Genomic DNA, 115,343 nt, shown 5'->3' with positions numbered 1-115,343 from the left:
TGGGCAGACCATCGCGGCGACGTCGAGCCGGCGGTGACCCGCACCCACGCGGCTCCAGTTCCCTACTGAGCCCGGATCGATCCCAATCGCGAGGCCGCGGCATCCTCGTAGGCAATGGCCCAACCCGAGCGCCGGTGCAGATCCGCTGTCATCGAGATGCCGTCGGCGCCGACGTTGCTCGACAGGTATTGATACGCGGCCGGGGCGCCGGCCAGTCCCAACCGCATCGCGATCATCAGCAGCAGTCGCGCCTCGGGGCCGTAGTACCCCTGGAACGGCCGATGATTCCCGTACTTGTCGGTAACCCGGAACATCTCTTCCATGGTGTTGAAGTACTTGATGCCGGAGCCGGTCTTGGTGCCCACCGCCAGCACGTAGGCGCCGGCGTACGTGCGCGGGAAGCCCTCGCCCTCACTGGTGAAGAGCCGGAGCTGCAGCTTGACGATGCGATCGCGCAGGACGCTGCCAGGACCAAACCCGTGCTGCTGCGCGTGGTCAACCGCCCACGCCACGTAGGCCTGCTCCCACAGCGCGATCCACGAGTAGGGCGCCCACTGTTCGTCTTCCGGCCGGCGTCCCGGAAACAGGGTCCCGAGCGGCGTCGACACGCTCCCGGCATATTCGTCGAGCCAGGTCAGGTTGTTGGTCACCTTCTGGCGGAAGTAGGCGCGCATCTCGTCATTGTCCGGCACGTACGCCGCGGCGTCGGCCAGGTTGCGAAGCGCCCAGCCGATGCCGCGCACCTCGTTCGACGCCAGCAGGCCGGCGCTGCCGCCGCGCTGCTTCGAATAGGAGTCCTGGAAGGTCCACAGCAACGTGAAGTTCGCCCAATACTTCATCTCGTCGAGAAAGTACCGATCGCCGGTGATCAGGTACGGGACAAACGCCAGGGACGGTTGATGCGCGTTGTCGCCGGGCTCCGCCACGCCGCGCAGGCCGCTCTTCGGCCGGCCATCCGGATCCGCGCGCTGATCGAGCCAATAGTTCGGGTGCTCGTCGATCGAGATCAGCCGCACCGCATCCGGTTCCTTGATGTGGATGCCGAAACTGCCGGCCAGTTCGCCATGGCGGAGCACGTAGGCCCGCTGGTCGGGCCGCTGCTCCACCAGGTACTGAGCGGTCCAATCCGGGTACGGCGCGATCTCGGGCCGGCCACCATGCGCGTTCATCGGCACCATGAGGTCGCCGGTCCTGAGGATCTCGAACTGCGGCCCGGCCACCGTCCGCGGCGGGCCCGTGATGCCGGCCAGATACGGCGGCAGCGCCCGGGCACCGACGAACGGCCGGAGGTCGGCGGTCACCGCCGCTTCCTCGACGCCGCTCGATGACACGTGCCGCCAGCGCGCGAGGTACTTGTGCTCGACGCCGGTCTTCCGGAACACCTGCTGGCCGTTCAGCGTGATCGCCACGTCGTAGACGGTGTTCGCCGCGAGCGCGGTGTCGATCGTGTTCTCCACGGTGACATCGAGGCGCGTCCCGCCGTCGGCATAGGCGCGAACGTCGAAGATCACGCGCAGGAACGGATGCTCGAGCCCGCGAAGCCGCGGCGTCACCGTGGCGCGCGCTTCGTTCACCAGGGGGCCCGCCAGCCACCGATCCGCGGTTGCGCCCGGCAGTGGCGCCTGCCATCGTCCGGGACCGATCGTGAGTTCGACCGACGCCGCCGGCCAAGTCACCGGCGCCCCGCCCGCCACCGGCGCCGCGGGCGTAATCGGGTACGCACCCGCGGCGGGGGTACGCGCGGTGACCACGGCAAACCGGATCGACCCATCCGGCCATCGCGTTTTCACGTCAGTCTGCGTGGGCAGCGTCCCCACGGCGACCGCGCCCCGGGCCTGTCCCTGTGGCAGGGCGAGGCCGAACGTCGCCCACCCTCGCCCGAGCCGGTACGTCGCCAGCGGCTCCGCCGTGAAGACCGCGGCCGGCGCCGTCAGGGCAACCACGAGGGCCAGCACAATACTTGTGACCAGGCGCCGCGTCATCGATTTGCTCCCATCACGTCACGCGATCGCCGACAGCCCGTTGCCGGGCGCCCACACCACCCGCTGCACCGCGGCCGTCAGCCACGCCCGCAGACGCTCCCGCGTCGGATGTCCATGGCACTGGTTGATCCGCCACAGCAGGTGGTGCAGCAGCAACCCGTGCACCGTGCCGTCGTCAAGCCGGCCGAAGGACGTCGTCGCGGCCAGGCAGCGCTCGACACATTCGGCGGCGCCGATCGGGCATTGGCCGTCCTGCGACAACTGGAATGACAACGCGAGGCCAAAGGCGTCGTGGAGCGGCACTTGCGTGAGGCCGAAGTCATCGAAGTCGATCACGGCGATCGAATCCGGCGACACCATGAGGTTATTCAATGAGAAGTCGCCGTGCTGCCATACCGCCGGCAGCGGCGCCAGGCTGCGCAGGCGGTCGCCGCACTTCTCGACCTGCAGGAGCAGGAGTGGCGCCAGCGCTCCGTGCCGGCGCGACACCCGCACCTGCTCGGCGAGGGCCTCGCGCACGTCCACCGTGCCCACCCATGCGGGCACCGCGATGATCGCCGCATCAAGGCGCTGCATCACGGCCACGGCCCGGTCGAGCAGCGACCGCCAGGCGTCGGCCGACGGCAGGCTGTCGGCAAGGCGGAACCAGGGCACGCCGGGCAGGCCCTCCTGGATGTGGACGGCGGTGCCCGCGACCCACGGCGCGCTGGCCAACGGCCGCGGGACGTCCCCGGGACACCGCCGATGCAACTCCAACAGGATCGCGTGAACGCGGCGCAGCCGCTCCGCGTCACCGAACTCGACCACGCACACCGGGCGCGTGGCGTCGGCGTCGAAGACCAGGTACTTCGCGCGCGTCGTGCGGATCCAAGCCACGCTTGGATGGCTCGACGTCAGCAACCCCGGCGCGAGCTGGTGGACCACTGGGACCACGTCGGCCAGCATCACTTTCGCCCCACCACGAGCACGGCACCAAGGGCTGGATCGCAGCCGAACCATCGCGTGGCGAGGCGGCGCAGCCGCAGCGCCCGCCCGCGCGGGCGCACACAGCGATCGGCATAGGCCGCGGCCGGCGTGTCGAGCTCATAGACGCAGGCCGGCTGCTCCAGGCTGGGATCGACGCCGTAGGCGGCGACGACCCGTCCGCCGCCGCGCACGATCGCGCGCCTGGCGCGCCCGCGCTGGAGGCGAAACGTGACCAGCGTCATCAACCGGGTGACGAGCGGCCCTTGCACGGCCACGGCGTAGGCGACGCATTCGCCGTCCACGGCGTCCTCCAGCGCGCACTCGAGCGGCCGCAGGCTGGCCCACAGCGGGTGCGCCTGCGCAATCACGGTGAGCGCGTGGCCACCGTCCGACGGCACGCGCAAGGGGCGCGAGACCGTGCCGCCGGCACCGCCGGCGCCGCCGATCATGACGCCGCTGATGGCGGTCATGCGCCTGCCCCGGCCATGGAAGGGCGGCTCGGCGCGGACGGCTGTTCGGCGACGAGACGGCGGTAGAGACGGACGTACTCGAGCGCGGTCCGATCGGCCCGGCACTCGCGCTCCGCATGCGCGCGCCCCGCGGCTCCGAGGCGTTGGCGCAGGCCCGGCGACTGCACCAGCCGATCGATCGCCAGCGCCAGGCCCGCCGCATCGCCAGCAGGCACGAGCAGGCCGGTCTCCTCGTGGACCACCAGTGACGGGATGCCGCCGGCGTCGCTGGCGACGACCGGGAGGCCAAGCGACATCGCCTCGATGATGCTGCGGGGCCTCGCCTCGCTGAATGACGGGAGGACAAAGATGTCGGCGTCGCTCAGGACGGCGCCGACATCCTGCCGGTGGTTCTCGAAGTGAACGCGCGACCCCAGCCCGGCGTCGAACGCCATCGCCTTGAGCCGCTCCGGATAGCCGGAGGCGCTCCAGTCCCCGCCAGCCAGCAGCAGTTCGCAGGACGACTGCGTGCGCCCGAGCGCCTCGATCAGCACGTGCAGCCCCTTGCGCTCGACCAGCTGTCCGAGAAACGTGATCCTGGCGACGCCTTCGCGCCTGGGCGGCAGGGGGCGTTCAGGTGTCAGGGTGGCTCGAACGCGCTCGGGCCTGAACAGATCGCCGGTGACCACGACCTTGTCGGCGAGGGGTGATCCCAGCAGCCCTTCCGCGTGCGCGCGGCAATTGGCGACGTACGCCGCACCCCATTGGTTCGAATGGTTGCCACGAAGATACGGCCCGCCGGCACGGAACACCACGGGGATGCCGCACCACCATGCCGCGCACGCGAGCGACGGCCCATAGCCGGAATAGTTGACGTGGACGACGTCGGGGCGCCACCGCAACAACCGGGCGGCCCACACCAGCACGTCGGCCCCATACAGCACCAGCCCGCGCCGGGAGAAGGTGCGGCTGCGCGCCAGCGAGGTCTCAATGCCCCGTCGCCCGGCCTCGGCGCGAAACTCCGGGGTCAGCGATCCACACAGCACGAAGCGCGCGCCGCACGGTCTCGCCAGCTCCGCGAGGTCGAGCGCGTCGTTCACCGCGCCGATGCGCAGGTCGGCGCTGTTCAACTCGATGAGGATGTTCAGGTGGCGCATGGCGATTGACCCGTCAGAGCATCAGCAGGCGGCCACGCTCGCGGGTCGCCCGGCCAGGCGGCGCGCGCGCGCCGCAATCGGCGCAATCAGGCGGCACGCGGCGGGCCCCAGCCGCCGCTTCCACTGAAGCCGCCGCCACGCATCCCAGGATTCGATGCCGGGCGACGTCGCCGACGCCAACGTCAGGAACGCTTCACAGCCGTTCGCATCGCCGCGGTCGAACACATGGCCCGCGTTCCAGACCGCCGCCTCCGCGATGGTGCGATTGACCACCGTCTGGAGCGTGGCGAGTTCCGGCGTGAGCGGCTCCTGGCGTCGGAAGTGAATCTCGAATGCCCGCCGCTGCTCTTCCAGCCGCTGAACCGGCGAATAGCCCAGGCTCATGTTGGCGGCGTGGAGGCGCCGGAACGCCTGGTCGGCGTCCACCTGGGCGACACTGGAATCGGCGGCCATCCGCAACCAGATCTCGGTATCGCCGCTGTGGGGCAACTCGGCCAGGTAGTCGCCAATCCGGTGGTGAACCGACGTGCGCACAACGGCCGTCGGCGATTGAATGCCGGTGTGGCCGAGACGGCAGGCGGACCGCAGGAATTCGAGATAGCCGATGATGCGCGGCGGCCCTGCCGTGGCGCGGGCCGCCGCCAACGGCGGCCGGCCGCGGAACGGAATGTCCGCGCCGTAGACGAGGCCGACCTCCGGATGGACCTCCATCAATTGCGTCGCCCGCCCGAGCGCCCCTGGTGTCAGGACGTCGTCGGCCGACAGCACCATGCAGTAGTCACCGGTCACGAGCGCCAGCGCTTCGTTGTAAGTGGCGATGTGCCCGCGATTGACCGGATGGCGCCGGTATTCCACACGCGGATCGACCGCCAGGTGACGGCCCACCGCCTCGGTGTCATCCGTGGAGGCGTCATCCATGATCAGGACGCGAACCGCGACGCCCACCTGGGACAGGACGCTGGCGACGCAGGTGCCCAGCAAGGAGCCGTAGTTGAAACACGGCACGATCACGTCAACAGTGGGCTTCATCGATGCTCCAACGAGGGCATGGGTCCGGCGGCACATGCTCTCAACGGGTGGCGCGCCGACCACACCGACAGCGCTCGGTCGGCGAGCACGCCCGGCTGACTCAGTCGCACGATCACGGCAGACAACACGGCGAGGCCCGGAAGACACAAGGCCAGTTCGATGGCGACCTTGGACCAGTAGGACAAGCCGAGTCCGGTCAGCACCGGATTCAGGGCCATGAACACCGGCATGTGCACGAGCACGATGATGAGGGAATTGCGCGCCAGGAAGCGCACCGGACGCGGCGCGGACACGCGCTGCCCGGCCTCGAACGTGAGCACGGCCGCCGACAGGTACAACAGTGACGCCGCCGCTGACACCGCCACGGCGCCGGTTACCGCCGGCCAGCGATCGAGCGTCATGAACGGAAACGTCGGGGTGAATCCAAGCGGCCGCATCGCGAGCGCCCATCCGGCCAGGCCTCCCACGAGGGCGGCCAGGTACCGAACGGCTGAGCCACGCGGCGGCGCAAGCGGCCGGGCGCCCCACGCCAGGCCGGCGAGAAACACCGCGAGCCAGTTCGTCAACAGCATGTAGGCGACGTAGGGTCCGGCCCACGACGTGAGCAGGGCGCGCGCGGGAATCTCGATCGCGATGGCCACCAGGATCATCGCTGGACCGACGCGGACTCGCTGCAGCCACACGGCCCACAGGACCACAGCGTGCAGATAGGTCCCGAGGTACCACGTCGTCGGATTCGCCGGGAAGTGGTCGAACACCACATTGGCGCCGCCGAGAAACGGCAGGTAATTGCTTGGCGCCAGTCCCGTGTGCCCCACCAGTCCGATCATGGTGATGGCGGCGGCTGTGGCCAGCCCGTACAGGTACACCGGCAACAGGCGCCTCACGAGCACGGCCACGGCGGGCCGCCGCTCGCGAGCCAAGGTGAATCCAGTTGCGAACAGGAACAACGAGACGCCGAGCTGCTTCACGTAGATCGGTGGGGTCCATGCCACTGTCGAGGCATGCGCCACGTGCCCGTACACCACCAGCGTGATGCCGATGGCCTTCAGCCAGTCGAGCGCGTCACATCGCGGCACTGGCGGCCCCCTCGTGGTCCAACGGACGAGGCGTGAGGTGCCTGACGAAGCGCGACGGATTGCCGGCCACGACGACGCCCTGCACGACCGGGCTGGACACGACCGCGCCCGCCGCCACCGTGGCGGATCGGCCGACATCGGCCAACACGAGCGCGCCCTCCCCGATCCAGGCGCCTTCGCCGATCTCGACCTGCCGGAGGCGCCTGCGGTCGGTTGGCGCCCGCTGACCGTTCGCGTCCAGCGCGTGCAGCGCCGACCCGCTGATGATGCCGGCACGGCTGCCGATCAGGCAGCCCCGGCGCAGCCTGGCCGACCCGACGATCGCATAGGGGCCGATGTAGACCGAGTCCTCGACGACGACCTCGCGGTGCGAGAAGATCGCGCCGAACCCGACGAAGAACGTGCCCGTGCACCGGTCGAGGGTCAACCGATAGAACGCGCGCCTCACGAACACGCCCGGCGATCCCGGCACCAACGCGACCAGCTGCGACCAGAACGCGAAGGCGGCTTCACCGTCGCCACGGGCCTCGATCGCACACATCCAGGCCGGTGGCGCCACCAGCGCGAGGCAACAGGCATCCAGGCCGCGCTTGATGGCCTGACGCAGGCGGGGGCGGGCGGCCGCCGCTATGGCCGCACTCCCTGTCGCATCTTCTTGAACCGCGTGGAGTACACCGGATCCGCCAGTTCCACCTTCACCGGGATCTTGTAGGCCGCCAGGCGATTGCGACAGAAGATGCGCATGCGCGTCTTGAACTCGGCCGCCGATTCCTCGCGCGCCAGGCGGACGGAGGCGACGACGGACTGCCCGGTCAGGGCGCTCGCCTCCCCGCGCACCGACACGTCGTCCACGTTGTCCATTTCCAGCAGGGTGTTCTCCACCTCCACCGGGAAGACCTTGCTGCCGGCCACGTTGATGAGGTCGCTCTTGCGGCCCAGGATGCGCAGCCACTCGCCGTCCACTTCCACCAGGTCGCCGGTGTCGAAGAAGCCATCGGCATCAAAGGGGCTCGGTGCGTTCAGGTAGCCCAGCATCGCCGACTTGGCGCGGATGAAGAGGCGGCCGTCAACGACCTTGGTCTCGTAGCCTTCCCCACCGACGCGCACCCACAGCGAGTCGGGCCCGCGCGACTGCGAGCGCAGGATGCCGACTTCACTCAGGCCGTAGGTCTGCAGCAGCCGCACGTCCGGAAATGCCGCGTGCACCCTGGCCAGCGTGGTGGCGGGCATCGGCTCGGTGCCGTAGGTGATCAGGCGCAGCGACGACAGGTCGTGCCGGAGGTGTTCCTCCGACAGCAGCAACAGGTTGAGGAAGGTCGGCGACGTCGGCAGCAGGTCAACGCGATGCCGGGCGATGGCCTCGCAGACATGCCTGGGCATGCGGCCCTCGGCGACGACCACCGTGCCGCCGTTCGACAGCGTGTACAAGAGGGTGTTGACGCCGCCGATGTGATCCAGCTGGAGGAAGACCAGCGTCCGGTAGCTGTGGCGCGGCACGGTGAACTTCTCGAGCAGCAAGCCCAGGTCGTGGACGGCGGCCTTGTGGGCGCCGGTCGACCCCGACGAAAACAGCACGAGGCCCGCGGACCCCGCGGTTTGCAGCCGGCGATAGTACTCGTGGCCGGCGACCACGCCGGTTGACCAGATCGCCGGCCCCTCCGCGTCCAGCGAGATGCGCCACTCGATCTGGGCCACCGCGACGAATTCCTCGAGGTGCGCCCGCGCCGCAGTGCAGATCGGCACGATGATGTTGCCGGCCTCCATCGCCGCGAGGAACAGCGCGATTGACTCCACGCCGTAGTCGCCCTCGACGCTGAGCACGCGGCCGGTGATGCCGCGCCGGCCGAGCGCGTCGCGCCACCAGCCGACACGGGCGAGCAGACCGTGATAGGTGGTCTCCTCGTTTCCGGCGGCCACCGCGATGCGCGCGCCCGCGCGTTCCATCTGCTCGCACAGCCAGTGACCCATCAGCAGGCTCCTCCCAGGTAGATGACCTGCCCCGTGACCATGCCGCTCTCGGGACGCAGGAAAAAGTCGATCACGTTGACCACGTCGTCCGGCACGGCCCATCGGCGCACGGCCTGCGCCTGGATCAACGCGTGCAGCTTCTGTTCCGGCACTCCGGCCAGCATTCCCGTCTTGATGGGCGAGGGCCCGATCGCATTGCAGGTGATGCCGAACGGGCCGAGCTCGCGGGCCGCGATCCGTGTGAAGGTTTCGAGGGCGCTCTTCGACGCCGCGTAGATCGCCTCGCCCTCCAGGTGCAGCGGCACGGCCACCGACGTGAAGTTGACGATGCGGCCGTGGCCCGACTCGCGCATCAGCCGCACGGCGGCGCGGGTGAAGCTGAAAGTCCCCAGCAGGTTGGTGTCGACAATGCGCCGCGCCGTCTCGAGCGGCATCAGGACCAGGGCGTTCATGGCGGCGACGCCGGCGTTGTTGATGAGCACGTCCACCATGCCGACGCGCGCCTGCAGTTGCGCGAAGAAGTGGTCGACTTCCTCAGCCGACGTCACGTCGACGCAGCAATGCGTGTAATTGGGGTGCTCGAGGACCGACGTCGTGCGCCCGCACCCGAACACCTCGTCGCCGAGGTCAAGGTAGTGCTGGGCCAGGGCCATGCCGAGCCCGCGAGTCGCACCGGTGATGATCACCCGCCGCATCTGAGTGCTCCCCTATTCCCGGGCAGCCCGGCCGATGTACTCGACGATCGACGCCACCGAGCGGAACGGGCTCCTGACCTGCGACATCGCGCGGTCGTCGCTGAGACACACCGTCACGCCCGCGCGCTGCAGGTCTTCCTCGATGTCGAGCAGCAGCGTCAGCAGGCCCAACGAATCGAGCGGGCTGTCGGGCCCGAACACGGCCGCGTCGGGCGACGCCGGCAGCTGGGAGGCGGGGTCGCGCGACAGGTTGGTCGTGCGCAGGACCTGCAGAACGACCTCCAGGATGGCCTGGTCCGTGAACACCCGGTTCACGCCGCGGTCTCCGGAGTCAGCGCTGAACGGCATGATGACTCGGCCTGGTGGTCCAGGGCGGCGGCCAATGCGGCGACCACGCGCGCCTGGTCGTCATCGGTCAGGCCGACGTAGAGCGGCAGGATCAAGCCATGCGCGGTCACCGCTTCGCTGTTCGCCAGCGCGGCGCAGGTCGCGGACTCCCCATCCACGGTCCCGCCCGGCCCCTGACATCGCCACGGCTCGATCCGGTACGCGGGCTCGCGGTGCGCGCACATCACCCCGCGCCGCGTGTGGATGCCGGCATCGAGCATCGACTGCATCACCTGCAGCTGATCGCGCCGTTCCGGGAGCCGCACGCAGTAGCTCTGCCAGTTGCTCCGGGCCCACTCCGGCTCGCGCGGCAGGCGCAGCCCCTCGATGCCGGCCAGTACCTCGTTGTACTGCCGCGCCAGGCGGCGGCGCTCGGCCACCATGGCCGGCAGCCGGCCCAACTGCTCCCGGCCCACCGCCGCCTGCATGTCCGTCAGCCGGTAGTTGAAGCCAAGTTCGGTGTACTGCTCGAACACCACCGACTGGGCCCGGTGGCGCGCGGTATCAGGCACGCTCATGGCGTGCTGGCGCCAGAGACGGAACCGCCGGTCCCATTCCGCGACCGCGGTGGTCAACATGCCGCCGTCGCCCGTGGTCATCACCTTGCGGGGATGGAACGAGAAACAGGCGATGTCCCCGTGCGGCCGCCCGATCGCCTCCCATCGGCCGCGCCACAGCAACTCACTGCCGGCGGCGCACGCCGCGTCTTCGATCACGGGTAACCCGTGGCGCAGCGCGATTTCGGAGATGCTTTCGAGGTCGCAGGGCATGCCGAGCTGGTGCACCGCCAGGATCGCCCGCGTCCGCGGGGTGATCACGGCCTCGAGCCGCGCCGGGGCCATGTTGTAGGTGTCGGGCTCGATGTCCACGAACACCGGCACCGCGCCGCAATAGCGAATCGCGTTGGCCGAGGCGATGAACGAATGGCTGACCGTGACCACTTCGTCACCCTTGCCGATGCCGAGCACGCGCAGCGCCAGGTGCAACGCCGTCGTGCAGTTCGACACCGCGCAGGCGTGAGGCGCGCCGGTGTGCGCCGCAAACTCGCGCTCGAACGCGGCCACCTCGGGTCCCTGCGTCAGCCAGCCGGACTGCAGCGGCCGCTGGATCGCCAGCATCTCACTCTCGCCGATCACCGGCCGGGCCACCGGCACCGGCGTGGCCTGGACAACCACGGACACCCTCATGCCAGCACCTTGCTTTCGCGTCGGACCTGCTGCCACCACGCCACCAGCGCCCGCATCCCGTCTTCGAATGACACGGCTGCTTCGAACCCGATCTCCTGCCTGGCCAGCCAGGTATCGGCCAGCCGCCGCGGCACCGGATTCACGGCGCGGGGCGGCGCGTATTCGATTGGCACCGAGGCGCCCATCGCGATTTGCAGCACCTCCGCCATTTCCTTGAGGCTGACTTCGGTCCCGGTGCCGACGTTGTAGACCCGATCGGTGACCGGCGCGGTGGCCGCCAGGATGTTGGCCCGCGCGACGTCGTCGACGTAGATGAAGTCCATGGTCTGCAGGCCGTCGCCAAAGATCGTCAGCGGCTGCCCCGTCGCAATCTTCTCCATCCAGCGGATCAGCACTTCGGTGTAGACACCGTGGATGTCCATCCTCGGACCATAGACGTTGAAGTAGCGGAGCGCCACGTAGTCGAGGCCGTTCTGGTCGTGACACGACCTCAGCAGCGCTTCGTTGAAGGCCTTGGCCGCGCCGTAGAGCGTGCGGTTGTTGTAGGGATGGTGCTGTTCGGTCGTGGGGAACCGGTCCGCCATCCCGTAGACCGACGCGGAAGACGCGGCCACGACTTTGCGCACCCGTGCATCGATGGCCGCCCGCACCACGGTGTCGGTGCCGTTGATCAGCACGTCGATCGCCAGGGCGGGGTCGGCGGCGCATTGCGTGATGCGCAGCGCGGCCTGGTGGAACACGACGTCGATGCCATCCATGACGCGCCTGACGAGGGCGCGGTCACGGATGTCGCCGTCGACGATGGTGACGCGCCCGCTCGCCGACGCCCGCGCCAGGTTGTCGCGTTGGCCGCGGACGAAGTTATCGAGCACCACCACCTCGGCGACCTGCTCCTGCACCAGCCGGTCCGCGATGTGCGAGCCGATGAGGCCCGCCCCGCCCGTGATCAGCACGCGCGCGTTCGCCAGCTTCACGATTGCCATCTCAGCACCCCAACCTCTTCGCTCAGCGTCGTCCCGCCGGCGCGCGCCGGGTCACGGCGGTCGCCGATCACCCGCGCCGGCACGCCGGCCACCACCGCAAACGGCGGCACGTCCTTCGTCACCACGGCGCCGGCGCCCACCAGGCTGCCGCGCCCCACGGTCACGCCCGGCAGCACAATCGCCCCGGTGCCGATGTCGGCCCAGGCTCCGATCGTGACCGGCTTGATCACCAGTTCGGTCTCCATGATCGGCACGTCGATCGGCAGACCGGTGTGGACCGACCCCAGGACCTTGGCGCCCGGGCCCCAGCCGACGCATTCCTCGATCACCAGGTGGCGGGCGTCGAAGTAGCTCTGCGGCCCGATCCAGACGCGGTCGCCAATTACGCAGGTCCCGTCGAAGCGGCCCTGCAGGTAACTCTGCGCGCCGATGAACACGCCGGCGCCAAACGTGAAGGTGTCGAGGTGCAGGAATCCGGCGCCGCTGCCGACCCGCAGTCCGGTGCCCGCCGTGCGGGCCGCGGCGGTCCAGATCGCCGAGCGCATCAGCGCGTTCAACCGGTCGTCCCCGTTGGTGTGACGGCTGTAGAGATCGACCAGGCCGTCGTAGCCGTACTCCGACCGCATCCACGCGGCCATGGCTTCGCCCGCCGGCGACGACTCGGCCGGCCGGCGCCCGTGCACGGCCCCGACCACACGGCCGGCGCGCTCAGGCCGCATACGACTCCTGCTTGACCGCGGCCGCGACCTGCTCGATCTGGGTGGCCGTCAATTCCGGGAACATCGGCAACGACAGCACCTCGGCTGCCGCGCGCTCCGACTCCGGAAAATCCCCGGCCCGATAGCCGAGATCGGCGTAGGCCGGCTGGAGGTGCACCGGCACGGGATAGTGAATGCCGCTCGACACCCCGTGCGCATGCAGCGTTCGCTCCAGCGACACGCGGTCGGTCGTGCGGACGGCGTAGACGTGGAAGACGTGCCGCGCATAATCCGCTTCTTTCGGCGACTCGACGCCGCTGCCGGCCAACAGGCGGTTGTAGGCCGCGCCATGGGCCCGGCGGGCGTCGGTCCATTCGCGCAGGCGGCGCAGCTTGACGCGGAGAATCGCGCCCTGCAGCCCCTCCATCCGGTAGTTGTAGCCCTTCAACACGTGGTGGTACTTGCGGTCCTGGCCCCAGTCGCGCAGCATCCGGATGTCACGCGTCCAGTCGGAACGGTTGGTCACGACGATGCCGCCTTCGCCGTAGGCGCCGAGGTTCTTGCCGGGATAGAAGCTGAAGCAGCCGGCGTCACCCAGCGCGCCGACCGGCCGTCCCTTGTAGAGCGCGCCGTGCGCCTGACAGGCGTCTTCGATGACCGTCAGCCCGTGACGGGCCGCGATGGCGATGATCGGGTCCATGTCGGCCGGATGGCCGTAGAGGTGGACCGGCAGGATCGCCTTGGTGCGGCTGGTGATGGCCGCTTCGATCAGCGTCACGTCCATCGTGAAGGTGGCCGGATCGATGTCCACAAATACCGGCCGGGCCCCGGTGTAGCCGATGGCCGCCGTGGTGGCGACAAACGTGAACGGCACGGTGATGACTTCGTCGCCGGGCCCGACGCCGGCGGCCAGCAGCGCCAGGTGCAGCGCGCTGGTCCCCGAATTCACGGCAATGCCGCTGTCGGCGGCACAGGCCGCCGCGAACTCCCGCTCGAAGGCCTCGACCTCCGGGCCCAGGACGAACTGGCCGGTCTCGAGCACATGCCCGACCGCGGCGTCGATGTCGGCTTTGAGGTCTTGATACTGGCGGCGCAAATCGACGAACGGAATCATGCGGACACCCCGCTGGTGGAAAGCTCGACAATGCGGCCGGACTCGCGCATCGACCGGGTCGCGGCCTCGAGCAACCGGACCACGCGCAGGCCGGCATGGCCGTCGGCAATCGGTTTCTGTTGTTTGGTGATGCACTCGACGAGGTGGCGGGTCTCGACGCCCAGCGCCTCGGCGCCATCGAGTTGCGGCGCCCAGACGTCCCCGGTCCGGTAGCCGACGAGCATGGCGTAGCGCTGACCGTTGCCGGCCGCGCCGTTGCCGTCGCCGTGGCCGTTCACGGTGATGCCCTTGTCGTAGACCTTGATCTTCTCGCTGGGCTCGAGGTCGTCGTAGACAATCATCTTGCGGCTGCCGCCGATCAGCGTGCGGCGCACCTTCACCGGGGCGAGCCAGTTGACGTGGACGTGCGCCATCACCGGCGCGTCGAAGTGGAACGTGACGTAGCCGATGTTCTCCGGCTCGCCGGGCACGTGGCCGAGTCCGCTGGCCGACACCGCCACCGGTTGCGCCGGCAGCAGGTAGTCCATGATCGACAGGTCGTGGACCGCGAGGTCCCACACCACGTTGACGTCGTGCTGGAACAGCCCGAGGTTGACGCGCACCGAGTCGTAGTAATAGATGTCACCCAGGTCCCCGCTCGACACCAACTGCTGCATCTTCCGCACCGCGCCGGTGTAGACAAAGGTATGGTCCACGGCCAGCATGAGCCCGCGGCGGTCCGCCTCGTCCACCAGCCGCATGGCCTGCTCGACGTCGCCGGTCATCGGCTTCTCGATCAACACGTGCTTGCCCATCCGCAGCGCCTGCATGGCGAGGTCGAAGTGAGTCGACACCGGCGTGGCGATGGCGACCAGGTCGATGCGGGGGTCGGTGAGCAGATCACGATGATCCGCGGCGGTGTCCACCGTCGGGTAGCGGGCGCGCACGCGCGCCAGCCGATCCGCGTGCAGGTCGCTGACCGAGACCACCCGGCACCCGGGCGTCTCGTAGAAGTTGCGGACCAGGTTTGGTCCCCAGTATCCGAAGCCGATGATGCCGACGCCAATCACGAGATCCGCCTGTCTGCGCGGGCACCCGCGCGGTTGGTCAGTTCCTGCCGAGTGCCGATGCCTACCGCCGGCACGCCCGCGACGACCGCATAGGGCGGCACGTCGTGCGTGACCACCGCGCCGGCGCCCACCAGGGCGCCCTCGCCAATCGTCACCCCCGCCAGAATGGTGGCGTTGCTGCCGATCGAGGCATGCCGCTTCACCCGCGTTTCGATCAGTTCCCAGTCCGCCTCGGTCTGCAACTCGCCGGAGTCGTTTACCGCGCTGGGATAGAGATCGTTGATGAACATCACCCCGTGCCCGACGAACACGCCGTCCTCGATGGCGACGCCGGCGCACACGAAGCTGTGGCTCGAGATCTTGCAGTTCTCTCCGATCACCGCGCCGCGTTGCACTTCCACGAACGCGCCGATCCGGGTATTGGCGCCAATCCGGCAGCCGTACAGGTTTACGAGGGTAGGCTGCGGTATCGACACATTCGATCCGAGCATTACGTCTGCAGCAATCACGGGAGCTCCTCCTGGGCAGTCACAAGGCGTCCGCGGGCCCGGCGCCGGGCCGCGACCGGGGCCTGGCGCACGGTGGGTGCGGGCGTCCGCCATTCATGTTCGAGATACACAAGTCCGTAGTCGCGCCGCTCGGAGAGCACCGAGAACGGGTAGGCGCGCAGTTTCAGGTCGTAGGTCTGCAGGGCGTTGTGGTCGAGGATGCCGGCTGAGATCGAGTAGGCGCCCGGCAGCAGCCACAGCTTCGGGATCACCAGGTCCACGTAGCCATCGCCCGCCAGCGTCCCGAGGTCCCGCTCGTCCATCCGCGTGTTGATGCCGGCGCAATAGACGCCGTCGGCGTTGTGAATGTCGATGGCGATCTGCGGTTGCGTCACCGGCACCGACGCGTGATACGCGACCCGCACCGTCAGCGGCCGCCCGGTCACGAACAAGGGCGAGGCGTCCCCGGCCGGGTGCATCAAGCGGACGTCGGTGATGCGAATCGGCCCGGCATCGGCAAGACCGTCGGCGGCCGCGGAAGGTTCCGGCCGATACCGCCGGAACTCCGCGACCGCCTCGGCCGGACGGCCGTCGTATCGCACGACCCCCCTGTCGATCAGCACCGCCCGCGTGCACAAGTCCACGACCGCCGTCAGGTTGTGCGACACGAACACCAGCGGCACGCCCTTGGTGAGCAGCGTCCGCATGCGGTCCACGCACTTGGCCTGAAAGGCGACGTCGCCCACGCTCAGGACCTCGTCGACGAGCAGCACGTCGGGGTCGAGATGCGCGGCAATGGCAAAGCCCAGGCGCGCGTTCATGCCGGACGAGTAGCGCTTGACCGGCGTCTCGATGAATTCCTCGACGCCGGCGAAATCGACGATGGCGTCGAACTTCCGCCCGATCTCCGCGCGCGGCATGCCGAGGATGGCGCCCTGCAGGTAGACGTTCTCCCGGCCGGTCAGGTCGGGGTGAAACCCGGCCGCCACCTCGATCAGCGCGCCGATCCGTCCCTCCACCGAGCGCTGGCCCTTGTTCGGCCGCAGGATGTTGGTCAGGATCTTCAGGAGCGTGGACTTGCCCGCGCCGTTGGGCCCGATCACGCCGACCGCCTCCCCCGGGCCAATCTGCAGCGACACGTCACGGAGCGCCCAGAACTCCTCACGCGCGAGCGGTTGCTCCTGGCGGCGGCGTCCCAGGCGCGCGAACATCGCCGGCACGAGATCCCGCAGGCTGTCGTGACGCTCACCGCGCCGAAACTTCTTCCACACCCCTGCGAGGGAGACGGTGGCCACTAGATGTTCTCCGCGAACTCGAACTCGGCGGCGTGGAACATCAGCCAGATGCCGATGAAGAGGACGACGCTGACCACGGCGGTCGCGGCGAAGGCGGGCGCCGGCGCGGTGCCGTCGATCAGCACCGCCCGGAAGGCGTCGATCATGTGGGTCATCGGGTTCAACGCCAGCAGCGCTCCGAGCCGGCCGCCGACGCGGCCCACCGGGTAGACCACCGAGCTGGCGAACATCCATACCGAGATCACGATCTCGAACAGGTACTTGACGTCGCGATAGAACAGATTCCCCATCGCCAGCAGCAGCGCGATGGCGGCCGTGAAGATCACCTGGACGGCGACCACCACCGGCAGCAGCAGGATCGACCAGCTCAGCGCGATGTCGTAGTAGATCATCAGCGCGGCCAGCACCAGCGAGGCCACGCCGTAGTCCACCAGCGACACCAGCACCGCGGAGAACGGAAAGATTTCGCGTGGGAAGAACAGCTTGGTGACCAGGCTTGGATTGGAGGTGAGCGACACCACGGAGAAGCGCAGCGCCGAGGCGAAGAAGTTCCAGGCGACCAGCCCGCAGAAGGCGTAGACGGGATAGGCCACGCCAACGTCGATCGACGCGACCCGGGTGAAGATCACCGAGAAGATCGCGGTGTTCACCAGGGGCATGAAGATCGCCCAGCCCAGACCCATCACGGTCTGCTTGTAGCGCAGCAGCAGATCGCGCATCGTCATGCGCAGCAGCAGTTCACGGTATTGCCACTGCTCCGCGAAGATTTCCCTGATCGCCGACATCGTTCCGGCACTTGAGCAAACGGCAGTCCAGCCCTGCCTTGCCGCGGCCGGGCCGCGTAAACCCATCACTTTCCGGGGATTTGGGCGGTTTCGGCGCGGCTGCGCGCGGCGTTGTCTGCCCCGGCGGCGACAGAATGCGGGCGCGGTGCCGCCTTTGAAGACCGCATGCCGGTTTTCGCACCGCGACACGACCGCACACCGAACCTCGTTGAATTCGGGCGGTTGGGAATGCGCGTCTGCCCCGGGGGCGAGAAAAGCCGTCGCCGGGCGGCGCGCGATCAGCGCCAGCTCGCGGCGCCGATCGCCTCGCCCCTGAGCCAATTCGCATTCAGCCACTGATATTGCAAACAAACCGTGCAATCCCGGCCGTTACCGGACCGTGCGCACGGCGTCCCCGGCGCTGGAACGGCGGTTGCTGAGCAGCCGTCGGGCGCACGTGTGCCCAGCGAGCCAAACATGCCCATGCCTGAACCGACCTTGCCGGCCGCCTCCGTTCGTCCGTCCGCTTCGGCGGCCTCGCCCGCGCGGCTCCTGCTCATGGCCTTGCTCGCCGGAGCCACGGCGCTCGCCATGCTGAGCGGCGCCGCCTCGCGCATGCAGGCGCAAGGCGGGTGCGCCGCCGCCGTCAACCCGGTGGTGTGCGAGAACCAGCTGCCCGGCGATCCCACCAGTGCCTGGGATGTCACCGGCAGCGGCGATTCCAGCATCCAGGGGTTTGCGACCGAGATCAGCGTGGTTCGAGGTCAGACGCAACGATTCAAGATCGATACGGACTCGAACAACTACACCATCGCCATTTATCGCATGGGCTATTACAGCGGCTTCGGTGCCCGCCGGGTCGCGACGATCAGCCCGTCGGCCCCGCTGCCCCAGTTGCAGCCCGGTTGCCTCACCGACCCAGCGACCGGTCTCGTTGACTGCGGCAACTGGAACGTGTCGGCCTCGTGGACGGTGCCCGCGGACGCGGTGTCCGGAGTCTACTTCGCGCGGCCCGAGCGCGTGGACAACGGCGGCGCCAGTCACATCTTCTTCATCGTCCGCGACGATACCGGACAGTCCGACGTGCTGTTCCAGACGGCCGACACGACGTGGCAGGCCTACAACTCGTACGGCGGCAACAGCTTCTACCAGGGCGGCCCCGGGGTCAGCCCGAATCGCGCCTACAAAGTGAGCTACAACCGGCCGCTCAACACGCGCGCCGCCAGCCCGGAAGACGCCGTCTTCAACGCCGAGTATCCGATGGTTCGCTGGCTCGAGAAGAACGGCTTCGACGTCAGCTACATCGCCGGCGCCGACACCGATCGCGCCGCCGCTGAACTGCTCGAACACAAGGTGTTCCTGTCAGTCGGTCACGACGAGTACTGGACCGGCACCCAGCGCGCCAACGTGGAAGCCGCCCGCGGCGCCGGCGTCCACCTGGGATTCTTCAGCGGCAACGCCATGTACTGGAAGGCCCGCTGGGAACCGAGCAGCGACGGCGCGGCGACGCCGTACCGCACGCTGGTGTCCTATAAGGAAACCCACGCGAACGGCGTGATCGACCCGGCCACTCCGACGTGGACCGGCACCTGGCGTGACCCGCGCTTCAGCCCGCCCGCCGACGGCGGCCGGCCCGAGAACGCGCTGATGGGCACTATCTTCCGCGTCAACGACGGCAACACGACATCGATCACCGTGCCGGCGGCCGACGGCAAGATGCGGTTCTGGCGCAACACCTCGGTGGCCACCCTCGCCGTCGGCGGGGTGGCGACCCTGCCCAACGGCACCCTCGGCTACGAGTGGGACGAAGCCCCCACCAACGCCTTCACGCCGCCGGGCCTGATGCGGTTGTCGACCACGACGCGCAACGTCACCTCGATGCTGCTCGACTACGGATCAACTTATGGCGCCGGGACCGCTACCCATAGCCTGACGGTCTACCGCGATCCGAGCGGCGCCCTGGTATTCGGGGCGGGCACAATCCAGTGGTCGTGGGGTCTCGACGCCAACCACGATCGCGGCAGCACCGCGGCCGATGCGCGGATGAAGCAGGCCACCGTCAACCTGTTCGCCGACATGGGCGTCCAGCCGGATACCTTGGAGGCCGGGTTGACGCCGGCCACCGAATCGACCGACGTAACCGCGCCCACGTCCGTGATCACCGCTCCCGCGGCCGGCGCTTCGGTCCCCGCCGGTACCAGCATCACCATCAGCGGCACGGCGTCCGACGCCGGCGGCGGCATGGTCGGCGGTGTACAGGTGTCAGTGAACGGCGGCGCCACCTGGTCACCGGCGATCGGCGGCACCAACTGGACGTTCTCGTGGACCGCGAGCGGGGTCGGGGCCGTCTCGATCCGCAGCCGCGCGTTTGATGACAGCGGCAATCTCGAGACGCCCTCCGCCGGCGTCGGCATCACGGTCACGGCCGGACAGACGTGTCCCTGCACCATTTGGACCCCAGCGTCGGTCCCACCCATCGCCGACGACGGCGACGCGGCGGCGGTCGAAGTCGGCACGCGGTTCCGCGCCGACACCAACGGGTTCATCACTGGCATCCGCTTCTACAAGGCCGCGGCGAACACCGGCACGCACACCGGCCGGCTGTGGACCAACACCGGCACCCTGCTGGCCACGGTGACCTTCTCGGGTGAAACCGCGTCCGGCTGGCAACAGGCGACCCTCGCTTCCGCCGTCCCGGTGACCGCGAACACCACCTACGTCGTCTCGTATCACGCACCGAACGGTCACTACACGGGCACCGACGGGTTCTTTGCCACGAGCGCTCTGGACAACCCGCCGTTGCACGGCCTGCTCGAGGGCGTGGACGGTTCGAATGGCGTGTATCGATACGGCGCCGGCGGTGTCTTCCCAACCGACACCTACTTGTCTGAGGGCTATTGGGCCGACGTGGTGTTCAACACCGTCCCGCCTCCTGATTCGATCACGCCCACCATCACCTCGGTGTTCCCGGTCACCGGCTCCGGCAACGTCGATCCCGCCACTATCGTGACGGCCGCCTTCAGCGAGGCGATGGACCCCGCCACCATTTCGTCGAGCACGACGGGGTTTGTCGGCGAAGGCGGCGCCTCACTTGGCACGTTCGAGCTGCGCGATCCGCTGAACAGCCTGGTCAACGCGACCGTCACCTACGACACGACCACGCGGGTGGCCACGCTCCGTCCGGACAACGCCCTGGCCCTGTCTACTACCTACACGGTGCTCGTGAAGGGCGGAGCCACCGACCCGCGCGTGAAAGATTTGGCCGGCAACGCGCTGGCCGCCAATTCGACCTGGACGTTCACCACCGCCGCCGCGCCGCCACCACCGCCGGCCTGCCCGTGCACCATCTGGACGCCGACCACGGTGCCCCAGAAGATTGACGATGGCGATCCGAATTCCGTGGAGCTCGGCACCCGGTTCCGGTCTGACGTGGCCGGCTACATTACCGGCGCGCGTTTCTACAAAGGCAGCCTCAATACCGGCACGCACATCGCGAAGCTGTGGACCAACGCGGGCGCGCTGCTCGGCAGCGCGACCTTCACGGGCGAAACCGCGTCCGGCTGGCAGGAGGTCGCGTTCACGACGCCGATTGCCATCGCCGCGAACACGACCTACATGATTTCGTATCACGCCCTGAACGGGCACTATTCCAGCCAACCCGGGTACTTTGCCACCACGGGCGTGGACAACGGTCCGCTGCACGCGCTGCGCGACGGCGTTGACGGCGCCAACGGCGTCTACCAGTACGGCGCGAGCGCCTTCCCCGCCCAGACCTGGCAGTCGGAAGGCTACTTCGTTGACGTCGTGTTCAACACCACCAACGGGCCCGACACGACCAAGCCGGTCGTCACTTCGGTCGCGCCGGTGGCCGGCCTCTCGGGCATCGGCACGACGACCAACGTGCTGGCGACGTTCAACGAAAGCATGAGCGCGGCGACCATCACGAGCGGCACCGTGCTGCTGCGCGATCCGCTGAACGCGCTGGTCACCGCCACGGTCACTTACAACACCTCGACCAGGACCGCCACGCTCGATCCGGCGGCGCCCCTCGCCTACCTGACCACCTACACCGCCACCGTCAAGGGCGGCGCGACCGACCCACGCGTCAAGGACGTGGCCGGTAATGCGCTGGCGGCCGACTACACCTGGTCGTTCACGACGGCGGCGCCGCCGCCCCCGCCGCCGACTCAGGGGCCGGGAGGTCCGGTGCTCGTCATCACCTCGGCGTCCAATCCGTTCTCGACCTACCTCGCCGAGATCCTCCGCAGCGAGGGCTTGAACGCGTTTGCGACGGCCGACCTGTCCACCGTGAACGCCGGGACGCTGACCTCGTACGACGTCGTGGTGCTCGGCGAGATGCCGCTCTCGGCGGGCCAGGTCACGATGTTCACCGATTGGGTCACGCAGGGCGGCAACCTCGTCGCCATGCGGCCGGACAAGCAGTTGGCCGGGCTCATGGGCCTGACCGATGCCGCCTCGACGCTGGCCAACGCCTACCTGCTGGTCAACACCACCGCGGCGCCCGGCGCCGGCATCGTCAACCAGACGATCCAGTTCCACGGCACCGCCGACCGCTATACGCTGAGCGGCGCCACCGCGGTCGCGACGTTGTATGCCACCGCGAACACCGCCACCGCGAACCCGGCGGTGACCATGCGCACCGTTGGCGCCGGCCACGCCGTGGCCTTCACCTATGACCTCGCGCGATCGATCGTCTACACGCGCCAGGGCAACCCGGCGTGGTCGGGCCAGGAACGAGACGGCCTGCCGCCGATCCGCAGCGACGATCTGTTCTTCGGCGCTGCGACGGGCGACCTGCAGCCGGACTGGGTGGACTTCAGCAAGATCGCCATCCCGCAGGCTGACGAGCAACAGCGGTTGCTGTGGAACATCCTGCTGCACACCAACAGCGCCAAGCGGCCGCTGCCCCGCTTCTGGTACTTCCCGCGCATGTTGAAGGCGGTCGTGATCATGACCGGTGACGATCACGCCAACGGCGGCACCGCCGGCCGGTTCGATCAATACCTGGCCCTCAGCGCGCCGGGCTGTTCGGTGGCGGACTGGACCTGCATCCGCGGCACGTCCTATCTCTTCCCCACCACGCCGATCAACGCCGCCCAGGTCAGCAACTACGTCGCCCAGGGCTTCGAGCTCGGCGTGCACGTGAACACGCAGTGCGCCGACTACACGCCGGCGACGCTGGCGTCCTTCTACAGCACGCAACTGGCGCAGTTCGCCGCGGCCTTCCCGTCAGTGCCGCCTCAGGCCAGCCACCGCACGCACTGCATCGCTTACAGCGACTACGCCACACAGCCGCAAGTGTCGCTCGACCACGGCATCCGGCTAGACACCAACTACTACTACTGGCCGGCCACCTGGGTCCTGGACCGCCCCGGCATGTTCACCGGCTCGGGCCTGCCGATGCGGTTTGCCACCGCCGCCGGCGACATGGTCGACGTCTACCAGGCCGCGACGCAGATGACCGACGAATCCGGCCTGTCGTACGCCTACCACGCCGACACCCTGTTCGACCGCGCGCTCGGCGTCGAAGGCTACTACGGCGCCTTCACGGCGAACATGCACACCGACTTCAACCCGTCGGAGGGTGCGACCGGCTCGGACGCCATCATCGCGTCGGCGCAGGCGCGCGGGGTCCCGGTGATTGCCGCCAAGCAGATGCTCGATTGGCTCGATGGACGCAATGGCTCGTCATTCGAATCGATCACCTGGGGCAATAACCTGCTCGACTTCGACATCGCGGTTGGCGCCAACGCCACCGGGCTCCACACGCTGATCCCCGCGGTCGCCGCCGGCGCGCCCATCCAGGGCCTCACCCTCGCCGGCGTGAGCGTGCCGTTCACGCTTCAGACCATCAAGGGGGTCTCCTACGCGGTGTTCCCGGCCCAGAGCGGCAGCTACCAGGCCAGTTACGGCGTGGATGCGATCCCGCCCGTGATCTCGGCGGTCTCCGCGACGCCGTCGGTGTCCACGGCAACCGTGCAGTGGGCGACGAACGAAGCGTCGGACTCGCAGGTTGACTACGGCACCAGTCCGGCGGCCCTGTCGCAGACGGCGACCAATGCCGCGCCGGTCACCTCGCACAGCCTGCCGCTGGCGAACCTGCAGGCCGGCACGGTCTACTACTACCGCGTGCGCTCCGCCGACACCGCCGGCAACACGGCCACGTCGCCGGTCGCGGCCAACCCGCCGGCCAGCTTCACGACGCTCGCGCCGTCGCTGGCCATCGCCGATGCGACGATCGCCGAAGGCCAGAGCGGCACGTCGACCGCGGCCTTCACGATCACGTTGTCGGCGCCGAGCAGCCAGCCGGTATCGGTGGCGTATGCCACGGCCAACGGTACGGCCAGCGCCGGCTCCGATTACACCGCCGCGGCCGGCACGGTCACGCTGTCGGCCGGGACCACCAGCGTGGTGCTGAACGTCACCGTGACCGGCGACACGGTCTACGAACCGGGCGAGACCTTCGTGGTGAACCTGAGCGCCCCGGCCAACGCCACGCTCGGCGACGCCCAGGCCACGGGCACGATTACCAACGACGACCCGCAGCCGTCGCTGGCGATCACCGATGCCACCGTTGCCGAAGGCAATGCCGGCACGGCGCCCGCGACCCTCGCCGTGACCCTGTCAGCGGCCAGCTCGCAGACCATCACGCTGAGTTATGCCACTGCCAACGCGACGGCCGCGGCCGGCAGCGACTACGTGGCGGCCTCCGGCACGCTCACCTTCGCGCCAGGAGTGACCTCCCAGCCAATCGCGCTGTCGGTGAGCGGCGACACGGCTGATGAAGCCGACGAGACGTTCGTCGTCAGCCTGTCGGCGCCGGCCAACGCCACCATTGCCGACGCGGAGGGTGCGGTGACCATCACCGACGATGATGCGGCACCGTCGATCACGATTGCCGACGCGTCGGTGACCGAGGGCCACAGCGGCACGTCGATCGCGGCGTTCACCCTCACCCTGTCAGCGGCCAGCGGCCAGGCGGTGTCGGTCGGCTACGCCACCGCCGACGGCACGGCTTCGGCCGGATCGGACTACGTGGCCGCCGCGGGCACCGCGAGCTTCGCGATTGGCGCGACCACCACGACCATCACCGTCGTGATCAACGGTGACACCGGCCTCGAGCTGAACGAATCGTTCGTCGTGAACTTGAGCGGGGCCGGCAACGCCACCATCGCCGACAGCCAGGCGACCGGCACCATCCTCAACGACGAGGGCCTGCCGGCCATGTCGATCGGCGACGCGGCGGTCACTGAAGGCGACAGCGGGAGCACGAACGCCACCCTCACGGTCTCGCTGTCCGAAGCCGGCACGCAGACCATCACGGTGTCGTACGCCACGGCGAACGGTAGTGCCACCGCCGGGAGTGACTATGTTGCGGCCAGCGGCGTGGTGACCTTCCTGCCGGGTGAAACGTCGCAGCCGATCACGATTGCCGTCACCGCTGACGCCGTCGACGAGCCCAATGAGGCCTTCGTCATCAACCTGGGCACGCCGGTCAACGCCACCATGGCCGACGCCCAGGGCAACGTCGCCATCACCGACGACGACCCGACGCCGTCACTCGCCATTACCGACCCGTCCGTGGCGGAAGGTAATGCCGGCACCGCCACTGCCGTATTTGCGGTCTCGATGTCTGGCGCCAGCAGTTCGACGGTCACCGTGGCATACGCAACCGCCAACGGCACGGCCGGCGCCGGCGCCGATTACGTCGCCGCCTCCGGCACGGTTACCTTCCTGCCGGGCGAGGTCGCGACACCGATCACCGTCTCGGTCATCGGCGATACTCTCAACGAGGCGAATGAATCATTCGTCGTCAACCTGTCGGCGCCGGTCAACGCGACCCTGGCTGACGTGCAAGGCGGCGGCACCATCACCGACGACGACCCCGCGCCGACGATCACGATTGCCGACCTGTCGATCAGCGAGGGCAACAGCGGCACGAAGCTCGCGTCGTTCACCCTGACGCTGTCGGCCGCGAGCGGCCAGGCGGTGACGGTGGCCTACGCCACCGCCAACGGCACGGCGTCCGCCGGATCGGACTACGTCGCGGCCACTGGCACGGCGACGTTCGCGGCCGGCGCGACCACCGCCACGGTCAACGTGACGCTCAACGGCGACAGCCTCTACGAGGCCAACGAAACGTTCGTTATTGACCTCAGCCTCCCCGTGAATGCCACACTGGCCCGGACCCAGGCAACGGGCACGATCACCAATGACGACTCGCTGCCGGCCATCTCGATCACCGACGTGGCGGTGGCCGAAGGCCAGAGCGGCACGACGGCCGCCACTCTCTCGGTGACCTTGTCGGCGATGAGCGCGCAGACGGTGACGGTCGCCTACGCGACCGCCGACGGCACCGCCACCGCGGGAACGGATTACACCGCGGCGTCCGGCACGCTCACCTTCCTGCCCGGCGTGCTGTCACAGCCGATCGCGGTCACGGTCACTGGCGAGACCGCCGTCGAGTCGAGCGAGACCATCCTGGTGAATCTGAGCTTGCCGGCGAATGCGACCATCGCCGACGCCCAGGGCATCGCCACGATCACCAACGATGACGGCACGTTCGTGCCCGGACTGGTGGCGGCCTACGGCTTCAACGAAGGCAGCGGCACCACGGCGGCCGACGCGTCCGGCGCCGGCCAGACCGGGTCGATTTCCGGCGCGACGTGGTCCACCGCCGGGAAGAACGGGAACGCTCTTTCGTTCGACGGCGTGAACGATCTCGTCACGGTGGCCGACACCGCGGCGCTTGACGTCACGCGGACCACGCTGATGGCGTGGCTGCGCCCGTCGTCGCTCGGCAGCTGGCGATCGGTGGTGCTGAAGGAAACCACCAACGGGCTCGCATATGCCCTCTACGCCAACGACAACGCCTCGCGGCCCGCGGGCTTCGTCAACCTGGGCAGCACCGATCGCTCGGCGAACGGCACGGCGACGATGCCGCTGAATGCCTGGACACATGTCGCCATGACCTATGACGGTGCGAACATCCGGCTCTATGTGAACGGCGTGCTCGTCAGGACCCGCGCCTACGCCGGCAACATCATCACGTCCGCGCGGGCGTTGACCATCGGCGGCAATTCCATCTGGGGTGAGTGGTTCGCGGGCCTGATCGACGACGTTCGCATCTACAACCGCGCGCTGACGCTGGCGGAAGTGCAAACGGGCATGAACACACCCGTGACGCCGTAACGCAGTATGGCTGAGTCGCCCCCCGAGGCGACAAAGGTCTGCAAGTCCTCCTACCCCGCGGCCACGACGCCCCCGCTCACACGGGGGCGCGCCCGCTGTCCGCGCGAAAACCCCCCGCGAACCGGCGACCGACCCACCAGTCCTGTAAGTCCGGCGGTTCGCGGCGCCTGGTTGTCGTACCCAGCCAGTTGGAATGGTCGTTGCTGTGTGGCAGTCGCACTTCGAAATATTCGTGCAGCAGACGCCGCTGGCAGCGGACGCGTGTCGTACGCGTGCGCACGCCGGTGGCCCCATGGACCCGACCGTGTCGGTGTCTCGAGATTGATGGCAACCATGACCATGATCCGCCACTACGCCACCCGTCGCCCCGTCCGACTCGTTCTCGGGATCATCGCCGCGATCGTCCTCCTGCACGGCCGGGGGTCGGGACGGCCCGACGGCCTGCTGGCGCAGGCCAATCCGATCGTGGCCGAGAACCTGCTGACCGGCAGCCCGAACTGGGATATCGGCGGCGCGGGCGAGTCCACGATCCAGGGATTCGCGGCAGACATGAGCGTCAACAAGGGCCAGACCGTCAACTTCAAGATCACGAGCGCGGGCCCATTCACGATTGACGTCTACCGGCTGGGCTACTACCAGGGGCTCGGAGCGCGCCTGGTAGGTTCCTCGTCATCGACGATTCCCGAAGTGACACTCACCCCCGAGCAGATCACCGCGGCGCAGAACCAGCCGGCGTGCGTCGCGGATGAGGCCACGGGCAACTACGACTGCGGGAACTGGGGCGTGACCGGCTCGTGGAGTTCGGCAGGCGTCACCTCCGGCGTCTTCGTCGCCAAATTGACACGCACCACCGGCACGCTCGGTTCGAGCCACATCGTTTTCCTGGTCCGCGACGACGCGCGCACGGCCGACCTGTTGATGCAGACCGCCGACACCACGTGGCAGGCCTACAACAAGTACGGCGGCGCCAGCCTGTATTGCGCACCCGGCGACGACATCGGCGGCACCGGCATGAGCAACGCAGGGTCGGCCTACAACAATTCCTGCGCGCGACGCGCCGTGAAGGTCAGCTACAACCGGCCGATCGACACGCGCGGCCACAGCCCCCAGAGCTTCCTGTTCAGCGCCGAATACCCGATGCTTCGCTTCCTCGAAGCCAATGGGTATGACGTGAAGTACTGGTCCGGGGTCGACACCGATCGGCTCGGCGCGGCGCTCTCGGGCTCCGGCAAGCCCAAGGTCTTCGTGTCCGCGGGCCACGACGAGTACTGGTCGGCTGACCAGCGCGCCCGGGTCGAGGCCGCGCGCGACGCCGGCGTCAGCCTGGCCTTCTTCAGCGGCAACGAGGTGTATTGGAAGACCCGCTACGAACCGAGCATCGACGGCACGAACACGGCCTACCGCACCCTGGTCAGCTACAAGGACACGCTCGCCGGGGTCAAGATCGATCCCACGCCGAACGTGGCGACCGGCACCTGGCGCGACACGCGGTTCGGCCCGCCGAACGACGGCGGCCGGCCGGAAAACGCATTGATCGGCGCGATCTGGACCGTCAACTCCAACCTCGCCGGCCCCACCGCCATCACCGTCCCGGCCTCGATGGCCGGCCTGCGCATCTGGCGGAACACGCGCGTCGCCAACCTCACCACCGGCGTGGCCACCTTCCCTGACGGCACGCTGGGGTACGAGTGGGGCGAGGATCTCGACAACGGCTTCCGGCCCGGTGGTCTCATGCACCTGTCGTCGACCACGTCACCCGCCGTCGAGAGAATCATCGACTTCGGCGCCACCGTTGGCGTCGGCGCGGCCACGCACCACCTGACGCTGTACCGCCACAACAGCGGCGCATTCGTCTTCGGCGCCAGCACCGTCCAGTGGGCGTGGGGATTGGACGCGGAGCACGACGACAACGGCCAGAGTCCGATTTCCCACACACCGGACCAGGCGATGCAACAGGCGACCGTGAACCTGTTGGCGGACATGGGGGCGCAGCCGGGCTCGCTGCAGATCGGCGCCGACGCAACCAGGCCACTGGCGGCCACCGCCGCGTCCGCCGACATCTTCGCGCCGACTTCGACCATCACCTCACCGGCGGCCGGGACGCAGGTCGAGTCCGGTACGGCGATCACGATCGGTGGCACCGCGGCCGACACCGGTGGCGGCACCGTGGCCGCGGTGGAGGTGTCGGTCGACGCCGGCCTGACGTGGCACCAGGCGCAAGGCACGTCAAACTGGAGTTATCAGTGGGCGCCCGGCGCGGTCGGCCCGGCCAATCTTCGTGTGCGGGCGGTCGATGACACCGGCAACCTGGAATCGGCCGGCCCCGGCATCACGGTCAACGTGATCGTCGGCGAGTGTCCGTGCACGAGCCTGTGGAAGCCGTCCGTGGTGCCTCTCAACCCCAGCGCGGCCGACTCCGGCGAGTACGAGCTCGGCGTGAAGCTCACCAGCGACATCGACGGCTTCATCACCGGGCTCCGCTTCTACAAGGGCCCGGCGAACACCGGCACGCACATCGGCAACCTCTGGACCGCCGGCGGCGCGCTGCTGGCGACCGCCGTGTTCACCAATGAGACCGCCACCGGGTGGCAGCAGGTGAGCTTCGGCTCGCCGGTCGCGATTACCGCCAACACCACGTATGTCGCGTCGTACCACACGCCCAATGGCGGCTACGCCTACGATCCGGCGTACTTCACGACGGCGCGCAACGCGGCCCCGCTGCATGCGGCTTCCTCGGCCTCCGTCGGCGGCAACGGCGTCTACAGTCCGGGAGGCGTTGCGTTCCCGACCCAAACCTTCAACGCGAACAACTACTGGGTGGACGTGGTCTTCGCCGACACCCTGGAGGACTCGACCGCGCCGGTGATCTCGGCCGTCAAGGCCACCACGATCGACAGCTCGCGCGTGACCGTGACCTGGACCACCGACGAGGTCTCGAACTCACGCATCGACTACGGCACCGATCCAGCGATCCTCACCGCCAGCCTGTCGAGCCTGCCGCCGGGCACGGTCACCGTCACCAAGAGCAGCTTCGTCACCCAGCACTCGGTGGCCCTGACCGGCCTGCAGCCGAACACGACCTACTACCAGCTCGTGTCGTCCACCGATGCGTCCGGCAACACGGCCACTATGGCGCCGCCGACCTTCACCGTGCCGGGGCCGACACTGCGCGACACCGCCTCGAGCGATTTCGCGGCGGGCACCACGGGCACAACCACCTACGTCTCGCAGACAGCCGACGGCGAAGTCATGCTCGCGCCGACAGCGGCCGCCGAGTTCTCCGGTCCGGCCCTGCCGCAGGGCTGGATTGAAACGCCGTGGGACCCGTCCGGCTACTCGACCATCGTCGACGGCATCCTGCTGGTTGACGGGGCGCGGGTCGCGACCTGCGCGACCGACGTCAACGGCGCGTGCCTGCCGGAGACGACGACCAGCACGCCGTCGGCAATCCACACGGCACCCCGGTCGCTCGAGTTCTCCGCGAACTTCTCCGGCGACTCGTTCCAGCACGCCGGCTTCGCCGTGACCTTCGGGTCGGCATCGGAGCCCTGGGCGATCTTCAGCACCCTGAGCGGCGGCATGCTCTTCGCCCGCACCAACACCGGCAACGGCGCCATCGACACGCCGATCGGCGTGGGACCGCTCGGCGAATTCCATCGCTACCGCATCGACTGGAACCCGACCAGCGTCGATTACTACGTTGACGGCGTGCTCGCGGTGAGCCACCCCGTGACCCTGGCCGGGCCGATGCGCCCGGTCGCGGCGAGCGACTTCAACCCGTACGGCGGCATCGTGTTCGTCGATTGGATGCGCCTGTCACCAAGCGCGAGCCCCGGCGCGTTCGAGTCGCGCGTGTTCGACGCCTCGTCGGCGGTTGACTGGAAGAGCATCCAGTGGACCGCGCAGGCCGACGCCGGCACCAGCCTCGCCATCAGCGTGCGCACCGGCAACTCGCCGACGCCTGACGGCACGTGGAGCGCGTTCGTCCCGGTCGCCGGGCCCGGCCCGCTGAACCTGAACGCGCGCTACATCCAGTACCGCGCCGACATGGCCTCGAGCCATCCGATCAACACGCCGATTCTCGAAGACATCATCATCAGCACCAGCAGCGCCCCGGTGGCCATGCCGGATTCGGTGGCGGTGGCCAAGAACGGCATCTACACGTTCCCGCCGACCGGGCCTGGCAGCTTGACCGCCAACGACACCGACGCCGACGCGGCCGATACGCTGCGGGTCGTGGCCGTGACCGTGCCCGCCCATGGCACGGCGGTCGTCAATGCCGACGGATCGGTCAACTACACGCCGGTCGCCAACTACTTCGGACCTGACGCGTTCACCTACGTCGTCAGCGACGGCATGCTGACCGCGAGCGCCGCCGTCACCATCGACGTGCGCGACGGCAACGTGCCGCCGGTCGGCTTCGGCGACTTCTTCGCCGTGAACGAAGACACCACGCTGGTCGTGCCGGCACCGGGCATCCTGAACAACGACACCGACGCCGAGAACAACGCGCTGACGGCGGTCCTGGTGACACTGCCCGCTCACGGCATGCTGACCCTGGGCGCAAATGGCGCCTTCAACTACACGCCGGCGTCCAACTACGCCGGGCCGGACGTCTTCACCTACCGGCCGTACGACGGCATCGACAACGGCACCATCGCCACGGTCCAGATCCTGGTCAACCAGGTGAATGATCCGCCGATCACCGAGGCCGATGCGTTCAACGCCATGTTGAACCAGCCGCTCGACGTGCCGGCGCCCGGCGTGCTGGCCAACGACCATGACGTCGAAGTCGAAGACACCGCACCGATGCACGTGCAGCTCGTGAGTGGCGTGTCGAACGGCACCTTGGCGCTGAATACGGATGGGTCCTTCAGCTACGTGCCGAACGCGGACTTCCTCGGCACCGACTCGTTCACCTACGCCGCGGTTGACCACTTCAACGCGGTCAGCCTGACGCCGAAGACGGTCACGCTGACCGTGGCCATCAAGGCGATCACGCAGGCGGTCGCCAGCGGCACGGTGTCAACCGGCACTGGCGTCAGCGCCGGCGATCCGCTGAATACCGCGGTGACGACGACCACCGCCGCCACCGTGGCGATCGCCCAGGGCGTGATCGCCGACTCGCAGTCGCCGTCCGGCTACACGTTCCTCAACCAGCAGGTGAACATCACGGTGACCGATCCGGCCGGCGCCGAGGTCACGGCCACCACGGCCAACCCGCTCGTCTTCACCTTCGAGATCGACATGTCGCTGATTCCGGCGGGCCAGACCGCGCAGACGTTCGAAATCTTCCGCAACAACGTCCGCGTGCCCAATTGCCTGGGAGCCACCTCGATCCCGGCCGCGAACCTGGATCCGTGCGTGAGCGAGCGGTCGAACGGCACCAAGGTGAAGCTGACCGTCCTGACCACGCATGCCAGTCACTGGAACCTGGGCATGGAGGCCACCCCGGGCAACGACCTGTTCGCGCTCAATGACGGCCCGTATCTCGCCAACTACGAGACCGCGCTGATCGTGCCGGCGGCCGGCGTCCTCTCCAACGACCTCGGCCCCACCAGCCTGAGCGCCGTGCTCTACGGCACGCCCGTCGGCGGAACCGTGGCTCTCGCACCGTCCGGCGCCTTCGTGTTCACCCCGGCCGCGGGTTTCTGCGGAACGGCGAGCTTCACGTATGAACTGCACAAGAGCCCGACGGAGTTCGACACCGCGACCGCCACGATCGTGGTTGACTGCGTGCCGGTCGCCGGCAACGACAGCACCACCGTGCTCGAAGACAGCGGCGCCAGCACTCTTACGGTGCTGTCGAACGACTCCGATCCGGATGCCGGCCAGACGCTCACCGTCACCGGCGTGACGCAGGGCGCCAACGGCAGCGTCGCGATCGTCGGCGGCATGGCGGTCAGCTACACGCCGGCCGCCAACTACTTCGGCAGCGACAGCTTCACCTACACCATCAGCGACGGCCACGGCGGCAGCGCCACCGGCACGGTCGCTATGACGGTGGTGCCGGTGAACGATGTGCCGAGCTTCCAGCTGAATTCGGACCAGACGGTGCCGGAAGATGCCGGTCCGCAGACCGTGAACGGACTCGGCTCGGCGATGAACGCCGGGCCGGCCAATGAGAGCGGCCAGACCATGGCGTTCGTGGTCACCAACACCAACACCGCGCTGTTCGCCGTGCAACCCGCGGTAAGCGCCGGCGGGGTGTTGACCTACACACCGGCCGCCGACGCCAACGGGTTGGCCACGGTCACGGTGCAGCTGCGCGACGATGGCGGCACCTTGAATGGCGGCCTGGATACGAGCGCCGCACAGACGTTCACCATCAGTGTGACCGGGGTGAACGACGCGCCCAGCTTCACCAAGGGCGCCGACCAGACGCTGTTCGAGGACACCGGCGCGCAGACCGTCGCCGGGTGGGCCGCCGCCATCAGCGCCGGCCCCGCCGATGAAGCGGGCCAGGTGCTGACCTTTAACGTCGGCAACGACAACAACGCGCTGTTCGTGGTTCAGCCGGCGGTCAGCGCCAACGGCACGCTCACCTACGACCCGGCGCCCAACGCCGTGGGCGTGGCCACCGTCACGGTGTCGCTCAGCGACAACGGCGGCATCGCCACTGGCGGCGCCAACACGAGCGCACCGCAAACGTTCGCGATCACGCTCAACCTGGTCAATGACGCCCCGTCCTTCACCAAGGGCACCGACCAAACCGTGCTCGAAGACAGCGCGGCGGCGACGGTGGCCAACTGGGCCACGGGCATCAGCGCCGGCCCGGCGGATGAAGCCGGCCAGACGATGAACTTCATCGTCACCAACAGCAACAACGCGTTGTTCTCGGTCCAGCCCTCGGTGAGCGCCGCCGGGACGCTGACCTACACGGCCGCGGCCAACGCCAACGGCTCGGCGACGGTGACCGTGCAACTGCACGACGACGGCGGCGTGCTGAACGGCGGCGCCGACACCAGCGCCGCCCAGACGTTCATGATCCACCTCACGGCCGTGAATGACGCGCCGAGCTTTACCAAGGGCGCCAACCAGGCGGCGTGGGTGAACGCTGGTCTCCAGACCGTGCCAGGCTGGGCGACTGCGCTCAGCACCGGTCCGTCGAATGAGAGCGGCCAGGCGCTGAGCTTTAGCCTCACCAACACCAACACTGCCCTCTTCGCCGGTCAGCCGGCGGTTGATGGCGCCGGAACACTGACCTACACCCCGGCGCCGTACATGACCGGCGTGGCGACGGTGACGGTATTCGCACAGGATAACGGGGGCGTCGCGAATGGCGGGTCTGACCGCAGCGCGCCGCAGACCTTCACCATCACGGTGGCCCCGGGCGTCACGGCGACGACCGTCGCGTCGAGCAACCTTACGTCGCTCTTCAGAGTTCCGCTGACGTTCACCGCGACGGTCGCGACCGTGGCCCCGTCGGGCGGCGTGGCGACCGGAACGGTGACGTTCATGGATGGCGCGACGGTCATCGGCTCCGGCCTGCTGAATGCCAGCGGTGTCGCCACCTTGACAACCTCGACACTCGCCGTCGGCAGCCACTCGATCACTGCCGTCTATGCCGGCACGACGAACTACCTCCCCAGCGGCTCGCCGGCGATCACCCAGGCGATTGCTCCGTCGGCGACCCTGAACGTCAACTTCAGCATTCATGCCTTGCAGGACGGCACCAGCCGGCCGAAGGTCGGTGTCGTGCCCGTCGCCAACGCGATCGTCCGCGTCTACACGAGGCGCGATCTGTGCACCAACGGCAGCGTCGTCTCGGCTAATCCGAAGAAGTGGGGCGTGGTGTTTGACGGCCTCGACGGACCTGGCGGGACCGACGACGGATGCCCGGTCCTGACCGTCGGCAGTTACCGTGCCGAAGGCGTGACCGACGCAGCCGGCAACGTCGCGATCATCGTGCCGCCGACCACCATCACGACGGATGACGACGATGTCGAGCGCCGGAAATACGTAGTCATCGGCCGATCGGTGGCCTTCAACGCCACCACGACGCCCACTGCGGGCGACGCCATCTACGCGGCCTACACGGTACCGACCGTTTCCGCCGACGCCGTCAGGCGCGTGAAACTGCATGAAATCCGCCTCTTCAACGGCAAGCGCGTGCCCGGCAAGTCGCTCGAGGAATACGGCAGCTATCTCGCCATCGTCGAGCCCGAGTACCTCGAGTGGACCTCCGACCAGGAGCTCTACCCGTTCGTGCTCGTCGCCGAAGGCGACTGGGGCGTGACGACCGCCGTGGAACCGCCGGCCGGCTTCGTCGCCGACTACCCGGAACTGGCCGCACTCGTCCAGGACAACATCGACGCGCTGCAGTTCACGCTGACCGACATCGGCAGCGACTGGACCAGCACGAAGATCACCTACACCATCAAGCACAAGGGTGAGACCCGCATCCGCACCTCCACGGTGCCGATGTTCGACCGCCGGCCGCCCACCGCCACGCGCGTGCGGGTGGCGGCCAGCAGCACGCCGTCGCTCTTCGGCGTCCCGGTCACGCTGACCGCCACGGTGGCCAGCGAAGACCCCGGCCACGGTCTGCCAGGCGGCACCGTGACGTTCAAGGCCGGCGACACGATCCTCGGCTCGCGCGTGATGAACCACGCCTCGCACGGCGAGGTGACGTTCACCACGACCGACCTCGCGGTGGGCTCGCACGCCATCACCGCGGAATACGAAGGGGCCGGCAGTTTCATGGCCGCCACCTCGAATGAACTGGCGCTCACCATCACGCCTTCGATCGCACTGGACGTGAGGATGCTCGTGCACGAGGTGCAGGACACCAGCGCCGCGCCGACCGTGACGGCGGCGCCGATCGCCAACGCGGAAGTCCGCGTCTACTCCGCGGCCGGCGCGTGCCCGAGTGCGGTGCCTGGCTCGGCGTCAGCCTGGGCCCGCGTGTTCGAAGCCGCCGGTCAGTCCACCGGGGCCAGCGACGCGTGCCAGGTCATGGGCGCCGGAAGCTATCGCGCCATCGGCACCACCGACGCCAACGGCGACGTGCGCATCATCGTGCCACGGCTGCCCGACGCATCCACCGCGGGTTACCTGGTGGTAGCGCGGACCGATGACGCCGTCGAACCCTGGGCCGGCGAGGACGTTCGCTACACCTATGGCGCCGTGTCGGCGGCCGACGCCAACGCGCCAAGCCCACAGGTCCTGCTCCACCAGATCCGCCTGGCGAATGGGACAAGGGTCGCGGCCCTGGCCACCGCGGTTGAAGGCGCCGGCGTGACCATTGTGGAACCGGCGTACATCGAGCGCGGCGCCGACACCGAGCACTACCCGGTCATCGTGACCGGAGCCGGCGACTGGAGCGCGACGACCACGATCGGCCTGCCCGCGGGCGTGGTGGCGCCGCGCGATGCGCTATCGACGCGGAGCGCGGGCCCGACCACCCCGGTGCAGTTCGCAATCACCGGCAACGGGGCGGACTGGAGGACCACGACGTTCACTCACAGCATCGGCCACGACGGGCGGGTGACGATTCGGGAAGCTCGCGTTCCGGTGCGCGATCGGAAGGCACCGACGATGCGGGAGCAGTAGGGGTTCGGGGCAGACACGGTGGGGCGGGCATGTGGGCGCACATGCCGCCTCGCCGTCATCACAAGGGAGCGGCCGTCATGAAGCTGGCAATCGTCTTCTCGCTTACCATCGCCGGCGCCGTGGGCGCGCTGGCCTCACCGGCCGGGGGGACGCTGGCGCGCCCGCTCGATGCCCAGCCGGAAGGGCTCATCGCCGGCGCGGGCCTGCTGATGCTCGCGTGGCTCTTGCGACAGGGCCTCCCGCACAAAGATGCCAAATAGGAGCGATTCGAGGTGAATTTACATGGTTTGTCACCCATGGCACGTGAGGAATGACCGCGCAAGCGATATCTCTGTGCAAGATTCCGCGAAACTAAGAAATCTCTAAGGATTGAAGGGCCTCGTCCGCCGCCAGCTCCGCTATAGTGTCGCCCTGTGGCCTATACAGGACGACACTAGGGACAAGGGCAGACGTTTGGAATCCCCCCCAACGTTCTTAGGCTCCAGCCCGGCCATCCAGGCCGTGCTGGAGGACGCTGATGCCGTTGCGGCCAGTGACTCGAAGGTCCTCATCACTGGCGAAAGCGGCTCAGGCAAGGAAGTGCTTGCGCGCCGAATCCACTTGCGCAGCCGGCGGCGCCAGTTGCCGATGTTCACGATCAATTGCGCGGGCGTGCCGGAAGGCCTGCTGGAATCGGAATTCTTCGGCCACATGCGCGGCAGCTTCACCGGCGCGGATCGCGACCGGCGCGGGTTCCTCGAGGCAGCCGACAACGGCACGGTGCTGCTCGACGAAGTCGGCGAGATGAGCCTCCGCATGCAGGGCATGTTGCTCCGCTTCCTCGAGAACGGCGAGATTCAACGGGTCGGCTCCGAGCATCCCCGCACGATTGTTGACGTGCGAGTCATCGCCGCGACCAACCGCGACCTGCTCGAGCAGGTGCGCCGGAAAGAATTCCGCGAAGACCTGTATTACCGCCTGAACATCGTCCACCTCGTGGTGCCGCCTCTTCGCGAGCGGCGTGAAGACATCGCGCTGCTGTTCAGGCACTACCTGACCGTGCTCAGTGGGCTGGCGCGCGTGCCCGAGCCCGATGTGAGCCCGGACGCCATCCACGCCCTGGAGCAATACGACTGGCCCGGCAACGTGCGCGAGTTGAAGAACGTGGTCGAACGCGTCTTACTCATCCGTGCCGGGCAGGTGGTCACCGCCGCCAACCTGCCCCTGACGCCGCGGCCGCCGGTCACCCCTGCGGCCGCGGCCCAGGCCGCGCCCGAGTCAGCGGCTGATGCCCGCTATCGGAGCATGGCCGAGGGCGGCGCCTCATTCTGGGTCGTCGTCTACGAGCCGTTCATGGTTCGCGACATGACCCGGGAGACGGTGCGGCAGATCATCCTGCGCGGACTGCAGCAGACCAAAGGCAGTTACCGCCTGGTCGCCCAGCTCTTCAACCTGCCGCCGGAAGACTACAAGCGCTTCATGAACTTCCTGCAGAAGCACGAATGCCTGATCCCGTTCCAGAGTTTCCGGGTGGTGTCAGACGCGCGCGACCGGCAGCGGCCAACCGCGCCTGACGAGCCGCGGTCAGCCGGCCACTCCTCATAGGCGGCACCAACACGGCCGTAGGCCGCGCCTTGACGCCTTCCCGCCCCCTCCGCTATCATTAGCAGTCGTTCGCATCGACTGCTAGCTGACTGAGCGGTCGACTGCCAGAAACATCACGCACCACATAACCAGCTACGTTAGAGACGGAGAGCAACACATGGCTTTACGACCGCTCCACGACCGCATCCTCGTGCAGCGCACTGAGGAAGAAGAACAGAAGGTTGGCGGCATCATCATCCCGGACTCGGCCAAGGAAAAGCCGCAGCAGGGAAAGGTGACGGCTGTCGGCGCTGGTAAGGCTGACAAGGACGGCAAGCGCATCGCGCTCGACGTCAAGGAAGGCGACACCATCCTGTTCGGGAAGTACTCAGGCCAGGAAGTTCGTGTCGACGGCGAGGATTACCTCATCATGCGCGAGGACGAAGTCCTGGCGGTGATCGAGGGCGGGAAAAAGAAGTAACGACGGAGATTCATTGACATGGCTAAGCAGATTATTTACGGCGAACAGTCCCGCCAGGCGATCCTCCGCGGCGTGAACCAGCTGGCCGACGCGGTCAAGGTGACCCTCGGCCCCAAGGGCCGCAACGTCGTCCTCGACAAGAAGTTCGGCTCCCCCACCATCACCAAGGACGGCGTGACGGTGGCCAAGGAAATCGAGCTCAAGGATCCGCTCGAGAACATGGGCGCCCAGATGGTGCGCGAAGTCGCGAGCAAGACCTCGGACACGGCCGGCGACGGCACGACCACGGCCACGGTGCTCGCCCAGGCCATCTATCGTGAAGGCGCCCGCAATGTGGTGGCCGGCGCGAACCCGATGGAACTGAAGCGCGGCATCGAGAAGGCGGTCGAGGCCATGACGGCCGAGATCAAGAAGATGGCGAAGCCGGTCAAGGGCAACATGATTGCCCAGGTTGGCGCCATCTCCGCCAACAGCGACCCGACCATCGGCGACATCATCGCCGCGGCGATGGAGAAGGTCGGCAAGGACGGCGTCATCACCGTTGAGGAAGCCAAGACCCTCGAGACGACGCTGGATGTGGTCGAAGGCATGCAGTTCGACCGCGGCTACCTGTCGCCCTACTTCGTGACCGACCCCGAGCGCATGGAAGTGGTGCTCGAGAACCCCGTCATCCTGATCCACGAAAAGAAGATCAGCTCGATGAAGGACCTGCTCCCCGTACTCGAGCAGGTGGCGCGCCTCGGCCGCCCGCTGCTGATCATCGCTGAAGACATCGAAGGCGAAGCGCTGGCGACCCTCGTCGTCAACAAGCTGCGTGGCACGCTCCAGGCCGCGGCCGTCAAGGCCCCGGGCTTCGGCGACCGCCGCAAGGCCATGCTCGAAGACATCGCCATCCTGACCGGCGGCAAGGCCCTGACCGAGGACCTCGGCGTCAAGCTCGAGAACATCAAGCTCGAAGATCTCGGCAAGGCCAAGAAGGTCACCATCGACAAGGACAACACGACGATCGTCGAGGGCGCTGGCGAAAGCAAGGCCATCGAGGGCCGCGTCAAGCAGATCCGCGTCCAGGTCGAAGAGACCACCTCCGACTACGACCGCGAGAAGCTCCAGGAACGCCTGGCCAAGCTCGTGGGCGGCGTCGCCATCATCAAGGTCGGTGCGGCCACCGAAACCGAGATGAAGGAAAAGAAGGCGCGCGTCGAAGACGCGATGCACGCGACCAAGGCGGCAGTCGAAGAGGGCATCGTGCCCGGCGGCGGCGTGGCCCTGATTCGTGCCAGCAAGGTGCTCGACGGCCTGAAGCTCGAAGGCGACCAGAAGATCGGCGTGGCCATCATCAAGCGCGCGATCGAAGAACCCTGCCGCTGGATTGCCACCAACGCCGGCCTCGAAGGCTCGATCATCGTGGCCCAGGTGAAGGACGGCAAGGGCGACGAGGGCTTCAACGCCGCCACCGAAGTGTTCGAGGACCTGGTCAAGGCCGGCGTCATCGACCCCGCGAAGGTCGTTCGCAACGCGCTGCAGAACGCTTCGTCCATCGCCTCCCTCCTGCTCACCACGGAAGCGCTGATTTGCGACATTCCGGAAGAGAAGAAGGAATCCGCCGGCGGCGGCGGTATGCCGGGCGGCGGCATGGGCGGGATGTACTAACGCTGATTTCGAGATCTTGCGATCTCGGGAATTGGTGATTTTGTGGCCCGGTGGGGTGTTCCCCACCGGGCCGTTTTCATTTGCGGCGGCTGCGGGAAATTCCTCGACCCTCGCTTCGATTTCGGCGCATTTTCTCCAATACCTCAGACAATTCCACGAATCAGGCCTGAGGGCGCGATCGACGACTGGCACGAACCTTCCATGAATTCTTGAAGTTCAGAGTCCTTTATCCGCTTCGACCCCAAGGGGGTATCCATGTTGCGACGCCTCATCGGCCTTCTGGTAATTCTCCTCTTCACCGCCGCCGCTGCCTCCGCGCAGACGCACGCGCCGAGAAGTCCCAAGGCACCCAAGCGGCCGGCCGCAGCTGTCGCCACGGTCCTCCCCACCGCGATCTCGGGGACGGCCTCCAGCGCCCGCAACTGTGTGTCGTCCACGACCACCAACTCGCACAACCTCGGATGGGCGCCACGGGGCAGCAGAGTCTCGGTCACGTTCTCATCCGACTTCGACCCGATCGCCTCGTTGAGCATGGTGCAACTGGGTTCGGCTGCTGAAGACGGTGAAGCCGAGTTCGCCGACCAGGTTGACGACGATGACGGAGGCAACCTGCAGCCCTGGCTTCGGACGGTCACGGAGTTTGCCGGCACCCTCATGCTGTATGTCAGCGCTTACACCCAGGGTGACTCGGGATGTTACTTCTACAAGGTCGAGATCACGACGCCCTGACCGCTAAGGCATGACGGCCAGGAACTGGACGTCTGGATTGTTGCGCGTGCAATACTCCAGCGCCCACTCTGACTCGAACAGCATCACCGGGCGGCCGTCACGGTCGGTGGTGCTGCGGGTGCCGGAGGTCGATGCCGACATCGCGGCAATCTTGTCGGCCGGCCCCGTCACCCACCTCGCCGCGGTATACGGGAGCGAATCGACGTCGCAGGCGACGTTGTACTCGTTCTCGAGCCGCGCCTTCAGCACTTCCAGTTGTAGCGGACCGACCGTTCCCAGAATCGGCTCGCGACGCCCCACCGTTGGATAGAGCACCTGCATCAGGCCCTCTTCCTCCAGCTGCCTGATGCCATCGTCGAACTGCTTGAAGCGGACGTCACGCAGACGGGCAATGCCGAAGTGCTCCGCCGGAAATCGCGGGATGGGCGGGTACTTCAACGCCACGCCGCTGTAGAGCGTGTCGCCAATCCCGAACTGACCGGGATTCACCAGCCCCACCACGTCGCCGGGATAGGCCCGGTCGATGGTTTCGCGCTTGCCGCCGAAGAAGCGGTACGGCCGCGCCGCGCGAATCTCGGCGCCCTGCCGCGCGTTGGTGATCACCATGTCCTTCTCGAACACGCCCGAGCAGACCCGCAGAAACGCGATGCGGTCGCGATGACGGCGGTTCATGTTCGCCTGGATCTTGAACACGAAGCCGCTGAAGTTGGGCGAGTCCGGCGCAATCAAGCCGTGGTCGCTCATGCGGGCCATGGGCGGCGGCGCCAGCTCCGTCAGCGCCTTGAGAAAGGGCTCCAGCCCGAAATTCGACAACGCGCTGCCGAAGAACACCGGGGTGTGCCGGCCCTCGAGATACCCCTGCCGATCGAACGTCGTGCCGGCGCCGGTCACGAGCGAGGTTTCGTCGATCAGGTGCTGCCAGGCCTCCCGCCCGAGCAGCTCGGCCAGGCGCGGATCGTGAGCCGACGACACTTCGACCGGCGCCTGGTGCGCCCGGCCTTTCCGCTCGTAGAAGTGGACCCGGCCCTGCTGCAGATCGAACACGCCGCGAAAACGATCGCCGCTGCCGATCGGCCAATTCATCGGCACCGCGTGCAAGCCGAGCACACGCTCGATCTCGTCCAGCAGATCGAAGGGATCGCGACTGGGTTGATCGAGCTTGTTGATGAACGTGAGCACCGGCAGGCGCCGCAGCTTGCAGACCTCGAACAGCTTGCGCGTCTGCGTCTCGATGCCCTTCGCCGCGTCGATCACCATCACCACGCCGTCCACCGCGAACAGCGTGCGATAGGTGTCTTCGCTGAAGTCCTTGTGGCCGGGCGTGTCGAGCAGCGTGAGATGGTGCTCGCCGATGTCGAACTCAACGGCGGCCGAGGTCACGGAAATGCCGCGCTCGCGCTCGATGTCCATCCAGTCCGAGACCACCGCGCGCTCGGACTTGCGACCGCGCACGGCGCCGGCCAGCTCAATCGCCCCGGCGTACAGCAGGAGCTTTTCGGTCAACGTGGTCTTGCCGGCGTCGGGGTGGGAAATGATGGCGAACGTGCGCCGCCGGGCGACTTCGGCCTTCAATGTGGCGTTGGGCGAGATAACCGTCTGCAAAGAACCTATTTCAACTCCGCCATGAATTTTACCAGTTCCTCGCCCCAGATCGCTGGAATGGAATGGGTGCCGTGCCCGCGGGTGGCGTCGGTAATCGGCAGCAGGATGAACCGCCCCTTCTTCACCTGCTTAATCAACTCCTGCATCATGGGCAATTCGGGCGGGTTCACGAAGTCGTCGGCCGAGTTGATGGCCAGCAGGGGTGCCGTGATCTGCGAGAGGTGCGGCGCCGGGTTGAAATCCTCGATGGCGCGGAAGTAATACAGCATGTCGTTGGCGTCGGTCGCCTTCGTCCGGCTGGCAAGCTGATCGGCCAGCCACTGGTCGGCCGCCTCGATGGTCGGGAACTGCTTCTGCCACTGCAGCGGCACGCTGGTGGCCATCAACAGGAACCCGAGGGCGCTGGCCAGCCCGCGCGGCGGTTCGGTGTAGTCGCCGTTCTTCCACGTCGGATCGGTCACGATGGCGTCGATCAGCAGCTTGCGCCACACGCGATTGCGGCCGCCAATCTCCACGGGGTTGCTCGCCAGCGGCACCAGGCCCGCGGCAAAGCCGGGATACATGTAGCCCCAGTTCCACGCGTGCATCGCGCCCATGGACGTGCCCATTACCAGCTTCAGGTTGGTCAGGCCCAGCCCCTGCGTCACGAGCAGGTGCTGGAGCTTCACCATGTCGGTGTAGCCGTAGCGCGGAAACTTCATCCGCAGGCCGTCGCTCGGCTTGCTCGACTGCCCGTGGCCGACGTTGTCGGGCAGGATGATGAAGTACTTCTCCGCGTCGAGCGGCTGCCCCTTCCCGAACAACCGTCCGGCGTAGGTCGCGCTCAGGAACCCGCCGCCGGTTCCGCCCGTGCCGTGCAGGATCAACACGGCGTTGCGAACGACGCCGTCGGCGTCCTGCCGCGGCGTGCCGACCGTGCGGTAGTGGATCTTCACCGCGGCCATCCGATCGCCACTGGTGAACAGGTAGTCGCGCGCGACGAAGTCGCCGTCAATCGGAGCTGGATACGGAGATTGCGCGGCCGCCTCCGCGACCAGGGCAAGTGAGGCCGCAGCGGCCAAGGCGAGAACCAGGCGAGTGCGCGTCATGCGCGCCATGGTAGCTGAATTGAGAGGCCCGGCGCCTGGGTCAGCGCAGGGTGAAGGTCAGCTCAATCGTGATGATCACCGGGACCGGCTCGCCCTGGCGCATCCCAGGCCGGAACTTCCACATCTTGGCGGCCTTGATCGCTTCCTGATCGAGGCCGAAGATCGGGTCGAGCGACCGGGTCACCTTCACCTCGCCGACCGAACCGTCGGGCATGACGATGCATTCGAGCCAGACCGAGCCCTGGACCTTGGCGCGCATGGCGTCGGCGGTATACGCCGGCTTCACTTCGCGCAGCACCACGGGCAAGGAAATGCCGGCCCCTGGCCGATAGGCACCGCCGCCGGTGCCGCCGCCGAAGCCGGCGCCGAGGCCCGACCCCTGACCCGACCCGACGCCTTGCCCGGTGCCCGTGCCGGCTCCGCCACCAGAGCCGGCGCCCTGCGACTCGGTCGTGGTGGGCACGCTCTGAATGACGCCTGGAAGAGTTTGTTCCGCAGACGCGAGGGTCTGGGCGGGAATCAGGAGTTCGGCCGGCGGCGGGTCCACTTTGGGTGGGTCCGGCGCCGGGGTCGGGGTCTTCTGGACCGGGACGGTGATCTTGTCCTTGCCGGGCAGTTCCGCCTTGCGGGGAGGCTCCGGGGCCTTGTTGCCGCCACCGCCGCCACCGCCGCCCGGTCCGGGGACCGCCAGCCAGACGATGTCGTTGACGGGCGCGTCGGGCAGGAACTCCGCGGCGTTGGGTTGCGGCGCAAACCGGAGGGCCAGCAGGATGATCAGCCCAAAGGCCAGGTGCGCGGCCATGGAGGCGCCGACGCCAAAGCCCGGCCGGCGCCCTTCGAACGAAAAACGCGGTTCAACCGGTCGGTCCGTCAGGTGCAGGGACGCCGTTCGCGAGTCGTCTTTGGGACGCGTGGGTATGGACTCGGCCATGGGTAGAAGAGTGGACCCACGGTCATTCTGACCGACGGGTTATGGCCTGACAAGTGCAAAGCCAGCGCCATGTCTATTTGACGCCGAATGGGGACGGTTGGCTTCGCGACTGTGGCGTCCGCCTTCAGGCGGACCGTGTTCCGCCTCTGGGCGGACCGTGTTCCACAGCCTGAAGCCGGACGCCACAGGTGCTACAATCGATTCACGGTCGCCGATTTCTCGCGGCCTCAAGGAGTTGTCATGGACGTGGTTGCCCTGTTCGGGCCCATCGGAATGCCGGAAATGCTCATCATTCTGGCGATTGTGATTCTCATTTTCGGCGCGAATCGCCTGCCGGAGCTCGGCAAGGGTATTGGCGCCGGCATCAAGAACTTCAAGAGTTCCATGAAGGACGGCTCCTCCCAAGAGAAGTAGCCGCTAGATGACGAGGCGGGCGTCACCCGTTCGCCTTGTCACGCGCTCGCGGTCGAGATACTCCAGCAGCGGGATCGCAAATTTTCTCGAAATTCCGTACTTGTCCTTGAAGGCCGTCACATCCACGGTGGCCTTGCCGTCCGGCGTCCCCACCTTGAGCGCCCGGATCTCGTCCTTCAACACCTGCAGCGCATCGGCATGGAACGTCAGGGTGTCGAGGCGGACGAGCGCCTTCTCACGAATCAACAACGCCGTCATCTTGTCCACGACGGCGGCCGGAGCGCCGGCCGCGGCCTGAACGGCGGCGGCATCCGGCGGCTTCAAGCCGGCCGCCTGGTAGGCCGCCAGGATCGCGGCCTTGACGCGGGCGTCTTCACCCGTGACCGCCACCTTGTGCGTGGCCAGCGCCAGGCGATCGGTGCCCGCCAGCGTCTTCGCCTTCTTCAGGTCATCGACAATGCGCTCGAACACCGCGGCCTCGGCGCGCGCCGACACCTTCTCGCGGGCCTCTTCGCGCGGCAGGCCGTCACTGAGGGGATGGGCGCGATGGAACGCCGTGACCAGTTTCACCAGCGCCTCCGCCGCGCGAACCAGGTGGCGGGTCGCCACCACGCGCTCCCCCGCCGTGACCACGCCGCGCGCGGCCAGGGCATCGAGCATCGCCGGCACGCGCGCCGGCGGCACGCCCGCCCGCGACATCAGCGCGTCGCGCGGGATGCCCGGAAGGCCGGCCGCGGTCACCATGACCGCCACCGCCTCGGCTTCATCGCCGGCCCGGCCGAGGTCCAGCTTCACGAGGCTGTCGAGCCCGTCGGCACTGCGCACGCCGGGCCGGGTCGGCGCCGGGTCGAGCACGACGCCGCCACCAATTGTGATCGACGGCGAGTAGGCGCGGATGATGAAGCGATCGCCGCGCGTCAGCACGGCGGCCCCTTCGAGCCGCATCCGCACGAAGGCGCGGCCGCCCGGCTTCACTTCGCCGTCCGCGGCGCCGGCAATCGAGACGCGGCCCAGCACTTCCGCGGTGCCGTGGTGGAGGCGCACGCGCGCCCCATGCTTGAGCGGCTTGCTGGACTCGAGCAGATCGACCACCGCGTCGACGCGCCGCGTCACGCTCAGCATGCCCGGCGTGGCGAGCGTCTCGCCGCGGCCGACCTCGGCCACCTCGATGCCGCCCAGGTTGATCGCGGTCCGCTGGCCGGCCAGCGCCGCGGTGGCCTGTGCGCCGTGCACCTGGATGCCACGGACCTTCACCGGGCGCCCGGCCGGCAGCATCACGAGCTCCTCGTCCATGCCGATGCGGCCCGACACCAGCGTGCCGGTGATCACCGTGCCGAAACCCTTCATCGTGAACGCCCGATCGATCGGCAGCCGCACGGCGCTGTCAACGGGCCGGCGGCCGACCAGCGCCGCCTGCGCCGCGATGGCGGCGCGCAGCGCATCCAGCCCCGCACCCGTCTCCGCCGAGACCTCAACCACCGCCGCGGATTCGAGAAACGAACCCGTGACGAGATCGGCGACGTCCTGGCGGACCAGGGCGCGCGTCTCGGCGTCGGCGGCGTCCGACTTGGTCAGCACGACGATGCCGCGCGGGATGCGCAGCAGGCGGCAGATGTCGAAGTGCTCGCGCGTCTGCGGCATTACCGACTCGTCCGACGCCACGATCAACAGCACGCAGTCGATCCCCCCGACACCGGCGAGCATCGTCCGCACGAACCGCTCGTGGCCGGGGACGTCGACAAACGCCACGCGCGTCTCGCCAATCGTGGTGTGGGCGAACCCGAGTTCGATGGTGATGCCGCGGGCCTTCTCTTCCTTCAACCGGTCGGGATCGATCCCGGTGAGCGCGCGGACCAGCGTGCTCTTGCCGTGATCGATGTGGCCGGCCGTGCCGACAACGAGGTTGGTCATCGCCGCTTCTTGGCCTTGCGCTCGCCTTTGCCGGGCCGCTGCGCCTTGCGCCGGCGGCGCTCTTCGGGGGTCCCCTTGCGCTGGTCCTTCTTCGGCCGGGCCGAACTGCGCGCCGGGCCGCGGCCGCGCTCGTCCTTGCGGACTTTCGCGAGCACGTCTTCCAGGCCGAGGTCGATCTGCCGCCGCTCCATGTCGACGCGCACGATCTGGACGCGGACCCGGTCGCCCAGCCGGTACATCTTCCGGCTGTTCTCGCCGAACAGCGCGTGCGACTGCTCGATGAACCGGTAGTAATCGTCGGCCATCGTGCTGACGTGGACCATGCCTTCCACGTAGTGATCGACCAGTTCGACGAACATCCCGAACGCCGCCACCCCGGTGATGTAGCCGTCGAAGACGTCGCCGACCTTGTCGGCCATGAAGCGGACCTTCTTCCACTGCAGGATCTCGCGCTCAGCTTCGGCGGCGCGCTTCTCCATCTCCGAGGTGTGACGGCCGACTTCCGGCAGGTCTTCCTCCAGCTCCGCCCGCCGCTCGTCGTTGACCTTGGTGTGCCGCAGCTCGCGCAGCAGGCGATGGACGACGAGGTCCGGATAGCGGCGAATCGGCGACGTGAAGTGCGTGTAGGTTTCGGCGGCGAGGCCGAAGTGCCCGACGTTGGCCGGGTCGTAGCGCGCCTTCTGCATGGTGCGCAGCATCAGGAACGCGATCGGGCGCTCGGCCGGGTTGCCGCGAATCTTGTCCACCAGCTTCTGGAAGTGCATCGGCGTCACGTGCCCTTCGGAGGCGCCGAGGCTGAACCCGAACGCGCTGACGAACTCCTCGAACTGCAGGACCTTGAGCGGGTCCGGCTTCTCGTGGATGCGGAAGAGGGCCGGCATGCCGTGTGACTCGAGGTGCCCGGCCACGGTTTCGTTGGCCAGCAACATGAACTCCTCGATCAGGCGGTGCGCGACGTTGCGCTCCGAGGCGATGATGTCGGCAATGAAGCCGTCTTCGTCCAGCACCACCTGCGCCTCGGGCAGGTCGAAGTCCACCGACCCGCGCCGGCGGCGGCGGCCATTGAGAATCTCGAACAGCCCGCGCATCAGCTCGAACATCGGCACCAGCGGCTGGTACTTGGCGATCACCGCCGGGTCGCGATCCGTGAGGATGGCGTTCACGGCGGTGTAGGTCATCCGCGCGTCGCTGCGGATGATGCCGTCGTGCATCTCGTGCCGCACGACCTCACCGTTGCCGGTGACCTCCATGAGGCACGACTGCACCAGGCGATCGACGTGCGGGTTCAGGCTGCACAGTCCCGTGGACAGCTCCGACGGGAACATGTGGATGGCGCGCTCCGGAAAATACACGGAGGTGCTGCGTTGGTAGGCCTCGCCGTCAAGCGCGCTGCCGTCACGCACGTAGTGCGCCACGTCGGCAATGTGCACGCCCAGCCAGTAGTGGCCGTTCGGCAGCCGCTCGATCGAGATCGCGTCGTCGAAGTCGCGCGCGTGCTCGCCGTCGATGGTCACCACCGTGCGGTCGCGGAAATCGGTGCGGCCGGCCAGGTCCTTGTCGCGGACCGCGCCGCCGATGCGCTTGGCTTCCGCGACGGCCTCCGCGCCGTGTTCATCCGGGATGTTGTGCTTGCGGAGGATGATCTCGGTGTCCACACCAGGATCGTTGATGTCGCCGAGGATCTCGGTGATGCGTCCGGCGGGGCCGCGGGTCGGCGTCGGCCAGCGCGTGATGGTGACGGTGACCATCTGCCCGGCCTGCGCGTCCATCGACTCGTCGCGGGGAATCTGCACCTCTGCCGTCAGCCGCTTGTCGAACGGGACCACAAACGCCAGGCCGGTGGCGTCGAGGTCGAAGCGGCCGACAATGCTGCTCGAGGCGCGCTCGAGCACCTGGACAATCTTGCCCTCGGCGCGGCCATCCTCGCGATAGCGTTCAATGCGGACGACCACGCGGTCGCCATGCATCGCCTCCTGCAGGTTGTGAGCGGCGACGACGATATCGCGAGTCAGGCCCTCGATCGGCCGCTCGGGCGCGACAAAGCCGATGCCGGACGAATGCCCGTCGAGTTTGCCGACCACCAGGTCCATGCGATCGGGCAGGCCGTACAGCTTGCCCCGGACGAGGACCAGCTCGCCGTCGGCGACGAGATGGCGCAGCAGGCGCTTGACGAGGACACGGTCGTCCTTGCCAATGCGGAGCACGCTGAACAATTCGCGCGCGGTGGCCGGATGGGGCACGCGGGCCCGCATCTGGCGGAGGAGGTCTTCACGGTTCATGGATCACGATCACTTGTAAGTCACCGACATTGGTATTGGTGCGCCCCAGCCGAATCAGATCATCGAGGGGCGCGAAAAACGAAAACGAATCGTTCGCCGCGAGCACGGCGCCCGGCGGCGGGAGGCCGGCCGCGGCCGCCCGGGTCATGGTGGTGGAATCGACCATGGCGCCGGCGACGCCGGAGGTGCCGTCGATGCCGTCGGTGCCGATACTGGCCGCCGCATACGTGCCGGGCAGCGCCTGCAGCGCTTCGGCAATCGACAGCACGAACTCGAGATTGCGGCCACCGGTGCCGGCGCCGGTCACGCGGACGATGGTCTCGCCACCGGAAATCACGCACAGCGGCTGGCGCCCGCCGCGCGCCAGGCCGCGGGCCCGATCGAGCCAGGCCGGTCCGGCCGCTCTCGCCTCCCCCACGATGGGTTCGTCGATGACCGCCACCTCATACCCCCGCGCCACCGCGGCGTCACGCGCGCCGGCCAGGGCGTCCATCCGGCCGCCGATCACCCGCGCCGTCGCGCGGGCGAGCGAGGGATGGCCGGCCTTGGGTGTATCGGGCAGCTCGCCCGCCAACCCGCGGCGAATCACGGCCCGAACCGAGTCGAGGTGATCGCCGCCGCCGAACCGCTCGAGCGCGGCGGCCGCATCGCTCCAGGTGGTGCTGTCGGCGACCCCGGGGCCGGAGCCGATCGCATTGAGATCGTCGCCGACGACATCCGACAGCGCGAGCGTGATGGTCGTGCCGGCACAGGCGGCCGCCAGGCGGCCGCCCTTGACGTTCGACAAATGCCGCCGCACGGTGTTCAGCGCGTGGATGTCGGCGCCGGCGTTCATCATCAGGCGGGTCGTGCTGATCTTGTCGTCCAGGGTGATGCCCTCAACGGGCGCGGCCATCAGCGCCGACGCCCCACCCGACAACAGGATTACCAGCACCTCGCCCGAGTGCACGCCCTGGGCGAGTGCCAGCGCGCGCCGGCCCGCCCGTTCGCTTCGCGCGTCCGGAAACGGGTGACCCGACTCGATCCACTCGACGTTGGCGGGCAGCCCGTTGTCGGCGTGGGTGCCGATGGCCACCGCGTGTTGAACGGACAGCTGCGGCACCGCTCCAAAGGCGGCCGCCATCGCCGAGGCCGCCTTGCCCACGGCCACCACGTGCAGCGATCGCCCGGTCAGCACCTCGGCCAGTGACGGATCGGCCATGGCTCGTTCGACGACACGCGCGGCGCTGACCGCGTCGACGCCGGCGCGGACAATCGCTTGGAGGTCGTGCCTGAACGTTGAGAGTGGAACCGTCAGTGGACCTTGCAGGGGTCGACCCAGCCTGACAGGCCGGTCACGACATCGAACTCACGGAGCAACTGGGCAACTACTTGATTGGCGTTGGCTTCTTCGGAGAGCCGATCCATTTCGGAGATGATTCTGAGGAGGGCGGCTTCGGCGCTGTTGATGGCCTGCGCGCTGTAGTACTCGCGCTGTTCCTGTAAGCACTGGTGATGCTTGATGAACTCTTCGCGATAAAACTCGGAGAGCGCCGAAACCGAGGCCGGTACGGCGTTAGCCATCAGAAAGCGCGGGATTCTGTTCCTCGCCCTCGGCATATTTGATGAATTTCAGTGTAGGGCGTTCAGATGAATGTGTCAACGGGGCGACATTTACAGACGTCCCGTTTCAATTTGACCGATTGTTCATTTGGCGGAGCGAGACGCCACGGTGCCGGCGGTGGCCCCTACCCCCAGCCCGCCCAGGATCATCACGACCGACTCCCTCACGCCGAGGAACTGCAGGGGCCCTGCCCCGGCCAGACCGGCGAGATCCGGGCCCAGCCACCGGGTGGTCGCGGAGTACAGCAGGCCGATCAGCGCCAGCGCCACCGCCGCACCGGCGCCGCCGAGCAACAACCCTTCCACGATGAAGGGGCCGCGGATGTAGCTGAAGGGCGCGCCGACCAACTGCATGATGTCGACCTCATCGCGGCGGGCATGCAGGGAGAGCCGCACCACTGCCGCCACCGTGAAGGCGGCGCCCAGCATCAGCACGGCGGCGACCACCGCGCCCGCGATCCGCGCCGTGGTGACAATGCCCACGAGCCGGGCCAGCCAGCGGCGATCGTAGCGAACATCGGCCACGCCGTCGCGGCCGCCGAGGCCGGTGGTCAGGTCGTCCACCGCCGGACCGCCCGCGGACTCGGTCCGGAGGCGAACCTCGAACGCCGCCGGGAACGGGTTCTCCGCCAACGACGAGGCCACGTCGAGGAGCTCGGGGAAATCGGCGCGGAACCGCTCGAGCGCGCGCGCCTTGGACACGTACTCGACCGCGGCCACGGCCGGCTGCTCCCGGAGGTATTGCTCGAGGCGGGCGCGCAGTTCGTCCGACAGATCGTCGTAGAGATACACCGAGACCTCGGCGGACTCCAGCCACCGATCGAGCGACCGTTGCACGTTGACCGACGCCAGAAGGAACCCGCCGAGAGTGGCGAAGGCAATGGCAATGGTGCCAATCGAGATCGCCGCCGAGCGGCCGGCACGGCGCAGGCTGGCGAACGCTTCCTCGAAGGCGTAGCCGATCACCGTCATTGCGGCACCTCCGGGAGGCCGGCCAGCTTGCCGTGTTCGAGTTGCACGACCCGCCGGCCCACCCACTTGATCAACTCGCGATCGTGCGTCGCGACCACGACCGTGGTGCCGCCGGCGTTGATGTCGCGGAACAGGTTCATGATCTCGAGCGACAGGTCCGGGTCGAGGTTGCCCGTGGGCTCGTCGGCGAGCACGAGGTGCGGCTCGTTGACCAGCGCGCGCGCGATCGCCACCCGCTGCTGCTCGCCGCCCGACAGTTCTTCCGGCCGGGCGTTCAGGCGGTGCTGCAACCCCACCCACTTCAGCACCTGATAGGTCCGGCGGCGCTGGTGCTCCACCGGCAGGCCGAGCACCCGCAGCGCGAACGACACGTTCTCGAACACGGTCTTGGTGGGGATCAGCTTGAAATCCTGGAAGACGAACCCGACGGTGCGCCGGTAGGCCTGCACCTCGTTGCGGGTCAGTCGCGAGAGGTTGCGGCCGGCGACGATCACCTCACCGTCGGTGGGCCGCTCCTGCAGCAGCAACAAGCGCAACAGGGTGCTCTTGCCGGCGCCGCTCGGGCCGGTCAGGAACACGAACTCGCCCTTGTCGATCTTGAGGTTGAGGTCGCGAAGGGCGTGCATCCCGCGGCCGTAGACCTTGCCGAGCCCCTGCGTCTGGATCACGGACGGTAGTCTACTAGCTTCAGTCGCACGCGGCCGAATCCGGCCGCGACCTCCACCATCAGCGGCACCCGTCGCGCGTCATCGCTCAGCCAGATGGTGGACTCGATCGGTTGGCGCCGCTGCACCCGCGCCGAGAATCGCGGCTCGAGCCGCAACGCGGGAACGCTGGCGCCGTCAATCACGACCGCCTCCCGGACCGGCACCGACACCGTCAGGGCCAGGCTCCGGCCGGCTTCGTTGAGGGGCATGGCCAGGGCGTATCCCGGCGCCACCGGCATCGTGCGCACGTACCACAGCGCCGTCAGCGCGTCCCGCGCGCCGGGCGGCAGCGGCAGCGACAGCGCGCCCGGGTCGCGCGCCGCCGCGGGGCTGTCGCCGGATCGGACACGCCGGCCGGCATGGTCGTAGGCGTAGATCCGGTCCACGGCGCGCCGGCCCTCCCGGAGGTACCGCCGGTGCAGCAACGGCTTCAGTTGCGCGTCGGCCGAGGTCCGGAAGCGGTCGTGCGCCTCGAAGAACCGTGATACCCAAGGCGCGGTGTCAACCGACACCTCGAACACCCACGCCGGCAACTCCCCCGCCGCTCCGCGGTCCTCGGCGTCCGGCGCCACCACGCGAAGCGTGATGCGGCCGGCGGTCAGGTCCAACGGACCGTTGAGCCATTGCACGTCGTAGGCCGCGGTCTCGCCCACCGCGAACGGCGCCGGCCCGGGCGCCGGCGCTTCCGCCATCGACACCTCGTCCAGCGCGGCTTCGCTCTCCGCCGTCCACGCCACCTCGTAAATCACGCGGTCGTCGAACCTGGCCCGTTCGACGAACGGCGACGCCGCGCCGCCCGCGCCAGCCAGTTCCGTGGGGCTCACCACGAACCGCGCGTCCAGTTCTTTCAGCGTCGCCCGCGCATCCGCGGCGGCCGGTTCGGCGAACGCATCGACGAGCGAGGGATAGAACGACGGCCGCTGCCCGCTGTAGCCGTTGACGATGGGCCGCCCGTGCTCGAGCGACTCCACCATGAACGGGGAGTTCTCGCGATCCAGCGTCAACGGCAGGTACAAGACCGCCCCGGGGTCGCCGTGCTCCGCCAGCCAACGCCCCGTCGCTGTTGACGCCGGCGGTGCCGCCACGAACGCGAGGGGCGCATTGACATACTCGAGGCACATCACCGCCGTGATGAGCGCGACGACGCCGGTCTTGAGGCGCGCTTGCGAAACCCCGACGCCGGCCAGCACGCACAGCCCGAGCATCGCGATGACGGCAAAACGCGCCGGCGCGCGAATGGCCTGGAACCCGAAGACGTGATCCGCCACCCAGGCGTAGAGCGGGCGGATGCCCTCGGGCCCGAGCGACAGCACCAGGCCCACCACGACCAGCACCGCGGCCGACACCACCACGGGCCGCGCGTCACTGCGCCAGCCGCGCCACAGGCCAAACGCCGCCAGCCCGAGCAACACGAATCCCGGGAACATCTGGTGTTCGACGTGCCGCCGGTCTCGCGCGCCCGGCGCCGGCGCCCGAGGCGCCAGCACGCCCGTGCGCCCGTAGACCAGGTTGTCGGGCGGCACCTGCGTGTAGCTCTGGAGCGATGCGGCATGCGCGGCGGCCTCGAACAGGTTCCGGCCGAAGCCCTCGCGCTGCTGCGATTGCCAGTACGGCCACACCACGGGCACGACGAGCACCGCGCCGACGATCGCGGCCAGCACCATCCGCGCCCACCACCGCCGGCCGCGCCACTGCCCCGTTGACCACGCCACGGCGACGGCCCCCGTCGCGATCGCGAGCGCCGTCATCACGCCGTAGTACACCGACGACACGGCTTGCAGTGCGGCCATCGCCCCGAGCAGCGCGGCGTCCACCTTGCGGCGGGCGGCGGCGAGGCGGTACAACGCCAGCAACGCGAGCGGGAGGAAATACAGCGACTGCAATTGCAGGTGCAGCAAGTGGGCCGACCGGTATGGCCAGCAGGCCCACGCCAGGCCGGCCACAAACGCGGCCGGCGTCGATCCGGTCACGCCCTTGACGAGCGCGTGCATCGCCAGTCCGCTGATCGCGATCGAGCCGATCAGCAGCAGGTTGTAGCAGAGGGCGAGGCTCCCGCCCACTGCGTAGACCGGCGCCACGACCAACGACTGCAGCAGCATGTGGTCGGAGAAGGTCAGCGACCCTGACGCGGGATGGAAGATGTTGGCGTCGAAGACACGGCCCGAGAGGACCGCCGACGGATCGGCGAGCCAGGCCTTCATCCCCCAGCCGAGAATCCACAGGTTGAGGAACGGATCGCCGGCGCCTTCAAGCGCGCCGAGATGCGTGGTGAGCTGGGTCGCGAGGGGCCACGTCAGCACCACCGCGGCGACGAGGTACAGTCCCGCCGCTCGGAACCACATCGGTCAGGCCCCGATGGCCGCGCGCATCAAATCAGTGACCAGCTTGGGGTCGCCCTTCCCCTTCGTCTCTTTCATCACCTGGCCGACCAGGAACTGGAACTTCCGATCCTTGCCGGCCTTGATCTCGGCCACCACGTCCGGATTGGCGGCCAGCACCCGCTGCACGATTGGCTCGAGGCTCGAGGTGTCCGAGATCTGCGCCAGGCCGTCCGCGGCGACGATGTCCTCCGCCGCGCGTCCCGATTCGTACATCTTCGCGAACACGTCCTTGGCCACCGTGGAACTGATGGTGCCCTTCTCGACGATGCCGATCAGCCCGGCCAGCGCGGCCGGCGAGATCGGCACCGCCTCGATGCCCACGGCGCGTTCCTTCATGTTGCGCAGCACTTCGCCCATCACCCAGTTACTGGCGGCCTTGGCGTTGCCCGATCGCCGCGCCGCGTCTTCGAAATAGTCGGCGACCCCTCGCGTCTGGGTCAGCAGGGCCGCGTCGTAGTCGGGAATGGCGTACTCGGCGATCACGCGGCGGCGCCGCGCCTCCGGCAGTTCCGGCAACGACGCCGCGATGCGGTCTCGGCGCGCGGCGTCCACCATCAGCGGCGGCAGGTCCGGTTCCGGGAAGTAGCGATAGTCGTGCGCCTCTTCCTTGCTGCGCATCGAATAGGTCTTGCCCTGCGCGGCGTCGAACAACCGCGTCTCCTGCACGATGCGGCCGCCGTGATCGATGACGTCGATGTGCCGGCCGATCTCGTACTGGATCGCTTTCTCGAGATACCGGAAGGAGTTGACGTTCTTGACCTCGGTCTTGGTGCCGAGCGTGGTGTCGCCTGGGCGCCGGATCGACACGTTGGCGTCGCAGCGCAGGCTGCCCTCGTCCATGTTGCCGTCGTTGACGCCGAGCCACACCAGGATCTGCCGGAGCGTCTCGAAGAACAGGGCCGCCTCTTCGGCCGACCGCATGTCCGGCTCGCTCACGATCTCAACCAGCGGCACGCCGCTGCGGTTGAAATCGAGGTAGGTCTTGCGATCGGAATCCGCGAAGCCCTCGTGGAGGGACTTCCCCGCATCCTCTTCCATGTGGATGCGGGTCAGCTTGACGAAGCGGCCGCCGACCGACGCCGGCATCTGCAGCCCGCCGCCCAGCGCCAGCGGCAGTTCGTACTGCGAGATCTGGTAGCCCTTCGGCAGGTCCGGATAGAAGTAGTTCTTGCGGGCGAACACCGACCGCTCCTGCACCTCGCAGCCGAGGGCCAGGGCGGCGGTAACGGCGAGATCCACGGCGCGCCGGTTGAGCACCGGCAGCGCGCCCGGCAACCCCACACATACCGGGCAGGTGTGGGCGTTGGGCGGCGCGCCAAACGCCGTGGCACAGCCGCAAAAAATCTTCGTGGCCGTGAGCAGCTGGGCGTGGATTTCCAGCCCGATAACGGCCTCGTAGGTCATCGCCTAAACCGACGGTCCCGCGGCAGCCACCGCCGGATCGGCGTCGGCAAAGTTCGTCTTGAAGTTCTCCACGAACATGCGGGCCAGCTTCCCGGCCTGGGCGTCATACGCCGCCTTGTCGCCCCACGTCCCGCGGGGATCGAGCACGCTGTCCGCCACGTCCGGCACCGCCGTCGGCACCTCGATGTTGAAGACCGGGTGACGCCGATACTCCACCGCGTCGAGCGCGCCCGACAGCGCGGCGCGAATCATCGCCCGCGTGTAGGCGATCTTCATGCGGCTGCCGACGCCGTAGGGGCCGCCGGACCAGCCGGTATTCACCAGCCACACCCGCGCCTGGTACTTCGCGATGCGCTCGCCGAGCTGCTTCGCGTAGACGTTGGGATTGAGCGGCAGGAACGGCGCGCCGAAGCAGGTACTGAACGTCGCGCTCGGTTCGGTCACGCCCTTTTCGGTGCCGGCCACCTTCGCGGTGTAGCCCGACAGGTAGTGATACATGGCGCCCTCGGCCGACAGCCGCGCGATCGGCGGCAGCACGCCGTAGGCGTCGGCCGTCAGCATCACGATGTTCTTCGGATGTCCGCCGGCACCCGACGGCACGGCGTTGTCGATGAACTCGATGGGATAGGCGCCGCGCGTGTTCTCGGTCAGCGACTGATCATCGAAATCGAGCGCGCGCGAGTCGTGATCCATCACCACGTTCTCGAGCACGGTGCCAAAGCGGCGGGTGGTCGAGAAGATCTGCGGCTCGGCTTCCGCCGACAGCCGGATCATCTTGGCGTAGCAACCGCCCTCGAAGTTGAACACGCCGCGGTCGCTCCAGCCGTGCTCGTCGTCGCCAATCAACTGGCGCTCGGGGTCGCTCGACAGCGTCGTCTTGCCCGTGCCCGACAGGCCGAAGAACAGCGTGGTGTCGCCGGCGGGGCCGATGTTGGCCGAGCAGTGCATGGCCAGCACCTGGCGAAGCGGCAGCAGGTAGTTCAGGACCGTGAAGATCGCCTTCTTGTTCTCGCCGGCGTAGCTGGTGCCGCAAATCAGCACTTCGCGGGAGGCGAAGTTGATCGCCACCGCCACGTCCGAGCGGGTGCCGTGCCGGGCCGGATCGGCCTTGAGCGACGGCGCCACGAGCACCGTGAACTGCGGTTCAAAGGCGGCCAGCTCGCCGGCGGGCGGGACGATGAAGAGGTTGCGCACGAACAGGCTCTGCCAGGCCAGTTCCTGGATGAAGCGGACCGGCAGGCGGTACTCGGCATCCGCGCCGGCGTAGAGATCCTGCACGAAGAGTTCCTGGCCCTTCAGGTGCGCGACGATGTCGCGGCGCAACGCGTCGAAGTGGGCGGGCTCGATCGGCCGGTTGACCTTGCCCCACCAGACATTGCCCTCGCTCGAGGGTTCCTTGACCACGAACTTGTCGTTGGGCGAGCGGCCGGTGTGCGCGCCGGTGCGGCACACCAGGGGGCCTTCCGCGGCGATGTGGCCTTCCTGGCGGCGAATCGCGTGCTCATACAACGCGGGCGCCGACAAGTTGAAGTGAACCGGCTTCGAGGAATGAACCCCGTGGGCATCCAAGCTGCGCCCCGCCTGTGCATTACTCATGGAATATGACTCCAAAACTCGACCGGTGTCTCCCGGTCGCATCCAAAAGATGAATGGTACAGATGGAAAAGGCGCTAAGTCAATCTCGTACGCGGGTTTGGGCCGAGGCTGCTAAACTACCGGTAAACGCCGGGACGATCGGTCCCGTAACAGATGGCAGGACAGCCCAACGTCGACCTCGCCGCCCCGCCCCGTCCCTCGGACGGCGCCCACCCGTCTCCCGCCTCCGTCCTGGCGGCCGAGATCAAGGCGCTCGTCGCGCGCGGCGACCGGGACGCCGCCAGGGAACGCTTCGGGGCGTTGGTGGCACTGCTCCAGCGGCGCGCAATTCGAATCGCGTTTCAGTACCTGCGCGACGCGGCGGATGCCGACGAAGTGGTCCAGGACGCCTTCATCAAGGTGTTCCTGCACATCGAGCAATACCGGAACGAGCTGCCGTTTGACGTCTGGTTCACGCGCATCCTGGTGAACGCCGCGCTGGATCGCATCAAGGCGCGGGCCAGGCAGCAACGGTGGATCAGCCACTCGACCGATGAAGACGACGGGCGGCCGGCCGAGCAAGTGGCGGCCGGCGACGCCTCGAACGAACGCCGGTTGCTGGCGAAGGAGCGGTGGGCGCACGTGACGCAGGCCGTGGCGGGGCTTCCTGACCGCCAGCGCCTGGTGTTTACGCTGTGTCACCTGGACGAGCAGACGCCGGCGGAGATCAGCGCCGCCACCGGCATGAGTCAGGCCACCGTTCGGGTCCACTTGTTCCGGGCCCTGCGGAAGTTACGAGGAGTGTTGGGAGGCCAGGCATGAACCGACCGGACGACAGCGAGCAGAACCACGACGCCGCCCTCGAGGCGTATCGGGTGGCTGCGCATGCCGAAGCGGACGGTCATTTCGACGACCGCGCGCTCGATGCCCAGCGCCACCAGATCCTCGCCCGTCTCGCCAACCTGGGCCACTCCGCCAAGGTCATCCCCTTCCCTGTCACGGGCCACGTCGAGGCGCCGGTCGCGGGCGTCAATCGCCGCTGGATCAGCGTCGCCGCGGCGGCCGGCCTGATCATCGGCCTGCTCGGTGGGCAGATCGTGCACCTCGTGCCGCAGCAGACGCGGCGTCTCGCGCCGATGGCCGCCTCCATCGCCCCGAGCGCCGCCACCGCCTCCGGATACCTGCCGACACGGGTCAGCATTCCCCAGGATGACGGGCTACTGGGCGAGGTGGACCTCGCCGTGCAGTTCCGCACCGCGAGCGAGTTGCGCGCGCTCGACGAGTTCACGCTGTTCCTCCACGAGCCCCAGTAGTGCTCCCGCCGTTTCCCGACGGGCCTCACCCCTCGAGGCCTTCGTCTCGGCATTCCGCCCCAAGGCTGAACTCTGCCGTTTCTCCGTAAACGCCCGAAGCGGGCCGGTCGTAACGCATATTGAGCCATGCATACCCTGCGTAAGTTGTTCATTTGTTTGATCTTGTCTCTGTTTGTGTTCGCCGCGGCCCATCCCGCCGCGGCCCAAGGCTTCAAGTGGTGGCAGATGGAGCGGTTCCAGAAGAGCCTCACGCTGACGCAGGAGCAGATCGACCGGCTGGAGGCCATCTTCCAGACCGCCGAACCGTCCCTGCGCGCGCAGAAGGCCGCTCTCGACAAGTACGAGTTCAAGCTGTCGAAGGTCATCGCCGACACGGCGTCGGACGAAGCCACGGTCCTGCAGGCCGCCGAACGGGTCGAGTCCGCCCGGGCGGAGTTGAGCCGCACGCGCACGCTGCAACTGTTTCGCATGCGCCGCGTCCTATCCGAGGAACAGAACGCCAAGATGAAGGAAATGCACGACGCCGACCGCCGCGAGCGCGATCGCCGGCCGCGGGGTCAGCAGTCCGAGAAGCCGAAGGGCGAGCTGTCAGACGGCGCGTGCCACTAATCACCGCAACCATCGAGACCCATTGAAGACCATGAACTTTTCTACGAGTACGTTCGTCGCGGCAGCCTTGTGCGCCGCCACCCTCGCGTCAGCGCAGACCACGCCGGCGGCCGATGCCGCCCGTCACAACGCGGTGGTCCAGCAGGCGGTCAGGACCTACGAGCAGGGCCTCGCGGCGATGGGTGCGGCGGCTGCCCAGCCCGGCACGACGTCAGGGTCGCTGCGCGAATTGCGCCTCGAAGAAGCGGTCTCGATCGCGCTCGAGAAGAACCTCGACATCCAGGTGGCGCGCCTCGAGCCGCAGTCGGTGGACTTTCTCGTCGCCGGCTTCCGCAACACCTATCGCCCGTCGATAACCTCCACGCTCGGCCTGCGCGACCAGTACCAGTTGCCGACCAGCAGCCTGAACGGCGGCACCAAGGTCAACAACGGTACCCGGACCTATAACTTCGGCCTGGCGCAGAACGTGAACAAGTTTGGCGGCAACTACACGGTGAACTGGTCCAACCAGCGCGTGGAAACGTCGAACACGTTCTCCACGTTCAATCCCAGCTTCACGACCAACCTGGTGGCCGCCTACACCCAGCCGCTGATGCGCGGCTTCAAGATCGACAACACGCGGCAGCAGTTGCTGATCAACCTGATCAACCGCGACATCTCTGAAGAAAGCGCGCGGGCGACGATCACGCAGACCCTGGCCAACGTGCGGAACGCCTATTGGGACCTGGTGTTCGCGCAAAGCGCGGTGGAAGTCGCGCAGCGCGCCGTGGAGCTCGCCGACAAGCTGGTCGTCGACAACCAGGCGCGCGTCGAAGTCGGCACGCTGGCGCCGCTCGACATCGTGCAGGCGCAGGCCGAGGCAGCGACCCGCCGCCAGAACCTGGCCGCGGCCGAGGCGGCGGCGCAGACCGCCGAGCTGACGCTGAAGCGCTACCTGGTGAGCGGCACGGACGATCCCCTGTGGCGCCAGACTATTCGTCCGGTGGATCTCCCGTCGCTCGGTCCCGCCCCGTCCGACATCGACGGCGCCATCCGCAAGGCGCTCGCGGAACGCACCGACGTGCTCTCGGCCCGCAAGAACCTGGACTCCAGCGACATCAGCCTGCGCTACTTCAAGAACCAGTCGCTGCCGGCGATGGACCTGAATGCCAGCTACGGCGCACAAGGACTGGGCGGCACGGCCATTGTCCGGACCGGCCCGCTGGGCAACCAGACGATCTCGCAGATCATTCCCGGCGGCTACGGCGACGCGCTGTCGTTGCTCAAGGCCCGCGACTATCCGACCTGGAACCTGAACGTGACCATGAGCTATCCGATTGGCGGCAACCAGGCCGAGGCCCAGCACGCGCGGGCGCGCATTCAGCGGACCCAGGCCGAGACGCGGCTCCGCGCCCTCGAAGTGCAGATCGCCGCGGAAGTCGCCAACGCGGCGCTGACCGTGCAGAGCAACCTCAAGCGCGTTGAGGCGGCGACCGCCGCGCGCGAGCTGGCGATGAAGCGGCTCGAAGCCGAACAGAGCCGGTTCGAGGTCGGCATGACGACCAATTTCTTCGTGGTGCAAGCGCAGCGTGATTTGCGCGACGCGCAGAACACCGAACTGCGGGCGCTGGCCGATTACCGCAAGTCGCTCGTGAACTTCGAGCGGGCGCAGCAGTCGCCCGCCGGCGGCGGTGGCGGCGGCTTGAACGCCAGCACCGGCGGACAGTAAGCCGCCGCGCGCGGCACGGATTTCTTGGCGAGGGTTAGAGACGGATTCTTATGCGTAAATTTGTGTTGATTGCTTTGGTGGTGGCGGTAGCGGGTGGCGCCGCGGCGTACTTCGGCGTGTTCTCCCGTTCGGATGCGGCCGCGCCCGGTGCCGGCGGCCAGCAGGCCGGCGCGCCTGGCGCCCCGGGCCGCGGCGGTGCGGCCGGCGGCGCGCAACGTCCGCCGGCCCAGGGCGGCGGCGGTGGCGGCTTTCCCGGCATGGGTGGAGGCGGCGGTGGTCCGCGCGCCCCGATGACGGTTGAACTGGGCGCGGTGAAGAAGGGCGACGTCGCCGCGCACCTGACCGTGGTCGGCAATCTCATCGGCCTGCAAACCGTGGACGTCGCGCCGCGCACCAACGGCCGCTTGATGTCGGTCAACGTGCAGCTGGGCGACCCCGTCCGCCGCGGCCAGGTGCTGGCCAAGATCGAGGACCGCGAAATCGTCGAGCAGGTCAGCCAGGCCGAGGCCTCGCAGCAGGTCTCGAAGGCGACCATCCGCCAGCGTGAAGCCGACCTCAAGGTCGCGGAAGTCAACTTCGCGCGCTCGAAGAACCTCTTCGAACGGCAGCTCCTCGCCAAGCAGGCCCTGGACGACGCCGAGTCGCGCTTCCTCGCCGCCGAGGCGCAGATCGACCTTTCCAAGGCCCAGTTGATGCAGGCCGAAGCGCGGCTCAAGGAGCTGAAGATCAACCTGCAGAACACCAACGTCACCTCGCCGGTCGATGGCTTCGTCGGCAAGCGCAACGTCGACCCGGGCGCCATGGTGTCGCAGAACACGCCGATCGCCTCGGTGGTGGACATCTCGAAGCTGAAGATGGTGGTGAACGTGGTGGAGAAAGACATTCGCCTCGTCACGGTCGGCGACAGCGGCGACGTCGACGTGGACGCCTACCCGGGCGAGAAGTTCCACGGCCGCATTGCCCGCGTCGCGCCGGTGCTCGACCCGGCGACGCGCACCGCGACCATGGAAATCGAGATCGCCAACACCGACAAGCGCCTGAAGCCGGGCATGTATGCGCGCGTCAGCCTCACCGTTGAAGAGCGTAAGGACACGCTGGTGGCGCCCAAGTCGGCGGTGGTGGACTTCGAGAGCAAGCGCGGCGTGTGGATGCCCAACGAAAACAACCGCGCCAAGTTCGTCCCGGTGGAACTGGGCATCGAAGACGCGGAACGCGTCGAGATCAAGAGCGGTCTCAAGGAAGGCGACCAGATCGTCACCACCGGCGCCACGGCGGTCCGCAATAACGACCTGCTGGTCATCGCCGGCGCCGCCGCGCCGGGTGGCCCCGGTGGACCGGGTGGACGGGGCGGTGCCACCGGCGGCACCGGACGGAAGTTCCAGGGCGGTCCGCGTCCCGGAGGCATGACCGGCCAGCCGGGCGCGCCCGGCGGTGACGGCGCGGCCGCACCGCGGCGACCGGGCGGTCCGCGGCCGCCTCAATAAGGCAGTGGAGGGCGGCACCTTGGGTGCCGCCGCGATTCAACGGTTCAGAGTTCGCTAACGCATCGCCAGTGCTGTCGAGACCCATATGAGTATTCCGCGCATTGCCATTGAACGCCCGGTCACGATGTTCATGATCAGCATGGTCATCATCCTGCTGGGCGGCATCTCGCTCACCCGCCTGCCGGTGGACCTGATGCCTGACACGCAGATGCCCACCATCACGGTGCGGGTCGGCTACACGGGCGTCGGCCCGCTCGAAATGGAGGAACTGGTCACGCGGCCCATCGAGCAGGCGGTCAGCGCCGTCGCCGGCCTCGAGCGCGTCGACTCGACCTCGGCCGAAGGCAACGCCAACATCCGGCTGAATTTCGCGTGGGGCACCGACCTCAGCGAGGCGGCGGATGAGGTGCGCACGCGCCTCGACCGCGTGCGCGGCCGCATGCCGGAAGACGCCGACCCCCCCACCGTGTTCAAGTTCGACTCGACCTCGATGCCGATCATGGGCATCGGCGTCGAGGGCGACTTCGACCCGGTCACCCTCCGCGAGCTGGCGCAAAACGACCTGTCCCCGCGCCTCGAGCGCGTCGCCGGCGTCGCCGCCGTCACCATCAACGGCGGCCTGCGCCGCCAGATTCGCGTCGACCTCTCGCGCGAGAAGCTCACCGCCCTCAACCTCTCGCCCGACCGCATCGTCCAGATCCTGCGCACCGAGAACCAGAACATTCCGCTGGGTGAGGTCAACGACGCCGACCGCACGCTGCTGCTGCGCAGCCCCGGCCAGTTCACCAACATCGACGAGATCCGCAACCTGGTGGTGCTGACCCGCGAGGGCGTGCCGGTCTACCTGCGCGACATCGCCGACGTCCGCGACACCACCGAAGACCGCCGCTCGTTCATGCGCATCAACGGCACGCCCGGCATCCGCATGCAGGTGACCAAGCAGTCCGGCACCAACACCATCCAGATCGCCGAGGGCGTGAAGAAGGAAATCGACCGCATCAACGCCGACGTCGACGGCATCAAGCTGCAGGTGCTCGACGACCAGTCCAAGTTCATCGACCGCGCCATTGGCAGCGTGACCGAGCACGCCATGGTCGGCGGCCTGCTGGTGATCGCGATCATCTTCCTGTTCCTGCGCGACATCAAGTCGACGCTGATCATCTGCACCTCGATCCCGGTGTCGGTAATCGGCACCTTCGCGCTGCTCTACTTCGGCGGCTACACGCTCAACACCCTGACCTTCGGCGGGTTGGCGCTGGGCATCGGCATGATCGTCGATGCCGCCATCGTCGTGCTGGAGAACACCTACCGGCACCTCGAGATGGGCAAGGACCGCGTCACCGCCGCGATCGACGGCAGCGAGGAGGTGTGGTCGGCGATTCTGGCCTCCACGCTCACGCACATCGCCGTGTTCGTGCCGATGCTGTTCCTGACCGGCGTGTCGAGCATCATGTTCGGCCAGCTGGCGGCGGTGGTGTCATTCTCGCTCGCCATGTCGCTGCTGGTCGCCGTCACCATCGTGCCGGTGCTGTGCTCGCGCATGCTCGACGCGCCGCACACCTCGCATGCCGGCGCCGGCGTCATGGCCGGCCTCAACCGCAAGGTTGACGGGGCCCTCGACCGCCTCGACGAGTTCTACGCCCGCATGCTGCACAAGGCGCTGGAGCACCGCCCCACCGTCTTCGCGGTCGGCTTCGCGCTGTTTGCCGTGGCCATGGTGCTGCTGCCCCGCATCGGCTTCGAGTTCCAGCCGCAGACCGACGAGGGCGAGATCACCGTGGATGCGGAACTGGCGGTCGGCTCCCGCATTGAGAAGACCGAGGCCGTGCTGATCGGTCTCGAGGAGAAGATTCGCCAGGTCGTGCCCGAGGCCACCATGCTGATCACGCAGGCCGGCGGCGGCGGTGGCGGGTTCGGCGGCGGCTCGACGCACCGCGGCAACGTCAACGTCCGGCTGGTGCCGCGCGACGAGCGCAGCCGCACCAACGAAGCCATTGCCATGCAGTTGCGCCGCGACCTGTCGGGCATCCCCGGCGTCATCGTCCGCGCCCGCCCGTCGGGCGGCCAGAACCAGATGATGCGCGGCATGGGCGGCGGCGGCGGCGACGGCCGCATGTCGATTGAGATTCTCGGTCACGACCTCGAAACGTCGAAGAACATCGCGCAGGACCTGAAGGCGATGCTCGACACCACGCCCGGCATCGCCGACTCGCGCCTGCAGCGCGAGGAAGGCCGTCCCGAACTGGCCGTGCGCGTCGATCGCGACAAGGCGGCCCTGCTGGGCCTGACCGTGACCGGCGTCGCCAACACCATCCGCACCAACGTCGCCGGCACGCAGGCCGCCATGTTCCGCGACGCCGGCAACGAGTACCCGATCATCGTCCGCCTCCGCGAGGAGGATCGCGAGGAGGTGGCCGAAGTCGGCGACGTTCTGCTGAACACGCCGTCCGGCCAGGTGCTGCCGGCCAAGAACGTGATGATCATCGACCGCGACACCGGCCCGGTGTCGATCGAGCGGAAGAACCAGGAGCGCGTGCAGCGCGTCAACGCCGAGACGGAAACCACCTTGAGCGAGGCGGTGGACGCGGTGCGCGCCCGCATGGGCGAGATCAACGTGCCGAAAGACTTCGCGGTGGGCTTCGGCAGCGAGGTCGAGGAACAGGCCAAGTCGTTCAACGAACTGCGCCTCGTGCTGATCCTCGCCATCGTGCTGGTCTACACGGTGATGGCGTCGCAGTACGAATCGCTGAAGGACCCGTTCATCATCATCTTCTCCATCCCGCTGGCCGCCATCGGCGTGGTCGGCATGTTGATGGCGACCGGGACGCCGTTCAGCATGCAGGCCTACATCGGCGTCATCATGCTGGCCGGCATCGTCGTCAGCAACGCCATCCTGCTGGTGGACTACACCAACACCCTCCGGCACCGCGACAAGATGCCGCTGCGGGCGGCGATCGAGCTGGCGGGACGGCACCGGCTGCGCCCGATTCTGATGACCTCGGCCTGCACGGCGCTCGGCCTGGTGCCGATGGCCCTCGGCATCGGCGAAGGCGCCGAACTGCAGGCGCCGCTGGCCCGCGTGGTCATCGGCGGGTTGCTGACCTCCACCCTGATCACGCTGGTCTTCGTGCCGGCGATGTATACGCTGTTCGAAGAAGGCTGGAGCGGAATCTTCAAGAAGGGCGCGCCTGCGCCCGTCGAAGCAGGGCACTAACCGCTTCCCCGCTGACTGGATCGATCCAGTCGGGCGCCAATTCTGCGAGCGGCTCGAGCACGAAGAGCCGCTCGCGGAACCTCGGATGCGGAACCACCAGCCCCGGTTCCGCCACCCGCTCGCTCCCAAACAGAATCAAGTCCAGGTCGAGGGTTCGGGCCGCGCCCGGCGCCGGCCGCTGCCGCCCGTCATCCTGTTCAATGTCGAGCAACCGGTTCAGCAGCGCGCGGGCCGTCAGCTCGGTGTCGCCGACCACGACCCCATTGAGGAAACGTGGTTGGTCGCCGACGCCGACCGGAGCCGTGTCGAACCAGGAGGATTGCCGGAGGTTGGAGAGCAGGCCGGCCAGGCGGCCGACGGCGTAGGCGAGGTGGGATTCGCGATCGCCGAGGTTGCTGCCGAGGGCGATCGCGACCGGGGCGCGCGTGGCTACTCCGTCCAGCGGGCGCTCATGACAACGCCGGTATGGTCGTTGATGGCGAGCGAGGTGCCGATCAGGTCCTTGCGGCCGGCCGCGGCCTGGTCGAACAGGCGCTTGTGCTCGAGCATCTCGCCGAGCACCACCTTCAGCATGCCCTTGTGGCGGGCGTGCGCCACGGTTTCGACCTTTGGGCGCCACTTCTCCACGAACTGCGCGTTGGTGCGGGCATCGTCCGCGGCCAGCGCCTTCCAGGCCTCGCCCTTGCCGACGGCCAGCGGCTGGCGGGGCGGATCCGACGGGAGGGGGGCGCCCAGGTCCAGCAGCGCGTGCTGCAACCAGGACAGGTGCGTCTGCTCGCGCGCCACGATGTACTGGTAGGCGTTGTTGATGTCGTAATCCGGGATCTGCTGGGCCACGTCCTCATGGCGCATCAGGATGGCCGTGCGTTCCAACAGGAAGTCCCGGATCAGGTCAGCGAGGTTGGAAGTGGTGCTCACGCTTTTTGCTTCTCTTTGCAGGTGATGCACACCCGCGTCCAGGGAATTGCGTTCAGCCGTGCCTCGGCAATCGGATCGCCGCAGTCGCGGCACAGGCCGAAGGCCCCCTTTTCGATGCGCACCAGCGCCTCGTCGATGGCCTGCAGGATCTTCGCATCGGTCTGCTTGAGGCGCAAATGGATATGCACCTCGTTGTTGCCAGACGCCTGGTCGGCCATGTCTCCCTGGCGGCCGTTATTGTGCTCCATTGAGTTCTGGAGCGAAACCGGGCCCGCGGTTTCGACGAGCTCGGCCCGCTTCTTCAGCAGGGCATCCTTGTAGTCCGAAACGTTCATTGAGTTCGCACTCCCACTGCGCCCGCCAGACGTGGCGCTAACACTTCATCTTACCAAAATAATCGGGCCGGAGTGCCACGGCGCCGCGACATCTATTCCGCGCGGAGCGTGGCGAGCGGCTTGCGCTGCAGGACTTCCCAGCTGGAGATCACGCCGATGGCGGCGACCAGGACGGCGGTGACCGCGACGCCAATCGCGCTCATGCCGAGCAAGGGGCGGAACGGGATGTCGAGGGCGTAACGGCTGACCGCCCATGACAAGCCAATCGCGCCGCCGGCGCCGATGCCGCCCGCCAGCAGGCCCAGCAGTCCGTACTCGAGGACCAGCACCGTGGCAATCAGCTGGCGGGTCGCACCGAGGGTCTTGAAAATCGCGGCCTCGTAGACCCGCCGGAACTTGGTCATGGCGACGGCGCCAATGAGGATGAGCAGGCCGCTGACCACCACCAGCGTGCCGACCACGGTCACGGCCAGCGTCACGTTGTCGACAACCGACTTGATGGTGTCCAGGATCTCGCGGCCGTCGATCACCGAGACGTTGGGCGCCGCCTCGACCAGCGCCGACTGCAGCCGGGCGCGGGCGCCGGCGTCCTGCGGCCCGCGCAGGAAGCCGATGAAGCTGTGCGGCGCCTTCTCCAGCACGCCAGGCCGGAACACGAACATGAAGCCGCCGGCGCGGCTGTCGGACCACTCCACCAGCCGCACGCTGGTAACGCGGGCCGGGATGACCCGGCCGAGCACGTCGAACCGGATGGTGTCGCCCAGGTTGATCTTGAACTGCTCGCTGATGAACTGCTCGACCGACACCTCGCCGGCATCCGAAGGCGTCGGGTCCCACAACTGCCCGGCGACGATCCGTTCGTTCGGCTCGAGCGCCTGGCGATAGGTAATCGTGTACTCACGAGCGAGCGATCCCCGGCCGCGCACGTCCTCGTAGTTTTCGAGGTTGAGTTCGCGCCCCTCGACGCCGACGATGCGCGCGCGCAGCACCGGCAACAGCCGCGCCGGCGCCGCCGACGGCGCCTGGTTGGCGGCAATCGCCCGGCGCACGCTGTCGACCTGATCGCTCTGGACGTCGAGCAGGAACATGTCCGGCGAGTCCGCCGACACGTTCACCGCGAACTGGTCCACCAGGTTGGTCTGGAGCGACCGCACGCCGATGATGAAGAAGCTGCCGAGCCCGACCGCCAGCAGGACGATCCGCATCTGGCTGCCCGGGCGGCTCAGTTGCAGCACCGCGTGGCGCAGCGCGAACCATCGCGATCGGGCCAGCGGCGCAGTCGCCTTGATCATCAGAATGCCCGCCAGGTGCAGGACCAGCGCGGTCACCGCGAACCCGGCCGCCACGACCAGGCCCACCCGCCAGTTCCCGGCCTGCCACACCGTGAGCGAGACCAGGGCTGCCACCACGAAGAGGCTGACCCCGATCTGGACGGCGTCGGGCCGCCGGCGGCGCGGCTCATCGCGCAACAGCAGCGACGGCTTCACGTGACGCACTTCGAGCAGCGGGACCAGGGAGAACAACAGCGACACCAGCATGCCGATCCCGAGGCCCTGTGCCACGGCCGGCAGCGTGAGCGCGTAGCTGATGTCCACGCCGGGCGTGGTGCCGGCCAGTAACGACGGGATGGCGCGCATGGCCGCCGCGGCGAGGCCCACGCCCAGCAGGCTCCCGGCCAATCCCAGCATCAGGACTTGCGCGACATACACCGCGAGCAGTTGCGCCGAGCGGGCGCCCACGCACTTGAGCACGGCGATGCTCTTCATCTTCTGCTGCACGAACACCCGCGTCACGCTCGACACGCCGATGCCGCCGAGGATGACGATCACGAGTCCGACCAGGCTCAGGTAGTTTTCCGCCCGCGCGAAGTCTTCGCCGATGTCGTCTTCGGTGGCCTGGTACGACCGCACGCGCGCGAACTGATTGGTGAAGTCGGCGCGCAGGCCGCGGATCAACGGATCCAGCTGCGCGTCCGGCACCCGCACTAACAGCTGCGTGGTGGACCGGCTGCCGAACCTCACCAGGCCGGTCTTCTCGAGGTCCGCGAGATCGACGAACACCCGGGGGCCCAGGCTGAACGCGCCCAGGCGCCGTCCCGGCTCGCCCTCAATCACGCCGCGGATCGTGAAGCGCTGCGAACCAATGGCGAGGTCGTCACCGACCGCGACCCCCAGCTGCACCAGCAGCTCGGGACGCACGAGCACGCCGAACCCTCGCAGCAGGTCGTGATGGTACGGAGTGGCGCCGGCCAGACGCATCGCGCCGTAATACGGGAACCCGGCTTCGACGGCGCGCAATTCCACCATGCGCGCGCGCCCGTCGGCGCGATCCGCGGCCCGCGCCATGGTGGCCAGTTCAACCGAGCGGATGCTCTCGGCGCCGGCGGCCTTCAGCCGGTCCGCGATCTTCGCCGCCAGCTCCGGCTTGATCGGCTGGTTGCTGGTGATGATGGCGTCGGCGGTGATTAACGACCTGGCCTCGCCGGCAAAGGTGTCGCGGACGCTCTGGATGACCGACCGCAAGGCGACGATGGCGCCCACGCCGACGGCGATGCACACGAAGAAGACCAACAGCCGCTGCCACGACGCCCGCATTTCGCGCGCCGCCATGTACAGCACGAACCTCATGGTTCGACTCGCCCGAGCGGGCTCATCACGGCTGATTCGCCGCGCTCGCGCTCGCTCACCACCGGCCGGCCGTCGCGCAGCACCAGCCGGGCGTCCGCCACCGCGGCGACCGACGCGTCGTGCGTCACCATCACCAGCGTGACGCGGCGCGAGCGGCGCACCTGCAACAACAGGTCGAGGATGTGGCGGCCATTCGAGCTGTCGAGGTTGCCGGTCGGCTCATCGGCCAGAATCAGCGGCGGATCGTTCGCCAGCGCCCGCGCAATCGCAATGCGCTGCTGTTCGCCACCCGACAACTGCGCCGGGTAATGGTGGCCGCGGTCGTGCAGCCCCACTTCGTCGAGCAGGGCCTGCGCCCGCGCCGCCGCGTCGCGGCGGCCGGCGATCTCCATGGGGACCTGGATGTTCTCGAACGCGGTCAGCGACGGCACCAGGTGAAAGAACTGGAACACGAAACCAATCTTCTCGCCACGCAGCCGCGCCAGCGCGTCTTCGTTGAGGCTGGTGATCTCGGTCCCGGCAATCGCGATGGTGCCGGTGGACGCCGAGTCGAGCCCGGCGATCAGCCCGAGCAGCGTGGACTTGCCGCTGCCCGACGGCCCGACAACGGCCAGGCACTGCCCGTCCGGCACGTCGAGGTCGAGCGGATGGAGAATGGTGAGGGGCTGCCCGCCGCTCTGGACCGTCTTGCTCACGCCGCGAAGTTGGATCATCGAGTTCCCGGAGTTGGACGCGCGAGCACCGGCTTCAGTTCCGCCCACAACAGGTCCGCGACCATCTGCGCGCCGCGCGCGTTGGGGTGAATGCCGTCCGCCTGGTTGAGGGCCGCGTCACCGGCCACGCCCTGCAGCAGGAACGGCACGAACCGCACCCGGTAAGTCTGGGCGAGATCGGTATAGACGCTGCGAAATTGCCGCGTGTAGTCGGCGCCGAAATTGGGCGGCGCTTCCATGCCGGCCAGGATCACGGTGACACCCCGCGCCGCGGCCCGGTCCAGCACCCCGGCCAGGTTCCGCTTCAGCTCCGCCGGCGCCAGCCCGCGCAGCCCGTCGTTGGCGCCCAGCGCGACGACCAGCACCTTGACGTCGCCATCGAGCGACCACTCGACACGCCGCAGGCCGCCCGCCGAGGTGTCGCCCGACACGCCGGCGTTGACGACTTCGTAGTTGAGGCCGTCGCTCGCCAGCCGCTTCTCGATCAGCGCCGGGAAACTCTGATCGGCGTCGAGGCCAAGGCCCGCCGTGAGGCTGTCGCCCAGGAACACGATGCGCGGGCGGGCCCCTTGCGCGACCGGCGCGGGCGCCGCGGCCGGCGGCGGCGAGCCCGCCGCCGGCGCGAACGGGGCCGGCGCCTCGCGGTGGCACGCCGACACCACGAGGCATATCACGGCGATCAGGACAAAGGACCTACGCATCAGGAAATCGAAATGACGAGGGCGGTGGCGTTGTCGGAAGTGCCACGCGTCAGCGCGGCATCGACGAGGCGCGAGGCCTGATCGGGAGCGGACGAGGCGCCCTGCAGGACCTCGGCGATCGACGCGCTGTCGAGGCGGCCGTGCACGCCGTCCGAGCACAGCACGAACGTGTCACCGGACACCAGCTGCTCTTCCCGCTCGCCGGGTTTCACATCGTCGCGCGTGCCGACCACGCTCGTCAGCACGTGCCGCAGCGGATGCGCCGGGTCCGCGGCATCGGCCTCCTGCGCCCCCAGCACGGAGGCGAGCCAGGTGTCGTCTTTCGTCAACTGCTCGAGGCTGCCATCACGCAGCCGGTAGATCCGGCTGTCGCCGACGCTGGCCATGGCCACCCGATCGCCGCTCACCAACGCCGCCACCACCGTGGTTCCCATGCCGCTCAACTCGGCGTGGCGCGTGCCCTCGGAATAGACCTTGCGGTTGGCAAGGCGCACGGCGGTCGTGAGGCGGTTCACGTCGATTGACTTCGCGACCTCGAGGCCGAACGGCCACGTGATGTCGCTGCCGTTGGCGCTGTCGGCAATGAACTTGTGGATGGCCTCCACCGCCATGTTCGACGCCACTTCACCGGCGTTGTGGCCGCCCATGCCATCGGCCACCACGAACAGGCCGAGCTCCGGCCACCATCCGAGGCGATCCTGGTTCATTTTGCGCGGACCCGTGTCGGTCCGGCTGCCGACGGTCAACTCCATATTACTGAGAGGATTATATGCGGCTGGATACTTGGTATACTCGGCGCCGTGGCTAATGCCGCGCTGCAACCGGTAATCGCTCGCGCCACCTCCGCTCTCGACCGCGGCCAGGCCGCGGTCACGATTGAGTTGCTGGCGCCGCTGCTGCGCGCGCCCTCGTCGCTCACGCGGGATGACGAGTTGGCCGTCAGGGTCATGCTGGCTGAATCGTACCTCTTGCAGGGGGACCTTGCACAGGCCGGAACCGTGCTTGGCCGCTCCCCCGATACGATTCGCGAGCACCTGCCTCAGGTCCTCCACTCGAATCTCTGGCGGCTCCATGGCCGCGTCGCCTTCGCCCGTGGCGAACAGTCCCGGGCCATTGCCCTCCACAACCGCGCGCTCAAGCAGGCCGAGATCGCGCACGATTCGCGCGCCATCGGCCTCGCCCACTTCTACCTGGGCCAGTGCTACCGGCAAGTGGGCGACATGGCGATTGTGCGAGAGCACATCGCCGAAGCCGCCGCCGCCCTGCACGCGGCGGGAGACAAGCGGCACCTGGCGATGGTGCACTCACTGTCGGCGGTGATGCTCGCGCAGACCGGCCGCTACGACGAAGCCAATGCCGCCCTGCGGCAGGCGGAACGCATGGCGTCGCTGCTGCAGGCCGACGATGTGCTGGCCACGGTGTATGGGAACCAGGCGAGCGTCGCGCTGATTCGGCACCGTTACGAGCAGGCGCTGGCGCTGGCGGAACGGGCGGTGAACCTGCACGAAGGCCTCGGCCAGGGCCCCGGCCTGTCGGTGGCCCTCGCCACGCTCGGCCAGATTTGCGTGCGCGTCGGCAACCTGGATCGGGCCGACACCGTCCTGCACCGCGCGCTCGATGTCCGCAGCGCGATGCAGTTCCACGAAACCACCGGCGCCGTCTACGACACGCTCGCGCAGATGTCCCTGATGCGCGGCGACTACGAGTACGCCGCGGAGTACTTGCGCCAGGCCGCGGAAGCGTACGGCGCCTACGGCCGTAACACGAGCCGTTGGTACGAGTGGTCGCTGCGGGTGATCACCGCGCGCCTGGCCACGCGGCGCGGCCAGCCGGATGAGGCGCTGGCCATCGCCGATGAAATCGTCAAGTCCACCAACGCCCCGCCCGCGGAAGCGATTGAAGCGGAGCTGATCGCCGCCGAGGCCTTGCTCTCCGCGGCGCGCGTCGATGAGGCGGATCGCCGGCTGACGCAGGTGGAGTCGCGCCTGGATCCGCGGACCACGCCGGGCGCGTGGGGCGAGTTCCTGCGGCTGCGCGGCGACCTGCGCGCGCGGCAGACGCGCACGACCGAGGCGTATCACGACATCGCCCAGAGCTCGAGCGTGTTCGAGCTGGTGGGCGAACGCTACCAGGCCGCGGTCAGCCAGATGGCGCTCGCCCGCCTCGCCTCGAAGGCCGGCGCCCGCTCCACCGCCGATCGCCATTACCAGTACGCCGCGCAGGTGTTCCAGTCGCTGGGCGCGACGCGCGACCTCGAACAAGTGCAGGCCGCCATGGCCGCGGCGCAACCTCCGGGCACCGGCGAGTACGTCGGCTCGCCGGCCGACGCCGACGATGCCCTGGTGCGGCGCCTGGTCGATGCGGCGGTGTTACCCGACCTGCTCGCGCGCGAGCTGGCAGCAACGCTGCTCGAAGCGGTCACCGCCGACGTCACGGTGGTGTTCGCGGAGTTGCCCGGCGGCGACGTGCGCCTGATCGCGCAGGCCGGCGCCGACGCCGAGGCCTCGCGCGCCATTGCCAAGCTCGCCCTGCAGGGCGCCACTTACGGCGGCGGCAGCCTGATCGTCGAAGCCATCGGTCGCGAGCCCGATGGCCCTCGCCACGTGGTGATTGCCACGCCGCGCACGCTCGGGCATCCGTTGCTGCGCCGGGTCCGCATGATGGCCGCCGTGGCGCGGCAAGGCTTCGACTTGTGCGGCGTCCGCGATCGGCCGACCGCGGCGGTCGACTCCACCACCGAGCGGCCGCTCGAGCCGCTGCTGCCGGGCTTCCTCTGCGCCAGCGCCGCCATGCATCGCGTGGTCGATCAGATCCAGCGGCTGCAGGGCAACGACCTGACCGTGCTGATCACCGGCGAGAGCGGCACCGGCAAGGAACTGGTGGCGCGGGCCATCCACGTCGGCTCGTCCCGCAACGCCGCCACCTTCCTGCCCTACAACTGCACGACCACGACCCGGGAGCTGGCCGACAGCCAGTTGTTCGGGCATCGGCGCGGATCGTTCACCGGCGCGGTGTCGGATCAACCCGGCCTCATTCGCACCGCCACCGGCGGGACCCTCTTCCTGGACGAAGTCGGCGACTTGCCGCTCGACGTGCAGCCCAAGCTGCTCCGCTTCCTGGAACAGGGCGAGATCATGCCCGTCGGCGAGAACCGCCCGCAGCCGGTGGATGTGCGCGTGCTGGCCGCCACCAACGCCGACCTCGAACAGCGCGTCGCCGAAGGCAAGTTCCGTGAAGACCTCTACTACCGCCTGAGTGTGATCCGCATCCACGTGCCGCCCCTGCGGCAGCGCCGGGAAGAGATTCCGCACCTGACGACGTTCTTCCTGCGCGAGGCGTCGGACCGGCTGGGCAAACCCGACATGCGGTTGAGTCCCGAGGTGCTGGACCTCTTCGCGCAGTACTGGTGGCCGGGCAACGTCCGGCAACTGCGCAACGAGATCCAGCGCGCCGTGGCCATGGCCCCTCCCGCGAGCACGATCGGCCCCGAACACCTGTCGGCGGACCTCACGGCGGCGGCCACGACCCCGCAGTCGGGCTCGGCGAGCGGCTCGCGCGTCTCGCTCCGCGGCGGCCAGACCCTGGCGTCGGTGGTGGACGAGATCGAACGCGATCTGATTCGCGAGATGATGTCCAGGCATCGCGGCAACATCTCCGAGACGGCCCGCGCCCTCGGCCTCACCCGTCGTGGCCTGTACCTCAAGCTGCGCCGGTTGGGCATCGAGGGCGGTCCCGATGTGGCTACTAAGTAGCCAGTCGCACGCATAGGTGGATACCTACTAACCACCACCTCACTGCCCAACTCGCGCCATTTGGCACTCTAGAGTCTGTTACTGGCCGCCATCAGCCGCCTAGCATCCACAGTCTGACCACCTGCACAGATTCGGCGTGGATCTTGGAGTGATTCCGTGCATTGCAAGCCCTTGTTTTTCGCGTGTGATCAATTTCCCTGGAGTTTCCCGTGGCTGATAAACGAAACATGGCGGGAAGGACCGTCCAACGGTCGGCGGAACGCCGGACCATCGCACTGCCGGCCCGGCTGATCTGGAAGGACGCCTCGGGCGCGGTCCGCTTCGCGTCGGTGGTGACGCGAGACGTCAGCGAGGCGGGGGTGTTCGTGGAATGCGATGCGGGCGCGGCCATTCCGCTCTTCCGCCTGGTCCACCTGCAGATCGAGCGCTCGACGCGCGGCGTGGAGACCCTGCCCTCGAGACTACGGGAGGGCCGCGTGCTCTCCGCCGTCTGGCGAGTGGCGCCGTGCCGGCGCTCCACCGGAACACCGTCCGGCTACGCCCTTCGCTTTCTGGTTGAACCGCAGGCCGTTATCGCGGCCCAGGCCGAGCCGCTCGAGGCCATCGCCGTCTGACTACGGCTGCTTGCTCCAGTACCGCGCCAGGCCCTGCCACAACTGATCGAATGGCGCGGCCAGTTCCATCGCCCGGGCTTCATGCTCGGGCATGGCCTTCCTGACCTCTCGACGCATCTGCTCGACAAACACGCGCGTCCGCTCCTCGTCGGTGTTCCCCGCCGTCAGTGAGTGACGCACCGCTTCGGCCTGGGCCGTGAGGGTCTCCCGGAAGCGCGCCAGGTGCGCCTTCGCCGGGGTCACGGCGCCGAAGTGCGTGAGGAACAGCGAGACCGGCTGCCAGGCCTCGATCACGGACAGGCTCTCTCGCCAGGCCGCGAGATCGATGTCCGGCGGCGGTGTTGGCGCAATCAGGTAATCACCGATCACGCGGATGCCACCGGTGTCGCCGACGTAGGCGACGCCGCTGGTCTCATCGAGGTAGCTCACGTGATGCTTCGCGTGCCCCGGCGTATAGGCCACCTGCAGGGTGGTGCCGGCGACGGCCAGGCGCTCCCCGCCTTGCAGCACCGTGACGCTGGCGACGGGCACCGGCAGAAACGCCCCCCACAGCGCGTCCATCTGGTCACCGTAGAGGCGCGTGGCGCTGGCCAGCAGCTTCGCCGGATCCACCATGTGCGGCGCGCCACGCTCGTGCACATGCACGCGAATGGCCGGCACGCGCTCGACGATGGTGCCGGCGGCGCCGGCGTGGTCGAGGTGAATGTGGGTCAGCAGCAGCGCGCGGACATCGCGCAGCGTGAGCCCGCGCTCGCGCAGGCCGGCCTCGAGCGCCGGCAGGCACGACGTCGGACCGGGATCGACCAGCGTGACGCCGTCCGGGCCGGTGAGCACGGCGGCGGCAATCACCCGATCGCTGCCGCGGAAATTGAGGTCGATGAACTCGGTCACGCGTGAAATGACAGGGACTTGGTGACGTCCGCGTAGCGGCCGTCGGGGGTGGCCGGCAGGAACACCTTGCAGTCGTCGAGATCGCCGCCGTAGACGTGCAGCGTGATCGACGCCGCCGAGGGCCGGGCGTTGGCCAGCACGTGATGGTCGGTGGGCGGAATCAGGCAGCCCGCGGAGCCGGTGCCCGCCAGCAATGCCCCAATCGGCGTGACGCGGTAGAAACCGTCGGCTTCCGGCGCGACGCGGTACTGCGTCACCGCAATCTCGCCGTCAACGACGCCTTCGACGCACCACAGGCCGCCATGGTCGTGCACGGCGGTGCCCTGCCCCGGTCCCCACGTCATGACAATGGCGGTGTAGCGCCCGGCCGGGTCGCGATGCAACAGGCGCCGGGCGTAGCCGTCGGGCCGGGCCGCGATGAAACGCGCCGGCAGCGTCAGCGCGCGGGCGCTCAGCATCTGCTCGAGGTCCACCTTCACCGCGGCGGTGATGGCGACCGCGTCGCCGGCCTCGACCGATCGATCGAGCCGCGCCACCAGTTCCTCGAGCCCCAGGCAGTCGGTCGTCACGCCTGTCATTCTACTTCTTCAGGTTGGCCGCAAACAGCTTCAGGATGCGCTTGTACTCATCGGCCCAACTGGTGGCTTCGACGAAGCCGTGGTCATAGAGATTTGTAGGCGGCGTAGAGCAACTGGTCGCGGACCTTCCCGTCCTTGATGGCGCTCTGGCGGAGGTAGCCTTCACGGGTGTAGCCGGCCTTTTCCAGCACGCGGACCGAGGCCCGGTTGTCGGCAAACGGCAGCGCGTAAATGCGGGTCAGTTCGAACCGCTGGAAGGCTTCGGCGGTGACGGCCCGCAGCGCCTCGGTCACAATCCCCTGGCCCCAGGCGGCTTCTCCCAGCCAATAGCCAATCTCGGCCGACACGCGCTCGACGTCCGAATGCAGTTCCACGCCAATGCCGCCGGTGGCCTCACCGTTGACCTCGATGGCCCAGACGGTTGGCGACGACTGTTCGACGATCCAGTCCAGGAACTTGCGGGCGTGGGCGAGCTCGTACGGGAACGGAAACCGATCCCTCAGGTGGACGGACACGTTCCGGTTATTGGCGTGCCGGACCAGGGCATCGAGGTCGGCACTGGTCCAGTGGCGGACCGTGCACCGAGGCAGTTCGAGCCGCATGCTAGCGCCGCGTGACGAGCTCGGGGGGGCCGGCCAGGCCCAGGTTGGCGCGAAGCACCCGGTTGCCGCCGCTGGCCTGGGCTTCGCGCAGGGCGTGGCGCGCCGCCTTGATCAGGTCGAGTTCTTCCCACGCCGACTCCCGCTGGGGCACGGCCGTGGCGGTGGCCACCGAGGCGGTCACCGCCTCCCCCGGCGCTTCTTTGGCCGCCGGCAACTGCAACGCGCAGATGGCGGCGCGGACCTCTTCAGAGATCTTGAACGCGCCAGGGCCGTCGGTGGACGCGAGCACCAGTGCGAACTCGTCGCGGTGGTAGCGGGCCACCAAGTCGCCGGGCCGGCCGACAAGCTCCGCCAGGCAGCGGCCGATCTGCTTGAGGATTTCGTCGCCCGCCTTGCGGCCGAACTGGCGGTTGTAGGAGCGGAAGTGATCAACGTCCACGAAGATCAGCGACAGCGGCAAGCCATCACGCCGCGCGCGCCGCCATTCCCGCTCCAGGAACTCGAGAAACTGCTCGTGGTTCGCCACCGCCGTGAGCGCGTCGTCGGTGCTCAGGCGCTGCAGTTGAAGGCGTGCGGATTCCAGCTCGGTGGTCCGAAGCTCGAGCGCTTTCTCGATCTCGGCCGCCTTCACCGCAAGGCGCCGGCGGCTGAAGTACGCCCAGACGCCGAATGTCGACAGCGCACCGATCAGCGCCGCCGCGAGCCCCCATTCAATTTGCACTCGTCCCTCCGCCCGTGTACGCCGTCTACGGGGTCTTCGCATTCTACCTCGACCACGGTCTTACGCCGGGGAGGAAGACCGAAGCCCGGAATCGGAGGGAATCCGGACCTAGCGCGAGTTCGCGCGGAAAGTGTCGCAGCCGTCGATGCTGCCGCTCGCCAGCCCCTGGCGCAGCCACCGCGCGCGCTGCTCGGAGGTGCCGTGCGTGAAGCTGTCAGGGGCCACGCGTCCACCCGTGAGGCGGTCGTCGCCAATGGCGGCGGCCGCCGCCAGTCCTTCTTCAATGTCGCCCGGATCCAGCGTGTCCCGGCGCGCCGCGTGGTGGCCCCACACGCCGGCGAAGCAGTCGGCCTGCAGTTCCATCTGCACCGACAGGGCGTTGGCGTTGGTCCGGCTGCCCTGCCGCTGGGCCTGCGACACCTGGCGGTTGATGCCCAGCAGGTTCTGCACGTGATGACCGATCTCGTGGGCGACCACGTAGGCCTGCGCGAAGTCGCCGGGCGCGCCGAAGCGCCGATCGAGCTCGCGGAAGAACGATAGATCCAGGTAGACCTTCTGGTCGGCCGGGCAATAAAACGGACCGGTCGAGGCGGAGGCCGACCCGCACGCCGACTGCACGGCGTCTTCGAACAGGACGAGGACCGGCGCCTGGTAGCGCTGGCCGCCGGCCTGGAAGACGCGTGCCCACGTGTCTTCGGTATCGGCCAGCACCACGGCCACGAACTCCGCCGCCGGATCTCCGCTCGGCGCGCCAGTGGGCACCGACTGCGCTTGTTCGGGGTTGGCCTGTTCCACGACCTGGAGCAAGGTCAGCGGGTTGGTGCCGGTCAGCCACGACACGATGAGCACGATGAGGATCATGCCGATGCCGCCGCCACCGACTGCGCCGGCGCCCAGTCCCCTGCGGTCCTCAATGTTGGTACTGCGACGACCACCTTGCCACTTCATACGCTGATGCCATGCGAAATGCGGGCCACATTCGCCACGGATGCCGCAGAATCAACTCAGAGCCGCAGATGACACAGATGACGCAGAATTGAACGGATGGACGACACCCACCTGGTGACCTGCCCGTACTGCGGCGAGGAAGTCGAGATCTACGTCGAGCTGGACGTGCGCGGCAGTTACGTCCAAGACTGCGAAGTGTGCTGCAACCCGTGGACGGTCCGGGTGTCGCGCGAAGACGGTGAGACCTACGTGGAGATTGGCCGCGCCGACGGGTCGGAGTAGTCCGCCGACAATCTACCGGCGGAACACGGCGATGTTGTAGCCCTCGCGCAGGGTCTGCAGGAACCAGCGGACCACGAACGCGGGGATCCCGATGCTCTTCCGATCGACGGCGTACAACGGTATGGACGCCAGGTCCACCAGCGTGTAACCGGCGTCGAGGAACAATCGTTCGGGCTCCTCCACCAGATCGGTGAACGTCGCACCCATCCCCATGATCTTTTCGTGGATCGGGCGGCTGTAGCTCTCGAAGAACTTCCTTCGCATCAGGTCGCAATGCAGGGTGTGATGCGGAAACCGTGACTGCAGCGTCTGCAACAGGGCGGACTTCTGCTCGCGGGTGAGGTACATCAGCACGCCCTCGATCACCACGTGCACGTTCGACGGCTGTCCGACAATTGCCAGCTTGCCGGCGAGCGACTCGCGAACGAAATTCACCGGCACCCGCACCAGCGGGTTCGGCGCCGTCGCGGCGGGCAGCCGGCTTTCCTTGTAGGTTAGGATCTCGGGCTCGTCGAACTCGAACCAGCGGCCGCCCTGGAGCCGGAACGCGCGCGTGTCGAAGCCGGCGCCGATGATGACAACCGTCGCATCCGGATCGGCGGCGAGCTCGCGGCGGAGGTGCGCGTCGATCATCGCGTGCCGGGCCGCGTTGCTGGCGTTGGGAGGCGTGAAGTCCTTGAACTCTTCCCAGACGCGCTGCGCGTCGTCGTTCATGAAGCGCTGCGCGAAGGTGTCGCCGCACATGGGGTTGGCGCCGGCGGCGTCAGCCGCGCGCACGCCCAGCGTGTAATACGCGGTCCGCGAGATCGGGTTGGCCATGCGGACCGAATCTTACACGCGGATGGCATGGGTCGGGATGGCTTGCCAACTGAAGCTCACGTCGATGGGGACGCCCTCCGTCGCGGCTTCGCCGCTATGGAGGGCAACCTTCGCTCTGCATCGGAGCGAAGGTTGGTGCCGGGGGTGGGGATCGAACCCACACGACGCTTGCGCGTCTCAGGATTTTAAGTCCTGTTAGTTTTGTATTTTTGCTAGAGTTTTATGCAATCAACATGAAACTGTGAAAGTAGATGTGTAAGTTCGGTGAGTCGCAGCCCGCCTCCGATACCGGTGATCTGGCTCGCCTTCCGAAGGACTCGCCTGGAAACGACCTCTGAGAGTCACTTGAGGCTGCGCCGGTCGAACCTGATTCGGCTGATTTTGACAACCACCTCGTTCTGCCGCGCCGGGAAGCCATCGGCAAGTACGTAGAAACACATGCGCCTTGTCTCGGCCAAGGTGCCCCCTCCCGTGACCTCGTCGCTTGTCTTGAGATTCCATTCGAGTGTTGTCCGGGCCGTCCCAACAGGGCCGTGGTCGGTCAGGAGGATTGTTCCCTCCTGGAACTTCGACTTCTCGAGCTTGACGTCCATCGTTACCCGGGCCGATGACTCTACCTGCGCCGTCGCGTGCGTGAAGTTCTGCAGGTTGACCGGCTTGCTGTTCTGTACGCACACGCCGGCCCACCCGCCTTCGACCTGACCCGCTCTTGTCTTTTTGACCGTGATCGCCAGCTCGTCCCCGGTGTGCGTGTGGGTCGCCGTCAGGTCACCCTTGTCGTCCCAGAGGCGGCTGATCACAGCCGTCGGAAACGGCGGAATGAGGGACGCCTCTTGAGCCCTGCCGTCCAGCGACACCAGCGCCACCGCCAGGTATGCGAGCGCAAATCGCCGGTTGTTCAGTCGGTTCATGATCATGCTCCTTGCAACGCTGATCAACGGGGTCGGGAGATGGGCGAGGGTTCGCACGCATCGTCAGCCATCCGGTTCAACAACAAATCGAAGTTCGTCCGCCGCTCCGGGGGATAGTTGGTCTCGTCCAGGACTTTCTGTATGAGGGCGGCGTACGGCCTGACGGCGGCGGCAAGGACACAGCGGTCGATCGCCATGTCGCTGACGTACAACATCGCCACGTATTCGTACCAGTTCATGACCCTCGCGATATCGAGGCTGCTGCCTTCGTAATTGATCTGATTGGCCGCGTAGCGCTCCTCCAGCCTCACGAGAGCCTCGCTCACTTCTCCGCCTTTCAGCCTCGCGACCGACTCGATGGTCAGCTGCTGGAATTCGCGGTGCTTGGCGTGCTGGAACTGCCACACAGCAAGCACCGCGACAGAGACGGCCGCCAGTTTGGCCACGGTGTCCACGGCATCGCGGATGTCGCGCCAGCGGGTCGCTGTGGGCGCCCCCGCTGGTTCGACGGGCTGCTCGCCCAACGTCGAGGGCGAATCGGGTGCGGGCGTTCGAGGGACGCTCATGGGTCTCTACGCCGGGACAGAGTCGGCCGCGAAAGATTCAACAACCTCCCAGCCGATCCGCTGATTGATCAGATCGGTCGTGAACTTGTCGAACGGGCCGGGCTTCAGGTTCTGGCCGAATTCCTGATTGAAGGCCACCAGGTCGCCATAGTAGTCCTGGAAACCCTTCCAGCAATCGGACTCGTTCAACTCGGCGGCGTCCCGAAACACGACCTCGGCGTTGGTCAGGCGCGCATGCTCGCGGCGGTACCTGAAGAAGGCCAGTGCCTTTTCGATTCGCTCCGCGCCGAGCAGGATGCCGCCGTGCGCGATCAGCGCCAGAAGCGCTGTCGCCACGCCCTGCGCGGTGAGCAGCTGCTGGATTGCCAACTGGCGCGCCGCCAGGACCGCCGCGAGCGCGGAGGCGCTCGCGAAAATCGGCATCAGCAACACGAAGGTGCACGCCGCGAAGGCCCAGCGGCGGTACATCGGACGGGTCCGCGGGTCACGCAGCAGGGCGCGTCGCGCCCGCCAGAAGCCGATGCCGATCCCAACATCGACGACCAGCACGAGCGCCGGAACCAGCATGCGCATGAAGTTGCGCGCCGCCTCGGAGGCGGGGAACGCAAGCTTGCTGAAATAGTCAGCCGACGCCGCGAAGATGGACAGGTCGATGAAGTACACGGCACCACCGACCACGACAACAAGCGCGGCCTCAACCCAATCGAGCGCGCTGGGGTTGGCAAGCTCCTGATTGGCGCCCTCGTACCGGTGCCGTTCGTTCCTCTTGGCCGTCTCCATCTGTCGGTTGCCGCGGGCGCCGTCGCCGGCCTCCTGAGTCTTTTCGGCCTTGCGCTTGAGCGTCAGCTGCTGCTGACGCCGTGATTCGGGATCGATGCGGTCAGAACGATTGGGCTCTGTTGGCATTGGTGTTCTCCAAGTCGATGATCTTCCTGAACGCACCGACGGGGCTCTCCACGACGGTGAACATGAGTTTGTCGAGGGAGCCGACGGCCTGCGACCCGTTTGAAATGAACAGCGTGGCGCCGCTGGTCAACGGGATCGGCTTGCCGCTCGTGTTGATTCCGTCGCTGCTGAGCACCAGGTAGCGGCTCGAAGTGGTCGAACTGCTGTCGGGTTCCGCGAGGAACGCGTCAACACGCGCGAGCGCCAGCCAGAGCGGAGTCTTTCCGTGATCGGCCTTCTGAGAGAGAAGCGGCGTCACCTTTCCCATGAAGTCATCGAACTCAAGCCGGGCGCGCTTGACGCGTTCGTCGTTCTTCCGGTTCCATTCGGCCAGGCGCTCCTCGTACGCGGCGGCGTCAATGGCCGCGTTGATGGGCGTGTCGTCCGCCTTGGCCGGACGCGGTGACGGCTCGGGCGCGGCGACGGCCCAGCGGTGAAGTGGGTCGCCCGACGGAATACCCACAACGCCGATGCCGATTTCACCGCCGCACCGGACGATCAGTTCAGCCGGCGCCCGAAAGTCGTCGGGCCTCATCTGATAGACGCCGTTCGGCGTCGCGCTCGCGCTCTTGTCTTGCAGAGCTCCGAGCCGGACCGTGTTCGCGCATGCGGCGATCACGGTATTGGGTGACGGCGCGCGAAACGCGTTGGACGATTCACACGCTGTGAGAGACAGCGCCAGGACCAGAGCCGAAACGAGAAGTCTACCCATCGTTCCTCCCTTTCAAAACAGTGCCGGGCTGTGCAAATCGTGCCCGCCCCGTGAGCTCGATTGCATAACGCGGACATCATCTGTACTTCGGGGGACAATGTCAACAAGTCCTTTTGATTCAACAACTTAACAAAGATTGTTGGCGACTGACTGCCCTGAGGCGGGTGGCGGTATACGGGCGGTCAATTAACGATCGACAAATGGTGTTTACCTCTATCATTCGCTGGTCATCGGATTACCGACATTGGTTGCTGGTCTATGGACAAGAACCGAAAGCCCCGTCGTCAGCTCGTCGCTCACATGACGAAGCTTCTCAAGACGCTTGGGCAGAACGCCCAGGGGATGGAAGAAGACTACGGCGTCAACCGCAGGCATATCGAGAAGTTCCGGCAAGACCGCTGGGGAAGCACCAGCCGGGAAGAACTTCAGATCCTGATGAGCTTGGGGGACCAGTATGGCGTCGACTTCCTCACGCTCGAAACGGCTGAGGTGTGGCGGAGCTTCGCCGGCACGACTGCTGCCAGTTTCCTGTCCCGCGACGCGCACGGCATACGCCAGGAGGATACCGATGCGATGGGGTTCCTCTTGAAGGAGGGCATTCATCTGGATGCACCCGATAGCGGCGACATCATCGCGAAAATGAAGACACGAAACTGCGTCATTATCGGCTCTCCCAAGTACAACGATGCCTGCCGCGCGGGGCTTGAGGCGCTGGCGGACAGTTCAAAGCAGCCAAAGGGCGGACTTGGGACTCCGTTCAAGTTCGTCTGGAACGATTGGCAAGCCAGCGACAGGAAGACCCCGTTTTGCGCGTCGGCGGGGGCGAATGGCGCGATCGGAATCGAAGTCCTTATCGAAGACGGCGGCGGCGAGCGGCCGTCGAAACGAAAAGGGAAACAGATCAATCTGTCGCTCGGCGAGTCGAAGGCCGTTTTCCTGAAGGCGGACTTGCCTTTCGGGACGACTGATTACGGATGGGACTACGGCGTCTTCGTCATGTGCCGGAAGCCTTTCGACACGGATGCCGATGTGACGACGGTGATGCTCTGCGGCCTTTCAGGATTCGCGACCAAGGAAATTGCACGGGAACTTAGTCTGGGCCTGCTGTTCCTGCACCCGAAGCACGTCCATGACGGCCGGCCGGTCTGGCGGATTCTCCGTTGCCCGTGGAAAAGGGAGGGACGGTCGGTGACGGCGCATTCGCGCGGACGCCAGTGGATCGACCCCGCGGATGTCAAGGCGGTGAAGGCCGCTGCCGCGGAGTCGCGCCAGCCGCCGCCGGGCCGCACGGGAGAGCCGGACGACGAAGGTGAGTATCTGCGTTGACCCTGCGCCGGTTTATCCTCCCTTAAGGCATCAGAGAGGCGACGCGGTTCACCCTGGAGCACATCGGCGTCGGGGGTTGCCACCGTGGCGCGGTTCGCCCTGTGGCAAGGCGCAAGATTTGCTGTTGGCGGGGTACCGGATGTTCAAAGAAGCGTCCTGAAAATAGCGCCACACGGGGTCACATCAGGGTGACGCACCGACGCGATTTCGCAGGGCACGCCGGACGCTAAAGCAGGAATCGATAGACCAGGATCAGGAAGACGGCGAAGCCGATGGCGCCGCCGGCGCGGACCCACACCGTTGGGCGGTATCCGCCTTCGACGTTGATCGCTCCTGGCAAGAAGGCGCCTGCCGCAGCGCCGGCAATGCCAAGAACGATAATGAAGACCCTCTCCTGAAAGTCTGAAGGGTCCGGAATCGCAATCGCGATTCCTAACAATAAGAGAAGTCCGATGGCGCCGCTCACACTTAGCCCGACCCGATCTCGGCGTGCCACTGTCTTGTCCGAGTGCAAATCGCTCATCAGCCCCTCCTCCCACGTAACCAGCATCTCGACGGCGCTGCGAATCTCCACGGGCAAGAGCTTCAGCTGTTCCTGCAGTTCCTGCAAGCGCTCGGACGGAGTTCTCTTCTTGCCGACGCGCACCATGATTTCTTGTGCCGCGTCTCGTGTTCGTTGCGCGAGGCCGTCGTCAGGACTCACGCGGGCGTCTTGATGATCGGCCGGATGAGGGAGGGATCGACGTCGACATCCTCATCGACGGTCCAATCATGAATCGTCTTGGGTATCGCCCCGATCGACTTGAAGTCACCGATGCCGCCATGCGAGCGGGGCGACTCGACCCGATAGACTTTCGTGATGACGCCGCTTCGCTCCAACTCGTCGAGCGCAAGGGCCAGCTGTTCGGGCGAGGACGGCTTCACCAGCAGGTACAGCTGCTGAAGCGTGTATTCGCGCGCTTCGCCCTTCTTGAGCAGGCCAGCGAGACGATCGCGAACGGAAGACCTGGCCAACTTTATCCAACTCACCTATTGTGAGCCCTCAACTCTGACAGCACGTACTCGTATTCTTTCATGGAACACTGGCTGGTCAGCGCAAACTCGTTATCCTTGCCCGACAGCAGCACGTGGACCCATTTGGGGTCACCGTTCGGCTTCTGGCCGACCTTAAACCAGACGTTCGAGGCATCACAATAGCCTTCGTGTGCGACGAACTGGTCGAGGCTCGACGTCATGCCCTTGTCGGAGAAGAGGTCGCCGTCCTCGCCTGCGCCCGCAGCGGCGACGATGGTGTTGCCGCGACTGTTTTTCAGCGTCGAGTTGGTGTAACGCACGCTGCTCGCGAGCGATCGCCGCTTCTCAAAGAGGTTGTTCCTCGCCGTCGTAATCGGCGCGGGCTTGATTTCGCCGACCGGGAGCAAATGGTTCAACTGAAGCAGCAGTTGCCCGGCCTCGTGAAAGTAGTTCGGCCGCTGGTGGGTCTGAATGCGCACTTCGACGAGTCCGTCAACGTGCAGTTTGACGAGATTAATCGCTCGCCTCTTTTGAATGTCGTACTCGACTCTCATGCGCGTGCCTTCGCGCTTCTCATCGAGACGTTCGAGGTGCTCGCGGGTCGCAACCTGCTTCACAACCAGCGCTTTGGGCTGCGCGTTCGGCGTCAATTCGACGCGTGCTTCTATCCATGTCGGCTGGTCTGCGCCGTCAAGAACGCGCGGCGCGTCTAGAATGTCACCGAAACCTGAATGCTTTATCCCCTGTCGGACCTTGGCGTCATTGACCGACGCTACGGCCCGGCTCTTCGGCGCGCGGTAGAGCATCACGTGCTGGCTGCCATGCTCTTCGGCTTGGGCGAGGAGGTTGCCGAGGTGGTCCGCCGTGATGGTGCCCTTCTCGACCGCCGGGTAGAGGCGCTCACCAACGAACGTTTCCCAATTCGGAGCTGAGAACACGACTTGCCGCTGCCTGAAGAGATCCTTGACCTGGTCGAACGTCGCCATCACCTCCAGTTGCTTAACGATGGCCGGTAGGTCGTTACTGCTGAACGGCATAGTCTCCTTTAGCCTCTTTCCTGCCGCCACCGAAGCCCGGCAGGCATTCTGAAGGGGCGTTCAAAAAAGGTCAACAACCAAGCATGGAACCAATCGGTGGACGCCGGGCTCCTTGGGCCAGATCAGCCCATGTCCGCGTGAGTAGGCTGTGTCAGTCGCCCGCCGTCGTTGCGTCAGCCTCCAGACTGGTGTCGTCATCCATCACGGTGCGATCGGGATGGCCTCTGTGGCTGGAACCTCGCCTCGCAGCATCCTGCCGGTCTCGCCCGCCAGTCTGAGGTACCAATCGCTGGGTAACGCCTGGCCATCAGCGTCCAGCGTTACAAAACCGCATCCAACTGGTGTCTGCGTCTGGGATTCGGCGACCTTGAACATCGCGGTGCCTTCGTCACACTCGTCGAACATCGCGCAGAGGACCGCGGTTGAGCCGGCCTGGACGGCCTCATAAACCTGCCTCCAGTAGAACCTGCCGCCGTGGCGGGGAACTTCGTTCAGCGGCGGCGGCTGGGGCCTGCCATTTCTGGTCTCCACGTTGCGCCACGAGAACCCCGGGAACACGGTCGCCACATATCCGGCGCCGCGCGCGCGGCAATCGCCAATGTCACCGACGAAGACATCGCGGTACCAGGCAACGGCGTCAGCCTCGTTCGTGAACTGATTCACCATCCACGGGCAGATGACGTCGAAGAGCCGAAACACCTCGGCCCAACGGGGATCTTGCGTCCCGAGCTGTCGCCACGTCGTTGGGACGCCTCCCATGATCGTGGCGCGGTAACGCGCGTTGCCGTTCTGCTGAAAGAACCGGAGAATCCGGGTCGCCTGTTCCGGCCCCCCGGGCCTGTTCTCCGCCGCGAGGCCCCACAGCATCAGCAGCGGCTGCCCGTGGTGCCTGAGGTAGCTCGGGCTGTCCGTGATCCGGACCTCGTCGACCAGCCTGACCCAGTCGCGCTGGATGTCCTGAATCAGCGTGGCCTCATTGTGCCCAGTGATGTCGTACGCGATGAAGATGACCCGCCCGTGTTCCTCGGCGGCCTGGCGCACGTGTTCAAGCTGGCGCAGCGTCTTCTGGACATCGACGGGGTTGTTCACGCCCACCGTGAAACGGCCGATCGACACGCCGTCGATTCCGTATTGCTTCATCCAACCGAAGTGCCTGCGAATGGTCTTCGCGTTGTAACTCGAAAACACGCGGGCCGGGGAGCCATCGGGGAACCTGAACTGAGTGTCGAAGAGTTCATCCGCGTCGTAGTCGCGCGTGTCGGGCCACAAATCAACGCGGACGCTTTCCGGGCCTGGCGGCGTGCGCTCGGACCAATGCTGCCAGTCATTCACGACGGAACCATCACCGCGGCATCCGAACCAGCCCTGATACCCCATCAGGAGCTTCTGATCGATGGTGCTCGCATCGACGACGTGGTCGCCAGTGACGGCGATGTCGGCCGCGACGATCGGACCGAACCAACTTACCCCTTCGCGGATCATCTGCCAGTTGGTGTGATAGGACCCGGGAGCCGCCGGCGCCTGAAGCGCGAACTGAAACTCGAAAGTCTCTCCCGGTCGAACGACTGCACCGTCCGGCAGGTCCACGCGCGTGTCGCGCTTGTAGAACGGATCGAAGTCATCGACCGCGCCCAGGCGGCATCCGGCCGCGCGCGTCCACACGTCCGTGCCGGTGTTCCTGAAAGAGATCCTGGCCTCGCCCGCTGCGGCGGTTCCGAGTTCCTGTGGAAACAGCGAGCTGACCAATTCGGCGTTGTCCATTGCGTGCCCGTTTCTTACTGCTTGATCAACGACGTGAGTTTCTCACTCAGCTTGAAGAAGCTGAAACCGATCGCGACGTAACGCCGATCCTGGCGCACATTAAGATTCCAGCCGAACGACAGCTGTAGGGTGTTGTCGAAGAGCGTCACGATCGGACCCGCCGCGATCTCAATCTTGCTCGACTCGGTTCCCTTTGCGAATTTCCCGGTTGCAGGGTCGAAGGCCGGGTCGCTCCAGTCAGTGAACGACACACCGTATCCCAGACCCGGAGCGACAGCCCGCCAGAACGCATTGGTGCGCGAGGTGTAGACCCACCCAAAGCTCACGCCGGGCGCGGGCCGGAAATTGACGTCCTTGACGCCATCCTTCTCGTCCTGCTCCGACACCTTCAACCGCCGCAACAGGAGAAACGAATCTGCGACGCGGCTGTTCCAGCCGAACTCGCCCACCTCCGTGATGTAGTCCATGTCCAACTGATTCCGGATATTGGTGATCTTCAGATAGAGGCGGTCGCCGGGCTGCACGCCAAGGGCGGCCAGGCTGATGAAGGTGCCAGGGGCAGTCTGATCAAGCCCGTAGCCGCTGTCACCCCTGGTGATCTCAATGGTCTTGTCGTGCGTCACCATCGAGTACGTGGGCTTGTCCTTAACTGTCGCCTCTTCGACCGACGTGTAGTTGTCGAGGGGTAGAGGCGTCATCGTGGCCGCCCCTTTCTTCTGGAGCCGTGCCTGCACGCGCAGGGTGACCAGACACCGGGCGGCCTGAATGCGCTGGCACTCCGCCCTTGCCTTGTCGTTATCAACAGCAATCCGGATGGTGCTGCGCCGATCGATGAGGGGTTGCAGCGGTGCATCCGCGCCGCTGCTCTGTGGTGAGGACGCTTCCAGTCCACTCACGAAGGCGGCTGGCGCCAGCGTGCTCGGCACCGGGTCCTGTGCGACGGCCGCTTCGACGGCCGCGAAGGTGGCGAGGGCAACACTCGCGATGACAACAATGGCCGCCCGTCGGTGGGCTGTCATGAGCACATCTCGCTAACCATTGTGTGGATGGCGGCACATTTCACGCTCGGATTTCTCAGGCGGTCAACGACTTCACCGTCCCTCACACCCACGACTTCAATGGTGGCCTTCGTGGACCAGTACTTGAAACCGGGCGCCGTGGTGTCCCCGACCTCTACAACGCGGCTGCGCACCGTGCAGCCGCCCACTGTATTCGCGGACTGAACGCACGCGCGATACTTGTCGACCGTTTCTTCGAGGTCGTGGTCGTCATCCCAGAAGATGTAAACGGTGCCGGTGACGCCGCTTGGAGTGGGTGGCATGAATCGTTCCTCTAAAACGCCGAGTTGATGAGCCGCGCCAGACGCAGCCCCGCTTTCAGGAGTTGCTCGTCGACGACGTCCGCCGTCTGGTCGTAGTACTTCTGCCCCAGTAATCCGCTGCCCAGCCCTTTGTAAGCATGGGTGCGGGCGAGGGTGTGAGCGGCTTCGGCCCAGGCGACGACGGTGCCGGCCTGCTGGGCGCTGACCGGAGGCGCAGTTTCGTCTTCCAGCAGCAGCTCCGTGAACTCCTCCGCCGTCAGGCCGGCCCGGTCGATGATGCCCGCGTCCCAGAGGAGGTGCAGGTTCATCTTCTTGCCGAACCATTTCACCTTCACGTTGTTGCCGCCGCGGTCGTGATTCCGCTCGGCGCAGTGCAGGGGCTGGTGGATGTCTCCGACCAGGTGAGCAAGGAACTTGAGGGCTTCGCGCCGCTCCGCCGTGCTCGCGCCCTGATTGCCGAGAACGCCAAGGAACCGATCGATCCGCACGATGATGCAATCCGAGTGGTCATTCCCCGGGCAATCCGCCGCGCGCGAATAGGAGTTCTTCGAGTACTCGATGTCCACGAAGTGCCAGGGCTTGGTCTCCGGGCGTTCCTGCTTGATCCAGTCCGGCCAGACCGCGGCGTCGTCCAGGGTCCGCACGCGGCCATCCGGGTCGGCAGACAGCAAGGCGGCGACTCCCTTTTTGGCGGCCGGGCTCAGATGCTCCAACGCGATGAGAGCGACAATCCGGTGGCCCTTCTCGCCCCAGGCGAAGGCTGACGATGGGGTCAGGCACCAGCACAGGAGGGCGACGGCGATGAGTCGAGGTCTCGGCATTCGGGGGCCCCGTATCTCTTGTCGTTATTGTTCGGTCCAGGGAACGACGGTTGTCGGCCCCAGCACGACGAAGGCCATCGGGAAATGCACCTCGGTCCACTGCGTGCTGGTGGACCACTTGCCGCCGGGACTGATCTCCCGCAGCATCGCAAAGTAGTCGTAGGTGAAAAAGCCGTGGAGCATGCGAGGGTCGGACGAGCTGGCCTTCTTTCCGGCGAGCCTTCGCTCCAGCCATTCGTCGGCGGCAGTGCCCTCGACCGAGTAGAGCTTGAGCGTGCGGCGCGTTCCGCCGTCCGCGGTCACGCGGGCGATGGCCGTGTGCCCGCCGCCGGTCTTCCGGACCCATTCCTTGGGGACGCTCGCGGCTTCGATGATGGCAAGATTGCCGCACCGGGGGCTCTTCTGCTCGAAGAACTCATACCAGCCTTCGCCGCCCTCGTTATGGAAGCGGACCCACAGCCGCAACGTCTCCAGGCACTGGTCCGCGGAAGCCGGCTGAATGTGCTTCAGCCCCTGGAAACCTACGAAGAACTTCTTGAACTCCAGCGGCGCCAGCGCCGGGTTGCAGCTGATCGCCGTCGCCGGATGAATCTCGAAGATGTGATTGGGATTCGACGGGCCGGCGCTGCCCGAAGCATGCTCGGTGTAGAACCGCGGAAAGCCCGTGACCTCGCAGTCCTTGTTCAGGACTTTCGTGTCGAACAGGTTGCGCCACGCCGCTTTCGTGGACCCGGTCGCGGGCGCCGTCTGGCCCGGCATGAACCGGCACAGGTTTGGCGGTTCAACGACCAGGAACTCCGGGTCGCCTACCGGAAAATCGAGCAGCTCTCCGGCCAGGTGAATCTCGCAATCCTCCGAGGCGCTCTTGACGTCGGAGCGGTGAGACATGCGGATTTTGAAGGTGGGAAGGAATGTCCCCTGCCGGACAATTTCTTCCAGCAATTGGCGCGAAATCGCGAAGTCGTGGGGAGAATCGGGCGCCGGTCCGTCCTGAGCGGAAGCCACGGACCCGCACAGAAGGCAGCCAGCGAGAACGGCGATCCCAAGTCGGCTCATAACGCTCCCTTTTGTCCGAGGATTGGGACAAATCCGATGGGCGTGGGGACCGTACAGGCCAAGGCCTCTACGGGGCGCGCCCGTTCTTTGATATAGACGGACATGGCCGGAATTATTCTCATCAGGAGGTTAATTCCAGGGGCAGGAGTCCTGGTGTGCTGCCGGGCCAGAGATCCACATGTCATTCAGGAATATCGCCAGCTGTACCGCCTCCCAGGCAATGAACTTGACTGCGGCGACAAGCCCGGCGAACAGGATGCTGAAGGTTGCGGCTTGCTCGGTGAATCTCTGGAGTTTCTGCATGAGTGCTCCGGTGGCTTCGCCAGTTCTCCGTTCGTTAGTCCGCACAAACACTGAACCAAGTCTCGTGTTCGATGACCTCGTCTGCTCACCAGCGCGGAATGGGTCGCGCGCGTTTCGGCCGAACCCGTTGTGCCGAACGGAGGTGGGCTCGTCTACCACCTCTGGGTTGCCGCCGATTTCGAACCCGCACTTCTGACCCTTCAGGCCTCTCTTGTTGCCCCCCGATTGCCGCGAGAGTCGAGAATGTCGCTAACACGGAAGATGTCGCCGTTTATAGAGGTCCTTGGGATCAATGGGGGCGCTGGACCCCAGGGCAGCAGCTGGGGGAATTGATGCTGCATGGCTGAAGAACGGCGGGACGCCGTGTCGGGCGCCCCGCCGTTGCTTGCTCAGGCCGCGTTTGCCGCCGCTTCGGCCTCGGCGCAGGCCGCGAGGACCAGGTCGCGGATGCGGTCCTGCGCGGTAGTTTCGGTCACCGGCCGCAGCAGCGCGAAGCTGCGCCGCTCGCCGTTCACGCTGTAGGTGCGGGCCGGGAACGTCACGTTCCGCCCTTCGCCCGTGCGGCGCTCCCACACCGCAAAGCCCAGCAGGCGCAACCCCGCCAGCGGCCCGTCGGTGAACAGAAGCTCCGCGTCGGCGAGCTTCCCCGTGGGGCTGCCCTTGTCGTTCATCATGATCTTGACGCTCAGCGCCGTTGCGGTCGTGTCTTTCTTCGCCATTGTTTTTCTCTCCACGGAACCGCGATGTGTGGTTCCTTCATGGCCAAAGGAACCCGCATCGACGGGCCGGCAGGAGAAGGCCCGAGATCGTGAGCAGCCGGCGAAGCGGCGGACCCATGGCGCGGGCGTGACAGCAGCAACTCCGCTGGCGCGGCGGCGCCGTCCGGCGCTGGTCGCCCGCAGGGCGAAGACGGCTATATACGATCGAAGGCTGGCGAAGAGAACGACCTGTTGCATCGGCGCTCAGGATGATGAAAACAGATCAGGGCCATGGGAGGCGGCGCATGAGCGGGGGCACCAAGGGGGCGCGCGCGGACTGCGTTGTGGAGCGTCGCAGCCCGAAGGAACTGACGGAGGCCGCGTTTGCAGCGGAGCGTGGCGATCGTGCGTGCGGGAGGGCGTCCAGGAAGACGGAGAAACGCGCGGGCTGAAGGATGCGGCAGTGCCCGCGGTTAGTCCTGCGGCGCCTGCTCTCCGGCGAGCCATCGCTCGGCCTCGTCGAACGCGCGAAACACGCTGATGGTCTGCCGCGGCTGCTGGCTGAGCGCTGCATACATCCGCGCCGTGCCGTAGACGGCGTCGGAGCTGGTCACGATGGCGATCGCGCCGCGCGGGCCATGCTTTTGCGCCAGAGCCTCGACACGCGTCGCCAGCTGGCGCACGTCGTCCGCGCTCGGCATCGTCGTCAGGTCGCGTGCGTCGTACAACATGCTGTACGACCAGGCGCCCTCAGCCAGTTGGCGGTCGATGACGGCCAGGACATCCCGGAGCGTCAACGCGCCGCTTGCGGTGACCCGTATCCGGCGTGTCTCATCGTGTCGCTCGTATTCAATCGGCATGGCGGAGGCTCATCGCGCCGCGGTTCACTTCAAGCACTGTACTCTCGCCTGCCGGCTGCCGCATCCGGAACCGCGTCAGAAGTGCCCTGATGCCCGGTGAGCGGGCCTGTCCGCGTCTCAACGACGACGCCGTCCCTTGGGCGGCGCCAACCTGCGCTTGTCGCCCGGTTTGTCCCCCGCCGCCTTGGGCCGCAGCAATCTGTTCAGTGCATCGAGCAATTGTCTCTCGACTTCCGTTCTCCGCACGGGATCAGCGTGACCCATCCTGAAGGCAATTTCGTCGCGGACCTGGCCGCTCTCATCGAAACGGCGGACCACCACTTCCAGCGGGTCTGACGGCCTGTCGCCCTTCCGCACGCTCTCCGATCTTGCTTTCAAGATTGCGACGACGAGATCGATGACGGACTTTGCGAGGCCGACTCCCGCGGCCGCAAGGGCGACGTAAGCCAGTACTTCGGGGCCGCTTTCGTGTTCCTCAAAGGCGAGCCGGTCAGCGGCCAGATCAGCCTGCTGCAACTCCGCGTCAATAAGCGCGTAGGCGTGCGGGGAGTGTTCGCGGTGAAAACAACCCGAAGTGACGCGGACCTTGATCGAGACGGGGACTTCACCCGGCGCGGCGCGCCGCGCCCCGCCGAATGTCTCCATCCGCGCCCGGAACTGATCGCTCCAATTCGCCATCTACTGCTCATTCCCTGGCTTGCCATCAGGGTCATCCCCGAAGGCCCGGCGCCCGCCGACCGATGTTACATAAGTTGCGCGCCCATTGCTCGACCTGCTCACAAGGCAGCTCGCCGCCTTCGCCGCGTGTTCCGGCCGATCCCATTTACAGAGCATCCGGGCGCCGCGCAATCTTGAGGTTTTTCGGCGGTGCCCCCTTGTGCCGCGGACGCAAGTGCGCTTTTCTCAGAGAGAAAGGATTGAAAGGGCGAGAGGCGTGACGGGCTGGATTCCATGCGGCGGCAACTTTATCGAGGCGGATGTGATCCGCTGGAAGGAAGCCGCGTGGGAGAAACGGCGTCGGCGGCGTGGCCGCGCCGTGAATGCCGGCGAGCGGATGGTCGTCGCCGAAGTCCTCCGCGATGGTGGCGATGGATGGGTCGAACTTCTCGTCCGCAGCAATGCCATCCTCAGCGAGAAAAAGGGCTGGCTCCTGAAGCCTCTACCGAAAGACACCCAGGTGCGCCGCAGACGGCGCACCATCGAGCGCGGCAGCCCCGAGCGCCTTTTGTGGAGTGACGAAAGCGCCCGCGCGGCCCTGAGTAGTAAGTTCCTGGGAAACAGATAACCGAAGATGCGGCGAATCGCCGTTACTTGCCCTTCGGCAATTTCACAAACTGGTGCAGCTCAAGATCGAAGGTCTGGGCGATCACTTCGAGATTCCTGAGGCAAATCTCGATCTTCCCCGTCTCCACTTCCGCCAGGTAGCTGCGGTCGATGCCGGACCGCTCCGCCATTTCAAATTGCGTCCAGCCTTTTTCCTTGCGCAGTTCCCGGATGCGTTTCCCGAGCCGCACGCAGATGTCGCTGGACACCCGCCGATGATGGTGTGTAGTCTATGAACGACAAATAGGTTATAACCTACAGACGATCTTGAACCGGCCAGGTCACTCCACCGCGCGCTTCGAGAGGCTTCCATTGATCAAACGACTCCTGGTGTCCGCGCTGGCGCTCGGCGCCGCCGCGTGCGGCGGCGCAACGGCTACTTCACCCACGCCCACGTCACCCACGCCGACCGTTGCAGCGCCCATCCCAACGCCGACCGTGACGCTCTATACGCTGAGCGGGCGCGTGACCGACAGCGCGACCTCGGCGCCGGTCGCGGGCGCCACCGTGTCGGTCACGGACGGCGCCAACGCCGGAAAGTCGGCGGTCACCGATGCGACGGGCAACTACAGCGTCACCGGGTTGCAGCAGGCGGGATTCACCGTCACCGCGACGGCGGGCGCTTACGCCCCGTCGTCCCAGGGTGTGACGCTCACGTCGAACCAGAGCCAGAACTTCACCCTCGCCCAGCGAAGCTTCGCGGGGACATGGAGCGGAACGGCCCTCCAGGAGGGCACCTCCGTTCCGATCCCGATGTCGTTTACGGTGAGCGCCGCGAACACGGTGACGGTGCTGCTGACGGGGATCTGCCAGCGCTCCTTTACGGCGAGCCTGATTTCGCCGACCAACACGGCCTTCCCGCCGGTGCCCATCGCAAATGGCCGCTTCCTGTTCACGTCCAGTCGATTTGTCCGGTCGCTCGCGGGAACCTTCACGTCGGACACCGCCGCTTCCGGCACGACCTCGATCAATCTGGTGGGCGAGAGCGTCTCGGTTGCCCTTTGCAGCGGCACTTACACGCTGACGTGGACGGCCACGAAGCAATAGGCGTCGGTGCAGCGAGACACAGGCAAAGGACATGACGATGATGCGTTTCGTTCTCGCTCTTGGGTTCGGTGTTGCTTGCGTCGCCTGCGGCGGCGGCAAGGCTTCCGCAACAAACCCGACCGCACCGACTCCCACGACCGCGTCCGGCGCCATCACTGCCTTCGTGAGCGGCCTGCAGACGATCGGCGGCACCGCCGCTGCCCGAACCACGGGCACGCCGCCCGCCGCGAATGGCGGACCGACCATAACCGTCGCGGCTGCGAACAGTTCCGCGGCACAGGGCGGTTCCACACTCGTTCGCCTGACGGGAGCGGCACCGTTCAATGTTGTCTACCTGTCTGTCGCGGAGGCTGCGGCCGGCGAGTACTACGCACTCACGCTGCCTGGCTCCACGGCCGACATCTCCCTGGTCATGCAATTCGCTCAGACAATTCCGGCCAGCACGTTCCGCACGTTATTCAATGTGAAGGCGCCTGACGGGCAGGTCGGCAGCGCCTCGTCCTTCTCGAACACCGTGAGCGCCGCCGCAACGTCGGCGCGGCTTGAACTGACCTATTCCCCCGACCCCGCTCCCTGCATGGTTGTCTTGAACCCGGGCTTCTGGTCGTATCGCTGGCCGCAGACGACCTATCTTCGGGAGACAAACGGAATCGGCGTGACGATCACGAGCTGGAGGACCAACTCTTTCGAGAACACTTTTCCGTTCGCGAGCGCTTTCAACGGCTGCGGCACGTCAGGCGCGCGCATCCCGCCCAACGGCTCGGTGTGCCATGGGGGGTTCGCCCTTGCGGAGTTCCCGACCGGCCGCACCTTCACCGAAACGTTTACCGGAACCGATGACCGCGGCAATACGGTCACGGTCACCGGCGGCAGCCGGCACCTCGATTGTCCGTAGCTCTCTCAGAGACTTCTATTGATCCGGTGCGCTGCGAATGCCAGCGCGCGAAGGAAGGTGCCGATGACGCGTTTCACCCTCGCTGTTGTTCTCACGCTGAGTCTCGCCGCCTGTGGCGGCGGCAGCACGACGCCGACGTCGGCAGCATCGCCAACCGTGAGCGCGACACCAACGCCAGCGCCCGCTCCCGCCGCCTGCACCGGCATCACGAGCTTCGCGATGAGCGCCACGGTGGACGGCGCCGGCTGGTGCGCCAACGCGGTCCGGCGCGCGACGTATATTCCATCGAACGGTTACATCCAGGTTGGCGCTTCTGATTCAACGGACCAGTCCGTCACCGACATCGTATTCATGCTGAAGACCGGCGGGCGGCCCGGCACCTACACGGTCGACGATCGCGCCGCGGAACTGTCGGCGCTGGTGACCCGGAAAGTGGGTGCGGCAGGGTTGCAGTCCACCTGGGCCGTCAACTATCCGATGAACGTCCAGGGCATCCTGTCGGGAGGCACGGGCACCGTGACGATCACCGCCATCAGCGCCACGGGCGCGTCGGGAACATTCTCGCTCTCCGCCGTGCCCCTCACGCCGGGCGGCGGCACCACCGGAACGAAGGCGGTCACGAACGGCGCCTTCAACGTGACGTTCTGAATGCCTGTCCGTCGGCAGTCGAGATAGATGCCGCGTTGCCCTTCGCAGGCGATGGCCCGTCGTTTGCGATCCGTTCTGCATGGCTCAACCAGAGAACGCCGTCCGTGCGAACTGTGGCCGATGCGGGAGGCCTTTGTTCGTTGTTCCCGAAACACTCGGCGATGCGCGCACGATCGAATGCGATGGGTGCGGGAAAGGACTACCCGTGCCTGGAACGAACTACCCGTCACGGGGCGAAAAAGGACGCGCCGCAGATCGAGGCGGCGTCGTGACGGACGCACTTACTGAAAGAACTCGCCGTCGTTAGCGGGACGGGCCACCCGCCGCCCGGTCACACGATTGGGTATCTCACCGAGACAGAACCAATGTCAGAGCGCAGAACTCCCGTCAGGAGTCAGGCGACTCCACAGGAACCAGTCGCGGCAGCCGCCTTTTAGTGCTTCCCTTTTCTCTGCGTCAGGGCAGAGGCGGCGGCGCTCTTGGCGGCCTTCGATGAACTCGGCGACCTCAACACTTTGCTTGCCGCTGAAGCGGCCTTCTTGCCGGTGCTTTCGTTGTGAGCCATGGACGGGATTATAGCTTGGGCTGTTGAGGCTGCCGCGCGACTTGCCGGCAATCGGGAAGTCGGAACCGCACCGGCCTTCTTCAGCGACTGGGACCTTTGGGCTTTCCGGGCCGCCAGTGCGGGCGCAGGTGCCGGTCTGGCGGTCGCGGCTTTGACAGAAACCGCGACGAGAAAATATCCGGCATCGGCGGCATGAGTGCGGCGGTGCCTTTCATGAATCGCGAGATGAACGGACGCGCTGCAACCTGATTGAAGAGACGACTGAGCCTCGGTCGTGGCTTCATCAGGAACCGCGAGTAGAACATGTCCGGCATCGGCGGCATGAGCGCGGCGGCGCCTTCCACGACGCGCGAGATGGTCGGGCAAGCCTTGGCAACCTGGTTAAAGAAGCGGCTCAGCTTTGGTCGCAAAAAGCGTGAGCCGCTTATCGTGCGCGCGGTGGTGGTCGTTCGGGACCGTCCCTTGTCCGTTCCTGTTCACGCAGCCTTTCGCGCTCTTCAACTTCTGCCTGAATCTGGCGGGCTGCTTCGTGCTCACGAAGATAGCGTTCGAGTTCCGCCTCGCCTTTGGTGACATGGTCGCGGCGCTGCTGCGCCTGACGCTCGGTCAGGTTCTCGATTTCGAGTTCCTTCGTCTGCTGCAACGTGTCGGCGTAAGCGTCCCGCTCCTGTTTCTGACGCTCCGCGAGTTTCTGTTGTTCGCGCTGCACGTCGGCTTCGCGCTCGGCCACTCTGGCGGGAGAAAGAAAGTCGCGAATGGAATCGATCAAGCCGGTGACGCCTATGGATGCCTTCTCCTGTTCGAGCCGTCGGCGTTGGGCTTCGGCCCGCGCCTTGTGGCTGGCTTCAAGACGTTCGAGCTTCTTGCGGGTGTCCACCTCAAGGGTCTGCCGGAGCTGGCCGAGTTCCGCCGTCTGCTTCTCAACCATCCGGTGCGCCCCTTCGTCATGGCGGGCGACGACGGCCTGGCGGAGCGCTTCCCTCTCAACCTCCCTCTGGGCCTCCCTCTGGGCCTGAACCGGGTCAGGGGCGAGTTCAGGCACTTTGGTGGCGTCTTCTGGCGAAGCCGGAGCCTCGGCTTTCTTCGGCGCTTGCTTTTGAGCTTTGGCTTCCTCGACGTTCGGGAGCGTTTGCGGGTTGATGTCCTTCATGAACGCACGGAGTTCCGCTGCCTTCATGCCGTCGATCTGCCGGCCGAGGCTGTGCACCTGTCCCGCCGGGTCGATGATCACGAAGTCGCGGCGGTCGCCCTTGGCAAGCACATAGCCGTGTTCTTCGAGCGCCGCCTTGAAGGCCTGGGCGTTGTCGGAGGCCTGCTTGAGGGCTGTGATCTGTTCCTTCATCTCCGCGGGACGCAGGCCCGTGCGCTCGCCCTGCTGCCACTCGGCGTGATTGGCTTCGGCGCGCGGGAATTCCGGCTGCTTCTCGCGGTCGCGTTTCGCGTGCTTGCCGGGAACAGGCTCGTGCCCGAACTCCATCTCCAGCTTCTGGCTGGCGCGTTCATGCGCCTGATAGTTCTGGCTGTCGGAGCGCAGCACCATCTCGTCGATGTCCGTGCGTGCCCAGACGACGTGAATATGTTCACGTCCATGTTTCTCGTGCTTGACGACGGCGCGCGGCTGGCCTTCGAGGCCGAGTTCCTTTTCGAGGACTTCGACGGCGCGCTGCCATTGTTCCGGGGTCATGGTGTAGTTCGCGGCGGGGTCGATGTTGGCGTGGTAGAGCCCCTTGAAGCCGCGCGTGCCCTCGACGAGTGTCTGCCAGTCCCGGAATGCTTCGCCCAAATCAGGCGCGGGCGACTGAAGCTCGAGGACTTGAACCTTTTCGTTCGTGTCGCGCCGCTGGAGGTGCCGGGCGAGCTGGGCTGGAGCAGCGCGGCTGGCACCCTTGATGATCATTTGCCCGGTCCGGGGTTCTTGCCGAGGGCCTCGAATATCGCCTTTCGGATATCGAGGTAAGCCGTCAGAGCCTCCGGCAGGTCCTCAAGCTTCGCGGTCTCCTGGGCGTTCAGGGCGCGGGCGATCTGGTTGATGTTGTTCCCGATGCGCCCGACGTGGCCGAGGATTTGGCGCAGGGCCACATGGTCGGCCGGCGGGCGGCGCTGGGCGCGGGCACCTGCATCTCCGAGTAGGGCCGCGCGCGTGAAGGCGCCCAGGGAAAGCCCGGCCCTATCGGCCTTCGCGGCGATGATGTTGAATTCGTCGTCCAGGCAGCGGGACACAATGACCTTGCCCCGACGCCTCTTGTTGCTGCCTGCCATGCCGCTTCCTTTCGCCTTGGTATGCGCCGCAATGACCTGCCCGGTTCATGGGGCGGCACGAGCCCCTGATCGGTCCAGCAGATGCTGGTCCAGGTCCAGGAGGGATACTCCTGGTCGTGGGTCCGGGTGGCGCGAAAGCCCCCGGTCAGGTCCAGGCGGAACGGCCTGGTGGTGCAAGGCAAAGCCTCGCTGCGCGGCATTCATTGCCCCCGCGCAGGGGTCCACGGGGCGCTCTAGCCCCTGGTCCGGAGGGATGCAACGGGAGGACGAAGTCACCTCCCTTGCCAAGCCTAGCCTCGGTATCGAGGCGGTTGTGCGGTTGCACCGCACATGGCTTGCAAAGCACGATAATACGTGCTGCGGCCGTCCTATTTTCCAGAATAGCACCGACTGATTGCTGAAAACTTAACGTCGGTGCGAAGGCGAGTCGATAGGGGAATTGTACCAGATTCGTCGTTAATATGGGTTAACGCCAGCGCCAAATACCCGTCACTTCTGGCCCTCGTCGCACGACTTTCCCGCGCGGTCGTCGCCGTTCGATCTTGTTTGGGGGATGCCTGGTTACGTCGGTCGGCTCGGCACCCGATGCTCTGCCTGAAGTACGACGGCCCTGGCTGCCGGGCGCCAGGGCCGTGAGGCTCTAAAGGCCTCTAATCATTCGATTAATCATTCGATAGGCCTTATAGGTTTGACGAATGATCCCGGCCAAATCATTAATAAATATTTTCAATAAGTGAAGAAAGGTAATCGCGCCCGCGAGCGCGAGGACAGCCTTTTCCACCCATCCCCCAGTGGAGCCCAGAGTTTCCGTCGGGCCTCGCGGGCCCAGTTACGAGGCCAAGCCTCAGCCTACGCCCAACGATGCTAGCGTTCAACCGCCAGACCGCGAGTTGAAGGCAGGCTCGTCGGGAGCTTCCGCGAGCACAGTAGCGTCGGTCTCCACATAGGGGTTCGGGTCGTACGTCAGTGGGGGTTCCCAATAAAGGGAGGGGTGGCCTTCGCGGAGGTAGCCGAAGGCCTTCTGAAGGTTCCAGTAATCGACCGGTCTGACGTATTGGGCGTGGCCGTTGGGCTGGATGGTGATGGCCACGTTCTTCCCGAGGTTCAGGACTTCGTCGGGGTTGAGCAGGAACCGGCCAGTCTCGCTGTGGGTCGTGCTCTCGCTGCTGCTGCCGCCGCCGGGGCCGGCCGAGGTCGAGGCGGCGGTGCTGGTGGTGGTGACCGTCGCTTTGCCGAGCGTGTCGCTCAGGTATTTGGCACTCTCCAGGTCGTTCACGTCGCAGAACCACTTGTAGGCGCAGTTCGAGAGGATGGTGCCTTTCGCCTCGCCGTAGTGGTCCTTGAGCTGGTCGAGGCCCTGCACCACCAGCGCAAAATCCACCCCAAAGCCGCCCATGGTGGCGATGTCTCGCGGCAGGTCGTCGAGCCGGCCGAGGGCCGCGAACTCGTCGATCAGGAACAGGGTCCGGTGCTTGGACACCCGGCGTTGTTTCGGGCGCTTGAACGTGTGCATCGCGGCGGCGATGATGAGCCGCAGCCAGGTCTTCTGCGTGTCCATCCGGTCGGTCGGGATGACCACGTATACGGTGGTCAACTTGGCTGCCAGGTCTTCCATCGAGAACGATGACGTGGCGGTCGCCGCCTTCACCTGCGGGTCGCTCAAGAACTTGGTGCTTTCGCTCAGGTTCGACATCACGCCGCTGTAGGTTTCATCGGCGAGGTCGATGAAGGGCGCGGCCATCTCGCGGATGGCGCCGGAGAAGGCTTCGCTCGCCGCCATCGGGATGAGGTATTCCGCCGTGAACTTCTTGCGCGTGAGACTGACGATCTCCCGCGCACGACCAAGCGTCTTTCGTTCTCCTGGCTGGTCGGCCAGCCAGAGGAACACGGCGGCCAGGACGTTCGACGCGCTTCCCTGCCAGAAGCGGTCTTTCGCGTTCGATGGCGCGGGGCAAATAGCCCCCGCCAATGACTGCGCAATCGCAACAACGTTGGGGTCGTCCCGGTCTAGGATGTCGAGCGGGTTGTAGGTCGCCGTGACGAAGCCGCGGCTCTGGTAGGTCTCGGCGAGTTCGTTCCACGGGTTCAGGATGTGGATGTCCTGCCGCAGCTGGTCGCGGCGGACCCGCGCGGTGATGGCGGCGTTCTCGCCCTTCGGGTCGATGACGAAGGCGGAGCCTTCGTAGCGCAGCAGCGTCGGGACGATCACCCGCGTGCCCTTGCCGGTGCGCGTGCGGGCGACGATCAGCGTGTGGTGCTCGGGCGTCGAGCACACTGGCGCGCCCGGCGCGTCGAGCGGGAGGCGGACCAGTTCCGGCGCGCTGCTCTTACCGAAGAACAGGCCTTTTGTGAGACAGGCATCGTCCAGGACGCTGAGTTCGGTCGGCGCGTAGTGCGCCGTGCCGTAGACGTCGGAGACACGCCGTCCCGGCGTCGGCTTGGTCCCCATCGATCGCAAGACCAGGATCACGACGTAGATTCCGCCGATGACGGCGGCGAAGGTCAGCGCGGCACTCATCCAGCTGGAGATTGCGGCCCAGGTTTGCCTCTGCCTTTCAGCCTTCTCGGCCACCATCCGGTTGTCGGCGGCATGCTTGTAGTCCTTCTCAAACTCGGCCTCGCGTCCGGCCGCACGCCATTTCTTGATCAGTTTTTGAAGGTCAGGCTCAAGTGCTGTTTTTACTGTGTTTACGGTGGAATCGTCGATGTCGCCATCCTGAAACTGACGTGCGGCTTCAAGCATCCCCCAATACAAATCACCGGCTTCGTAGACATCGCGCGCGTAAGCGGCGTCTGAGGTCGGGTTCTCCGGTGTCTTGGCCTTCGGCGCTGGGCGAGGCACTGCGGGAGCACTCGCAACCACCTCCGGCGGCGCCGGCGGTGGCGGTTGTGTCGCCATCTCCCGCGTCAGCCGTGCCAGGTGGGTATCGAAGCGCCTGTCGTACCCGTGGCCTTCGGCCGCGTAAGGGGCGCGGAGCGCCATGATCTCGTCGAGAGCCTTCTGGTCCTCCTCCGCGAATGCCTCCGCCGTGATCTCACCGCGGTCGCGCCGCTGCAGCAGCAGCGCGCGGCGGCGTTGCGCCTCCAGCGCTTTCTGCGTGTCACGCAGGACGCCCTTCATCAGCGCGTCCTGACGGTCGGCTTGTTCGCGTCGCAGTGCATCGGCCTTCGCCTGCCACTGCGGTCGGAGGAGCGCAAGGCGCGCCTCGGTCAGGCCCTTGATCTGGTTATTGACCTGCCTTTGATCGTCGGTTGAGAGCGCTCGGATTTGTTGCTGGAGTGACCTGAGTTCGGCATCGACGGCATTCAACCGCGCCGTCAACTCGTTGCGGTCGATCTCGTTGCCATTCCAGAGCGCTGTGGTCTCCGCACGCCGAACGGTGAGCGTGACGATCTCATCGATGGTCGCCTGCGGAAGCTGCGCGAAAGCGAAAGCCGGAAACAGCCAGACAAGCAGCGCCGCGGATACGAACCGCCATCTGATTCCGAAGCCGCCGCAGGGTTTTCGCGTCACTTGTTGAAGGTCAGCCCGTTTTGGTCAGCGCGTACTATAAGGTGTTCGCGCCGAAGTTCCCGAAGGAATTTACAGCCTGGATTGCTCCGAAGAGCCATCGGCTTCCCGCGAAGCGGGCAGGAGAATCTCAATACAGCGATTGCACACAGCCCGTCCCGGTTTGCAAGGCTGCACAGTTCAGCGTGTGGACTCGAGTCAGCCGTTCTCCCTCTCAAGACTCCCCTTCATCCAATGCCTTTTGAAGATTCCGGTTTCGCACGTCCCGGCGTGTGAAGCCGCAAGCGCAAGGCTCCTTCTCTTCGTTGCGGTCCTACGGATGCGGCTCACGCCAAGGGCCGCGCCCTCCCGTCAAGCATGAAAGGCCTCGGGTGTCGGGGCCTCCAAACGAGGAGGAAGACATGAGAACGATCACACGCAGCGAACTGGCGTATCTGAACAAACACGAACTGGACGGGCTGCTCGCCCTGGTATTGAGGAATATCCACTACGCGCGCGAAGGATCGCCGGAATGGCTCTGCGGACTGGCATCGCTGGATAACATCCGGCAGGAGCAGGCGGCGCGGAACGCAGCGTGGCGCCCGCGTGGGCCGGGCTTCTGAGCCCGCGCGCCCCGTCGCAGCCGGATCGGTTGCGACGGCTTGCGCTTTATAGGAGGGGCTGCCGACCAAGCCGGTCACGCTCCAGCTATGCGGGGAACGTGTAGTAGCATCGGCCCGATCAGTCAGCTACTGGTGGTGGCGAATCACCGGTCGCGACGTCGGCGGCGAACATCCGAATGATGTTCCGCAGGACCAAGACCTCAGACGTGTCACTGCGCGAGGAGTCTTCATGAAGCGGCTTGTACTGTGCTTCGACGGCACTTGGGAAATGCGAGCATCGTTACGTGGGAGGCACAAAGGCTCGTACCCGACGAATGTCGAAAAGATTCAAATCGCAGTATTGCGCCAGGACACGAGCGTCGTGCCCGCCGTTCCTCAGGTCACTGCGTACTACCCTGGCATTGGCACCGGACGCTTATCTCATTACTGGGGTGGGATGACGGGCGCAGGCATCTCTCGAACGATCTGCGAGGCCTATTCCTTCATCGTTGATAACTTCATATTGGAAGAGGACCAGCTGTTCCTGTTCGGTTTCAGTCGCGGCGCTTATACGGCTCGGTCATTGTCAGGTTTCATGCGCTGGTTGGGGGTTCTTCGGAAGCAGGATCTGCGTGGCCTTCCGGAGTTCTACCGGGACTATCGTCGCCCGCCAGGAAAGCGTTCGTCGGCTATAGGCAAGCGGTTGCAGGACATCAGGCAAGGTGACCAGCAGTTCCCGATCAGATTCTTGGGCGTATGGGACACAGTCGGATCGCTCGGAATACCAGTCCCGGTCATCGGTCGCATATTCAACTGGAAGAAGCTGGTCGGTTTCCATGACGTCGCCTTATCGCCCAACGTCAGTCACGCTTATCAGGCGCTGGCCGTGCATGAGCGGAGGTGGAATTTCGCGCCTGACATCTGGTCTTCTAAGTACCCCGGTCAAAAGATGGAGCAGGCATGGTTTCCAGGTACGCACTGCGATGTTGGGGGCGGCAACCAGAATTCTGGTCTCTCGGACATTGCTTTCCGGTGGATGGTGTGTCACGCGGAGCAGTGCGACCTAAGCTTCGATCATACCTACCTCGCAAGAGCGAACCCGAACTGCTGTTCTAGTATCTACAATTCCAGCCAAGGGCAATGGGCAGTGGTTCCGCGGTGGACGCGGACGTTCGGGGCCGGAATGGACGAGTGCCGCCATCGCTCCGTGGATGACCGCATGAACTATATTGCTGCCAATCCTTCCGTGCCGCATCGAAGTAAGTGGCGAGCAGCCGACCACGCGGCAAAGCGACAACTGTTGCCGTGTCGGGCTTGTACAGAGCCTGAACCTCCCTGCGAGGCATGGTAGTCTGCCATCTCTCGTCAGATCAGATTACCCAAGCCCATGAAATATCAACCATATTTCATCCTTCCAGCCGGCAGGGGTGCAGACTAGAGTGCCGGTGACCCTCTCACGGCCTCCGAGCTTTGTATAGCCCCAGACCCGCGCTGTCCCAAACACCCGAACATTGCCGCCTATCTGGGCATGTTCGTAAACACGCGCGTCCTCGAAGACACGGGCATTGCCGTAGATTTGCGCATCACCAGAAACATGAGCCTGCCCAGAAACCCAACAATTGCCTTCATGGCTCAGGTTGGATTCTGACTCGACAAAGCCACCGAAGTCGCCAGCCTTCACCTTGCCGAAATCCCGCAGTGCCCGAATGCGATACAGCGTCACACCGCCAACGATGATCTGCTGGTTCGGCACCAGTTCATACTTCTTCCCCGTTATCGGGGTTTTCGGTTTCGCCCCTACGCGGAACCACTCTTTAAGCGACATTGTGATACACCGTTTGTCGTTAACGTGAAGCACCGGCCTACAGGTTCCACGCCGAGACGTCCAATCACAAATTGTTACAAGGCGAATTAGTTTTCCGTAATTCATCACGCCGCACCTCCCGCAGCCTGTTCGGCTGCAAACATCACGTCCACGTAGTTGACCGGGCCGCCAGCGGCGGCAACGGTCGAAGCCAGGATCGTGCTGCTGAAACACCCGTGTTTCGCAAACGGGAGCGGAACGTCAGTCGGGTAGATGCTCCGCACCTTCAGGTGCGCGACCTCCTCGCCGACGATGGCGGGTGGCAGCCATTGTGGATCGTAGATGACTTCGAGCAGGATGCCGTTCCAGTCGAAGCGGTAGAGTTCGGTGCGCCGTCTCACGGCGCACCTCCCGCTGCGTCCAGCCTGCCGGAAATGCCAATTCCGGCAACGGGCCTGACGCGGAATTCGTCGCGGTCGTGAGCGGCCATCTGGCCCGCCGCGACTTCCTCTTCGAGGTCTTCAAAGAACTCGTCGAGAGCTGCTTTCGCCTCTTTGGCGGTGGCGAATCTTTCGGGGTGCATGACGCCATCGGCCTCGGCGTATGCCCAAGTGTTGACCCAGCCGTAGAACAACGTGTAGTGCTGAACTTCGTATTGCATGTTGACCTCCTGTTGCAGGAGGAAGAGCGCTTACGTGCCCTTCCCCGGTTGCTCGGTTGCCTCTGGCTGAACGGTGGCTGCGGTCTTCGCCTTGGGCGGAAAAGCTGCGTAGCGTTTGCCCGCAATCAGGAACGTGAAGCCCTTGCCCTTCTTGTGAGGGAACGCGGCGCCGATGCGCTTGTTCTCTTTCTTGCCGTCGCTCTCGACGGTGTCGAAGATGTAGAAGGCCGGTATCTGCTTCTCTTTGGTCGTTTCGGTTTGTGTTGTCATCGCTCTTTCTCCTTTTCGTGTTTGAACAAATCCCCTGCGGGATGAGTCCCCGTCCGCCTTGCGCCAGGGCGCGGCGTCCACAGGAAAATTGGGGGAGGTCATGCGCAGCGTGACCTGCTCGGCGAGGGAGCCGATTTTCCTGTTGACGCAAGAAGCGCCCGCGCATGGCAGGGAATCAGACGATGCCGGAGGGATTTGTAGACACGGCCTTGGGAAAGGGCTGACAACGGCGGGAAACGGCCGGGTGCAGATACCGGTCTATCTTCGTGCGTTCACCGTTGAGCACTCAGGCAAGAATGATGGCGCGTCGGCAGACATCGTGAGCAGGAGGTGCGGCATGGCGGTTATTGAAGAAGGACAGCTTCGCGGGTCGTTCAAGGGGTTCCACGATCGGAACACGGTGTTCGAGTTCCACGGGGGCGGGAAGTGGCGGCAGAACGAATACAAGTACGACTACTACTATGCGTATATGCCGGGGGCGAAGGTCGTTGACGACCAGGGCGGCTACCGGCTTGAAGTGGACGGCATGAGCGACAGCGTCGAGGTCGTGCGGGTGCGCTGAAGTTGCGCGGGCGGTTCCCCCGGTGCTCCTCAGCGCGGCGCAGCGGTGGTCAGTTCGAGGGGCGTGCCTTTGCCGGCGTGGCGAAGCGTGAATGAGAAGTCTTCGCGAATGTGGCTCGTACCGGAGCGCACTTCCACGACGACGCGGTATTCGCCTTTGGGCGGGGCCAAGTCCGGGCGCGGGAACTTCGAGTTCCTTGACGCTCGGCTGCGGCAGGTGATTCGCGCACGTTGCGCGTGTGCAGAAGGTTTTCCGTCACGCAATTTGTCTGGAGGAGACAACCTCCAGCAGTGTTTTCTTACGTGATTTCAGTCGAATAGCCAGCGATACATCGACCCGCCTGCTCCGTTAACCAATCTGGGCTTGTACAGTTACGGATAATCATGTAGAGTCATTTCATAACACTGGCAGACATCATCCCGCGTGGGGATGGCTGTCACTTCAACGGAGGTGTTCTAGAGAGAAGGAAGCGAAGCATGACGACGAGTACAAAGAAAGAGATCACAGATGTCCAGGTGAACGTCGGTAAAGACCTGAGCACCGTCACCATCGGCGACTCCAAAGTCGAAGTCAGCGCGGATGGCAAGAAAGTTACCGCCTATACAAAAGACGGTGTTGAAGCGAAAGCCGCTGGCACCGCAGCCACCGCCGAAGAAGGCACCAAGATCAGCATCAGCAAAGATTTCAACGCGATTGTCCTGAACGGCGTCACCATCGAGCAAGCCGCGGACGGTCACCTCGTCATTAGCGCCCCAGGGGTTACCGTCATTCACAAACCAGTTCCTGCAAACGATACCTCCGCGATTGCCCTGCTGGCTGGCCAGAAAATGGCCGATGGCTCCGTTTTCGCGGGCATGACAGCTGACGGCAAACAACAGATCTACGCAATGCCGAATGATCTGGATGTCTGCATGACCTTCAATGACGCTGCAAAAGCAGTCAAGAAACTGAACAACAACAAATCCCTCGGCCACGACGATTGGCACATTCCAAACAAGGAAAATCTGCTCGTCCTGCAAAAGAACCAGAACGAAGGTGCCTTGAAGGGCACCTTTAATACATCCAACAAAGGAAGCGGTTCCGGCTTTCCCTACTGGTACTGGTCGTCCACTGAGGACGGTGCCAACCCGTCCGGCGTGTGGGGTGTCCGGTTCCCGGACGGCGACGAAGGTCGGGACGGTAAGGACAACGGTCGCTTGAGTTGCCGGCCGGTGCGCTTGTTGGATGCGAAGCGGTCTTAGGAGCTTCGCATGCGTCCCAGCGCCGGGGTGAGGATCAACGGTTCCTCGAACCGTTGATCCGTGGAGCCGTCAATCATTTAACTATTCAACCATTCACTTTCTGTCCCCGCGACAGTGCGGTGAAGGCACATGTCGCACAGGGGTCGCCGAGGAAATGTGGGCGTGCCACCTTACAGGCCGGCGGCCAAACGGCCGCCTGAGCGAAGCGAGGATGCAACCGGCATCACCCAGTCGCCGGTTGAAGACGGTGCAGGAAATCAGCCGCCCGCTGCGCGTGGCTGGCGGCTGAGAAGATGGCGCGGTTGTCAGCCTTGAGGACTTCCAGCCAGTTCGCGAGGTAGGACGCGTGGTCCTCACGCGGCTCCAGCGCTAGGTCGAGATCAGCGCAGATGAACGCGGCTCCGAGTTCGGCCACGAGTTCCTCGATGGCGTAGCCTTCGGAGCCGAAGCGCCTGCTGCCGAAGTCTCGCCCGAGGCGCGATTCATGCGCGGTCCAGTGCGTGGTCTCGTGCGCGAGGGTGGCGTAGTAGCTCTCGGCATCGCGGAATGCCTCGAAGGGCGGCAGGACGATACTGTCGGCCGAAGGGCGGTAGAAGGCGCGGGTACCGCCGTGCGACAGGGCTGCACCTGTCGCAGCGAAGAACGCCTCCGCACGCGCGATACGCTCGGGCACGTCGAGACGCGGTGATGCGGGCGCGTTGTAGTGCTCGGGCAGTCCTTCGATCTGCTCGATGTTGAACACGGTGTAGCCCTTGAGGAAGTGAATGTCACGTTCGGTCTCGGCGCCGCTCGCGGCGTCGGTCTCGGTACGCGTGATGCTGTTCGCGTAGACGACCGGCGAACCCTTCTCGCCTTTGCGGACGTGAGCTTTCAGCTCGGTCGCCTGCCGATACGTCATCCAGATCGGCGCGGCGAACCCTTGCTCGGTCGCCGAAGCCCAGAGCGACAGGATGTTGATGCCGGTGTAGGGCTGGCCGTTGTGGCGCAACGGTCGCGTGATGCGCCCGGCGGCGTGTTCGGCGCTCCACGGCCTGACCCAGGGCCGGACGCCGGTTTCGAGCGCGCTCACGATCTTCGCGGTAATGCGCGTGTAGATGTCTTGCCGCGTGGCCGGTTCGTGCCGGGTGTTGTCGGTGGCAGTGCAGGTGTTCATGGTGTCCTCCGTTTTCGCAGTTGACGTTTGCTCTCTCGCCAGAACGGAGAGCAAACTCAACCCGGAGGGAAAACGGAGGACGGCGCGCGGGGACGGCGGGCGTGCCTTCGCTTCCGGAATGCACAGGTTTCCCGTGACAGCTTTGCTGGCGCGGCCTGTGCGGGAGCGAAGGCCTAGATCACGAGCCTGCCGGACACGCGCGCGAAGACCTGCGATTGACGACAAGGCAGAGGAAGAGAGGCCAGCGTGGCGGCCGTCAGGCGGCGGGTTTCCGCTGCACAAACCTGCTGGCGCCCGCGAGACGCTTTTCGGCGAGCTGGCAGTAGCGGGACTCAAGCTCGATGCCGAGATAGCGGCGTCCGGACAGCGCGGCTGCCACGAGGGTGCTGCCGGAGCCGGCGAAGGGGTCAAGAACAACGTCGCCTGGGCGTGAGAAGGTCCTGATGAGCGGTTCGAGAATGCTCACCGCTTTCTCGGTGGGGTGCGAATGGTTGCCGGTGTATTCCCACGGCTGAACGTCGTCGAGCGGTCGGGCGGGTTTCGCCGGGCGGCCCTTGGCGAGCAGATACGCCTGCTCGTGACGGGCGTTCAGGAACCCCGTGCTGGACGCGTAGTTCTTGCGCCAGACCATGTGGCCCACGGGCGTGAAGCCGGCGCGCCTCCAGGCGCCGAAGAACGCATCGACGCGGTTCCAGCCGTAGAACGAAATACAGAAGTTGTCAGGTTTCAGGACGCGGTAAACGTCGTCGAAGGCGCCGAGAACGCTTTCCGGCCGGCTGTCGTTGGCGATGGTCCGGCCGCTGCGGTCCCGGTAGCCGACGAGATAGGGTGGGTCGGTCAGGACGAAGTCAATACTCTCGTCCGCGATGGTCTTGAGGACTCCTGTGCAATCGCCATTGATGATGCGGTTGGCCGTCGATGGGTCTTGTTGAGGGTTGTCGTTGGTGGTGCGGGTGTTCATGGTGCTCTCCTTGTTCGCGGTTGACGTTTGCTCTCTCGCCGGGAACGGAGGGCAAACTCAACGCGGGAGAGACAAACCAGGACGGCGGGCGTGCCTGCGAGCCCACTTGCACTGGCCGTGACAGATTCCGCTGGCGCGGCATGTGCGGGAGCGCAAACTCAAGACAGCCGCTGGTATGCGGCTGAGGCCTGACCCATCAGCGGCCAACGTGAGAACAGCGGCGGCGACATTCCCGTCGCCACACGTCAGGCCGGGGCGCGCCGTGCGCCCCGGCAGAGACGGCTAGTCCGCCTTGCGAACGCACACGCCCTTGACCGTGGCGTCGAGGCCGGTGATCCAGCTCTCAGCCTCGTCGCGGATCGCCTGCGCGTCCTGCAGGTGCTCGTCCGACCGTGCGTCCACGGTGAATACAACAAGCATTGCGTAGGTGATGGTCTTGTTCTGGATGGTCGTTGCCGTCGTAGCCATTCTGTCCTCCTTGAAACCGTGATGTGTGGTTCCTTCACCGACAGAGGAACCCACGGTCACGGTCGGGACAGGGACACGAGGACGGCGTGCGGCGTCGAAGCGGCGGGCCTTTGGCGCGGGCGTGACAGCACGCAATACCGCTGGCGCGACAGTGCCGGACCGCCGCTGGTCGCGCATTCTCAGCGACGATGGCGCGCGCCGTCCGAAGGAGGCGAAGACGGCAGGCCAGGTCAGAATACGTGACAGCATCGTGGTTGGCGTGATCGCTACCCGGTCGGATACCTGCTGCGCAAACGCGCTCGCGCGAAGGGTCGAGGGGATTGAGATAGCGCTTTGCGGCGCACAGGGGCGCCCCCTCGCTGCCCGGAACTCAGGGCTCGCGCCCGGGCGGCGGCTGGGGCGGCGGCGACTGCGGTCGCGGCCATGGCTCCGGCGGATCAATCTTCCGGATTTCCCTGTCCGGCCGCTGCGGCGGAGGCGGCGGTGGCGGCGTCGGTCTTTTCGGCTGCTCAGGCATCTCGGTGTCTCACTTCTCTGGTCGTGGCTCGGGGACAAAGAACACGTGCAACGGGAGCTCCTTCTTGACGGCCTCGAAGCAGCGGCCACGTATGGCTTCATTGACGTGCGTCTCCGACACGTCGGCGATGATGCTCAACTTCCCGTCGAGGATTCCCTTGAGTTCGGCCTGCAAGACGCCGTCATAGCGGCCAAGTTCGTGAATGCGGCGCCGCATGTCCGCGAGCGAGTGCTCCAGTTGCGCCCAACCGGTCGTTTGCGTTTCAAGACAGCGAATCCGCTCGCTCGGGCGCGCGACGCTCTGGTAGAGGGCAATGAACGCCGTCACCGACGCGAGGCCCTTCCAGAGAACGTCGCCCGGGCCGGTGCTGAACAGCCAGAGGCCAGCGACACCCGTGGAGCCTGAGGCCGCCATCAGGAGTTCCCGGACGGTCTGCCATCTCCGCGCACGGCCGAGAACCTGGCGGTAGTAGTACAGGTTCAGCTTCGCCGTGCGGAGTTCGTCGTATACATGCCAGACCGGATGATCATTCATGCGGGAGAGCCCTGTCCTGTCCGTTTGGAAGCGCCCCGTCCTTCCAGAAACAACAGGACTAATGATAAGGCCACGGCCGAAGTCTGCCGCGGGAGTTGTCCCTGTCCAATCCGCGCATGGGGACCGACCGGCAGCGCACCCGGCCCGCTTCAGCGGCGTGCGCTGTGTGATGTTGCCGGGACCGCCTGGCATCGAACTCGATGCATTGAGCGGCGGCGGCACATCCGCGGTTACTTCCTGGATCGAGGTTCTGGCGGTTTGTCTCCGGCGCCGCCAGCGTTCACGCTGCCGGCCAGTGCGCCGGAACCGTCCGCCATCGGCTCCCATCCCGGGATGCCCTGGAGAATGCGCTCGGCATTCTTGGCGGGCGTGATGTGGCCGTAATAATCCTCGATCATCTTGACGGAGGTTCCCATCTGTTTGGCCAGGAAATACACGTCAACCCCCTCCATCAGGCGGAAGGTCGCGTAGGTGTGGCGGAAACAGTAGGAGCTTCGCCGGCTTCCAGACGCGCTGTGAAGCAGGCCGGACTTGGTGAGGAGGTCTTCGATCAGGGAGCCGTAAAGGGTGGAGGCGGATTTGCCGCCACGGGTGGTGAATACGAAATCATCAGGCTTGATGGCCTTGCTGATTGCTTTGATCCGTTCCAGGTATGAAGCGACGTTCTGCGCGGCGATCAGTTCCCGGAACTTGCCTTTGCCGCGCACGTTGATGCAGACGAAGGGGCGCTCCTGCCGGTCGGCGCGGGCGTCGATGTCGCGCCAGCGGAGGTTGCGCGCCTCCATCGTGCGCATGCCCGTGTTCGCCATGACCAGCATGAAGTTGTAGGCCATGTTGCGGTACCAGGCGCTCGCCTCGTGCCGCGCATCCTTGATCCAGCGGCGGGCGAAGGTATGCAGCTCGCGGTACTCCTGCGGCGTGAATTCCTCCCGGCGCGCCTTGTCGGAGACGAGCTTGCCCTTCGGCACCTGCCTTTCGCGGATGTATTGCCTGTCGGCCGCGAAATTCATGATGGCGCGGAAGGTCATCATCTCCTGACGGATGGTGCCATCCCTTGCCGGCGGCGGCGGCTTGGCGTCGCCAGGCTCCGGCGTGCCGGCGTTGGCGCGCGGTCGCCGAGCGCGGGAGGCCTTCTTCCCGGCGTTGTTCTGCTTGCGCCAGAGCGGATAGGACTTCCATTTGTCCTCGGTGACGAGGGTGATCTGAATGTTCCCGACATAGGGAATCAGGTGCAGGCGGATGTAGCCATCGACGATCTTCCAGCGGTTCATCGTGATCTGGCCCGAAGCGGCCACGCCTTTGTGGAACTCTGAATACTCCCGCGCCACTTCGGCAAACGACTTCTCGAAGATCGGGACGTCGTGTTTGACGCGGAAGCGGATGTCGGCGTCATGCTCGAAGGCCTTGTCGCGGGCCTCGCGGATGTCGGAGGTCTTGAGGGAGATCGTTTTGTACCGGTCTTCGTTCGGCACACGCACCCGGCAGTACCAGTTGCGGTGTGTTACGTCCGCTCTGCGGAAGATGATGAGGCCGGTCTTGAGTTCTTGAACATCGACGAGGAAGGACACGCGGGGGCTTTCTTTCTGTGCAGGAAGTGTGTATGAATAATTTGTAACTCCTTGATCTGCCGTATCTGTGAAGAGGTTGTTTAGACGATTTGTAGAGAAGAAAATGTGAGATGTCAATTACTTATGATTGTCTTCCTCTCCCAGAGGGAGAGGGGGGTAATCATAAGGGCTTGAAGTTGTTTTGACATTCTCGCCCATTGTTGCCTGTGCAGGTGCTGTGCAGAAATAATCGGCTTCAGATTTCCAGAACGTCGCACCCCGGCCTGATTCGTCCCCGCAAACTTACACCTCCTCAATCGTGTTGTACAGTGCCGCGCGAGAGGCGCTCAGCGCCTGGCCACCGTGGCCGCATCAGCCATTCGTCGGCGCAGGCTGTGTCAGCGGCGCCGGCCACACAGTCGTCGCCTTTTGGAAGAGTTCCTTGCTACGCTGCGCGATCGTGTCCTCTGCCCATTTGTCGTAGACGTGTAGCTGTTGGTTGATCGGCAGCAGCGAGGCCGTGAGCAGTTTGGACTTCTTCACCGCCCACGCGGCGTTTGACGCATCCGAGTTCAGTTCCTGCGTGAGGATGGTCAGATTGCCCATCGTCTGCAGGGCGGCGTCCCGGCGTCTTGTCGCGACTGCCCTCGGGTCGTCGGCGCTGGCGTCGAACAGCTCCTTGAAGCTGAGCCCGCTCTCCCCGCCTGCCAGGGGCCAGTTCTTGAGCCACGTCTGCGGGAGGATGTGTTCGACGGTCAGAGGGGAATCGATCTGGACCCTCTCGTTTCTATTCGTCAGGTAGGTGTCGTTAAGCCGCGAGAGAACGTGAACCAGCTTGGCATTGTTCAGGTCGTGATAGGTATCGCGCCCCTGCCATGCGCCGAAGAACTGCTCGTCAGTAGGCCAGGCCGATGACTCGCCAGACAGGCTCGACAAGAACGCCTTGACGATCTCGGGGCGGGCACCAACGGCCCGCAAGGATTTTGCGAGGTTCAGGAAGATTCGGTTGTAGGCCTTCGTCGACCAGCCCAGCACGGCTCGCCTGAGCAGGTACGATTCCAGCAGCGTTGAAATCTCATCCCACTGCTCGTCGCCGAGCTTCGCATTCAGCAGAAAGAGAAGCAGCGGGTAGGCTGTGCGAATATCAAAACTCTCCAGAAACGTCGCCAGGCCGAAGATCGCGTCGCCCTTCTGGGGCTCGATGATCCGGCGGAAGTCGTCGCCCTGCCTGGACAGGGTCTCCAACTCCTCGGCAACGCTCTTGAACGGCTTCTCCCGCTCAATCCAGA

The 115,343-nt window shown here is 66.5% G+C and carries 101 protein-coding genes (1 of these 101 running past the window's edge); 27 read left to right on the top strand and 74 right to left on the bottom strand.

Annotated elements, in window-relative coordinates; genetic code table 11:
• A protein-coding gene (asnB, locus tag WC815_20475; protein MFA5911158.1) for an asparagine synthase (glutamine-hydrolyzing) crosses the window boundary here: on the top strand, positions 1-69 show its 3' portion. 1,863 nt of this gene lie to the left of the window's left edge; the window shows 69 of its 1,932 coding nt (coding positions 1,864-1,932); the start codon falls outside the window, past its left edge; it ends in the stop codon at positions 67-69.
• Here the strand turns inward: asnB and WC815_20470 are convergent.
• From WC815_20470 to WC815_20385, 18 genes are all read right to left on the bottom strand, one after another.
• Entirely contained in the window at positions 63-1,982 is a 1,920-nt protein-coding gene (locus tag WC815_20470) for a hypothetical protein (protein ID MFA5911157.1), read from the bottom strand. The two genes, asnB and WC815_20470, sit on opposite strands and share 7 nt — an antisense overlap.
• A gap of 18 nt (positions 1,983-2,000) precedes the next feature.
• A complete protein-coding gene (locus tag WC815_20465; protein ID MFA5911156.1) occupies positions 2,001-2,915 on the bottom strand; it encodes an aminoglycoside phosphotransferase family protein in 915 nt (304 codons plus the stop codon).
• 11 nt (positions 2,916-2,926) lie between these two features.
• Positions 2,927-3,418 (bottom strand): hypothetical protein, encoded by a 492-nt coding sequence (locus WC815_20460; protein MFA5911155.1) that lies wholly within the window; start codon positions 3,416-3,418, stop codon positions 2,927-2,929.
• Positions 3,415-4,554 carry a glycosyltransferase family 4 protein gene (locus WC815_20455; protein ID MFA5911154.1) on the bottom strand — a complete coding sequence of 380 codons (1,140 nt, stop codon included), beginning with the start codon at positions 4,552-4,554 and terminating at the stop codon, positions 3,415-3,417. Before WC815_20455 ends, WC815_20460 begins: the two co-directional genes overlap by 4 nt.
• 21 nt (positions 4,555-4,575) lie before the next feature.
• Positions 4,576-5,583 (bottom strand): glycosyltransferase family 2 protein, encoded by a 1,008-nt coding sequence (locus WC815_20450; protein MFA5911153.1) that lies wholly within the window; start codon positions 5,581-5,583, stop codon positions 4,576-4,578.
• A complete protein-coding gene (locus WC815_20445) occupies positions 5,580-6,662 on the bottom strand; it encodes an acyltransferase (GenBank protein MFA5911152.1) in 1,083 nt (360 codons plus the stop codon). Before WC815_20445 ends, WC815_20450 begins: the two co-directional genes overlap by 4 nt.
• Complete coding sequence (locus WC815_20440) at positions 6,649-7,221, bottom strand: hypothetical protein (GenBank protein ID MFA5911151.1); 573 nt, start codon at positions 7,219-7,221, stop codon at positions 6,649-6,651. The genes WC815_20445 and WC815_20440 overlap by 14 nt, the downstream gene beginning before the upstream one ends.
• A gap of 68 nt (positions 7,222-7,289) precedes the next feature.
• Positions 7,290-8,630: a fatty acid--CoA ligase family protein gene (locus WC815_20435; GenBank protein ID MFA5911150.1), complete on the bottom strand. Its 1,341-nt coding sequence runs from the start codon at positions 8,628-8,630 to the stop codon at positions 7,290-7,292.
• Positions 8,630-9,325: an SDR family oxidoreductase gene (locus tag WC815_20430; protein MFA5911149.1), complete on the bottom strand. Its 696-nt coding sequence runs from the start codon at positions 9,323-9,325 to the stop codon at positions 8,630-8,632. The genes WC815_20435 and WC815_20430 overlap by 1 nt, the downstream gene beginning before the upstream one ends.
• A 12-nt stretch (positions 9,326-9,337) precedes the next feature.
• The gene (locus WC815_20425) at positions 9,338-9,673 is read right to left on the bottom strand and encodes a hypothetical protein (protein MFA5911148.1); all 336 of its coding nucleotides are present in this window, start codon (positions 9,671-9,673) and stop codon (positions 9,338-9,340) included.
• The gene (locus tag WC815_20420; protein ID MFA5911147.1) at positions 9,637-10,899 is read right to left on the bottom strand and encodes a DegT/DnrJ/EryC1/StrS family aminotransferase; all 1,263 of its coding nucleotides are present in this window, start codon (positions 10,897-10,899) and stop codon (positions 9,637-9,639) included. The genes WC815_20425 and WC815_20420 overlap by 37 nt, the downstream gene beginning before the upstream one ends.
• Positions 10,896-11,882, bottom strand: coding sequence for an NAD-dependent epimerase/dehydratase family protein (locus WC815_20415; protein ID MFA5911146.1), 987 nt, complete (start codon positions 11,880-11,882; stop codon positions 10,896-10,898). Before WC815_20415 ends, WC815_20420 begins: the two co-directional genes overlap by 4 nt.
• On the bottom strand, positions 11,870-12,601 hold the full coding sequence (locus WC815_20410) for an acyltransferase (GenBank protein MFA5911145.1): 732 nt from the start codon (positions 12,599-12,601) through the stop codon (positions 11,870-11,872). Before WC815_20410 ends, WC815_20415 begins: the two co-directional genes overlap by 13 nt.
• Entirely contained in the window at positions 12,591-13,694 is a 1,104-nt protein-coding gene (locus tag WC815_20405; protein ID MFA5911144.1) for a DegT/DnrJ/EryC1/StrS family aminotransferase, read from the bottom strand. The genes WC815_20410 and WC815_20405 overlap by 11 nt, the downstream gene beginning before the upstream one ends.
• On the bottom strand, positions 13,691-14,743 hold the full coding sequence (locus tag WC815_20400; protein MFA5911143.1) for a Gfo/Idh/MocA family oxidoreductase: 1,053 nt from the start codon (positions 14,741-14,743) through the stop codon (positions 13,691-13,693). Before WC815_20400 ends, WC815_20405 begins: the two co-directional genes overlap by 4 nt.
• Complete coding sequence (locus tag WC815_20395; GenBank protein ID MFA5911142.1) at positions 14,740-15,252, bottom strand: acyltransferase; 513 nt, start codon at positions 15,250-15,252, stop codon at positions 14,740-14,742. The genes WC815_20400 and WC815_20395 overlap by 4 nt, the downstream gene beginning before the upstream one ends.
• On the bottom strand, positions 15,249-16,526 hold the full coding sequence (locus WC815_20390; GenBank protein ID MFA5911141.1) for an ABC transporter ATP-binding protein: 1,278 nt from the start codon (positions 16,524-16,526) through the stop codon (positions 15,249-15,251). The genes WC815_20395 and WC815_20390 overlap by 4 nt, the downstream gene beginning before the upstream one ends.
• Entirely contained in the window at positions 16,526-17,311 is a 786-nt protein-coding gene (locus WC815_20385; protein MFA5911140.1) for an ABC transporter permease, read from the bottom strand. The genes WC815_20390 and WC815_20385 overlap by 1 nt, the downstream gene beginning before the upstream one ends.
• Positions 17,312-17,773: 462 nt before the next feature.
• Here WC815_20385 and WC815_20380 point away from each other — a divergent pair, with 462 nt between their 5' ends.
• From WC815_20380 to WC815_20350, 7 genes are all read left to right on the top strand, one after another.
• A complete protein-coding gene (locus WC815_20380; GenBank protein MFA5911139.1) occupies positions 17,774-26,503 on the top strand; it encodes a Calx-beta domain-containing protein in 8,730 nt (2,909 codons plus the stop codon).
• Between the two features lie 333 nt (positions 26,504-26,836).
• Positions 26,837-36,058, top strand: a complete 9,222-nt coding sequence (locus WC815_20375; protein ID MFA5911138.1) for a N,N-dimethylformamidase beta subunit family domain-containing protein — start codon at positions 26,837-26,839, stop codon at positions 36,056-36,058.
• Between the two features lie 41 nt (positions 36,059-36,099).
• On the top strand, positions 36,100-36,318 hold the full coding sequence (locus WC815_20370; protein ID MFA5911137.1) for a hypothetical protein: 219 nt from the start codon (positions 36,100-36,102) through the stop codon (positions 36,316-36,318).
• 193 nt (positions 36,319-36,511) lie between these two features.
• Entirely contained in the window at positions 36,512-37,642 is a 1,131-nt protein-coding gene (locus WC815_20365; protein MFA5911136.1) for a sigma-54 dependent transcriptional regulator, read from the top strand.
• 157 nt (positions 37,643-37,799) lie between these two features.
• Positions 37,800-38,102, top strand: coding sequence for a co-chaperone GroES (groES, locus tag WC815_20360; protein MFA5911135.1), 303 nt, complete (start codon positions 37,800-37,802; stop codon positions 38,100-38,102).
• A gap of 18 nt (positions 38,103-38,120) precedes the next feature.
• Entirely contained in the window at positions 38,121-39,752 is a 1,632-nt protein-coding gene (groL, locus tag WC815_20355; protein MFA5911134.1) for a chaperonin GroEL, read from the top strand.
• Between the two features lie 255 nt (positions 39,753-40,007).
• Positions 40,008-40,481, top strand: coding sequence for a hypothetical protein (locus tag WC815_20350; protein MFA5911133.1), 474 nt, complete (start codon positions 40,008-40,010; stop codon positions 40,479-40,481).
• A 3-nt stretch (positions 40,482-40,484) separates the two neighbouring features.
• Here WC815_20350 and WC815_20345 read toward each other — a convergent pair whose 3' ends face one another.
• The 3 genes from WC815_20345 to WC815_20335 are packed head-to-tail and all read right to left on the bottom strand — an operon-like array spanning position 40,485 to position 44,102.
• Entirely contained in the window at positions 40,485-42,083 is a 1,599-nt protein-coding gene (locus tag WC815_20345) for a peptide chain release factor 3 (protein MFA5911132.1), read from the bottom strand.
• Positions 42,084-42,088: 5 nt separating this feature from the next.
• Positions 42,089-43,171: an alpha/beta fold hydrolase gene (locus WC815_20340; protein ID MFA5911131.1), complete on the bottom strand. Its 1,083-nt coding sequence runs from the start codon at positions 43,169-43,171 to the stop codon at positions 42,089-42,091.
• A gap of 40 nt (positions 43,172-43,211) precedes the next feature.
• Positions 43,212-44,102 carry an energy transducer TonB gene (locus WC815_20335; protein ID MFA5911130.1) on the bottom strand — a complete coding sequence of 297 codons (891 nt, stop codon included), beginning with the start codon at positions 44,100-44,102 and terminating at the stop codon, positions 43,212-43,214.
• A 240-nt stretch (positions 44,103-44,342) separates the two neighbouring features.
• On the opposite strand from WC815_20335, the gene tatA reads away from it, so the two are divergent.
• The gene (tatA, locus tag WC815_20330) at positions 44,343-44,516 is read left to right on the top strand and encodes a twin-arginine translocase TatA/TatE family subunit (protein ID MFA5911129.1); all 174 of its coding nucleotides are present in this window, start codon (positions 44,343-44,345) and stop codon (positions 44,514-44,516) included.
• A 3-nt stretch (positions 44,517-44,519) separates the two neighbouring features.
• Here the strand turns inward: tatA and selB are convergent, their stop codons facing one another.
• The 9 genes from selB to WC815_20285 all read right to left on the bottom strand — a co-directional run bounded on the left by selB (position 44,520) and on the right by WC815_20285 (position 57,368).
• Positions 44,520-46,427, bottom strand: a complete 1,908-nt coding sequence (gene selB, locus WC815_20325; protein MFA5911128.1) for a selenocysteine-specific translation elongation factor — start codon at positions 46,425-46,427, stop codon at positions 44,520-44,522.
• On the bottom strand, positions 46,424-48,706 hold the full coding sequence (gene rnr, locus WC815_20320; GenBank protein MFA5911127.1) for a ribonuclease R: 2,283 nt from the start codon (positions 48,704-48,706) through the stop codon (positions 46,424-46,426). Before rnr ends, selB begins: the two co-directional genes overlap by 4 nt.
• Positions 48,696-49,961 (bottom strand): DUF4147 domain-containing protein, encoded by a 1,266-nt coding sequence (locus WC815_20315; protein ID MFA5911126.1) that lies wholly within the window; start codon positions 49,959-49,961, stop codon positions 48,696-48,698. Before WC815_20315 ends, rnr begins: the two co-directional genes overlap by 11 nt.
• 38 nt (positions 49,962-49,999) lie before the next feature.
• Positions 50,000-50,269, bottom strand: coding sequence for a hypothetical protein (locus WC815_20310; GenBank protein ID MFA5911125.1), 270 nt, complete (start codon positions 50,267-50,269; stop codon positions 50,000-50,002).
• 123 nt (positions 50,270-50,392) lie between these two features.
• Positions 50,393-51,280: an ABC transporter permease gene (locus WC815_20305; GenBank protein MFA5911124.1), complete on the bottom strand. Its 888-nt coding sequence runs from the start codon at positions 51,278-51,280 to the stop codon at positions 50,393-50,395.
• A complete protein-coding gene (gene ftsE / locus WC815_20300) occupies positions 51,277-51,948 on the bottom strand; it encodes a cell division ATP-binding protein FtsE (protein MFA5911123.1) in 672 nt (223 codons plus the stop codon). Before ftsE ends, WC815_20305 begins: the two co-directional genes overlap by 4 nt.
• The gene (locus WC815_20295) at positions 51,945-54,329 is read right to left on the bottom strand and encodes a DUF3108 domain-containing protein (protein MFA5911122.1); all 2,385 of its coding nucleotides are present in this window, start codon (positions 54,327-54,329) and stop codon (positions 51,945-51,947) included. The genes ftsE and WC815_20295 overlap by 4 nt, the downstream gene beginning before the upstream one ends.
• 3 nt (positions 54,330-54,332) lie before the next feature.
• Complete coding sequence (gene gatB / locus WC815_20290) at positions 54,333-55,772, bottom strand: Asp-tRNA(Asn)/Glu-tRNA(Gln) amidotransferase subunit GatB (protein ID MFA5911121.1); 1,440 nt, start codon at positions 55,770-55,772, stop codon at positions 54,333-54,335.
• A gap of 3 nt (positions 55,773-55,775) precedes the next feature.
• The gene (locus WC815_20285; GenBank protein ID MFA5911120.1) at positions 55,776-57,368 is read right to left on the bottom strand and encodes a phosphoenolpyruvate carboxykinase; all 1,593 of its coding nucleotides are present in this window, start codon (positions 57,366-57,368) and stop codon (positions 55,776-55,778) included.
• Between the two features lie 153 nt (positions 57,369-57,521).
• Here WC815_20285 and WC815_20280 point away from each other — a divergent pair, with 153 nt between their 5' ends.
• From WC815_20280 to WC815_20255, 6 genes are all read left to right on the top strand, one after another.
• Positions 57,522-58,169, top strand: a complete 648-nt coding sequence (locus WC815_20280) for an RNA polymerase sigma factor (protein ID MFA5911119.1) — start codon at positions 57,522-57,524, stop codon at positions 58,167-58,169.
• Positions 58,166-58,660, top strand: a complete 495-nt coding sequence (locus tag WC815_20275) for a hypothetical protein (GenBank protein ID MFA5911118.1) — start codon at positions 58,166-58,168, stop codon at positions 58,658-58,660. Before WC815_20280 ends, WC815_20275 begins: the two co-directional genes overlap by 4 nt.
• 162 nt (positions 58,661-58,822) lie before the next feature.
• A complete protein-coding gene (locus WC815_20270) occupies positions 58,823-59,269 on the top strand; it encodes a periplasmic heavy metal sensor (protein MFA5911117.1) in 447 nt (148 codons plus the stop codon).
• A gap of 31 nt (positions 59,270-59,300) precedes the next feature.
• Positions 59,301-60,977, top strand: a complete 1,677-nt coding sequence (locus WC815_20265) for a TolC family protein (protein ID MFA5911116.1) — start codon at positions 59,301-59,303, stop codon at positions 60,975-60,977.
• A gap of 62 nt (positions 60,978-61,039) precedes the next feature.
• Positions 61,040-62,461 carry an efflux RND transporter periplasmic adaptor subunit gene (locus WC815_20260; protein MFA5911115.1) on the top strand — a complete coding sequence of 474 codons (1,422 nt, stop codon included), beginning with the start codon at positions 61,040-61,042 and terminating at the stop codon, positions 62,459-62,461.
• Positions 62,462-62,546: 85 nt separating this feature from the next.
• Positions 62,547-65,675: an efflux RND transporter permease subunit gene (locus WC815_20255; protein ID MFA5911114.1), complete on the top strand. Its 3,129-nt coding sequence runs from the start codon at positions 62,547-62,549 to the stop codon at positions 65,673-65,675.
• Here WC815_20255 and folK read toward each other — a convergent pair.
• The 7 genes from folK to WC815_20220 all read right to left on the bottom strand — a co-directional run bounded on the left by folK (position 65,635) and on the right by WC815_20220 (position 71,721).
• A complete protein-coding gene (folK, locus tag WC815_20250) occupies positions 65,635-66,084 on the bottom strand; it encodes a 2-amino-4-hydroxy-6-hydroxymethyldihydropteridine diphosphokinase (protein MFA5911113.1) in 450 nt (149 codons plus the stop codon). The two genes, WC815_20255 and folK, sit on opposite strands and share 41 nt — an antisense overlap.
• Before the next feature lie 20 nt (positions 66,085-66,104).
• Entirely contained in the window at positions 66,105-66,593 is a 489-nt protein-coding gene (locus WC815_20245) for a hypothetical protein (GenBank protein MFA5911112.1), read from the bottom strand.
• On the bottom strand, positions 66,590-66,928 hold the full coding sequence (locus tag WC815_20240) for a TraR/DksA family transcriptional regulator (GenBank protein ID MFA5911111.1): 339 nt from the start codon (positions 66,926-66,928) through the stop codon (positions 66,590-66,592). Before WC815_20240 ends, WC815_20245 begins: the two co-directional genes overlap by 4 nt.
• A 92-nt stretch (positions 66,929-67,020) precedes the next feature.
• Positions 67,021-69,555: an FtsX-like permease family protein gene (locus WC815_20235; GenBank protein MFA5911110.1), complete on the bottom strand. Its 2,535-nt coding sequence runs from the start codon at positions 69,553-69,555 to the stop codon at positions 67,021-67,023.
• Positions 69,552-70,250 (bottom strand): ABC transporter ATP-binding protein, encoded by a 699-nt coding sequence (locus WC815_20230; GenBank protein ID MFA5911109.1) that lies wholly within the window; start codon positions 70,248-70,250, stop codon positions 69,552-69,554. Before WC815_20230 ends, WC815_20235 begins: the two co-directional genes overlap by 4 nt.
• Positions 70,251-70,264: 14 nt before the next feature.
• Positions 70,265-70,969, bottom strand: coding sequence for an arylesterase (locus WC815_20225; protein MFA5911108.1), 705 nt, complete (start codon positions 70,967-70,969; stop codon positions 70,265-70,267).
• Positions 70,969-71,721: a protein phosphatase 2C domain-containing protein gene (locus WC815_20220; GenBank protein MFA5911107.1), complete on the bottom strand. Its 753-nt coding sequence runs from the start codon at positions 71,719-71,721 to the stop codon at positions 70,969-70,971. The genes WC815_20225 and WC815_20220 overlap by 1 nt, the downstream gene beginning before the upstream one ends.
• 48 nt (positions 71,722-71,769) lie before the next feature.
• On the opposite strand from WC815_20220, the gene WC815_20215 reads away from it, so the two are divergent.
• Positions 71,770-74,721, top strand: coding sequence for a sigma 54-interacting transcriptional regulator (locus WC815_20215; protein ID MFA5911106.1), 2,952 nt, complete (start codon positions 71,770-71,772; stop codon positions 74,719-74,721).
• A gap of 227 nt (positions 74,722-74,948) precedes the next feature.
• Positions 74,949-75,335 carry a hypothetical protein gene (locus WC815_20210; GenBank protein MFA5911105.1) on the top strand — a complete coding sequence of 129 codons (387 nt, stop codon included), beginning with the start codon at positions 74,949-74,951 and terminating at the stop codon, positions 75,333-75,335.
• On the opposite strand, the gene WC815_20205 is transcribed toward WC815_20210, so the two are convergent.
• The 5 genes from WC815_20205 to WC815_20185 form a co-directional block, all read right to left on the bottom strand.
• Entirely contained in the window at positions 75,336-76,226 is an 891-nt protein-coding gene (locus WC815_20205) for an MBL fold metallo-hydrolase (protein MFA5911104.1), read from the bottom strand.
• A complete protein-coding gene (locus WC815_20200; protein MFA5911103.1) occupies positions 76,223-76,795 on the bottom strand; it encodes a cysteine dioxygenase family protein in 573 nt (190 codons plus the stop codon). The genes WC815_20205 and WC815_20200 overlap by 4 nt, the downstream gene beginning before the upstream one ends.
• 92 nt (positions 76,796-76,887) lie before the next feature.
• Positions 76,888-77,406, bottom strand: a complete 519-nt coding sequence (locus WC815_20195; GenBank protein MFA5911102.1) for a GNAT family protein — start codon at positions 77,404-77,406, stop codon at positions 76,888-76,890.
• A gap of 1 nt (position 77,407) precedes the next feature.
• The gene (locus WC815_20190; protein MFA5911101.1) at positions 77,408-78,127 is read right to left on the bottom strand and encodes a diguanylate cyclase; all 720 of its coding nucleotides are present in this window, start codon (positions 78,125-78,127) and stop codon (positions 77,408-77,410) included.
• A 108-nt stretch (positions 78,128-78,235) separates the two neighbouring features.
• On the bottom strand, positions 78,236-79,075 hold the full coding sequence (locus WC815_20185; GenBank protein MFA5911100.1) for a neutral zinc metallopeptidase: 840 nt from the start codon (positions 79,073-79,075) through the stop codon (positions 78,236-78,238).
• 96 nt (positions 79,076-79,171) lie between these two features.
• Between WC815_20185 and WC815_20180 the strand changes: the two genes are divergently transcribed.
• Positions 79,172-79,357 (top strand): CPXCG motif-containing cysteine-rich protein, encoded by a 186-nt coding sequence (locus WC815_20180; GenBank protein MFA5911099.1) that lies wholly within the window; start codon positions 79,172-79,174, stop codon positions 79,355-79,357.
• Between the two features lie 12 nt (positions 79,358-79,369).
• On the opposite strand, the gene WC815_20175 is transcribed toward WC815_20180, so the two are convergent.
• From WC815_20175 to WC815_20155, 5 genes are all read right to left on the bottom strand, one after another.
• A complete protein-coding gene (locus WC815_20175) occupies positions 79,370-80,176 on the bottom strand; it encodes a class I SAM-dependent methyltransferase (GenBank protein ID MFA5911098.1) in 807 nt (268 codons plus the stop codon).
• A gap of 341 nt (positions 80,177-80,517) precedes the next feature.
• Positions 80,518-81,087 carry a hypothetical protein gene (locus WC815_20170; GenBank protein ID MFA5911097.1) on the bottom strand — a complete coding sequence of 190 codons (570 nt, stop codon included), beginning with the start codon at positions 81,085-81,087 and terminating at the stop codon, positions 80,518-80,520.
• A 23-nt stretch (positions 81,088-81,110) separates the two neighbouring features.
• Positions 81,111-81,542, bottom strand: coding sequence for a hypothetical protein (locus tag WC815_20165; GenBank protein ID MFA5911096.1), 432 nt, complete (start codon positions 81,540-81,542; stop codon positions 81,111-81,113).
• A 117-nt stretch (positions 81,543-81,659) separates the two neighbouring features.
• Positions 81,660-82,559, bottom strand: coding sequence for a hypothetical protein (locus WC815_20160; GenBank protein MFA5911095.1), 900 nt, complete (start codon positions 82,557-82,559; stop codon positions 81,660-81,662).
• Positions 82,534-83,217 carry a hypothetical protein gene (locus WC815_20155; protein ID MFA5911094.1) on the bottom strand — a complete coding sequence of 228 codons (684 nt, stop codon included), beginning with the start codon at positions 83,215-83,217 and terminating at the stop codon, positions 82,534-82,536. Before WC815_20155 ends, WC815_20160 begins: the two co-directional genes overlap by 26 nt.
• Positions 83,218-83,610: 393 nt before the next feature.
• Here WC815_20155 and WC815_20150 point away from each other — a divergent pair, with 393 nt between their 5' ends.
• Positions 83,611-84,636: a hypothetical protein gene (locus WC815_20150; protein ID MFA5911093.1), complete on the top strand. Its 1,026-nt coding sequence runs from the start codon at positions 83,611-83,613 to the stop codon at positions 84,634-84,636.
• Between the two features lie 226 nt (positions 84,637-84,862).
• On the opposite strand, the gene WC815_20145 is transcribed toward WC815_20150, so the two are convergent.
• The 11 genes from WC815_20145 to WC815_20095 form a co-directional block, all read right to left on the bottom strand.
• Complete coding sequence (locus tag WC815_20145) at positions 84,863-85,339, bottom strand: hypothetical protein (protein MFA5911092.1); 477 nt, start codon at positions 85,337-85,339, stop codon at positions 84,863-84,865.
• Positions 85,336-85,650 (bottom strand): hypothetical protein, encoded by a 315-nt coding sequence (locus WC815_20140; GenBank protein MFA5911091.1) that lies wholly within the window; start codon positions 85,648-85,650, stop codon positions 85,336-85,338. The genes WC815_20145 and WC815_20140 overlap by 4 nt, the downstream gene beginning before the upstream one ends.
• Positions 85,651-85,661: 11 nt before the next feature.
• Positions 85,662-86,687, bottom strand: coding sequence for a hypothetical protein (locus WC815_20135; GenBank protein ID MFA5911090.1), 1,026 nt, complete (start codon positions 86,685-86,687; stop codon positions 85,662-85,664).
• 201 nt (positions 86,688-86,888) lie between these two features.
• A complete protein-coding gene (locus WC815_20130; protein ID MFA5911089.1) occupies positions 86,889-88,448 on the bottom strand; it encodes an NBR1-Ig-like domain-containing protein in 1,560 nt (519 codons plus the stop codon).
• A gap of 14 nt (positions 88,449-88,462) precedes the next feature.
• Positions 88,463-89,467 (bottom strand): hypothetical protein, encoded by a 1,005-nt coding sequence (locus tag WC815_20125; protein ID MFA5911088.1) that lies wholly within the window; start codon positions 89,465-89,467, stop codon positions 88,463-88,465.
• Positions 89,464-89,769 carry a hypothetical protein gene (locus WC815_20120; protein ID MFA5911087.1) on the bottom strand — a complete coding sequence of 102 codons (306 nt, stop codon included), beginning with the start codon at positions 89,767-89,769 and terminating at the stop codon, positions 89,464-89,466. The genes WC815_20125 and WC815_20120 overlap by 4 nt, the downstream gene beginning before the upstream one ends.
• Positions 89,770-89,780: 11 nt before the next feature.
• Positions 89,781-90,590 (bottom strand): S1/P1 nuclease, encoded by an 810-nt coding sequence (locus WC815_20115; GenBank protein ID MFA5911086.1) that lies wholly within the window; start codon positions 90,588-90,590, stop codon positions 89,781-89,783.
• 24 nt (positions 90,591-90,614) lie between these two features.
• Positions 90,615-91,478 (bottom strand): hypothetical protein, encoded by an 864-nt coding sequence (locus WC815_20110; protein MFA5911085.1) that lies wholly within the window; start codon positions 91,476-91,478, stop codon positions 90,615-90,617.
• An 860-nt stretch (positions 91,479-92,338) separates the two neighbouring features.
• Positions 92,339-92,668 (bottom strand): hypothetical protein, encoded by a 330-nt coding sequence (locus tag WC815_20105; GenBank protein MFA5911084.1) that lies wholly within the window; start codon positions 92,666-92,668, stop codon positions 92,339-92,341.
• 452 nt (positions 92,669-93,120) lie between these two features.
• Positions 93,121-93,507 carry a hypothetical protein gene (locus tag WC815_20100; protein ID MFA5911083.1) on the bottom strand — a complete coding sequence of 129 codons (387 nt, stop codon included), beginning with the start codon at positions 93,505-93,507 and terminating at the stop codon, positions 93,121-93,123.
• A 117-nt stretch (positions 93,508-93,624) separates the two neighbouring features.
• Positions 93,625-94,185, bottom strand: coding sequence for a hypothetical protein (locus WC815_20095; GenBank protein MFA5911082.1), 561 nt, complete (start codon positions 94,183-94,185; stop codon positions 93,625-93,627).
• A gap of 256 nt (positions 94,186-94,441) precedes the next feature.
• On the opposite strand from WC815_20095, the gene WC815_20090 reads away from it, so the two are divergent.
• A complete protein-coding gene (locus tag WC815_20090) occupies positions 94,442-94,792 on the top strand; it encodes a hypothetical protein (GenBank protein MFA5911081.1) in 351 nt (116 codons plus the stop codon).
• 22 nt (positions 94,793-94,814) lie between these two features.
• Here WC815_20090 and WC815_20085 read toward each other — a convergent pair whose 3' ends face one another.
• The gene (locus WC815_20085; GenBank protein ID MFA5911080.1) at positions 94,815-95,039 is read right to left on the bottom strand and encodes a helix-turn-helix transcriptional regulator; all 225 of its coding nucleotides are present in this window, start codon (positions 95,037-95,039) and stop codon (positions 94,815-94,817) included.
• Positions 95,040-95,142: 103 nt separating this feature from the next.
• Here WC815_20085 and WC815_20080 point away from each other — a divergent pair, with 103 nt between their 5' ends.
• From WC815_20080 to WC815_20070, 3 genes are all read left to right on the top strand, one after another.
• Entirely contained in the window at positions 95,143-95,877 is a 735-nt protein-coding gene (locus WC815_20080; GenBank protein ID MFA5911079.1) for a carboxypeptidase-like regulatory domain-containing protein, read from the top strand.
• A gap of 37 nt (positions 95,878-95,914) precedes the next feature.
• The gene (locus WC815_20075) at positions 95,915-96,772 is read left to right on the top strand and encodes a hypothetical protein (GenBank protein MFA5911078.1); all 858 of its coding nucleotides are present in this window, start codon (positions 95,915-95,917) and stop codon (positions 96,770-96,772) included.
• A gap of 63 nt (positions 96,773-96,835) precedes the next feature.
• The gene (locus WC815_20070) at positions 96,836-97,420 is read left to right on the top strand and encodes a hypothetical protein (protein MFA5911077.1); all 585 of its coding nucleotides are present in this window, start codon (positions 96,836-96,838) and stop codon (positions 97,418-97,420) included.
• 645 nt (positions 97,421-98,065) lie between these two features.
• Here the strand turns inward: WC815_20070 and WC815_20065 are convergent.
• The 4 genes from WC815_20065 to WC815_20050 all read right to left on the bottom strand — a co-directional run bounded on the left by WC815_20065 (position 98,066) and on the right by WC815_20050 (position 103,758).
• A complete protein-coding gene (locus tag WC815_20065; GenBank protein ID MFA5911076.1) occupies positions 98,066-98,395 on the bottom strand; it encodes a hypothetical protein in 330 nt (109 codons plus the stop codon).
• 14 nt (positions 98,396-98,409) lie between these two features.
• The gene (locus tag WC815_20060; protein MFA5911075.1) at positions 98,410-99,882 is read right to left on the bottom strand and encodes a relaxase/mobilization nuclease domain-containing protein; all 1,473 of its coding nucleotides are present in this window, start codon (positions 99,880-99,882) and stop codon (positions 98,410-98,412) included.
• Positions 99,879-100,244, bottom strand: coding sequence for a plasmid mobilization relaxosome protein MobC (gene mobC / locus WC815_20055; GenBank protein ID MFA5911074.1), 366 nt, complete (start codon positions 100,242-100,244; stop codon positions 99,879-99,881). The genes WC815_20060 and mobC overlap by 4 nt, the downstream gene beginning before the upstream one ends.
• Positions 100,245-101,115: 871 nt before the next feature.
• Positions 101,116-103,758, bottom strand: coding sequence for a type IV secretory system conjugative DNA transfer family protein (locus WC815_20050; protein MFA5911073.1), 2,643 nt, complete (start codon positions 103,756-103,758; stop codon positions 101,116-101,118).
• A gap of 398 nt (positions 103,759-104,156) precedes the next feature.
• Here WC815_20050 and WC815_20045 point away from each other — a divergent pair, with 398 nt between their 5' ends.
• A complete protein-coding gene (locus tag WC815_20045; protein MFA5911072.1) occupies positions 104,157-104,357 on the top strand; it encodes a hypothetical protein in 201 nt (66 codons plus the stop codon).
• A gap of 229 nt (positions 104,358-104,586) precedes the next feature.
• Complete coding sequence (locus WC815_20040) at positions 104,587-105,687, top strand: DUF2235 domain-containing protein (protein MFA5911071.1); 1,101 nt, start codon at positions 104,587-104,589, stop codon at positions 105,685-105,687.
• Between the two features lie 24 nt (positions 105,688-105,711).
• On the opposite strand, the gene WC815_20035 is transcribed toward WC815_20040, so the two are convergent.
• From WC815_20035 to WC815_20020, 4 genes are all read right to left on the bottom strand, one after another.
• Positions 105,712-106,161 (bottom strand): hypothetical protein, encoded by a 450-nt coding sequence (locus tag WC815_20035; protein ID MFA5911070.1) that lies wholly within the window; start codon positions 106,159-106,161, stop codon positions 105,712-105,714.
• Positions 106,162-106,265: 104 nt separating this feature from the next.
• Complete coding sequence (locus WC815_20030; GenBank protein ID MFA5911069.1) at positions 106,266-106,541, bottom strand: hypothetical protein; 276 nt, start codon at positions 106,539-106,541, stop codon at positions 106,266-106,268.
• Positions 106,538-106,801 carry a hypothetical protein gene (locus WC815_20025; GenBank protein MFA5911068.1) on the bottom strand — a complete coding sequence of 88 codons (264 nt, stop codon included), beginning with the start codon at positions 106,799-106,801 and terminating at the stop codon, positions 106,538-106,540. The genes WC815_20030 and WC815_20025 overlap by 4 nt, the downstream gene beginning before the upstream one ends.
• A gap of 30 nt (positions 106,802-106,831) precedes the next feature.
• Positions 106,832-107,071 (bottom strand): hypothetical protein, encoded by a 240-nt coding sequence (locus WC815_20020; GenBank protein ID MFA5911067.1) that lies wholly within the window; start codon positions 107,069-107,071, stop codon positions 106,832-106,834.
• A gap of 337 nt (positions 107,072-107,408) precedes the next feature.
• Here WC815_20020 and WC815_20015 point away from each other — a divergent pair, with 337 nt between their 5' ends.
• Complete coding sequence (locus WC815_20015) at positions 107,409-107,633, top strand: hypothetical protein (protein MFA5911066.1); 225 nt, start codon at positions 107,409-107,411, stop codon at positions 107,631-107,633.
• A gap of 29 nt (positions 107,634-107,662) precedes the next feature.
• On the opposite strand, the gene WC815_20010 is transcribed toward WC815_20015, so the two are convergent.
• Positions 107,663-107,803 carry a hypothetical protein gene (locus tag WC815_20010; protein ID MFA5911065.1) on the bottom strand — a complete coding sequence of 47 codons (141 nt, stop codon included), beginning with the start codon at positions 107,801-107,803 and terminating at the stop codon, positions 107,663-107,665.
• Between the two features lie 306 nt (positions 107,804-108,109).
• Between WC815_20010 and WC815_20005 the strand changes: the two genes are divergently transcribed.
• A complete protein-coding gene (locus WC815_20005; protein MFA5911064.1) occupies positions 108,110-108,874 on the top strand; it encodes a DUF1566 domain-containing protein in 765 nt (254 codons plus the stop codon).
• Between the two features lie 223 nt (positions 108,875-109,097).
• On the opposite strand, the gene WC815_20000 is transcribed toward WC815_20005, so the two are convergent.
• The 6 genes from WC815_20000 to WC815_19975 all read right to left on the bottom strand — a co-directional run.
• Positions 109,098-110,027 (bottom strand): zincin-like metallopeptidase domain-containing protein, encoded by a 930-nt coding sequence (locus tag WC815_20000; GenBank protein ID MFA5911063.1) that lies wholly within the window; start codon positions 110,025-110,027, stop codon positions 109,098-109,100.
• 256 nt (positions 110,028-110,283) lie between these two features.
• The gene (locus WC815_19995) at positions 110,284-110,988 is read right to left on the bottom strand and encodes a DNA methyltransferase (protein ID MFA5911062.1); all 705 of its coding nucleotides are present in this window, start codon (positions 110,986-110,988) and stop codon (positions 110,284-110,286) included.
• A 282-nt stretch (positions 110,989-111,270) separates the two neighbouring features.
• Positions 111,271-111,456 (bottom strand): hypothetical protein, encoded by a 186-nt coding sequence (locus WC815_19990; protein MFA5911061.1) that lies wholly within the window; start codon positions 111,454-111,456, stop codon positions 111,271-111,273.
• A 526-nt stretch (positions 111,457-111,982) separates the two neighbouring features.
• Positions 111,983-112,507 carry a hypothetical protein gene (locus tag WC815_19985; GenBank protein ID MFA5911060.1) on the bottom strand — a complete coding sequence of 175 codons (525 nt, stop codon included), beginning with the start codon at positions 112,505-112,507 and terminating at the stop codon, positions 111,983-111,985.
• A gap of 230 nt (positions 112,508-112,737) precedes the next feature.
• Complete coding sequence (locus WC815_19980) at positions 112,738-114,075, bottom strand: site-specific integrase (GenBank protein MFA5911059.1); 1,338 nt, start codon at positions 114,073-114,075, stop codon at positions 112,738-112,740.
• Between the two features lie 351 nt (positions 114,076-114,426).
• Positions 114,427-115,343, bottom strand: a 917-nt coding sequence (locus WC815_19975; GenBank protein ID MFA5911058.1) for an HNH endonuclease family protein, incomplete at its 5' end; no start/stop codon positions are given.

This window comes from Vicinamibacterales bacterium (assembly GCA_041659285.1).
GTDB lineage: Bacteria > Acidobacteriota > Vicinamibacteria > Vicinamibacterales > UBA2999 > 12-FULL-67-14b.
The sequence above is the reverse complement of the archived record's forward strand: the minus strand, read 5'-3'. Positions and strand labels throughout refer to the sequence as shown.

What these genes read in the sequence shown, in the direction of transcription:
- WC815_20375 (MFA5911138.1), top strand. Translation starts at nt 26,837, where the DNA reads ATGACCATGATCCGCCACTACGCCACCCGTCGCCCCGTCCGACTCGTT.
- WC815_19985 (MFA5911060.1), bottom strand. Translation starts at nt 112,507, where the DNA reads ATGAATGATCATCCGGTCTGGCATGTATACGACGAACTCCGCACGGCG.
- WC815_20115 (MFA5911086.1), bottom strand. Translation starts at nt 90,590, where the DNA reads ATGCCGAGACCTCGACTCATCGCCGTCGCCCTCCTGTGCTGGTGCCTG.
- selB (MFA5911128.1), bottom strand. Translation starts at nt 46,427, where the DNA reads ATGACCAACCTCGTTGTCGGCACGGCCGGCCACATCGATCACGGCAAG.
- WC815_20020 (MFA5911067.1), bottom strand. Translation starts at nt 107,071, where the DNA reads ATGACAACACAAACCGAAACGACCAAAGAGAAGCAGATACCGGCCTTC.
- WC815_20235 (MFA5911110.1), bottom strand. Translation starts at nt 69,555, where the DNA reads ATGAGGTTCGTGCTGTACATGGCGGCGCGCGAAATGCGGGCGTCGTGG.
- WC815_20175 (MFA5911098.1), bottom strand. Translation starts at nt 80,176, where the DNA reads ATGGCCAACCCGATCTCGCGGACCGCGTATTACACGCTGGGCGTGCGC.
- WC815_20125 (MFA5911088.1), bottom strand. Translation starts at nt 89,467, where the DNA reads ATGACAGCCCACCGACGGGCGGCCATTGTTGTCATCGCGAGTGTTGCC.
- WC815_20075 (MFA5911078.1), top strand. Translation starts at nt 95,915, where the DNA reads ATGATGCGTTTCGTTCTCGCTCTTGGGTTCGGTGTTGCTTGCGTCGCC.
- WC815_20160 (MFA5911095.1), bottom strand. Translation starts at nt 82,559, where the DNA reads ATGCCAACAGAGCCCAATCGTTCTGACCGCATCGATCCCGAATCACGG.
- WC815_20350 (MFA5911133.1), top strand. Translation starts at nt 40,008, where the DNA reads ATGTTGCGACGCCTCATCGGCCTTCTGGTAATTCTCCTCTTCACCGCC.
- WC815_20280 (MFA5911119.1), top strand. Translation starts at nt 57,522, where the DNA reads ATGGCAGGACAGCCCAACGTCGACCTCGCCGCCCCGCCCCGTCCCTCG.
- WC815_20415 (MFA5911146.1), bottom strand. Translation starts at nt 11,882, where the DNA reads ATGGCAATCGTGAAGCTGGCGAACGCGCGCGTGCTGATCACGGGCGGG.
- WC815_20295 (MFA5911122.1), bottom strand. Translation starts at nt 54,329, where the DNA reads ATGTGGTTCCGAGCGGCGGGACTGTACCTCGTCGCCGCGGTGGTGCTG.
- WC815_20470 (MFA5911157.1), bottom strand. Translation starts at nt 1,982, where the DNA reads ATGACGCGGCGCCTGGTCACAAGTATTGTGCTGGCCCTCGTGGTTGCC.
- WC815_20435 (MFA5911150.1), bottom strand. Translation starts at nt 8,630, where the DNA reads ATGGGTCACTGGCTGTGCGAGCAGATGGAACGCGCGGGCGCGCGCATC.
- WC815_20285 (MFA5911120.1), bottom strand. Translation starts at nt 57,368, where the DNA reads ATGAGTAATGCACAGGCGGGGCGCAGCTTGGATGCCCACGGGGTTCAT.
- WC815_20370 (MFA5911137.1), top strand. Translation starts at nt 36,100, where the DNA reads ATGCCGCCTCGCCGTCATCACAAGGGAGCGGCCGTCATGAAGCTGGCA.
- WC815_20225 (MFA5911108.1), bottom strand. Translation starts at nt 70,969, where the DNA reads ATGCGTAGGTCCTTTGTCCTGATCGCCGTGATATGCCTCGTGGTGTCG.
- mobC (MFA5911074.1), bottom strand. Translation starts at nt 100,244, where the DNA reads ATGGCAGGCAGCAACAAGAGGCGTCGGGGCAAGGTCATTGTGTCCCGC.
- WC815_20005 (MFA5911064.1), top strand. Translation starts at nt 108,110, where the DNA reads ATGACGACGAGTACAAAGAAAGAGATCACAGATGTCCAGGTGAACGTC.
- WC815_20335 (MFA5911130.1), bottom strand. Translation starts at nt 44,102, where the DNA reads ATGGCCGAGTCCATACCCACGCGTCCCAAAGACGACTCGCGAACGGCG.
- WC815_20405 (MFA5911144.1), bottom strand. Translation starts at nt 13,694, where the DNA reads ATGATTCCGTTCGTCGATTTGCGCCGCCAGTATCAAGACCTCAAAGCC.
- WC815_20425 (MFA5911148.1), bottom strand. Translation starts at nt 9,673, where the DNA reads ATGCCGTTCAGCGCTGACTCCGGAGACCGCGGCGTGAACCGGGTGTTC.
- WC815_20135 (MFA5911090.1), bottom strand. Translation starts at nt 86,687, where the DNA reads ATGCCGTTCAGCAGTAACGACCTACCGGCCATCGTTAAGCAACTGGAG.
- WC815_20120 (MFA5911087.1), bottom strand. Translation starts at nt 89,769, where the DNA reads ATGCCACCCACTCCAAGCGGCGTCACCGGCACCGTTTACATCTTCTGG.
- groES (MFA5911135.1), top strand. Translation starts at nt 37,800, where the DNA reads ATGGCTTTACGACCGCTCCACGACCGCATCCTCGTGCAGCGCACTGAG.
- WC815_20385 (MFA5911140.1), bottom strand. Translation starts at nt 17,311, where the DNA reads ATGTCGGCGATCAGGGAAATCTTCGCGGAGCAGTGGCAATACCGTGAA.
- WC815_19990 (MFA5911061.1), bottom strand. Translation starts at nt 111,456, where the DNA reads ATGGCTACGACGGCAACGACCATCCAGAACAAGACCATCACCTACGCA.
- WC815_20130 (MFA5911089.1), bottom strand. Translation starts at nt 88,448, where the DNA reads ATGGACAACGCCGAATTGGTCAGCTCGCTGTTTCCACAGGAACTCGGA.
- WC815_20265 (MFA5911116.1), top strand. Translation starts at nt 59,301, where the DNA reads ATGAACTTTTCTACGAGTACGTTCGTCGCGGCAGCCTTGTGCGCCGCC.
- WC815_20420 (MFA5911147.1), bottom strand. Translation starts at nt 10,899, where the DNA reads ATGAGGGTGTCCGTGGTTGTCCAGGCCACGCCGGTGCCGGTGGCCCGG.
- WC815_20340 (MFA5911131.1), bottom strand. Translation starts at nt 43,171, where the DNA reads ATGACGCGCACTCGCCTGGTTCTCGCCTTGGCCGCTGCGGCCTCACTT.
- WC815_20305 (MFA5911124.1), bottom strand. Translation starts at nt 51,280, where the DNA reads ATGACGGTGATCGGCTACGCCTTCGAGGAAGCGTTCGCCAGCCTGCGC.
- WC815_20070 (MFA5911077.1), top strand. Translation starts at nt 96,836, where the DNA reads ATGACGCGTTTCACCCTCGCTGTTGTTCTCACGCTGAGTCTCGCCGCC.
- gatB (MFA5911121.1), bottom strand. Translation starts at nt 55,772, where the DNA reads ATGACCTACGAGGCCGTTATCGGGCTGGAAATCCACGCCCAGCTGCTC.
- WC815_20450 (MFA5911153.1), bottom strand. Translation starts at nt 5,583, where the DNA reads ATGAAGCCCACTGTTGACGTGATCGTGCCGTGTTTCAACTACGGCTCC.
- WC815_20095 (MFA5911082.1), bottom strand. Translation starts at nt 94,185, where the DNA reads ATGGCGAATTGGAGCGATCAGTTCCGGGCGCGGATGGAGACATTCGGC.
- WC815_20310 (MFA5911125.1), bottom strand. Translation starts at nt 50,269, where the DNA reads ATGGCTAACGCCGTACCGGCCTCGGTTTCGGCGCTCTCCGAGTTTTAT.
- WC815_20170 (MFA5911097.1), bottom strand. Translation starts at nt 81,087, where the DNA reads ATGAACCGACTGAACAACCGGCGATTTGCGCTCGCATACCTGGCGGTG.
- WC815_20195 (MFA5911102.1), bottom strand. Translation starts at nt 77,406, where the DNA reads ATGCGGCTCGAACTGCCTCGGTGCACGGTCCGCCACTGGACCAGTGCC.
- WC815_20045 (MFA5911072.1), top strand. Translation starts at nt 104,157, where the DNA reads ATGAGAACGATCACACGCAGCGAACTGGCGTATCTGAACAAACACGAA.
- WC815_20240 (MFA5911111.1), bottom strand. Translation starts at nt 66,928, where the DNA reads ATGAACGTTTCGGACTACAAGGATGCCCTGCTGAAGAAGCGGGCCGAG.
- WC815_20060 (MFA5911075.1), bottom strand. Translation starts at nt 99,882, where the DNA reads ATGATCATCAAGGGTGCCAGCCGCGCTGCTCCAGCCCAGCTCGCCCGG.
- rnr (MFA5911127.1), bottom strand. Translation starts at nt 48,706, where the DNA reads ATGAACCGTGAAGACCTCCTCCGCCAGATGCGGGCCCGCGTGCCCCAT.
- WC815_20100 (MFA5911083.1), bottom strand. Translation starts at nt 93,507, where the DNA reads ATGCCGATTGAATACGAGCGACACGATGAGACACGCCGGATACGGGTC.
- WC815_20255 (MFA5911114.1), top strand. Translation starts at nt 62,547, where the DNA reads ATGAGTATTCCGCGCATTGCCATTGAACGCCCGGTCACGATGTTCATG.
- WC815_20410 (MFA5911145.1), bottom strand. Translation starts at nt 12,601, where the DNA reads ATGCGGCCTGAGCGCGCCGGCCGTGTGGTCGGGGCCGTGCACGGGCGC.
- WC815_20040 (MFA5911071.1), top strand. Translation starts at nt 104,587, where the DNA reads ATGAAGCGGCTTGTACTGTGCTTCGACGGCACTTGGGAAATGCGAGCA.
- WC815_20015 (MFA5911066.1), top strand. Translation starts at nt 107,409, where the DNA reads ATGGCGGTTATTGAAGAAGGACAGCTTCGCGGGTCGTTCAAGGGGTTC.
- WC815_20025 (MFA5911068.1), bottom strand. Translation starts at nt 106,801, where the DNA reads ATGCAATACGAAGTTCAGCACTACACGTTGTTCTACGGCTGGGTCAAC.
- WC815_20185 (MFA5911100.1), bottom strand. Translation starts at nt 79,075, where the DNA reads ATGAAGTGGCAAGGTGGTCGTCGCAGTACCAACATTGAGGACCGCAGG.
- WC815_20380 (MFA5911139.1), top strand. Translation starts at nt 17,774, where the DNA reads ATGCCTGAACCGACCTTGCCGGCCGCCTCCGTTCGTCCGTCCGCTTCG.
- WC815_19995 (MFA5911062.1), bottom strand. Translation starts at nt 110,988, where the DNA reads ATGAACACCCGCACCACCAACGACAACCCTCAACAAGACCCATCGACG.
- WC815_20430 (MFA5911149.1), bottom strand. Translation starts at nt 9,325, where the DNA reads ATGCGGCGGGTGATCATCACCGGTGCGACTCGCGGGCTCGGCATGGCC.
- WC815_20460 (MFA5911155.1), bottom strand. Translation starts at nt 3,418, where the DNA reads ATGACCGCCATCAGCGGCGTCATGATCGGCGGCGCCGGCGGTGCCGGC.
- WC815_20000 (MFA5911063.1), bottom strand. Translation starts at nt 110,027, where the DNA reads ATGAACACCTGCACTGCCACCGACAACACCCGGCACGAACCGGCCACG.
- WC815_20180 (MFA5911099.1), top strand. Translation starts at nt 79,172, where the DNA reads ATGGACGACACCCACCTGGTGACCTGCCCGTACTGCGGCGAGGAAGTC.
- WC815_20035 (MFA5911070.1), bottom strand. Translation starts at nt 106,161, where the DNA reads ATGTCGCTTAAAGAGTGGTTCCGCGTAGGGGCGAAACCGAAAACCCCG.
- WC815_20110 (MFA5911085.1), bottom strand. Translation starts at nt 91,478, where the DNA reads ATGTCTCACCGCTCCGACGTCAAGAGCGCCTCGGAGGATTGCGAGATT.
- WC815_20105 (MFA5911084.1), bottom strand. Translation starts at nt 92,668, where the DNA reads ATGGCGAAGAAAGACACGACCGCAACGGCGCTGAGCGTCAAGATCATG.
- WC815_20455 (MFA5911154.1), bottom strand. Translation starts at nt 4,554, where the DNA reads ATGCGCCACCTGAACATCCTCATCGAGTTGAACAGCGCCGACCTGCGC.
- tatA (MFA5911129.1), top strand. Translation starts at nt 44,343, where the DNA reads ATGGACGTGGTTGCCCTGTTCGGGCCCATCGGAATGCCGGAAATGCTC.
- WC815_20220 (MFA5911107.1), bottom strand. Translation starts at nt 71,721, where the DNA reads ATGGAGTTGACCGTCGGCAGCCGGACCGACACGGGTCCGCGCAAAATG.
- WC815_20275 (MFA5911118.1), top strand. Translation starts at nt 58,166, where the DNA reads ATGAACCGACCGGACGACAGCGAGCAGAACCACGACGCCGCCCTCGAG.
- WC815_20150 (MFA5911093.1), top strand. Translation starts at nt 83,611, where the DNA reads ATGACGAAGCTTCTCAAGACGCTTGGGCAGAACGCCCAGGGGATGGAA.
- groL (MFA5911134.1), top strand. Translation starts at nt 38,121, where the DNA reads ATGGCTAAGCAGATTATTTACGGCGAACAGTCCCGCCAGGCGATCCTC.
- WC815_20210 (MFA5911105.1), top strand. Translation starts at nt 74,949, where the DNA reads ATGGCGGGAAGGACCGTCCAACGGTCGGCGGAACGCCGGACCATCGCA.